Genomic DNA, 113589 nt, shown 5'->3' with positions numbered 1-113589 from the left:
TCGCGATGGCCGCCCGGAGCCTGACCGACGACGGCGTCGGCGTCGTCACGGTCGAGATGAAGGTGAATTTCATGCAGCCCGGGCGCGGCGAATTGCGCGCATATGGACGCGTGATGCATCGTTCGACGACGATGGCGTACTGCGAAGGTGAAGTGCGCGACAGCGACGGCAACTTCGTCGCGAAGGCGCTCGGCACGTTCAAGTATATGCGGCGGCTCGCGGTGGGTCGCGACATCAAGCGGCAACGCACGCGTACGGCGCCGGACGCCCAGCCCGGCCCGAGCGACGCGTAAGCGCCGGGACGCGCGGCCCTGCCTGGTCACAGGCGGGGCCGTTTTGTTTTGCGGCACGGATTCACAACGGGACGGCGTGACGCTGCGAACGAATCCAGGGAGACAGCCATGAACACGATCAGCCGCTAGATCCCGCTCGTGTCGCGCCCGCAAGGCGCCGCGCGCGCCGACAACTTCCGGCTCGTCGAAACGCCGCCCGTGCCGCTCGCGAATCCGGGCCTGAACCTGCGTTCGCCGCTGACGATGCAGGGCTTCATCGTATTCGAACACCCCGACGCATGGCCGCCCGCGCTGGCCGAGCTCGGCGAACTCGTCGCGACGATCGCATACGGACTCGAGCCGGCGCCGGACGCGTTCTCCGGGCTCCTGAGAGGCCACAATTTCGGTAAGCAGCTCATGCAACTCGTCTGATCCGCGCGTGGCATCATGTGACGCTTGTCCGTTCACGGCGCCGCACGCGCCGTCCTCACCGATGCCGCTGAATCCGAAGATCGCCCAGATACTCGACATGGTCGAGCGCGCAAAACGCCCGTCCTATCACCACCAGACGCCACAGCAGGCGCGCGCCGCGTACGAGAAGAGTGCGCCGATCCTCGATGTCGCGCCCGCGCCGATGCATTCGGTCGAGGCCTGCGTCGTGCCGACGCGCGATGGCCGCACGATCGGCGCGCGGCTCTTTCTGCCGGTCGAGCCGAGCCTCGCCGAACCGCTGCCGGCGCTCGTCTATTACCACGGTGGCGGCTTCACGGTCGGCAGCGTCGATACGCACGACGCGCTGTGTCGCATGTTCGCGCGTGACGCGCAGTGCGCGGTGCTGTCGGTCGACTACCGGCTCGCGCCCGAACACCGGTTCCCGACCGCCGTGAACGACGCCGACGACGCATTGCGCTGGCTGCATCGCGAGGCTGCCGCATTCGGCATCGATGTGACGCGGCTCGCGGTTGGTGGCGACAGCGCGGGCGGTACGCTCGCGACCGTCTGCGCGGTGCTCGCGCGCGACGCAGGCATCGATCTTGCGCTGCAGTTGCTGATCTATCCTGGCGTGACGGGCTACCAGGACACCGAATCGCACGGACGGCTCGCGAACGGCTACCTGCTGACGCAGGACACGATCCAGTGGTTCTTCACGCAATACGTGCGGGATCGCTCCGACCGCGACGACTGGCGCTTCGCGCCGCTCGACGGCACGCGCGGCGCGCCGTCGTTCGCCGGTGTGGCCCCGGCCTGGATCGCGACGGCCGAATACGATCCGCTGAGCGACGAGGGCGCCGCGTACGCGGACAAGCTGCGCGCGGCTGGCAATAGGGTTACGCTGGTCTGCTATCCGGGGATGATCCACGAGTTCTTCAAGATGGGCGGCTACGTGCCGGAGGTGCGGGCCGCGCATGCCGACGCGGTGGCGGCGCTCAAGGCCGCATTCGACGACGTTTGATGGCGGCGGCGCCCGGCGCCGCGCGGAGGAAGCGATGACCGACGGCTGGGTGGAAACGGGCGACTGGGCCGTGCTGGGCGGCGATGCCGCACGTATTCGCGATGCGGTGTTCGTGCGCGAGCAGCGGATTCCGCCGGAATGGGAACTCGACGACGAGGATCCACTGTCGTTGCACGCGGTTGCCTACCGTGTCGATGTGGCGACCGGCGCGCGCCGCGCGGTCGCGACGGGAAGGCTGCTGCGCACCGCCACGATCGGCCGCGTCGCGGTGTTGGCCGACGCACGCGGGCAGGGCGCGGGATCGGCCGTGCTGCATGCGCTGCTGGACGCGGCGCGGCATCGCGGCGAGCCGATCGTGCGGCTCTACGCGCAGGATGCCGCGGTGTCGTTCTACGTGCGGCACGGCTTCGCGGCAATCGGCGAACCGTTCCTCGAAATCGGCGTGCCGCACGTCGAGATGGCGCGCACGCCCTAGTGCCGCGCGCGGCAGGCTCAGCGCGGTTGCGTCGCGTCGATGTCGAACGTGAATGCGCGCTCGAAACTGCCCGGCCGAACGGTGCGGTGCGAGCCGTCGTCGTCGCAGCGTTCCTTGATGTCGACCGTCAGCCGCACGCCTTCCTTCATCGTCACGCGCAGCGCGGTCGTGCCGCGCGTGCCGTATTCGGGCGTCTCGATGAATGCGGCCGACAGCGCCCGCTCGCGCTCGATCGGAATGCCGGTGTGCGGCAGCGCGTCGTCGTCCGCGACGTGCGGATCGCGCATCAGCTCGATCAACTCGTCGAGCGACGGGGTCGGATTGTCGGTCAGCAGCGTGCCGAGTTCCGCGCGCTTGCGCACGACTTTCGGCCAGGGCGTATCGAGCCGGGCGTTCGACAGCGCGTGCACGCCGGCGCCGATCGCGACCGGCGACGCAACGCCGGTTTCGCCTTCGGCCGCACGATTGCAGAACCACGCGAGTTCGCGCCGCTTCCAGTCGCCGACCAGCAGGTTGAAGCCGTTGTACACGGCCGCGTGCTCGGCCAGCTCGCCGAGGTAGTCGAGCGGCGAGACGGACGGGCCGCGGAGGAAATCGGACACGAGCTTGCCGCGGGTCGGCGCGCCCGCGCGAATGTCGAACGGCGCGCGGTAATTCGTCAGCGCCGCGAACCGGCCGTCGCGCGACACGCCGAGCCACGTGCCACCCGCTTCCAGATCGCGGCCGGCGAGCAAGCCCGGCACGTCCTCCCACCACGAAAGCGGCGCACTGGTACGGCGAAAGAATTCGTCGCGGTTGGCGGTCAGGGTAAAGACGGGACCGGCGGCGGCATCAGGCTGCCAGTCGAAGGCAATCAGACACATCGGGCGAATCTCTCGCAGGAAACTTCGGGCGCCGGCCGCGATCTGCGAGCCGGCGTGCGAACGGGTTGTCAGTGCGTCACGCTTCCGTTGGCCACGCGTACGGCAGCGCGTCGAACGCGAGCGCCGGACCGTCGGCGGAACCAAGGTGCACCGTGCCGTTGTCGAGCGCGGCCAGCTTGATCTCGACGAGCGCGTCGACGCCGCCCGCGGGCGCGGCCGCCGCGTTGACGATCATCCCGCACGGCTGACCCGGGTCGTCGCTATGGAACAGCTCGACGCCGGCATGCACGGTGTCGGTCTCGCCGGCGACGTGCGCGAGCGCGGTACGGCGCTTGATCGTGCCGCGGTACTGGCTGCGCGCGACGATTTCCTGGCCCGGGTAGCACCCCTTGCGGAAGTTAACGGCGCCGATCACGTCGAAGTTGACCATCTGCGGCACGAACTGTTCGACGGCCGGTTGCGTGATGCGCGGCTCGCCCGCGCGCACGTCGAGCCAGTCCCAGACGGCCGGCGACACGACCGGCAGCGTGCCGGCGAGCGCGGCGAGACGCGCGTCGACTTCCGCGCGGGGCCCGATCCACAGGTAGCGCTTGCGGCCGGCCGCGTCCGGCACGCGGATCAGCGCGCCTGCAGGGCCGTCGACCTTCACGTGCACGCCGTCCGGCAGCGCGTCGAAGATGCCCGACAGCACGTCGCGCACGTCGCCCGCGAAGCCGACGACCGCGAGCGCGTCGCTCGCGTCCGTCAGTTTCGCCTTTGCACGCAGCACGAACATCGACAGCCGTTTCTGCACGGCGGCCTGGACGTCCTTCGAGACAAGCAGGCGCACGCCGTGACCGGCGCGCCACGCGAGGAACGACGCGAGCAGGCGGCCCTTCGGCGAGCAATAGCCGGACAGGCGCGCGCTCGCGGCATCGAGATGCTCGATGTCGTTGGTGAGCTGGCTGTGCAGGAACGTCGCGGCGTCGTCGCCGGCCACGTCGATCACGCCGAACTGCGCAAGCGGCATGCAGGCGCCCGGCGCGTCGAAATCGGCGGCTGACGGGCGGGGGAAAACGGGGAGCGAGACGGATGCGGGCTGTGCAGCCGGTGAAGCGAACGGTGTGCTCATGGAATGAGGGAACAGTCAACCCTGACTTTGACGAAGGCGAGCAAGTATTATATGGGTCTTACCTGAGTCTCGTTTCCATGTCCCTACTGAAGAAATGCGCCGCGACTGTCGTGGCGCTGGCCGTCGTTGTGGCCGCTGCCGGCGCGGGCGGCGGATATTACTGGGCGACCCGGCCGCTGCTGCTGGGTGCCGCGTCGCTCGATGTCACGATCAAGCCGCGCAGCAGCGTCAAGAGCGTCGCGCTGCAGCTCAGGCGCGGCGGCGTGCCGGTCGAGCCGCTCGGCTTCGTCGCGATGACGCGCCTGCTCGGGCTGTCGAGCCGGCTCAAGTCCGGCAACTACGAATTCAAGACCGGCATCACGCCGTACGACGTGCTGCAGAAGATCGCGCGGGGCGACGTGAACGAGTACGTCGCGACGGTGATCGAAGGCTGGACCTTCAAGCGGATGCGCGCGGAACTCGACGGCAATCCCGATCTCGCGCACGCGACGGCCGGCATGAGCGACGCCGAACTGCTGCGCGCGATCGGTGCGCCGGACAACGCGATTCAGCGCGGCAGCGGCGAGGGGTTGTTCTTCCCGGACACCTACCTGTTCGACAAGGGCACGAGCGATCTGAACATCTACCGGCGTGCGTACCATCTGATGCAGACGCGTCTCGACGAAGCGTGGGCCGCGCGCGTGCCGGGGCTGCCGTACAAGACGCCTTACGAAGCGTTGACGATCGCGTCGATCGTCGAAAAGGAAACGGGCCACGCGGCCGATCGCGCGTTCGTCGCCGCCGTGTTCGCGAACCGGCTGCGGATCGGGATGCCGCTGCAGACCGATCCGTCGGTGATCTACGGCCTGGGAGACGCGTACGACGGCCGCCTGCGCAAGCGCGACCTGCAGGCCGACACTCCTTACAATACCTATACGCGCCGCGGGCTGCCCCCGACGCCGATCGCCCTGCCGGGCGTCGCCGCGCTGCAGGCGGCGATCAATCCGGCCCAGACGAGCGCGCTCTATTTCGTCGCGAAGGGCGACGGCACGAGCGTGTTCTCGGACACGCTCGGCGACCACAACAAGGCCGTGGACAAGTACATACGAGGTCAATAATGGCGAGCGGTAAATTCATCACGTTCGAAGGCATCGACGGGGCGGGGAAGACCACCCACCTGCAATGGTTCTGTGAACGCCTCCAGGCCAGGCTGGCCGCGAGCGGCCGGCAGGTCGTCGTCACCCGCGAGCCGGGTGGCACGCAGCTCGGCGAGAAGCTGCGCGAGATCCTGCTGAACCAGCCGATGGATCTCGAGACCGAAGCGCTGCTGATGTTCGCCGCGCGCCGCGAGCACCTCGCGCTCGTGATCGAGCCTGCGCTCGCGCGCGGCGACTGGGTCGTGTCGGATCGCTTCACCGATGCCACGTTCGCGTACCAGGGCGGCGGCCGCGGGCTGCCGCGCGACAAGCTCGAGACGCTCGAGCGCTGGGTGCAGGGCGGCTTCCAGCCCGACCTGACGGTGCTGTTCGACGTCGCGCCACAGGTGGCGAGCGAGCGCCGCGGCGCCGCGCGCATGCCCGACAAGTTCGAAAGCGAGTCGGACGCATTCTTCTCGCGCACTCGCGCCGAATACCTGCGGCGCGCGGAAGAGGCGCCGCACCGCTTCGCGATCGTCGACGCGACGCAGACGATTCCCGACATCCGCCAGCAGCTCGAACGCGTGCTCGCCGCGCTGTAACACGAAGGAACGCACCACATGATCTATCCGTGGCAGACCGACGACTGGAACCGCCTGCAGCAACTGCGTGCGCAGTGGCCGCATGCGCTGCTGCTGCACGGCCAGGCCGGGATCGGCAAGCTGCAGTTCGCGCAGCATCTCGCGCAGGGCTTCCTGTGCGAGGCGCCACAGCCGAACGGCGAGCCGTGCGGCGCTTGTGCGGCCTGCACGTGGTTCGCGCAGGGCAACCATCCGGACTACCGGATCGTGCTGCCCGAGGCGCTCGCGGGCGAGGCGCCGGGCGCCGCCGACGACGCGAAGCCTGCCGACGCGGACGAGGGCGGCAAGAAGACGCGCGCGCCGAGCAAGGAAATCAAGATCGAGCAGGTGCGTGCGTTGCTCGACTTCTGCGGGGTCGGTTCGCACCGCGGCGGCGCGCGCGTCGTCGTGCTGTATCCGGCCGAGGCGCTGAACGTCGCCGCGTCGAACGCGCTGCTGAAGACGCTGGAGGAGCCGCCGTCCGGCGTCGTGTTCCTGCTGGTGTCGGCCCGCATCGACCGGCTGCTGCCGACCATCATCAGCCGCTGCCGGCAGTGGCCGATGACCGTGCCGGCGCCCGACGCGGCCGCGGCATGGCTCGCGGCGCAGGGTATCGACGATGCGCGCGCGCTGCTCGCCGAAGCCGGCGGCGCGCCGCTCGCCGCGCTGGCGCTCGCGAGCGACGAGAACCGCCCGCTGCGCGATTTCACGCTCGGCCAGCTCGCGGCCGGCGCCGCGTGCGATCCGTTCGCGTGCGGCGAGACGCTGCAGAAGCTGCCGGTGCCGCTGGTGCTCGGCTGGCTGCAGCGCTGGCTGTACGATCTGCTCGCGCAGCGGATGGCGGGCGCGCCGCGCTACTTCCCGATGCAGGCGGCCGCGCTCGCGCGGTGCGCGGAGGCGGTCGATGCGAATGCGTTCGCGCGCTTCATGAAGGCCGTGACGCGCCAGCGGACGGTCGAGAACCATCCGCTCAATGCCCGGCTCGTATTCGAGGAACTGTTTCTCGGTTATCGGGAAATGTTCGCGTGAGCGAGTATTGTTTCCTTCGGGTGAGGAAACGATTGCCGGCGAGTGCATGAGCGCCCGCCAACCGTATTCAGGAACCACGATGTTCGTCGATTCTCACTGCCACATCAATTTCAAGGGTCTCGCCGACCGCCTGCCTGCCGTGCTGGAGAACATGCGCGAGCACGACGTCACGCACGCGCTGTGCGTGTCGGTCGACTTCGAGACGCTGCCCGACGTGCTCGCGATCGCGCAGGCGCACGACAACGTGTACGCGTCGGTCGGCGTGCACCCCGATCACGAGGACGCACGGGAGCCGACGCTCGCGGAACTGATCGAGCTGGCCGCGCACCCGAAGGTCGTCGCGATTGGCGAGACGGGCCTCGACTACTATCGCCTCGAAGGCCGCTCGATCGCCGACATGGAGTGGCAGCGCGAACGCTTTCGCACGCACATCCGCGCGGCGACCGCGACGATGAAGCCGCTGATCATCCATACGCGCTCGTCGTCGGAAGACACGCTGCGAATCATGGCCGAGGAGCGCGCGGACGTGCCGGGCGGCGTGATGCACTGCTTCACCGAGCCGTGGCCCGTTGCCGAGCAGGCGCTCGCGCAGAACTTCCATATCTCGCTGTCGGGGATCGTCACGTTCAAGAACGCGACCGACGTGCAGGACGTCGCGCGGCGCGTGCCGCTCGACCGGCTGCTGATCGAAACCGACTCGCCGTACCTCGCGCCGGTGCCATATCGCGGCAAGCCGAATGAACCTGCGTACGTCAGCCATGTCGGACGCTTTATCGCATCCGAGCGCGGGATCGCCGTCGAGGCGCTCGCCGATGCGACGACACAGAACTTTTTCCGGCTGTTCAAGATCGCCCGCTAACGGCGCGCAGCCAGCCGACAACCCAGGGAAGGAGCCCACAACAATGACGAAGCCGACCACATACCTGCCCAAGCGCGCACTCATCGCCGCCGCGCTCGTCGCGAGCGGCCTCTTTGCCGCCGCCGGCGCGCATGCCGAGTCGCTCGACGCGATCGTCAAGGCGGTCAAGTTCGACGATATCGCCGACATCGGCAAGCAGCTCAAGAGCGGCAAGCTCGATCCGAACACGCTCGCGCCGAACGGCGACCCGATCCTCGTGATCGCCGCGCGCGAGAAGTCCGACAAGGTTGCCGCCGCGATCGCCACGACGCCGAACGTCGACCTCGAGAAGGAAGACAAGGCCGGCGAGAACGCGCTGATGCTCGCGTCGCTGAACGGCGACGTCGGGCTCGTCAAGCTGCTGATCGACAAGGGCGCGGAAGTCAGCAAGAAGGGCTGGGCGCCGCTGCACTACGCGGCGACCAACGGCCAGGACGAGGTCGTCAAGATCCTGCTCGACCACGACGCGTATATCGACACCGCATCGCCGAACGGCACGACGCCGCTGATGATGGCCGCGCGCGGCAACCACGCGACGACCGTCAACCTGCTGCTCGACCAGGGTGCCGATCCGCAGGTGAAGAACCAGCTCGGCATCACCGCGCTCGAGTTCGCGAAGCACTACAAGGCGCCGGACGCAATCGACATCCTGAGCAAGCGGACGGTGCGCGTCGGTGCGTCGGCGCCGGCAGATGCCCAAAAGAGTGCAAAATGACGGTTTTGGCGCGGTGGCGCAGCGCCCGGCCGTCCGGAACCCGGCCGGCCGCGGGCGTCCGGCTGCCGCGCCGGTCAGCGCAGCAAGCGGCCCGGGGCCGCATTGACATAAGGAACACCATGTTGCGGGCTATGTTTTGTGCCGCGGCGTTCGCCGTGCCGTTGTCGGCGGCGGCTTTCACGGGCGCGGATCTCGACCGGCTGTGCGCGAAGACGGACGTCAAGTCGCGGGCGTCGTGCGCCGCCTACATCGAAGGCGCCGCCGATGGCGTCTACAACACGATCGACGCGATCGGCGGTACCACGGGGCCGCGCGTCGGGCAGTATTTCTGCCTGCCGCCCGACATCCGGGCGCAGCAGATGACCGACGCGGTGCGCAAGTACATCGCGGAGAACCCGAAGCTGGCCGACTACAACGCGAGCACCGCGGTGTCGCTCGGTCTCGGCAAGGCGTTCCCCTGCAGGGGCGGCAGCTGATCTGACGCCGGGGCCGGGCGCGCGCGTTGCCCGGACGTCGCCGACGCATCCAGGACGAGGCCGCCGCGCCTCATAACCGAAGCATTCCCGGGCGCCGATGATTTCAATCGAGGAATTGCAGCGCATCGCCGATGCGCCGTTGCATGCGTGGCTCGGCACGCTGGGCGTGTCGGTCATCGTCGTGCTTGTCGTCGTGATCGTGCACCGTGTCGGCGCACGCATCGTCAAGCGCATCGCGCAGCCGTATCCGTTGATGAGCGTGATCCTGCGTTACATCGACAAACCTTCGCTCGTCACGCTCGCGCTGCTCGCGCTCGAGTTCCTGTGGATCCAGGCCGACGAGGGCATGTCGTTCGTGGGCGGGATGCGCACCGCGGCCGCGGTCGGCTCCATCGTGTCGCTGACCTGGCTGCTGGTGCGGCTCGTGGCCGGCGTCGGCGACGCGATCATCCAGGCCCATCCGATGGATGCGGCCGACAATCTCCACGCACGGCGCGTCCACACGCAGGCCAAGGTGCTCGTGCGGACCGTCATGGTGCTGATCGTGATCATCGGCACCGGCGCCGCGCTGATGACGTTCCCGAACGTGCGCCAGGTCGGCGCGAGCCTGCTGGCGTCGGCCGGCGTCGCGGGGCTGGTTGCCGGCATCGCCGCGCGGCCGGTGCTCGGCAACCTGATCGCCGGGCTGCAGATCGCGCTCACGCAGCCGATCCGGCTCGACGACGTCGTCGTGATCCAGGGCGAGTGGGGCCGCATCGAGGAAATCACCGGCTCGTTCGTGTCGGTGCGGCTGTGGGATCAGCGCCGGCTCGTCGTTCCGCTGCAGTGGATCATCGAAAACCCGTTCACGAACTGGACGCGCAGCAGCTCGGAGATCATCGGCACGGTGTACCTGTCGGTCGACTACCGCACGCCACTCGCGCCGCTGCGCGAGGAACTCGCGCGGCTCGTCCATGCGGCGCCCGAGTGGGACGGCCGCGTGCAGGTGCTGCAGGTGACCGACGCGACCGAACGCACGATGCAGTTGCGCGCGCTCGTCAGCGCGGCCGACTCGTCGGCGTGCTGGGATCTGCGCTGCCGCGTGCGCGAGGGCTTGATCGCCTATCTGCAGGCGCGTTTTCCGCAATGCCTGCCGCGCAGCCGGATGGAACTGTATCCGCACGATTCGGCGCTGGACGAGCCGAGCCCCGAACGACCGCATGCGCGGCCGCCCGCCGCCAGCACGGCAGCCAACACCGCGGCCGATCCGAAAGCCACCGAAGGCCGCTGAACGCGTGCCGGTACCCGCCGCCATTTTCTTTCCATGACCGCGCTGAACACGCTCGCCATCGCCAACTACCGCTCGCTGCGCGAGCTGATCGTGCCGCTCGCGGCGCTCACCGTCGTCACGGGGCCGAACGGCAGCGGCAAGTCGAGCGTTTACCGCGCGCTGCGGCTGCTCGCCGATACGGCGCAGGGGCGCGTGATTCCGTCGCTCGCGCGCGAAGGCGGGCTGCCCTCGACGCTGTGGGCCGGCCCCGAGCGCTTTTCGCGCGCGATGCTGAGCGGCGAGACGCCGGTGACCGGTACGGTGCGCAATGGACCGGTGAGCCTCAAGCTCGGTTTCGCGAGCGACGATTTCGGTTATGCGATCGATCTCGGCCTGCCGGTCCCGAGCCGTTCGCAGTTCGCGCTCGATCCCGTCGTGAAGCGCGAATGCATCTGGGGTGGCGCGCTGTTGCGCCCGTCGACGCTGCTGGTCGACCGGCAGGGCGCGCAGATTCGCGCGCGCGCCGGGTCGGGCGACTGGCACACGGTGCCGCAGCCGGTCGCGAGCTTCGACAGCATGATGACCGAGTTCGCCGATCCGGTCGGCGCGCCAGAGATGATCGCGGTGCGCGAGCGGATCCGATCGTGGCGCTTCTACGACCATTTCCGCACCGATGCGCAGGCGCCGGCCCGGCAGTCGCACATCGGCACCCACACGCCGGTGCTCGCGGACGACGGCGCCGACCTGGCCGCCGCGCTGCAGACGATTCGCGAAATCGGAGATGCCGCGGCGCTCGACGCGGCGATCGATGACGCGTTCCCGGGCGCATCGATCGACATCGACAATCCGGGCGGCCGCGGCCGCTTCGACGTGCTGATGCGCCAGCCGGGGCTGCTGCGGCCGTTGTCGGCCGCCGAGCTGTCGGACGGCACGCTGCGCTATCTGCTGCTCGCGGCCGCGTTGCTGACGCCGCGGCCGCCCGCGCTGATGGTGCTGAACGAGCCGGAAACGAGCCTGCATCCCGATCTGCTGCCGGCGCTCGGCCGCCTGATCGCGCAGGCCGCGCAGCGTTCGCAGGTGCTGGTCGTGTCGCACGCGGCGCGGCTCATCGCGACGCTCGAACGCGAGGCCGGCTGCGAGTCGCTGGTGCTCGACAAGCAGCTCGGCGCGACCGTGCTCGTCGACGCGGATACGCGCGACCTGCCGCCGTGGAAGTGGCCGTCGCGCTGACGGGCGGCGCGGTGCGCGCGTGGCCCGTCAGCGGTGGGCCGTCGGTCGCTCGCCCTCGGATGCCCGTCGCGCCGGTCCGGCCGCCTCGAAGCTGGTACGGGCGGCCCGCGGGCGAATGTATCCTGTCTGTAACAACGCCCATAAAATGAAAGTCCGGTGCTTCCGGGCATCGGGATCGCGAATAATAATGAGATATTTGGCTGGCGCGATGCCGGCCGCATGCCGCACGGAGCGCGGCGTGCACCAGCCCCCGTGGCGGCTGACCGAGGACACAGGAGACGTGGACCATGAGAATTGCCCAGATCGCCCCGCTGACCGAATCCGTGCCGCCGAAGCTGTACGGCGGCACGGAGCGCGTCGTGTCCTACATCACCGAGGCGCTCGTCGACCTCGGCCATGACGTGACGCTGTTCGCCAGCGGCGATTCGACGACCCGGGCCAGGCTCGAACCGGTGTGGCCACGCGCGTTGCGGCTCGACTCGTCGATCCGCGATCGCGTCGCCCCGCACATGCTGCTGATGGAGACGGTCGCGCGCCGCGCGAAGGATTTCGACGTGCTCCATTTTCACATGGACTACTACTCGTTTTCGGTTTTCAACCGGCAGGACACGCCGTACGTGACGACGCTGCACGGCCGGCTGGATCTGCCCGAGCAGCAACCGGTGTTCGACACGTTCAACACCGCGCCGGTGATCTCGATCTCGAATTCGCAGCGCCAGCCGCTGCCGCAGGCGAAATGGCTGACGACCGTGTACCACGGCCTGCCCGACGCACTGTACCTGCCGCAGCCCGTCGAGCCGCGCTATCTCGCGTTCCTCGGCCGTATCTCGCCGGAGAAGCGGGTCGACACGGCGATCCGCATCGCACGCCAGTGCGGGCTGCCGATCCGGATCGCGGCGAAGATCGACGCGGCGGACCAGGAATACTTCGAACGCGAGATCAAGCCGCTGTTCGCTCTCCCGCACGTCGAATACATCGGCGAGATCGCCGACCACCAGAAGGCCGAATTCCTGTCGGGCGCGCATGCGCTGCTGTTTCCGATCGATTGGCCGGAACCGTTCGGGCTGGTGATGATCGAGGCGATGTCGTGCGGCACGCCGGTGATCGCGTTCAATCGCGGCGCGGTGCCGGAGGTGCTGGACGAAGGTGTGTCGGGCTTCATCGTCGAGGACGAGATCAGCGCGGTGGCCGCGGTGAACCGGCTGCACCTGCTGCCGCGCGCACGCGTGCGGCAGCGCTTCGAGGAGCGCTTCACTGCGCGGCGGATGGCGCAGCAATACGTCGACGTGTACCAGTCGCTGATTCGCGCGCAGAAGCGTTCGCGCTTCAAGGTGATCGATTCGACGACCTGACGCGCCACGCGCGCGGATAAAAAAACGGCGATGCCCGCAAGGACATCGCCGTTTGCACGTTGCCCGCGCGCGGTGCGCACGGGCGAGGACGCCTCGGCGTCAGATCTTCAGCTTCGTGACCTTCGTGCCGTTGATCGACACGTCGCCCATCAGGCCGGCATTGGTCAGCACGACGACCTGGACCGGCGCGGTGGCCGTGGTCGTGTCGACCGCGCCGTTCGCGCCCATCTTCACGAGCGCGACCGATGCACCGGCGCCGGCTGCCCAGCCGTCCGAGCCGCGGAATTCGTCGAGCGCTTCCTGCGTCATGAACAGGAACACGATCGCCTTCGACTGCGCGCCGGCCTGCAGGCCGACCGACAGCGACGACGTGTTGTAGTAGCCGACCGTGCTGCCACCGACGCGCAGTGCGCCGTTGCCCGACTGGCCGCCGACGATGAAGCCTGCCTGGATCACGTCCGGGAACACGAGCACGCCGCGCGACTTCGCGACGAGTTCGCGCGAACCCTTGACCGTGGAATACATGCGCGACAGCGTTGCGTCGACGCTCGAATCGATCGCCTGACGCTTCGACGCGTTGGTTGCGGCATTGTCGGGCTTGTCGGGGGTGGTGGTGCAACCGGTGAGCGCAAGGCTACCGACGACAAGCGCAGCGGCGGCTTTCAGCACAAGATTCCGTTTTTGCATCGTTCTTCTCCATCGGATGACGTTCGGAGTGAGTCTCGCTCAAGGAGCGGATCACGTCGGCAGTTATATCACAGCGGATTACAATCCCTTTTCGTTCGCGCGTGAAAAAGCGTCAAATCGTTTTGGGGTGTCGCGGCGCGCCAACGGACGGACCGGCGCGCGTACGGCCATACGTCGTGCGGCCGGCCGGGGGGGCAGGAAAGGGGAAAGGGAAGCGGTTGCTGCGCGTCAGTGCGGCGTGACGGGTGGTGCCGGCGGGGCAGGCGGTTTGATCGGCGGGCGCCGCAGCGCGCGGCGGATCAGCGCGATCACGACCCCGCACGCGAACAGGAACGCGGCCGGCACGACCCAATAGCCGACGAATGCATGCCACAGATAACCGGCGAGCGTATTGCGGCGCACCACGTATTCGTCCCGGGCTGCCTGCTGACGTGCCGCGTTGGCGGCCAGCACGTCGGCCGGGCAGCCGGCGGCGCGCGCCGCGTCAGGATCGCCGTGGCACTTCGCGGCGGCGCCTGCCGCCTGCTGCGCATCGGTGAGCTGCCAGGTGGTCAGCGCGAGCTGCAGGTCGGCCTTGTTGTACGCCATTTCCTCGCGGATCTCGCGCACGGCGACGATCGCGACGGGCACGGCCCAGAACACGATCACGATCAGCCAGCGGCGGAACCAGCGGTGTTGTCTCCATGCCATCCATGCCTCCGTTTGACGCGGTGTGCGCGTCCGTCTCGAGGGCGGCCCGATGGCGCTTCTTGTACTTGGATGGGCCGCGTTGCAGCCATCATAGAAGAAATCGCGGCGAATTGCCGCACCATGTGGCGGCATTCGTGCGGCGCGTGTAAGGAAGCGGGGTGGGAGGGTGGTGGAGCATGTCGCAACGGCGACGATGCCGTTGGCCGGACAGCGCGGTGACGCATCCGGCGTCGTCGCGCGCGTCGATGCGCGTGCAACGAAAACAAAAATGCCGCGCCCGCCGAAGCGGTGCGCGGCATTCGCGCGGGAGCGCCGGAACTCAGGCGGCCGGCTGGCTGCTCAGGCAACTCTTCATGAATGCCTTGCGGTCGTCGCCCTTCTTGTCGGCGGCCTGGGTGTTGCAGGCCTTCATCTTTTCCTGCTGCGACATCTTCTTCGCGGGCTTGGCCGACAGGCAGTCCTTCATGAACGCCTTGCGTTCGTCGCCCGTCTTGCCGGCGGCCTGGGTGTTACAGGCCTTCATCTTGTCCTGCTGGCTGTTCGCCGCGAAAGCGGGGGAAGCCAGCATGCCGCCGAGAAGGACTGCGGCTACGAGCGATTGGATTTTCATTTCGACACTCCCATGGGGTGAATTGCGTTTTATATCGACGCCGTCACGAAGCCCGGCGCAACGGGAACAGGGTCACATCGCGCCGCGCGCTCCGATTATGGCAAATCAATGTGAAAACACCAAAACGGCATACCTATAACGCGGCGGGCAACGCGGCCGTTGACGGCGTGCGCACGCCGGCGATCGGGACAAACCATGATGCGACGCGTTCGGCTCCGGGCGCGCGCACGGGACCTACCGGATGCCGGCCGCGAGCGATTACAATCGCGGCCATGAATATTTCGAACACCGCAACTCCTTCGTCCGCGCCGGCGCTGCCGCGCATCGCCGTACTCGCCACTGGCGGCACGATCGCCGGCGCCGCGCCGGACGCCGCCAGCACGGCCGGCTATCAGGCCGGCGCGCTCGGCGTCAATTTCCTGCTCGACGCGGTGCCGGCGCTTGGGTCGGTCGCGCGCATCGATGCCGAGCAGGTCGCCAGCATCGACAGCAAGGATCTCGCGCTGCCGCTCTGGAATACGCTCGCCGCGCGCATCGACGCGCTGATGGCCGATCCGGCGATCGACGGCATCGTGATCACCCACGGTACCGACACGCTCGAGGAAACCGCGTACGCGCTGCATCTGGTCGTGACCGGCGACAAGCCGGTCGTGCTGACGGCCGCGATGCGGCCGGCCACCGCGCTGTCGTCCGACGGGCCGCTGAACCTGCTGAACGCGGTGACGGTCGCCGCTCACCCGGCCGCGCGCGGGCAGGGCGTGCTCGTCGCGTTCAACAACCGGATCCACGGCGCGCGCGACGTCGTGAAGACGAGCACGTACGCGGTCGACGCATTCCAGTCGCCGGAACTGGGCGCGCTCGGCTGGGTGCAGGACGGCCGCGTCGAATTCGCGCGCCGCGTGACGCGCTCGCGCGATGCGCACCTGGCGATTGCTGCCACGTGGCCGCCGGTCGAGGTCGTCGCGAGCTATGCGGGCGTGACGCGCACGGCCGTCGACGCGCTGGTGGCGGCCGGCGTGCGCGGCCTCGTCGTGGCGGGCACCGGCAACGGGTCGATCCACGCGACGCTGCAGGCGGCGCTCGCCGATGCGGTGAAAGCGGGCGTCGCCGTGGTGCGTGCGTCGCGCGTCGGCTCGGGGCACGTGATGCGCAACGGCGCCGCGAACGACGACGTGCTCGGTTTCGTGAGCGCCGGGTCGCTGAGCCCGTTCAAGGCACGCGTGCTGCTGATGCTTGCGCTCGCGAACGGCATGCACGGACGCGACGCGCTGCAACGCGCATTCGATACGCTTTGACCGCTGTACGCCGATCGGGCGGCGCGCATGAAGAAAAGGCAGGCCATCGGCCTGCCTTTTTTTGCGTCAGTACTGCGCGAATGCTCAGGACTGCGGCGGAATCACGAGCTTCTGACCCGGATAGATGCGGTCCGGGCTCGACAGCATCGGCTTGTTCGCCTCGAAGATCGCCGGGTACTTGTTCGCGTCGCCGTACACTTCCTTGGCGATCGCCGACAGCGTGTCGCCCGGCTTCACATCGTGGTACTGAACTTCCGGATCGTCCGGCTGCAGATCGTCGTCGTTGACGCCCGCGACGCCTTGCACGTTGCCGGCCGCGACCTTGACCTTCGCCTTCGTGTCGAGGTCGGCGACGCTGCCCGACAGCGTGACGGTGCGCGATGCGCCGTCGAACGCCACGGTCAGGTTCGACGTGTCGAGACCTTGCGTGTTGATGTAGTTCTTGATCGCATCGGCCGCGGTCTGGTTCGCGGCATTCGGATCTTCCGCTGCTTGCGCATCGGCGTGACCCAGCAGTTTTTCACCCGCCTCTTTGATAAACGAAAGAAGACCCATCGTTGCACTCCCTAGGTGGTTGAAAAGAAAACGCGCCGTGAAGTGGCGAAAAAAACACCGCGCTGGGCGCGATCACGGGAGTGAGCGCAAGCGCGGCGGATTTCTCGAAAGGCGTGGCGAAAGTGTAGGCGTTCATCGCGACGATTGCATGAAAAATCGCACGCCCGAACGTAAAGAAATGTAATACGCGAAATCCGACAGGCGGACACCCGACGACGACGTCTGACCGACCAAGGCTTCCCCGGCGTCGCCGGGTGCCGCTGCGGACCCCACCACGCCGCTCTCAGCCCAGAGCGGCGTTTTTCGCCCCGCCGCGCACGCATTTCAGCAATACGCGGCGGGGCGCCCCATCGTGATGCACGCACAGGCATGCATCGATGCGACCGGCCGTGGCCGGATCGCGTGTGTGCGTCGCGCGTTCGCCGTTGCAGCGAAACGCGCGTCGTTGAGTCGGCGTTACGCGGCCGGCGTCTGGCCGATCTCGAAGTTCGACATGATCTCGAGCGCACGCACGAGTGCCGAGTGATCCCACGCCTTGCCGCCGTGCGATGCGCACACGCTGAACAGCTGCTGTGCGCTCGCCGTGTGCGGCAGTGCGAGGCCGAGCTTGCGTGCACCGTCGAGCGCGAGGTTCAGGTCCTTCTGATGCAGCTCGATGCGGAAGCCCGGATCGAACGTGCGCTTCGTCATGCGCGCGCCGTGCACTTCGAGGATGCGCGACGCGGCGAAGCCGCCCATCAGTGCCTGGCGTACGCGCTCCGGATCGGCACCCGAGCGTGCGGCAAACAGCAGCGCTTCGCCGACCGCTTCGATGTTCAGCGCGACAATGATCTGGTTTGCCACCTTGCAGGTCTGGCCCGCGCCGTTGTCGCCGACGAGCGTGATGTTCTTGCCCATCTTCTCGAACAGCGGCTTCGCACGCTCGAAGGCCTTCTCCGGGCCGCCGACCATGATCGTCAGCGTCGCTTCGCGGGCGCCGACTTCGCCGCCGGACACCGGTGCGTCGAGGTAGTCGCAGCCGAGCGCGTTGATCTGTTTCGCGAATTCCTGCGTGTCGAGCGGCGAGATCGAGCTCATGTCGATCACGAGCTTGCCGGCCGAGAGGCCCTTCGCGACGCCGTCGTCGGCGAACAGCACGTTACGCACGTCGGGCGTGTCCGGCACCATCGAGATGATGATGTCGGCGTTCTGCGCGACTTCGGTCGAGTTTGCGACGACCTTCGCGCTGGCGCGCAGGTCGTCGGGAATCGGGAACGCACCGTTCACGACGAGCTGATGATCGCCCTTGAGCAGGTTGCGCGCCATGTGCGCGCCCATGATGCCGAGGCCGATGAAACCGATGGTTGCCATGTGAAAGTCTCCTATAGGGGCGTATGTGGGAATGCCGCTGGAAGGGCGGGCCTCAGGCTGCGCGACGCGCCGAGCCCGATGCGCAGCCGGCGACGCTTTGCAGCCAGCCGAGGCCTTCCGTCGTGGTGGTGCGGGGCTTGTATTCGCAGCCGACGTAGCCGGCGTAGCCGAGCCGGTCAAGCAGCGCGAACAGGAACGCGTAATTGATCTCGCCCGTACCCGGCTCGTTGCGGCCCGGGTTGTCCGCGAGCTGGACGTGGCCGATCGATGCGAGGTTGCGTTCGATCGTCGCGGCCAGTTCGCCTTCCATGCGCTGCATGTGATAGATGTCGTACTGCAGGAACAGGTTGTCCGAGCCGACCGCGCGGATCACGTCGAGCCCTTCTGACGAGCGGTTCAGCGCGAAGCCCGGGATATCGAAGCTGTTGCACGGCTCGACGAGCAGGCGGATGCCTTCGCGCTTGAGCGCGTCGGCGGCGAAGCGCAGGTTGTCGACGATCGTGACGAACGTCTTGTCGCGCGCCGTGCTCGCCGACGGGATGCCGACGAGGCAGTTCAGCTGCGGCACCTTCAGCGCCTTCGCGTACTCGATCGCACGTCCGACCCCTTCCTGGAACTCGCCGACGCGATCGGGCAGGCACGCGATGCCGCGCTCGCCCTGATCCCAGTTGCCCGCGGGCAGGTTGTGCAGCACGAGGCGCAGGCGATGCGTCTCGAGCCGCTCGGCGAGTTCCTCTTTCGCGTACGGATACGGGAACAGGAACTCGACGGCGTCGAAGCCCGCGTCGGCGGCCGCCTTGAAGCGGTCGAGGAACGGCACTTCGTTGAACAGCATGGTCAGGTTTGCAGCAAACTTCGGCATGAGCTAAGCCTCTTCGGTCGGTCAGTCAAAAAATGTCGTGCGGATCAGTCGAGCATCGAGATCGCGGTCGGCGCGTGTTCGGCCTTCTCGGCGAGTTCCTCGAACTCGTTGATCGCGTCGATTTCGGTGCCCATCGAGATGTTCGTCACGCGCTCGAGGATCACTTCGACGACGACCGGCACACTGAACTCTTCCGCGAGCGTTTGCGCCTGACGCAGCGCCGGCTCGATCTCTTCCGGCTTGAACACGCGCAGCGCCTTGCAGCCGAGGCCTTCGGCGACCGCCACGTGGTCGACGCCATAGCCGTTCAGCTCCGGTGCGTTGACGTTGTCGAACGCGAGCTGCACGCAGTAGTCCATGTCGAACGCACGCTGCGCCTGGCGGATCAGGCCGAGGTACGAGTTGTTCACGACGACGTGCACGTACGGCAGCTTGAATTGCGCGCCGGCGGCCAGCTCCTCGATCATGAACTGGAAGTCGTAGTCGCCGGACAGTGCGACGATCGGACGGCGCGGGTCGGCCGCACGCACGCCGAGCGCGGCGGGGATCGTCCAGCCGAGCGGGCCGGCCTGGCCGCAGTTGATCCAGTTGCGCGCCTTGAACACATGCAGGAACTGCGCGGCGGCGATCTGCGACAGGCCGATCGTGCTGACGTAGCACGTGTCGCGGCCGAACACCTTGTTCATCTCTTCGTACACGCGTTGCGGCTTGACCGGCACGTTGTCGAAGTGGGTCTTGCGCTGCAGCGTGCGCTTGCGTTCCTGGCACTCGGACACCCATGCGCTGCGATCCTTCAGCTTGCCGGCGGCCTTCCATTCCTGCGCGACGGCGACGAACAGTTCCAGCGCGGCCTTCGCGTCCGACACGATGCCGAGATCCGGGCCGAACACGCGGCCGATCTGGGTCGGCTCGATGTCGACGTGCACGAACTTGCGGCCCTTCGTGTAGACCTCGACGCTGCCCGTGTGGCGGTTCGCCCAGCGGTTGCCGATGCCGAGCACGAAGTCGGACGCGAGCATCGTCGCGTTGCCGTAGCGGTGCGACGTCTGCAGGCCGACCATGCCGGCCATCAGCGGGTGGTCGTCGGCAATCGCGCCCCACGACATCAGCGTCGGGATCACGGGCACGCCGATCGTTTCGGCGAACTGGACGAGCAGGTCTTCGGCCGCCGCGTTGAGCACGCCGCCGCCCGACACGATCAGCGGCTTGTCCGCGTCGTTGAGCATTGCGAGCGCCTTCTCGATCTGCGCGCGGGTCGCCGCGGGCTTGTAGACCGGCAGCGGCTCGTACGTGTCGATGTCGAATTCGATCTCGGCGAGCTGCACGTCGATCGGCAGGTCGACCAGCACCGGGCCCGGGCGGCCCGAGCGCATCAGATGGAACGCCTGCTGGAACACGCGCGGCACCAGCGCCGGCTCGCGCACGGTGACGGCCCACTTGGTGACGGGCTTCGCGATCGACTCGATGTCGACGGCCTGGAAGTCTTCCTTGTACAGGCGCGCACGCGGTGCCTGGCCCGTGATCGCGAGGATCGGAATCGAGTCGGCCGACGCTGAGTACAGGCCGGTGATCATGTCGGTGCCGGCGGGGCCCGACGTGCCGATGCACACGCCGATGTTGCCCGGCGCGGCGCGCGTGAAGCCTTCGGCCATGTGCGACGCACCTTCGACGTGGCGGGCCAGCACATGGCTGATGCCGCCCGACTTGCGCATCGCGGAATAGAACGGGTTGATTGCTGCGCCCGGCACGCCGAACGCGGTCTGGATGCCTTCCTTCTCGAGCACGAGTACGGCTGCGTCGACGGCTCTCATCTTGGCCATGAATGTCTCCTTGAATGTGCGGATCTTGCGAATCGGTCTGTTGGGAACACTTTAGGGATGCAAGAAAGGTTTGATAAGATCAGCCGAAGTCGTTTATTTCGAAACTAAAAGTATGGAATGACGGCCGGACGGGGTTTCCCCGCCGGTGTCGGAGCCGGGAGGGAGACAGGAGATGGATCGTTTCAAGCAGATCGAGACGTTCGTGCGAGTCGCGGACGCGGGCAGCCTCGCGGCGGCCGCGCTCGAGGAGGGCGTGTCGCCGGTGGTGCTGGGGCGGCGCATCGACGCGCTGGAGAAGCGCCTCGGCGTGAAGCTGATGTACCGCTCGACGCGGCGGCTGGTGGTCAGCGAGGAGGGCGCCGCGTTCCTCGAGCGCTGCCGCGGGCTGTTGTCCGAATGGGACCAGGCCGAGAACGAACTGGCCGCCGGCCGCCGCGCGGTCAGCGGGCACCTGATCGTGTCCGCGCCAGCCGCGTTCGGCCGCAAGCACGTGGCGCCGCACGCGCCCGGTTTCCTCGCCGACAAGCCGGAAATGCAGCTGTCGTTCAACCTGACCGATCGTGTCGTCGATCTCGTGCGCGAAGGCTACGACCTGTCGATCCGGATCGGCGGCTCGGTCGACCCGAACTTCGTCGCGGTAAAGCTCGCGTCGAACCGGCGCGTCGTGTGCGGCACGCCTGACTATTTCCGCCGCCACGGCCGGCCGAAGTCGCTCGACGACCTGCTCAGGCACAACTGTCTCGCGTTCAACCTGCAGGGGGGCCAGAACCGCGGCTGGTATTTCCAGCGCCACGGCAAGATCGTGACGATGCGGGTGGCCGGCAATCTCGACTGCAACGACGGCGAGCTGCTGCATCGCTGGGTAGCGGAAAGCCTCGGGCTCGGCTGGCGCTCGACCTGGGAAATCGCCGCACAGCTCGAGACGGGCGAACTCGAGACGGTGCTCGACGAATATGCGCTGCCCGACTACGACATCCTCGCGGTCTATCCGCAGCAGCGCTACGTGCCCGCGCGCGTGCGCTACTTCATCGACTACCTGCGCGAAGCGTATGCGCGCCCCGGCTACTGGAGCAGCACGCCGTAACGGGCGCGGCAGGTTCCGGCATTTTTTTGCGCATCATCGGCTTCATGCGGGAATAAACTCGACGCAGCGGCGGTAAGGTCATCGAGTGCGCACGCTGCCGGTCTGTCCGGGCACCGGGCGCGGAACGGGCGCGGCTTCGGCCGCCGGGACCAGGGAGGCCATGTGGGGCAAGCCGGACAGGCGGTCGACGAACGGACGGAGGACGACGCGGTCGCGCGTGGCGAGCGGTTTCGCGCGCTCGTGTTGCCGCATCTCGACGCCGCGTACAACCTCGCGCGCTGGCTGAGCGGCAATGCGGGCGACGCGGACGACGTCGTCCAGGACGCGTGCATGCGCGCGCTGCGCTTCGTCGACTCGTGTCGTGGCGACAACGCGCGACCTTGGCTGCTGACGATCGTGCGCAACACCTGGTACACCGAGTGGCGCCGCCGCACCCACGCGCACGAGGTTGCATTGCCCGACACGCTCGACGACACGGAAGTGCCCGACGACTGGCAGCCGGCGACCGAGGATCCGCTCGCGCAGTTGCTGCGCGGCGAAAACGTGCGGCTGGTGAACGCGGCGCTCGCGAAGCTGTCGCCCGAATATCGCGAGGTGCTGGTACTGCGCGAGATGGAGGATTTGAGTTACCGCGAGATCGCGGCGATCGCCGACGTGCCCGTCGGCACCGTGATGTCGCGGCTTGCACGCGGCCGGCGCAGGCTCGCCGCGCTGCTGGGCGACACGGCGGCGCCGGCGTCGACGTCCAAACCCGCGCCGGGACGTGCGTCGGCAAGCGGAACCGCATCGGAGGCGATCGATGGACTGTAACGAAGCGCGAGCGTTGCTGGACGCGGACATCGACCGCGAGCTGTCGGCGCCCGATGCATTGCGCATCCAGCGGCATGTCGAAGGGTGCGACGCGTGCCGCCGCGAACGCGAACGAATCGTCGCGCTGGGGCGGATCGTGCGGCAGGCCGACTATCATCGCGCGCCGGATGCGCTGCGGGCGAGCATCCTCGCGGGACTGCCGGCGGCGGGCGGCGCGGGGGCGCGCAGGCAAGCCCGCGCGGAACCGGAGCCTGACGCAGCGGCGCGGCCGCGACCTCGACCGAACGGTCGCCGCTGGTTCTCGTGGCCGACCGGGCGCGGCGAGCCGGCTCGCCCGGTGCCTGCCGGGCCGGGGCCGCGTGTCGCGGCGCTGCCCGGGCTTGGGTGGGGCGTGGCGCTGGTGATCGCGCTGGCCGCGGCCGCCGGAATGGTGGTGTCCGCGCGCCACGCCGAAACCGGCCAGACGGTCGACGAACTGGTCGCGAGCCACGTGCGGGCCGGCCTGTCGGCGCGCGACATCGACGTGATCTCGACCGACCGGCATACGGTCAAGCCGTGGTTCAACGGCCGACTCGACTATGCGCCGCCGGTCGAGGACCTGTCGGCGAGCGGTTTCCCGCTGGCCGGCGGCCGGCTCGACTACGTCGGGCGGCGCCGCGTCGCAGTGCTCGTCTACCGGTACCGGCAGCACGTGATCGACGTGTACGTGTGGCCGGTCGGCGTTGGGCGGCAGGGTGCGCCGTACGCGACCGTGTCGCAGGGTTACGCGCTCGACCGCTGGGATGCGGCCGGGATGACGTGGTGGGCCGTGACGGACGCCGAGCCGTCGGCGCTGGCCGCGTTCAGGACGGCGCTCGACGCGCGGCTGGGCGGGGCGCGCAGCGAGTGACGGCAGGTCGCGCCACCGGCCCGTCATCCTGCGCGCTACGCTCCGTCCCCGATTCTTGAGCGGGCGCACCGACAGCCTTTTGAATTGTCGGCACCGTTCAAGTCTTTGAAAACATGGCCGAATCCGGTCGGAAATCGTCGATCGGTGTTGCATGCTCCCCGTAACCGGGTTAGAATCTTCGGCTTCTCACTTGCCACACCGGTTCAGACGCCCGGGTGGCTTCAATCCACAAGGAGTGTGTAATGCGTCATTACGAAATCGTATTCATCGTGCACCCCGATCAGAGCGAGCAAGTGCCCGCGATGATCGAGCGTTACAAGACCACGATCACGACGCACGGCGGCCAGATCCACCGTGTCGAAGACTGGGGCCGTCGCCAGCTGGCCTACATGATCGAGAAACTCGCGAAGGCTCACTACGTCTGCATGAACATCGAGTGCGACCAGACGACGCTCGACGAACTCGAACACGCGTTCAAGTTCAACGACGCCGTGCTGCGTCACCTCATCGTCAAGATGAAGAAGGCCGAGACCGGCCCGTCGCCGATGATGAAGGAAGTTCAGCGCGAAGAAGCCAAGAAGGCGGCTGCAGCTCAGCCGACCGAAGCGCAGGCTTAAGTTCGTCACTCATTAAGCCATCAAGGAGCGCGTCACTCACGTGAACAGGTTGCAATTGACGGCGAGCGTCGTCGAACGCGCACCGGTGCGATATACGCCGGCAGGTGTTCCGATCGCAAGCGCCACGTTGCATCACCGCACGGAAGTCGTTGAAGCAGGCATTCCCCGTCAGGTCGAAATGACGATCGAGGCGGTGGCGGCCGGTGAGGCGAGCGGCAAGCTGGAAAGCCGTGAAATGGGCGTCGAGACGCTGTTCACGGGCTTCCTGGCAAAGAAAAGCCGCAACGCGAGAACCTTGGTGTTTCACATCACTGCATTGCAGGACATAGGAAAGGACTGAAATCATGGCCCGCCCGACTGGTAAGAAATTCGACAAGCGTCGTCAGCAACAAAACCCGCTCTTCAAGCGCAAGAAGTTCTGCCGTTTCACGGCTGCCGGCGTCGAGCAGATCGACTACAAGGACACGGAAACGCTGAAGGACTTCATCGGCGAAAACGGCAAGATCACGCCGGCTCGTCTGACGGGTACGAAGGCGCACTATCAGCGTCAGCTGGACACGGCAATCAAGCGTGCGCGTTTCCTCGCGCTGCTGCCGTACACCGATCAGCACAAGGCGTAATCAGGCGACGCAATAAGGAGAATTCGAATGCAAATCATTCTGTTGGAAAAAGTCGCCAATCTGGGCAACCTCGGCGATATCGTCAAGGTCAAGGACGGTTACGCTCGCAACTTCCTGATCCCGAACCGCAAGGCTCGCCGTGCAACGAAGGAAGCGATCGCCGAATTCGAAGTTCGCCGCGCTGAACTCGAAAAGATCGCCGCTGAAAAGCTGGCGGCATCGCAGGCAGTCGGCGAGAAGCTGAACGGCCAGTCGTTCGAAATCACGCAGAAGTCGGGCGTTGACGGCCGTCTGTTCGGCTCGGTCACGAACGGCGACGTCGCGGAACTGCTGAAGAAGGCAGGTTTCGAAGTCGAGAAGCTGCAAGTTCGCATGCCGGAAGGCCCGCTGAAGATGATCGGCGAGCACGTCGTTCAGATCGCGCTGCACACGGACGTCATCGTCGACGTCACGATCAACGTGATCGGCGACCACGCGTAAGCGTACGCAGGCTTTCCGGGCGGCTTCCGTCGACCGGACAAGGGCAGGCGCCCGGGCAACCGGGGCCTGCCTTTTTTATTGCCCGATCGCCGGAGCGGTAGCGCTGCCGCGATCAATTCGCGATAATCCCAACCCATGAACGCGCCGCAAGATCCTCAAATCGAATCGCTGAAAGTCCCGCCACATTCGGTCGAAGCCGAGCAGTCGGTGCTCGGCGGCCTGTTGCTCGACAACGCGGCATGGGACCGGATTGCCGACTTCCTGTCGCAGGGCGACTTTTATCGCTACGACCATCGGATCATCTACGAGCACATCGGCCGGCTGATCGCGTCGACGCGCCCGGCCGACGTCGTGACCGTGTACGAAGCGCTGACCACGTCCGGCAAGGCCGACGACGTCGGCGGCCTCGCCTACCTGAACGCACTCGCGCAGAATACGCCGAGCGCCGCGAACATCCGCCGCTACGCGGAAATCGTGCGTGACCGCGCCGTGCTGCGCCGGCTCGTGTCGGTCGCCGACGAAATCTCGGCCGACGCGTTCAATCCGCAGGGCAAGGAAGTTCGCCAGCTGCTCGACGAGGCCGAGTCGAAGGTGTTCTCGATCGCCGAAGAAGGCGCGCGCGGCAACCAGGGCTTCCTCGAGATCGGTCCGCTGCTCACGCAGGTCGTCGAGCGCATCGACACGCTGTATCACACCGCGAACCCGAGCGACGTCACGGGCACGCCGACGGGCTTCGTCGACCTCGACCGGATGACGTCCGGGATGCACGGCGGCGAATTGATCATCGTCGCGGGGCGGCCGTCGATGGGTAAGACCGCATTTTCGATGAACATCGGCGAATACGTTGCGGTCGAGTACGGGCTGCCGGTGGCGGTGTTTTCGATGGAAATGCCGGGCACCCAGCTCGTGATGCGTATGCTCGGCTCGATCGGCCGCCTCGACCAGCACCGGATGCGTACCGGCCGGCTGACGGACGAGGACTGGCCGAAGCTGACGCATGCGGTGCAGAAGATGAGTGAGGCGCAGCTCTTCATCGACGAGACAGGCGGCCTGAACCCGATGGAATTGCGCTCGCGCGCGCGGCGTCTGGCCCGCCAGTGCGGCAAGCTCGGCCTGATCATCGTCGACTACCTGCAGCTGATGTCGGGCTCGTCGCAGGGCGAGAACCGCGCGACCGAAATCTCGGAAATCTCGCGATCGCTGAAGAGTCTGGCCAAGGAACTGGACGTGCCGGTGATCGCGCTGTCGCAGCTGAACCGCGGGCTGGAGCAGCGTCCGAACAAGCGTCCGGTGATGTCCGATTTGCGTGAATCGGGCGCAATCGAACAGGACGCGGACGTGATCCTGTTCATCTATCGTGACGAGGTCTACAACCCGGACAGCCCGGACAAGGGCACGGCCGAAATCATCATCGGCAAGCAGCGTAACGGTCCGATCGGGCCCGTTCGGCTCACGTTCCTGGGTCAATACACGAAGTTCGACAACTTTGCGGGGGCGCAGACCTTCTACGGCGAGTAACACTTCTTCGCCAGATGTAAACCGTTATTTCACCAAGCGTTGTATCCAATCCCGGCGCGCGCATATGCGCGCGTCGCGTCGCAACCGAAAACGGTACAATATCGCCCGTTTTCGTGACAGTCGTTTGACAATCTCTCAGGAATCCCATGTTCGGTCGATTCATGCCCACCGAGGGCAAGTTCTTTGAACTCTTCAACGCGCACGCGAAGCACATCGTTTCCGGTGGCCGCGAGCTCGAACTGCTGATCGACAATCTCGCCGACGCCGAGATTCACAAGCAAAACGTGCAGACCGCCGAGAAGGCCGCTGACAAGCTGACGCATGAAGCGATCGATCTGCTGCACAAGACCTTCATCACGCCGCTCGATCGCGACGAGATCCACAAGCTGATCACGACGATGGACGACATCCTCGACCTGATGGAAGACGTCGCCACGGCCGTGTCGCTGTACGACGTGCAGTCCGTCACGTCCGAGGCGAGCCAGCTCGCGCACATCGTCACGCAGTCGGCCCAGCACGTGCAGCAGGCCGTCGGATTGCTGTCGGACATGAAGCAGTCGGCGCAGATCCTCAAGCAGTGCGAGGAGATCGACCGCTGGGAGTCGGAAGCCGATCGCGTGCTGCGCGCGGCGATGTCGAAGCTGTTCCGCGAGGAAGACGACGTGAAGACGCTCATCAAGCTGAAGGCGATCTACGAGTTGCTCGAGGAGATCACCGACAAGTGCGAGGACGTCGCGAACATCATCGAAGGCATCGTGTTGGAAAACGCCTGAGCGGACCACGATGCATTCGATACAACTCGCCCTATGGATGGTCGCGACGCTCGTACTCGTCGCGCTCGTATTCGACTTCATGAACGGCTTCCACGACGCGGCGAACTCGATCGCCACCGTCGTGTCGACCGGGGTGCTGAAACCCCAGCAAGCCGTGGTGTTCGCAGCCGCGTTCAACGTCATCGCGTATTTCATCTTCCACCTGAAAGTTGCGCAGACGGTCGGTAAAGGCACGATCGACCCCGAGATCGTCGACCACTATGTCGTGTTCGGTGCGCTGGTCGGTGCGATCGGCTGGAACGTGATCACGTGGTATTACGGGATTCCGTCGAGCTCGTCGCACGCGCTGATCGGCGGCCTCGTCGGCTCGGCGCTCGCGAAGTCGGGCTGGAGCTCGCTGAACATCGACGGCCTGATGAAGACCGTCGCGTTCATCTTCATCTCGCCGCTGCTCGGCTTCATCCTCGGTTCGCTGTTCATGCTCGGCGTGTCGTGGCTGTATTTCCGTACCGCACCCAGCAAGGTCGACCGGCGCTTCCGCCGGCTCCAGCTGCTGTCGGCCGGTCTGTACAGCCTGGGCCACGGCGGCAACGACGCGCAGAAGACGATCGGCATCATCTGGATGCTGCTGATCGCGTCGGGCTATGCGTCGGCGACCTCCGATGCACCGCCCGCGTGGGTGATCGGCGCGTGCTACCTGTCGATGGGCCTCGGCACGCTGTTCGGCGGCTGGCGAATCGTCCGTACGATGGGCCAGAAGATCACGAAGCTCAAGCCGGTCGGCGGTTTCTGTGCCGAAAGCGGCGGGGCGATCACGCTGTTCATCGCGTCGTTCCTCGGCATTCCGGTGTCGACCACGCACACGATTACCGGTGCGATTGTCGGCGTCGGCGCGACGCAGAAGCTGTCGGCCGTGCGTTGGGGCGTTGCCGGCAACATCGTGTGGGCCTGGGTGCTGACGATTCCGGCGTCTGCGCTGATCGCCGCGGGCGGATGGTGGATCGGGCATCAGATCTTCTGATTCCGACGCTGCCGGACGACGCGACATGCGCCGCAAACCGAAAGGTTGCGGCGCATTTTCTTTGGTGGTCGGGAAAGGGGCGGGACTGGCGGGGTTGCCGCCGGGATGGGACGGGTCAGTAACTGCCGTTCGCGAAGCGGGCGATCGGATCGTCCGCGGTGCCGGTGCGCGGGCCGCGCGGCGCGGATTGCGTCGAAGCACGCAGCACCTGCACGGGCTCGATGTCGCGCGGCGACGGCGCGGCGGCCGCAGGCGGCGGCTCCGTATCGAACGCGGCAGCCTGGGCGGCCGTCAGTGCCGTCGTCGGAATCTGCGTGCCGGTCTCCGTCGGGACTGCGTTCGCCGTCATCGCTGTCATGTCGCCATTCGCGGATGCCGCCTGCTGCCGGGCTGCCGGCATGCGCGGCGGCGGCGGTTCGTAAGGATCGACGGACGGCGCGGCTGCCGGGGAGACCGCTGCGGTCGATACGACCGGTGCCGCCAGCATGACCGGAGCCGGCGACGGTGTTGCGCCGGCTTGTGACGAAGCGTAGGTCGGCTGCCGCGGCGCGGCGGCTGCGACGACCGGGGCCGGTGCGGCCGTCGGCGCATCGCGCCGTGCCTCGTAGGTCGGCGCATCGAACGGTGCTGGCGTACCGCGCGGCGGCGCGACACGGCGAATGCCGTCGAAGCGCTTGGCCCAGTATGGGTTCGTCAGGTAGTCGAGCCGCACGGTGCCGCCGGTCGACGGCGCGTTGACAAAGCGCAGCTTGCCGACGTAGATGCCGACGTGCGAATGCGGGCGACCGGTCGTATTGAAGAAGATCAGGTCGCCCGGCGCGACCTGGTCGGGGTCGATCGACACGCCGCGGCTGCTCATGTCGGCGGTCGTGCGCGGCAGGTTCACGTCGGCAGCGCGGCCGATCACGTAGCGCACGAGCCCGCTGCAGTCGAAGCCGCTCGTCGGCGTGTTGCCGCCCCAGCGGTACGGCACGCCGACGAGGCTCATCGCCTGGATCGAGATCTCTTCCTGGCCGACGCTGTGATCGACGAATTTCGGGAAATTGGCAGGCGCCGGGAACGCGCGCGGCGTCGTGATCCTCATGCCCGAGGCGCGCGAAGCCGACTGCTGCGGCACGCTGGAGCAGGCCGCGAGCAGTGAAGCGACGGCGACGGGAACCCAGATTCGAAGCATGACATGGCGGACGAGCGCAGGGCGCTCGCCAATCGTATGACAACAGACAGACCCGATGGTAGACGTTCCGGCGGGGCTTAGGCAACCATTCCTGAGAATTTACTTGAAGTTTCGCGCGTAAGTGAGGCCGTTGCGTAACGAATCATGACCGACGTTTCCGACCCCAAAAATAAAAACGGCGCTCCGGAAACGGAGCGCCGCATGGCGTCGACGGCCGGCGGGCAGCCGGTCGCGCGTTACAGGATGTCCGACGCGTAGTCGGCGAGCCGCGAGCGTTCGCCGCGCGCGAGCGTCACGTGGCCGCTGTGCCCCCAACCCTTGAAGCGGTCGACGACGTAGGTCAGGCCCGAGCTGCCTTCGGTCAGGTAAGGCGTGTCGATCTGTGCGATGTTGCCGAGGCACACGATCTTCGTGCCGGGGCCCGCGCGTGTGACGAGCGTCTTCATCTGTTTCGGCGTGAGGTTCTGCGCTTCGTCGATGATCAGATACTTGTCGACGAACGTGCGGCCGCGCATGAAGTTCATGCTCTTCACCTTCAAGCGCGAACGGATCAGTTCCTGCGTCGCCGCGCGGCCCCATTCGCCGGCTGCGTCGTCGGTCTTCTGCAGCACTTCGAGGTTGTCGTCGAATGCGCCCATCCACGGCTGCATCTTCTCTTCCTCGGTGCCGGGCAGGAAACCGATGTCCTCGCCGACGGGCACGGTCGCGCGCGTCACGATGATCTCGTTGTAGCGCTTGTCGTCGAGCACCTGCGCGAGGCCGGCCGCGAGCGCGACGAGCGTCTTGCCGGTGCCGGCCTGGCCGAGCAGCGTGACGAAGTCGATCTCGGGGTTCATCAGCAGGTTCAGTGCGAAGTTCTGCTCGCGATTGCGCGCGGTGATGCCCCACACGTTGTTCTTGTGGTGGCTGTAGTCGCGCAGCGTCTGCAGCAGCGCCGTCTTCCCGTTCAGCTCACGGACGATCGCATGGAACGTCGGTTCGCCGTTCTGCGGTTCGAGATAGACGAACTCGTTGACGAGCATCGACGCGACGAGCGGGCCCGTCACGCGGTAGTACGTGGTGCCCGTCTTCGTGTCCTGCCAACTCTCCATGCCCTTCGCATGCCTGGTCCAGAAATCCTGCGGCAGCTCACGCACGCCGTTGTACAGGAGATCCGAGTCCTCGAGCACCTGGTCGTTGAAGTAGTCTTCCGCGGGCAGGCCGAGCGCATGCGCCTTGATCCGCATGTTGATGTCTTTCGACACCAGCACGACCTGGCGGTCCGGCCGGTCGCGCTGCAGCGCGCGCACGACGCCGAGGATCTGGTTGTCGGCCTTGCCTGCCGGCAGGCCTTCGACGGGCGGAATGTTGGTGAGCGTCGTCTGGAAGTACAGGCGGCCGAGCGCCTCGCGGCTGCCGAGGCGCGACAGCGGAATGCCGTTCGTGATCGGGCCCGCGTCGGCGACCAGTGCGTCGAGCGTGCGGCTCACCTGGCGTGCGTTGCGCGCGACTTCCGACATCCCCTTCTTGTGGTTGTCGAGTTCCTCGAGCGTCATCATCGGCAGATAGACGTCGTGTTCCTCGAAGCGGAAGAGGCTGCTCGGATCGTGCATCAGCACGTTGGTGTCGAGCACGAACAGCTTCTGCAGTTCGGCTTCGGCGGCCTTGCGGTTGCGCGACTTCGTCGCCGCGCCGGCATCGCGTGCGGGCGCCGCGGCCGGTTTCGCGGCGGCGGGCTTGTCGTGGCGTGCCTCGACCGGCGCGGCGGGTGCTGCTTCGACCGGCGCCTGGATCGGCTGCAGCAGCGCCGCGGTCTGTTTGGTCCTGCGGCCGCGTGCAGGTGTGCTCGCGGATTCTTGCGCCGACGACGCGACGGCGCGCAGCGGCGCGGCCGTGTTCGCGGCTTCGGTCATCGGTTGGGCCACGCTGGCCGGGCCATAGTCACCGGCAGTGGATGCGTCCCCTTCGGCGGATTTCTTCGCGGCTTTCGCGGGTCGCGCTTTCGCCTTGTATTCGTCGGGCGGCAGCAGGCTGCCGAGCTTGCTGGGGGGGGTAGGCAAAGGCATGGTGTCCCTCGGGAGGAATCGTGTCGCATGAAGTGCGCCGCTGATCGCATCCTGCGTGACGTACACGCATGCAGTTTGCGCGCGGTGGCGCACAGGAATTTCGTCTAGCCGGTTCGCCTAAGTGTCGATCAGCTCCTTGACGGGGTGAGGGCCGGACCGAGGGCCGGCGCGCAGTCCATAAAAAAAGCCGCTGCCCCGTCGACAGGGACATGCGGCTCGGCTGATACCGTCGTAATGCGCGTCAGGTGCCGGGAAGCATCGCATCGGGCACCGGTGCAGCTACGAGAAATATGGGGCGAACTGGCATTCATTGCGGCCCAATATAACGCGGCTCAAAGCGCTTGTACAGCCCTTAGCACGTCGTCCACGTGACCGGGCACCTTGATGCCGCGCCATGCCTGGCGAAGCACGCCGTCGGCGTCGATCAGGAACGTCGAACGCTCGATTCCGCGCACTTCCTTGCCATACATTTTCTTCATCTTGATGACATCGAACAGCGTGCACAGCGCTTCGTCGGCATCGGAGATCAACGGGAACGGCAGTTCGAGCTTTGCCTTGAAGTTGTCATGAGAGCGCAGGCTGTCGCGCGACACGCCGATGACTTCGGCGCCCGCCTTCTTGAACTTCGGATAGAGATCGCGGAACTGCAGGCCTTCGGTCGTGCAGCCCGGCGTGTTGTCTTTCGGATAGAAATACAGGACGAGCTTCTTGCCCTTCAGGTCGGACAGCGAAATGTCGCCGCCCGTAGCCGGTGCGGTGAAATCGGGAACTTGGCGGTCAACTTCGACGGACACGTGTTTCTCCTGTTGTTATGGAAAGGCGCCGCTCGGGCGGCGTGGTACGGCGGGACGTCGCGGCGGCACGCCGCGAGGGCAGGGCCGGCGGCGCCGGCGCGCGCGAACTCAGTCGGGCTGGACGATCAGTTCGCCGGAGCGGCCGGGAATCTCGCCCCACGTGACAGGGTACGATGGCAGCGAGTCGCGGTCCAGCGTCGCGTGGTAGTCGCCCATCGTCGCAAACGTATGGCCCTGTGCGCGCCACCCCGCGAGCAACTGCTCGAACACCGGCGCGAGCTTCTGGCCTTCCAGTTCCGCATGCAGCGTGAACACCTGGTCGTGCGGATTGGTCTCCGTGAACTTCAGGATATGCGCGGCGACGTTGTGCGTGTCGATGCCGTCGATGCCGAGCACTTCGTCGAGCGTCGGCAGCGTGGTCGGCATCTGCACGTGCGACAGCGTGCGGCCGCCGACGACGGGAAGGTACGGCGAATGGCCGCGACCGTCGGATGCGTAGCGCATCCCCCATGCGTCGATCTGCTCGAACGCCGCGTCGTTCATCTGCCAGCCGGCCGCGCCGTGCGTGACGGGCGGCGCGCCGAAGACGTCGACGAAGCGCGCGTGGCTCTTCTGCATTTCACGCGCGGTCCAGTCGCGATCGCGCACGCGCACGTTGTCTTGCCAGTACACGTGATCCCACGTGTGGATCCCGCATTCGAAGCCGGCCTCGTGGATCGCGCGCATGTCCGCGATCGCGCGGCGGCCGATGTCGGGGCCCGGCAGCAGCACGCCATACATCAGCTGCTTCACGCCGTAATGCTCGACCACCGACGTGCGCGACACCTTCTTCAGGAAGCCGGGGCGGAACACGCGCCGCAGCGCCCAGCCCGTGTGATCGGGCCCGAGGCTGAAGAGGAAGGTCGCGCGCGCACTGAAGCGGTCGAAGATGCGCGCGAGGTTCGGCACGCCTTCGCGCGTGCCGCGCAGCGTGTCGACGTCGATCTTGAGGACGATACGAGCCAAGCGAGCGTCCCGTCAGTTCTGCTGCTCGACCAGCGCGCGCGCGTCGGCGACATGGCCGCGATACGCTTCGAAGATCTTGCGCAGCGCATCGTCGAACGTCGATTGCGGCGCCCATGCGAGCTCCTGCATCGTGTTGTCGATCTTCGGCACGCGGTTCTGCACGTCCTGGTAGCCGTTGCCGTAATAGGCGCCCGACGTCGTTTCGACGAGCTGCACCTGCTTCGCGGAGCCGGCGTATTCCGGGTACTCGGCGGCCAGTTCGAGCATCTTGTGCGCGAGCTCGCGAACCGAGAAGTTATTCTCCGGATTGCCGATGTTGTAGATCTTGCCCGACGCGATGCCGTTCTTGTTCTCGATGATCTTCATCAGCGCGCTGATGCCGTCGTCGATATCGGTGAACGCGCGCTTCTGCGAGCCGCCGTCCACGAGGCTGATGTTCTCGCCGCGCACGATGTGGCCGAGGAACTGCGTGACGACGCGCGAGCTGCCTTCCTTCGGCGTGTAGATCGAGTCGAGGCCCGGGCCGATCCAGTTGAACGGACGGAACAGCGTGAAGTTCAGGCCTTCCATTCCATAGCCCCAGATCACGCGGTCCATCAGCTGCTTCGAGCAGGCGTAGATCCAGCGCGGCTTGTTGATCGGGCCGTAGGTGAGCGCCGATGCATCCGGGTCGAACTGCTCGTCCGAGCACATGCCGTAGACCTCGGAGGTCGACGGGAACACGAGGTGCTTGCCGTACTTGACGGCCGAACGCACGATCGGCAGGTTCGCCTCGAAGTCGAGCTCGAACACGCGCAGCGGCTGCTGGACGTAGGTCGCGGGCGTCGCGATCGCCACGAGCGGCAGGATCACGTCGCACTTCTTCACGTGATACTCGACCCACTCCTTGTTGATCGTGATGTCGCCTTCGAAGAAGTGCATCCGCTCGTGGTTGACGAGGTCGCCCAGCCGATCGGTCTGCATGTCCATGCCGAACACTTCCCAATCGGTGGTTTCAAGAATGCGCTTCGACAGGTGATGGCCGATGAAGCCGTTCACACCCAGGATCAGGACTTTTTTTGCTTTCATGAATGACGGGAAGAATGAATGAACTGCGCGAATTCCGCGGGCGTCACGACGGTTTCGCTGCCGTCGCGCTGCTGCCACAGCTCGAGAATGGATAGGGCGCGGCTGTCGCCGCAGACGCCGAATAGCGCATTATCGCTTACGTGCAGGCCGGGCGGCAAATCCGCCGCGGCCGCGGCGACCGCGCTGCCGGGCGCCGCGAGGCGCGCGCGGGCGATCACGAACCGCGTGCCGCCGACGTCGGTGAACGCGCCCGGATACGGGGGCGCGACCGCGCGAACCAGGTTGTAGACCTGCGCGGCCGGCTTCGACCAGTCGACGCGGCCGTCCTCCGGCTTGCGTCCGCCGAAGTAGCTGCCGTTCGCGAGATCGTTCGGCAGATGTGGCGCATCGCCCGCGAGCAGCGCGGGCAGCACGCGCCAGAGCGTCTGCTCGGCGGCCACCGTGACCTTGTCGAATACCTGCGTGGCCGTGTCGTCCGGCAGGATCGGCACCGCGGTCTGGCCGATGATCGCGCCGGCGTCGGGCTTCGCGGCCATCTCGTGCAGCGTCGCACCGGTTTCCGTTTCACCGTTCAGCACGGCCCAGTTCGTCGGTACCCGACCCCGGTATTTCGGCAGCAGCGAACCGTGCATGTTGTACGCGCCGCGTGGCGCGATCGCGAGCAGATCCACCGGCAGCATGTGGCGGTAGTAGAACGAGAAGATGAAGTCCGGCTGCGCGTCGGCTACCGCGCGGCGCAGTGCCGGATCGGCGGGGTCGGCCGGCGTGACGACCGGGATCCCGTGCTCGGCGGCGACGGATGCGACGCTGCCGAACCAGATGTTCTCGTTCGGGTTGTCCTCGTGCGTGACGACGAGCGCGACGTCGACGCCGCGCGCGAGCAGCACCTGCAGGCACCGCACGCCGACGTTGTGATAGGCGAAGACGACGGCGCGCGGCTTCATTGCGACACCCCCGTGCGGTTCGTGCCGACCGGCACCGCCGGCATGCCGTCATGCTGTTCGAGCACGGCCTGGATCAGGTAGCGCGGCCGTGCACGCACTTGCTGGTAGATGCGGCCGACGTATTCGCCGAGCAGGCCGAGCGCGAAGATGATCACGCCGAGCAGGAAGAACGTGATCGCGAACAGCGTGAACACGCCTTGCACTTCCGCGCCGACGATGAAACGGCGCACGAGCAGCAGCACGAACAGCGCGGCGGAGCCGAGCGACAGGATCACGCCGATGAACGACAGCCACTGCAGCGGCACGACCGAGAAGCCCGTCACGAGGTCGAAGTTCAGCCGGATCAGGCTGTACAGCGAGTATTTCGACTCGCCCGCGAAGCGTTCTTCGTGCGCGACCTCGATTTCGGTCGGGTTCTGCGCGAAGGTATAGGCCAGCGCGGGGATGAACGTGTTGACTTCGCCGCACACGTTGATCGTGTCGATGATGCGGCGGCTGTACGCGCGCAGCATGCAGCCCTGGTCGGTCATCTTGATCCGCGTGATGCGCTCGCGCAGCCGGTTCATCATCTGCGATGCCTTGCGTCGCCACAGGCTGTCCTGACGCTGCTTGCGGATCGAACCGACGTAGTCGTAGCCCTCGTGCATCTTCGCGATGAGCTTGCCGATTTCCTCGGGCGGGTTCTGCAGGTCGGCGTCGAGCGTGATGACGATATCGCCGCGCGACTGCGCGAAGCCGGCGAGGATCGCCATGTGCTGGCCGTAGTTGCCGTTGAGCAGCACGACGCGCGTCGTGTCGGGGCGCACGTGGAACTGGTCCGCCAGCATCGCGGCCGAGCGGTCGCGGCTGCCGTCGTTGATCAGGATCACTTCGTACGACGTGCCGAGTGCGTCGAGTGCCGGGTACAGGCGCGCGAACAGCGCGGCCAGGCCGTCTTCCTCGTTGTACACGGGGATGATGACCGATACCTCCGGGTTCGCGGCGCCCGGATGCCCGGCGCGTGCTTCAAGGTGATTCATGTACGCTTATTTTCCGTATTGTTCGCAAATCTGGTTGACGGCGTCGGCCACGCGACGCACGTCGTCTTCCGTCATCTGCGTGAAGAGCGGCAGCGTGACGGTCGATGCGCCGTATCGTTCGGCGTGGGGGAACATGCCCTCCTTGAAGCCGCGTGCACGATACAGCGTGAAAAGATGGATGGCCGGGTAGTGGACGCCCGTGCCGATCCCGCGTTCCTTCATCTGCGCCATGAAATCGGCGCGCGAGATCGACAGCCGGTCGAGCGGCAGCGTGACCTGGAACATGTGCCAGTTGCTGTTCTCGAAATCGGCGACGGGCAGGCCGAGCCCGAGCTTCACGGCCGGGCCGCCGTCGAGCGCGGCGAAGTACGCGCGCACGAGAGCGCGGCGCTGCGCGGTGAAGCGCTCGAGGTGCGGCAGCTGGCCGAGGCCGACGCGCGCGGCGACGTCGGTCAGGTTGTACTTGCCGCCGAGCACGTCGCAGTCCATCCCGTCGAAGCCGGTGCGCGTGATGCCTTGCAGCCGGTACTTCTGCGCGAGCGTCGCCTCGTCCTCGTTGTTCAGCACGAGCGCACCGCCTTCGATCGTCGTCAGGTTCTTGTTCGCGTGGAAGCTGAACGACACGATGTCGCCGATCGCGCCGATGCGCTTGCCTTTCCAGGTCGAGCCGAGCGCCTGCGCGGCGTCCTCGATCACGCGCAGGTTGTGCGCGCGCGCGATTGCGTACAGGCGGTCCATGTCGACCGGCAGGCCGGCCAGGTAGACCGGGATGATCGCTTTCGTGCGCGGCGTGATCGCCTGCTCGAGCTTGTCGAGGTCGATGTTGCGCGTGACGGGGTCGATGTCGGCGAATACGGGCGTCGCGCCCGTCTCGAGGATCACGTTGCTGGTCGACACCCACGACGCCGGCGTCGTGATCACCTCGTCGCCGGGGCCGACCCCCGCGATGCGCAGGCCGATCTCGAGCGTGCAGGTGCCCGAATTGAACGCGCGGACCGGACGGCCACCGCAGTACTCGGACAGCGCTGCCTCGAATTTCTGGCTTTGCGGGCCGGTGGTGATCCAGCCCGAGCGCAGCACTTCGACGACGCCCTGGATGGTTTCCTCGTCGATCTCGGGGCGGGTGAACGGCAGGAACGGAGCGGTAGTCTGGCTCATGAACGCTTGTGGCCTGTAATGGCTGGTAATAAAGGGGTCGGGCGATCCGGCCCGAAACCGGCATTAAACACCGGTTGCCGGATTCGTACCGTGATTTTTTGTAGGCGGACGCTTAATGCCGCCGGGCCGGGCGCGCTCAACTGCGCGCGAGCACGAGCACGCCGATCAGGATGATGCCGATGCCGACGAGCCGCTGGACCGACAGCACCTCGCCGAACAGGTACCAGGCGGCAAATGCGTTGACCACGTAGCCGAGCGACAACATCGGGTACGCGATCGATACGTCGACTCGCGACAGCCCGAGAATCCAGACGACCACGCTCAGCACGTAGCAGCCGAGGCCGCCGATGATCGGCAGCTGGGTCGCGATCTTCAGGCCGACCGGGATGATGTTCGCACGGCTGAATTCGAAGTGTCCAACGGCGTTGACGCCGGCTTTCAGCAGGAGTTGCGCACAGGCGTTGAGCATCACGCCGGTGATGATGCAGACGAACGAAACGGGATTCATGCGGCGGGCGTCCTTACGATTGCGGTTTCTCGACGATCACGCGGCGGTTGTCGCGCGCGATCACGCGCATCGCCACGCCTTGCTTGACCAGCGTGTCGTACTGGCCGGGCGGCATGATCGCGAGCGCATGGGTGTCCTGCTTCCAGCGTTCGATCCATTGGTCGACGGTCGGGATCCATTTGTTCGGCTCGACCGAGATCCCGAATGCGAGTTCGTCCTGGCGCTGGACCATGATCGTCGTGTGGCCCATATAGAACGGGAACGTGTGATCGAGCATCTCGATCGAATAGAACGGTGTGTCGGGCGGCAGCTTCGCCAGTTCGGCGCGCACGGCGGGCGCGAGCAGGGCGCCCGAGCTGTAGCGGCCGAATTCATCGTGACCGGTGCCGCCGATCGTGCCGAACGCGAGCCACGCGGCGCCGAACGCGGTGATCGCGGCCGCGACACTCACGTGACGGTTCAGCCATGCGGCCGCGAGCGTCAGCGCACCCGCGACCGCGAGGCCCGCGTACAGCCATAGCTGGAACGCGCGGTACAGCGCGTTCGGCGTGCGGGCGTCGCCCTGATACGCGAGGAAGATGATCCCGAACGCCGCGACGACTAAGAATACGAGGTAGCCGAGCAGGTGACGGCGGAACCGGTCGGCGCTCATCAGCGGCAGGTACGCGCCGATCATCAGCGCGAGCGCTGGCGCGACCGGCAGCACGTAAGAGATCAGCTTGGAATGCGATGCGCTGAAGAACAGGAAGATGAACGCGCTCCAGATCAGCAGCACGAGCATCGGAGAGAAACCGTTCGGCTGGCGCGGCATGCGCAGTGCATGGCGGATGCTCTGCCATGCGACGGACAGCCACGGCAGGAAGCCGACCAGCAGCACCGGCACGAAATAGTAGAGCGGGCCCGGGCGGTTCTGTTCCGGGGTCAGATACCGGCGGAACTGCTGGACGATGAAGAAGAAGTTGAAGAACTCGGGGTTGCGCTGCTGGACGAGCACGAACCACGGCGTGACGATCGCGAAGAAGATCACGAGGCCGCTGACCAGGTACAGCCGCTTCCACAGCGCCCAGTCGCGGGCGATCAGCGTATAGAGCACCAGCACGGCGCCGGGCAGGATCAGGCCGACGAGGCCCTTGGACAGCACGGCGAACGCCATCGCGCCCCAGCACGCCCACATCCAGCCGCGCGCCGCGCCCGCCTGCAGCCCGGGCCGCTGCGCGAGCAGCAGCGAGCAGAGCGACAGCGTCATCCAGAACGCGAGCCCCATGTCGAGCGCGTTGAAGTGGCCCATCAGGTTCCAGTACGGCGAGCACGCGAGCACGACGGCCGCGAGGAAGCCGGACAGCGGGTTGAACAGGCGCGCGCCCGTGAAGCCGACCAGCAGCACGCCGGCGAAGCTGGCGAGGCCCGTGTAGAGGCGCGCCTGCCATTCGCCAATGCCGAACCACGCGAACGTCAGCGCGTTCAGCCAGGTCTGCAGCGGCGGCTTCTCGAAGTACTTGTAGCCGTTGTAGCGCGGTGTGATCCAGTCGCCGGTGACGAACATTTCCCGCGCCATTTCGGCGTAGCGGCCTTCGTCGCTCGGGATCAGGTGGCGCAGCCCGAGCGGCGCGAACCAGACGATCGCGAGTGCGACGAGCAGGAGGACGAGCGTGATGCGATTGAGCGGTAGCCTCGGCGGCGTATCGTTCATGGATTTTCAGCCTGTTGGTTGTTGTAAGAGCCGCCGGCGGGTTGCGCCGGGGGCGGTCGGCGTGCCGGTCATCGACCGGGAGGACGATCCGGGGATCGACCCGGTGTGCCGGCCCGAGTTTTACCGCAACGGTGATTAACGTTCAATTAAGAGCGCGGCGGCGACCTTGCGGCCCTCGGCCATCAGGATGTTGTAGGTACGGCAGGCAGCCTGGAAATCCATCGTCTCGACGCCGATGCGCTTGGCCGTGAGCATGGCCACGAGGCGCGGGTGTGGGAAGCGCAGCCGCGCGCCGCTGCCGAAGATCACGAGTTCGGGTGCCGGGTCGAGCAGCATCGCGAAATGCTCGGGCGCGAGCGCGTCGAACGACGACACGGGCCAGTCCCGCACCGGTGCGCCGGGCAGCACGATGACGCTTCCTTCGTGGTGTTGGAGGTTGACGTCGACATAATCGGGGCCGTAGCCGGTGACGGTGTTGAGCGCGCCGCTCGCGTCCTGGTGCAGTTTCAAATCGGTATTCCGCGGTTCCGTGGAGGGATTGTCTGGCAAGGGCCGCACGGGCCCGGGCGGCCGGTTTCGCGACCGCCGCGCGCGGGACGCCTGAAGGCGCGGGCCCGGAGCGGCCATGGTGCATTGCGAAAGTCGGCCAAAATCCGCTAAATTATAACTTTTTGGTTGCCCCCGGGCGCCAGTTGCATCGTGCGTCGCCACAAGCCGCGTCCGACCGCCCGCATTTTCCCCAGTCTAGACAGCGCGCACAGACCGGCCGCTCTCCAGTTTTGATCCCGTCCCCCGGCCGCAAGGCCAACCCAGGAACCGTGTCGTCGTGAAACCGATTCAGAAGTCGAACAAGCTGCTCAACGTCTGCTACGACATCCGTGGCCCGGTGCTCGAGCATGCGAAGCGCCTCGAGGAAGAAGGCCACCGCATCATCAAGCTGAACATTGGCAACCTCGCGCCGTTCGGTTTCGACGCGCCGGACGAAATCATCCAGGACATGATCCGCAACCTGCCGGCGTCGTCCGGCTATTCGGATTCGAAGGGCGTGTTCTCGGCCCGCAAGGCCGTGATGCACTACACGCAGCAAAAGGGCGTCGTCGGTGTCGGCCTCGACGACATCTACATCGGCAACGGCGCGTCCGAGCTGATCGTGATGGCGACCCAGGCGCTCCTGAACGACGGCGACGAAGTGCTGCTGCCGGCGCCCGACTACCCGCTGTGGACGGCCGCCGTGAGCCTGTCGGGCGGCACGCCCGTGCATTACGTGTGCGACGAGCAGAACGCGTGGATGCCCGACCTCGACGACATCCGCCGCAAGATCACGCCGAACACCAAGGCGATCGTCGTGATCAACCCGAACAACCCGACCGGCGCGCTTTATTCCGACGAATTGCTGCGCGATCTGCTCGAGATCGCGCGCCAGCACGGGCTGATCGTGTTTGCCGACGAGGTCTACGACAAGATCGTCTACGACGGGCTCGAGCACACGGCGCTGGGCTCGCTGTCGGAAGACGTGATCACCGTCACGTTCAACAGCCTGTCGAAGAGCTATCGCTCGTGCGGCTACCGCGCGGGCTGGATGGCCGTGTCGGGCCTCGGCGGCGACAACCGCCGGCGCGCGAAGGATTACCTCGAAGGGCTCGGGATCCTGTCGTCGATGCGCCTGTGCGCGAACGTGCCCGGGCAGTTCGCGATCCAGACCGCGCTCGGCGGCTACCAGAGCATCAACGAGCTGATCGTGCCGAGCGGGCGCCTGTACAAGCAGCGCGAGCTGGCGTATGACATGCTCACGTCGATTCCGGGCGTGACCTGCGTGAAGCCGCAGGCCGCGCTGTACATGTTCCCGCGCCTCGATCCGAAGCTCTATCCGATCCAGAACGACCAGCAGTTCATCCTCGACCTGTTGCTCGAGGAACGCGTGCTGCTCGTGCAGGGTACGGGCTTCAACTGGGCGGCGCCGGATCACTTCCGCGTGGTCTTCCTGCCGAACCTCGACGACCTGACCGATTCGATCAACCGGATCGCGCGCTTCCTCGACGGCTACCGCAAGCGCCATTCGGTCTGAGCGGACATCGTCCCCGGCATTCATTCACTCTTACTCATCGATCACACGCAGCATGGAACCGATCAAAGTTGGCCTGTTGGGCTTCGGCACCGTCGGCAGCGGCACCTTCACGGTGCTGCACCGCAACCAGGAAGAAATCAAGCGACGCGCGGGGCGCGGCATCGAGGTCGCGCGCATCGCGGTGCGCAACCCGGCCAAGGCGCAGGCCGCGCTCGGCGGTAACGCCGGCGCCGCGCAGATCACCGACGATTTCAACGCGGTCGTCGACGATCCGTCGATTTCGATCATCGCCGAGATGATCGGCGGCACGGGCATCGCGCGCGAGCTCGTGCTGCGCGCGATCGCGAACGGCAAGCACGTCGTGACGGCGAACAAGGCGCTGCTCGCGGTGCACGGCACCGAGATCTTCGAGGCCGCGCGCGAAAAGGGCGTGATGGTCGCGTTCGAGGCGGCCGTCGCCGGCGGCATCCCGATCATCAAGGCGCTGCGAGAAGGCCTGACCGCGAACCGCATCCAGTACATCGCGGGCATCATCAACGGCACGACGAACTACATCCTGTCGGAAATGCGCGACCGCGGCCTCGACTTCGCGACCGCGCTGAAGGCCGCACAGGAACTCGGCTACGCGGAAGCCGATCCGACATTCGACATCGAAGGCGTCGACGCCGCGCACAAGGCGACGATCATGAGCGCGATCGCGTTCGGCGTGCCGGTCCAGTTCGACCGCGCGTACGTCGAAGGGATCAGCAAGCTCGACGCGACCGACATCCGCTACGCGGAAGAGCTCGGCTACCGGATCAAGCTCCTCGGCATCACGCGCCGCGCCGAAAACGGCATCGAGCTGCGCGTGCATCCGACGCTGATTCCCGAGAAGCGCCTGCTCGCGAACGTCGAGGGCGCGATGAACGCGGTCGTCGTGCACGGCGACGCGGTCGGCACGACGCTGTACTACGGCAAGGGCGCGGGCGCTGAGCCGACCGCTTCGGCGGTCGTCGCGGATCTCGTCGACGTCACGCGCCTGCACACGGCTGACCCCGAGCATCGCGTGCCGCACCTCGCGTTCCAGCCGGACAGCCTGTCGAACACGCCGATCCTGCCGATCGAGGAAGTCACGAGCGGCTACTACCTGCGCCTGCGGGTGGCCGACCAGACGGGCGTGCTCGCCAACATCACGCGCATCCTCGCCGAATCGGGCATCTCGATCGACGCGCTGCTGCAGAAGGAATCGGAGCAGGTCGACGGCGCGAACGGCGAGACCGACATCATCCTGATCACGCACGAGACGCTCGAGAAGCACGTGAACGCGGCGATCGCGCAGATCGAAGGCCTCGCGACGGTGGTCTCGAAGGTGACGAAGCTGCGCATGGAAGCGCTGAACTGAGGACCAGGAACGACATGAACTACATCTCCACGCGCGGCGCCGGCATCGGCGAGCGCCACACGTTCTCCGACATCCTGCTCGGCGGTCTCGCGAAGGACGGCGGGCTGTACCTGCCGGCCGAGTACCCGAAGGTGTCGGCCGACGAACTGGCGCGCTGGCGCACGCTGCCGTACGCGGATCTCGCGTTCGAGATCCTGTCGAAGTTCTGCGACGACGTGCCGGCCGACGACCTGCGCGCGATCACGCGCCGCACGTATACGGCCGCCGTGTACAGCAACACGCGCCACGGCGAGAACGCGTCCGACATCACGCCGCTGAAGACGCTCGGCACCGAGAACGGCGCGCCGATCTCGCTGCTCGAACTGTCGAACGGCCCGACGCTCGCGTTCAAGGACATGGCGATGCAGCTGCTCGGCAACCTGTTCGAGTACACGCTCGCGAAGCACGGCGAAGCGCTGAACATCCTCGGCGCGACGTCCGGCGACACGGGCAGCGCGGCCGAATACGCGATGCGCGGCAAGGCCGGCGTGCGCGTGTTCATGCTGTCGCCGCACAAGAAGATGAGTGCGTTCCAGACCGCCCAGATGTTCAGCCTGCAGGATCCGAACATCTTCAACCTCGCGGTCGAAGGCGTGTTCGACGACTGCCAGGACATCGTGAAGGCCGTGTCGAACGATCACACGTTCAAGGCGCGGCATAAGATCGGCACGGTCAACTCGATTAACTGGGCGCGCGTCGTCGCGCAGGTCGTGTACTACTTCAAGGGCTATTTCGCGGCGACGACGTCCAACGACGAGCGCGTGTCGTTCACGGTGCCGTCGGGCAACTTCGGCAACGTCTGCGCGGGTCACATCGCGCGGATGATGGGCCTGCCGATCGCCAAGCTCGTGGTCGCGACCAACGAGAACGACGTGCTCGACGAGTTCTTCCGCACCGGCGCATATCGCGTGCGCAGCGCGGAAAACACGTACCACACGAGCAGCCCGAGCATGGATATCTCGAAGGCGTCGAACTTCGAACGCTTCGTGTTCGACCTGCTCGGCCGCGATCCGGCACGCGTGATGCAGTTGTTCCGCGACGTCGAGGAGAAGGGCGGTTTCGATCTCGCGGCGAGCGGCGATTTCGCGCGCGTGGCCGAGTTCGGCTTCGTGTCGGGTCGCAGCAGCCACGCGGACCGCATCGCGACGATCCGTGACGTGTTCTCGCGCTACGACACGATGATCGATACGCACACGGCCGACGGCGTGAAGGTCGCGCGCGAGCACCTCGACGCGGGCGTGCCGATGGTCGTGCTCGAGACGGCCCAGCCGATCAAGTTCGGCGAGACGATCCGCGAAGCGCTCGATCGCGAGGCCGAGCGGCCGGCGGCATTCGACGGGCTCGAGGCGCTGCCGCAGCGTTTCGAGGTCGTGAAGGCCGATGCGCAGCAGGTGAAGGACTTCATTGCCGCGCATACGGGCGCGTAACGTAGCACCGGGGTAGCCTCGGGCCGCGGGGTCGCAAGCCCGGCGGCGCAGGACGGCCGGAATGCCGATTCGTCACACGGATCGGGGTTCCGGCCGTTTCGCTTGGTGGCGGCCGCGCGCAGGGGCATTGTCAGATGGCGCGCGAATCAAGTGCCAGTGCCGCGCTTCGCGCCGATCACGGTTGTCGCATGTCCGGCATATCGCACGTGGGCGCGATGGCGTCGCTACAATGACGTATTGATCCCAACGATCCCCGATTCCATCGATGTCGAACCCGAATCCCGCGGCGCCGCGCGCGCCGATGCTGTCGACCGCCGAAGCGCTCGCCGCGCTGCTCGAAGCCGCGAAGCCGCTGCCCGGCACTGAAACCGTCGCCACGCTCGACGGGCTCGGCCGCGTGCTGGCGGCCGACGTGAGCTCGCCGCTCGACGTGCCGCCGATGCATACGAGCGCGATGGACGGCTATGCGGTGCGCGTCGCCGACCTGCTGCACGGCGAGCGGCGCTTGCCGGTGTCGCAGCGGATTCCGGCGGGCCATCCGGCCGCGCCGCTCGCGGCGGGCACGGCCGCACGGATCTTCACCGGCGCGACGGTGCCGCCCGGCGCCGATGCCGTCGTGATGCAGGAGCAGGCGTCGGCCGACGGCGATGCGGTCGAAATCCTCCACACGCCGAAGGCCGGTGAATGGATCACCGCGCAGGGCGCGGACATCCGCCAGGGTTCGGTGATCCTGCCGGCCGGTACGCGGCTTACGCCACAGGCGCTCGGGCTGGCCGCGTCGGTCGGCTGCGCGCAGTTGTCGGTCGCGCGGCGGATTCGCGTCGCGGTGTTCTTCACCGGCGACGAACTGACGATGCCGGGCGAGCCGCTGAAGCCCGGCGCGATCTACAATTCGAACCGCTTCACGCTACGCGGACTGCTTGAGCGGCTCGGCTGCCACGTGACCGACTACGGGATCGTGCCCGACTCGCTCGCCGCGACGCGCGACACGCTGCGTGAGGCCGCGCGCGATCACGACGTGATCCTGACGAGCGGCGGCGTATCGGTCGGTGACGAGGATCACGTGAAGCCGGCCGTCGAAGCCGAAGGTCGGCTCGCGCTGTGGCAGATCGCGATGAAGCCGGGCAAGCCGCTCGCGTTCGGCGCGGTGCGCCGCGGCGACGCGCATCCCGACGCGCACTTCATCGGGCTGCCGGGCAATCCCGTGTCGAGCTTCGTCACGTTCCTGCTGTTCGTGCGGCCGTTCCTGCTGCGCTTGTCCGGCGTGCGCGACGTCGCGCCGCGCGCGCTGTCGCTGCGCGCGGACTTCTCGCAAAGCAAGGGCGACCGGCGCAACGAATTCCTGCGCGCGCGCGTCAACGCGGCCGGCGGCCTCGACCTGTTCCCGAACCAGAGCTCGGCGGTGCTGACGTCGACGGTCTGGGGCGACGGCCTGATCGACAATCCGCCGCAGCACGCGATCAGCGCAGGCGAGACCGTGCGTTTCATTCCGTTTTCCGAACTGCTGTCGTAACGCGACGGCTTCCTGACCCATGAAGATTCAACTGAAATTCTTTGCAAGCGTGCGCGAGGCGCTGGGCGTGTCCGACGAGCAGGCCGACGTGCCGGACGGCGTGACGACCGTCGGCGACGTGCGCGCATGGCTGCGCCTGCGCGGCGGCGCGTGGGCCGAGACGCTCGCCGAAGGGCGCGCGTTGCGCATGGCATGCAATCACGAGATGACCGACCCCGATACGCGGCTCACCGACGGTTGCGAGGTCGCGTTTTTTCCGCCCGTGACGGGTGGTTGAGAGGCGGGCGATGGCTACGGTACGAGTGCAGGCCAACGATTTCGACCTGAACGCCGAAGTGGCGGCGCTACGCGCGCGCAACCCGAAGATCGGCGCGGTCGCCTGCTTCGTTGGCACCGTGCGCGACCTGAACGAAGGCGATTCGGTCGCCGCGATGGAGCTCGAGCATTATCCGGGGATGACCGAGAAGGCGCTCGAGAAGATCGCCGCCGAGGCTGGCCGGCGCTGGCCCGGGATCGACGTCGCGATCGTGCATCGCGTCGGCCGGCTGCTGCCGCTCGACCAGATCGTGATGGTCGCGACGGTCGCATCGCATCGCGGCGATGCGTTCGCGTCGTGCGAGTTCGTGATGGACTACCTGAAAACCGAGGCGCCGTTCTGGAAGAAGGAAACGACGCCCGACGGCGAGCGCTGGGTCGATGCTCGCAGCACCGACGATGCGGCGCTCGCGCGCTGGGGCGTCGAATCGGGCAACACGCCGCGTTGAGCGCGGCGTACGTGTCGTGCGGCGATGTGCCGCAGGCACTCGAGCGCTCCGGCGCTGCGAATCGAGGTGTCAGGCGTCCGGATCCGTGCCGCGCCCGATGATCTTCGTCGGAAACGGCTCGCCGCGGGCGCGTGACGGCAGCGCATGCGGATCGTCGCCCGTGTCGCGGCGGCGTGGCGCGATCGCGTCGAGCAGCGCCTGCTGCTCGGGTGGAATCTGATAATCCCAGCCGAAGCGGCTCAACTGCAGGCTCTGCGCGATGCGCAGCGCGGGCTCCATGAAGCGGATGGCCGCGGGCGGCGTGTAGCGCCCCTCGACGGTCTTCAGGAACAGCGACAGCCAGCGGCTGAAATGCGCGGGCTCGATCCCGTCGAGTGGCTGGTGCGCCTGCTGCACGTTGCCGCGATAGCCCTTGGTGCCGAGCACGAGGCTCGACCAGAAGCTCACCATCTTCGGCAGATGGTCGTCCCAGCGACCGTCCAGCTTCGCGTCAAACACGGGGCCGAGCAGCGGATCGGCGCGCACGCGGTCGTAGAACGCGTATACGAGGTCGCGAATATTGTCTTCTGTTGGCTCGGCGTCGCGAGGGCGGGCCGGGGCGGTATCGGGCGAGGCGGGCAGGGCGGTCATGGAAAAAAGGGCCGGGAAAATCAGGGCGTCGGTGTCGTGCCCGCGGAACGGCAGCGTGGGCAACGCGCAGGACGCCGACAGAATTTTGACGCAAAATAGCGTCCATCAATGCCCGAAAAATGCGTAGATTTCATGAATATTATTGCGCGCAGGCCGTCCCGGCAACCCGGCGCCGTCAAGCGGCCTCGAGAACCATCCCGGCGCGCGTTCCGATTGATCCGTCCCGCTTGATCGGGGCGCGATCGATCATTTTCCGTATTCGCTCATGAGACTCACTGACTACACCGACTATTCGCTGCGCGTCATGCTGTACCTCGCCGTGCGCGGCGAGGGGCTCGCGACGATCCAGGAGATCTCGGACGCCTACGGCATCTCGAAGAACCATCTGATGAAGGTCGTGCAGCAGCTCGGCGAGCTCGGCTGGGTCGATACCGTGCGCGGCCGCAACGGCGGGCTGCGGCTGTTCCCCGAATCGCTGAAGCTGACGGTCGGCCAGGTGGTGCGCGCGACCGAGAACGATTTCGCGCTGGTCGGCTGCTTTGCGGCCGACGGCGACGCGTCGCGCGACTGCGTGATCGAGCCGCATTGCCGCCTGAAGGGCGTGCTGGCGGCCGCGCGCGACGCATTCTTCGCCGAACTCGACCGTCACACGCTCGGCGAGCTGACCGTGCCCGCGTCGCCGCTCGTCGCGCTGCTGGGCATTCGTCCGATCGCGCTGGTGCGTGCCGAGCCGTCCGGGGATGACGCATCGGCGTCCGCCGAATCGCCGTCGAAGGTCGGCTGACACGCCGGTACCACCGCCACCATCCGGGCGGCGGCCCGCCCGCAGGCCGCCGCATCGCCGCCCGGCTATTTTTGCGCTGAATCAACCCGAATTTCGCTTGAAACCCGTATAACCATCCTCATCTTGGTGTTAATCGAAAATTGGAGGTCTCGCCAAATGAGAATCGACAAGCTCACCACCAAGTTCCAGGAAGCACTCGCGGACGCGCAAAGCCTCGCGGCAGGCCGCGACAATCAATACATCGAACCCGTTCACGTGCTGGCGGCGCTGGTCGCTCAGCAGGACGGCTCCGCCCGCTCGCTGATGTCGCGCGCGGGCGTGCACGTGCAGGCGCTGCAAGGCGCGCTGAACGAAGCCATCTCGCGCCTGCCGCAAGTAACGGGCACGGGCGGCGACATCCAGATCGGCCGTGAGTTGGCCGGGCTGCTGAACCAGGCCGACAGGGAGGCGCAGAAACTCAACGACACGTTCATCGCGAGCGAGATGTTCCTGCTCGCCGTGTCCGACGACAAGGGCGAAGCCGGCAAGCTCGCGCGCCAGCACGGCCTCACGCGCAAGGCGCTCGAAGCCGCGATCGCCGCGGTGCGCGGCGGCTCGCAGGTGCACAGCCAGGACGCCGAAAGCCAGCGCGAGGCGCTGAAGAAATACACGGTCGACCTGACCGAGCGCGCCCGCGCGGGCAAGCTCGATCCGGTGATCGGCCGCGACGATGAAATCCGCCGTTCGATCCAGATCCTGCAGCGCCGGACCAAGAACAACCCGGTGCTGATCGGCGAGCCGGGTGTCGGCAAGACGGCGATCGTCGAAGGGCTCGCGCAGCGGATCGTCAACGGCGAAGTGCCCGAGACGCTGAAGGGCAAGCGCGTGCTGTCGCTCGACATGGCCGCGCTGCTCGCCGGCGCGAAGTATCGCGGCGAGTTCGAGGAGCGTCTGAAGGCCGTGCTCAACGACATCGCCAAGGACGAAGGCCGGACGATCGTGTTCATCGACGAGATCCATACGATGGTCGGTGCCGGCAAGGCCGAAGGCGCGATGGACGCAGGCAACATGCTGAAGCCGGCGCTGTCGCGCGGCGAGCTGCACTGCATCGGCGCGACCACGCTCGACGAATACCGCAAATACATCGAGAAGGACGCCGCGCTCGAACGCCGCTTCCAGAAGGTGCTCGTCGACGAGCCGAGCGTCGAGGCGACGATTGCGATCCTGCGCGGGCTGCAGGAGAAGTACGAACTGCACCACGGTGTCGACATCACCGACCCGGCGATCGTCGCCGCGGCCGAGCTGTCGCATCGCTACATCACCGACCGCTTCCTGCCGGACAAGGCGATCGACCTGATCGACGAGGCCGCGTCGAAGATCAAGATGGAAATCGATTCGAAGCCCGAAGAGATGGACAAGCTCGATCGTCGTCTGATCCAGCTGAAGATCGAGCGCGAGGCCGTGAAGAAGGAGCAGGACGAGGCGTCGCAGAAGCGCCTGCAGTTGATCGAGGAAGAGATCGAACGCCTCGGCCGCGAATATGCGGACCTGGAAGAGATCTGGACTGCCGAGAAGGCTGCGGTGCAGGGCAGCGCGCAGCTCAAGGAAGAGATCGAGAAGGTGCGGGCGGACATCGCGCGCTTGCAGCGTGAAGGCAAGCTCGAGAAGGTCGCCGAGCTGCAGTACGGCAAGCTGCCGCAACTCGAGTCGCAACTGAAGCAGGTCACGCAGGCCGAAGAGCAGGAGCAGCACAACCCGACGCGTCCGCGTCTGCTGCGCACGCAGGTCGGCGCGGAAGAAATCGCGGAAGTCGTGTCGCGCGCAACCGGAATTCCGGTGTCGCGGATGATGCAGGGCGAACGCGAGAAGCTGCTGCACATCGAGGAAAAACTGCACGAACGCGTGGTCGGCCAGGACGAGGCGATCAGCGCGGTGGCGGACGCGATCCGTCGTTCGCGCGCGGGTCTCGCCGATCCGAACCGCCCGTACGGCTCGTTCCTGTTCCTCGGCCCGACGGGGGTCGGCAAGACCGAGCTGTGCAAGGCGCTGGCGTCGTTCCTGTTCGATTCGGAAGAGCACCTGATCCGCATCGACATGAGCGAGTTCATGGAGAAGCACAGCGTCGCGCGGCTGATCGGCGCGCCGCCGGGCTATGTCGGCTACGAGGAAGGCGGCTACCTGACGGAAGCCGTGCGCCGCAAGCCGTACAGCGTGATCCTGCTCGACGAGATCGAGAAGGCCCACCCGGACGTGTTCAACGTGCTGCTGCAGGTGCTCGACGACGGCCGCATGACCGACGGGCAGGGGCGCACGGTCGACTTCAAGAACACGGTGATCGTGATGACGTCGAACCTCGGCTCGCAGGTGATCCAGGCCATGACGGGCTCGCCGCAGGAAGAGATCAAGGATGCCGTGTGGCTCGAAGTGAAGCAGCACTTCCGCCCCGAGTTCCTGAACCGGATCGACGACGTCGTCGTGTTCCACGCGCTCGATCGCAGCAACATCGAATCGATCGCGAAGATCCAGCTCGCGCGCCTGCACGACCGGCTCGCGAAGCTCGACATGGCGCTCGACGTGTCGCCCACCGCGCTCGAACAGATCGCGAAGGTCGGCTACGATCCGCTGTTCGGCGCGCGGCCGTTGAAGCGCGCGATCCAGCAGGAGATCGAGAACCCGGTCGCGAAGCTGATCCTCGCGGGCCGTTTTGGTCCGAAGGACGTGATCCCGGTCGACGTCAGCGACGGCACGTTCGTGTTCGACCGCGTCGTGCACTGATTGCCAGTGATCGGCCGCACGCCCGGTTCGCGCCGGGCGCGCAAAAACAAACACCCCGCTCAGGCGGGGTGTTTGCATATGGGGCGGCCGAAACCGCCGTCGAGGCGGTCAGCGCGGCGCGCTGCGGGCTCAGGCCTGCTTGCTGCCGCCGAACATGCCGGCGAGCTGCGTGAGCGTGCCGAGCACGTTCGACGTATCGACCTGGCCGCCGGCCGGCACTTCGCCGTTCGGCGTCGCGCCGTTGACGACGTGCGGCAGCACTTGCGCGAGGATCGACGATGCCTGAGACGGATCGATACCGACCTTGCTCGCTAGCGAGCCGACGACGTCGGAACCGAGCACGTTTTGCAGCGTGTCGGCCGAGATCGGCTGGTTTTCGCCGTTACCGACCCACGAGCCGATGATGTCGCCGGCGCCGCCGGCCTTGAACTTCTCGATCAGCCCGTTCAGGCCGCCCGGCTGGTTGTTGATGAATTCGAGCGCCGTCGTGATGAGCGCGCTTTGCGAGTTGCCGCCGGCTTGGCCGCCGATCAGACCGCCAACGATGTCGAGGAGACCCATGGTTCTTCACCTTTACTGAAAAGGGCGCCGCAACGACGGCGCCCGTTGATCGAATGCCGCGCGCACGCGATCGCGCGCGTGGCGCATATCAGGCGCCCGACGCCGCGGCGGCGGAGGCTGCCTTGTCCTTCTTGCTCTTCTTCTTCGAGCCCTTCGTCGCCTTCGTGGACGACGCTGCGGCCGGCGCGCTCGCTCCCGCATCGGCGGATGCCGCTGCGGCCGCGGCTGCCTTTTCCTTCTTCGACATGCGCTTGCTCTTGGCCGGCTTGGTCGCTGCTTCGGGGGCGCTCGCGGCCGGGGCCGTCGCCGTCGTGCCGGCCGTTGCGGTCGTCGACGTCGATGTCGACGTCGTGGCCGACGTCGTCGCGGCCGGCTTCGACAGCTTCACGCCCTTCGGCGGCGTCGACGAGCCGCCGATCGTCAGGCCGTTTTCCTCGAGATGCCCGACCGACTTCGTGCCGAGACCCTTCACGCGGTTCGCGAGATCGTCCGCGTCCTTGAACGGGCCGTTCTTGGTGCGTTCGTCGATGATCGCCTTCGACTTCACGGGCCCGAGGCCCTTCACCGATTCGAGCGCGGCCTGGTCGGCCGTGTTGACTTCAACGGCCGCGGCGATGCCGGCGGCGAGCGACAGCGACAGCGCGACGAACAGCATCAGCAGCTTTTTCAGCATGGCAAAGGCTCCCTGGTTCTGACGGATGAATGGCTGTTGCAACGGACGGCGGGGCGAGACCTGGCCGGGCGTCGCCGTTAAGCATAGGACAAATGCGTGCCCTTTTTAAGACAGGCTGTCCGAATCTTGCTGAAGGCTTGCGTCGCTGTAAAGACAGAAAGCCGCGTCGGACGGCGGTTTTGACCATTCTTTACGGTGTTCGCGGCGGTGATTTCGGATTGTCGTGCCTGGCCATTCGACAATGCTTGACTTAGAGTGAACTCTAACTCCTAACCTTGATCCTGCCATGTCGAAAACCGTATCCAGACCTTCCGCCGCCGGTCCGCTGACGATCGGGCAAGTCGCCGAACTGACCGGCGTGTCGACGCATACGCTGCGGTATTACGAGCAGGCCGGCCTGCTGCGCGCGATTTCACGCACGGCGGCGGGGCACCGGCTCTATGCGCCGGCCGACCTTGACTGGCTTGCCTTCGTGATGCGCCTGAAGGCGACCGGCATGCCGATTGCGCAGATGCAGCAGTTCGCGGCGCTGCGTGCGCAAGGCGAGTCGACGTTCGGTGCGCGGCGCAGCTTGCTGGCCGCGCATCGCGACGCGGTGCGCGCGCATATCGCGGAACTGCAGGCGAGCCTCGACGCGATCGGCGACAAGATCGCGTACTACGAGGCCAAGGAGCGCGAGACGGAACGACGGGCGAACGCTACTCATTCACTCTTGGAACAGGACGGACACCATGGATCGACTCGTTGAAGATCGCTACACGCGCGGCTGGAACAAGCTGAAGGAAATCGACGGCGAAGTGGGCGAACGCGTGATCGCGGCGCTTGCGCCGATCGCGCCGGACTTCGGGCGGCTGCTCGTCGAGTTCGGCTTCGGCGACATCTACAGCCGGCCGCAGCTCGACCTGAGGGCGCGCGAGATCGCGACGATCGCCGCGCTGGCCGCGCTCGGCAACGCGCAGCCGCAACTGAAGGTGCATGTCGAGGCGGCACTGAACGTGGGCTGCACGCGCGACGAGATCGTCGAGGTGTTCATGCAGATGGCCGTCTACGCAGGTTTCCCGGCCGCGCTGAACGCGCTGTTCGCCGCGCACGAGGTGTTCGCGCGGCGCGACGAAGCGGCGGGTGAGGGCGGGAAAGCAGGCGAAGTGGCCGCGCAGGCCGCGTGATGGCGGTCGCGCCGGCTCGTCACGCGCGGTGCGGCGCGACGATCCGGTGTTTTGCGATCCGCCGGTACAGCGTCGCGCGCGAGATGCCGAGCGCCTGCGCGGCTGCGTCGGGCCGCCAGCGATGCGCGGTGAGCGCCGCGACGATGCGGCCGCGTTCGTCGTCCGGCAGCGCGCCGCCGGACGGGCCGGCGCCGAGCTGCGCGGCGAGATCTGCCGGCAGGTCGCGCCGCGTCACGCGGGCGGCATCGCACACCGCGCACGCATAGCGCAGCACGTTGCGCAGTTGCCGCACGTTGCCCGGCCACGGATACGCGGCGAGTTGCTCGGCGAGCGACGTGTCGAGCGTGAGCACGTGGCCGGTCGCCTGCGCTTCCTCGGCGAATACCGCGGCGATCACGTCGCGCACGTCCGCGCGCTCGCGCAGCGGCGGCAGTTCGAACGTCGCGCCGCTCAGCCGGTAATACAGATCCTCGCGGAACGTGCCGTCGGCCACCATGCGCGCGAGATCGCGGTGCGTCGCGCAGATCACGTCGAGATCGACGCGCACGGGCGTATCGCTGCCGAGCGGCACGACCTCGCCGTCGGCGAGCACGCGCAGCAGGCGCGTCTGCAGCGTGAGCGGCATGTCGCCGATTTCGTCGAGAAACAGCGTGCCGCCGTCGGCGAGCGCGATCTTGCCGCGCGCGCCGTGCTTGCGCGCACCGGTGAACGCACCCGCCGCATAGCCGAACAGCTCGCTTTCGATCAGCGCCTCGGGCAGCGCGCCGCAGTTGACCGCGACGAACGGCCGTGCGCGTCGCGCACCGGCGTCGTGGATCGCGCGGGCGAATACTTCCTTGCCTGCGCCGGTTTCGCCGAGTACGAGAATCGGCAGCCGCTTGCTCGCGACACGCAGCGCGAGTTCGGCCTGCTGCGCGACGCGCGCGTCGCTGCTGTGCAGGAACGGCGTCAGGGCGCCGACGTGGCGCTGCGCGGTGCCGGGGCGGCGCGATGCCGTGCCGGTTTCGCGGCCGGCGCGCCGCAGCGGCGCGCGCAGCCGCGCATAGAGCGGGGCACCCGTCGCGCGCAGCCGCAGCGCGACGATCGTGTCGAGCCGCGCGGCGTCGCGCAGCGGCATCTCGGTTGCGTCGAAGATCTCGTCGATATGGCGCGGTTCGCGCAGCGCCGGCAGCGCGTCGCGCGCCTGCCGGTTCGCGGCGACGATGTTGCCGCACTCGTCGAACGCGATCAGCCATTCGGGCTGCGCCTCGACATAGTGACGATTCGGATGCCCGAACAATATCCAGTGTTGCGCGGTGCTGTGCACGAAATAGCCGTCCTCGATCAGCGCCGCGCTCTGCCGCACGAGCTGGTACACGAGACGCTGGCTGTCGCGGCCGTCCGGCGACTGGACGGCCGACGCGTCGAGCACGCCGATCAGTTCGCCGCCCGGCGCGAAGATCGGGGCCGCGCTGCAGGTGAGGGTGGTGAACGCCGCGCGGAAGTGGTCGGTCTTGTGCACGGTGATCGGCGCGAGATCGGTCAGCACGCTCGCGACCCCGCAGGTCCCTTCCTCGCTTTCCGACCAGCACGAGCCGATGTGCAGCCCCGCATGACGGAAGTCGTTGCGGCGTTCGCGGTCGATCCGGTAATCGATCGTCACGCCGTGCGCGTCGGTCAGCATCACGCAGTAATCGGCGACGCGAATCATGTCGTGCAGGCGCGTCAGGCACTGGCCCGACGCGCGCAGGAAGGCTTCCTCCTTGTCGCGCACCTCGCGCAGCTCGGCCGCGGTCAGCACGCGCGGGCCGATCGACGACGCGGGGTCGAGCGCGTAGCGCTCGAGCGAGCGCTGCCACGACGACACGAGACGCGCGGAATCGGCAGGCGCGGGCAGGCGTCCGGCGAGCGCGCCGAGCACACGGTCGGCGTGCTGGGCCTGGGGGACGGCGTAGGGCATGGTCGGCTCCGGTTCCGTACGACGGGGAATTCGATGTTCTTGTAGCACATCCGTCGGCGCGGATCACATTGCATCGCAGCACGCGCGCGGCGTGAGACGTTCGTCTCAGCGGCATCTCAGCCGGTCTCGCGCGATTGAGACGCGCGGGCATGCCGCGCGCGATGGTGGCCCACGTCATGGTGTCGCGCGCCGCGCCGCGATACGCGTGGCTTGCCGGCCGACGCGCAATCCGGATGAAGGTGCCGAAACCGGTGCGCCGGGACATCGACGGCGTGAGACGCACGGGCGGTTTCGCGGAGCGTCGGGCTGTCAAGGCGGCAGATGTCGCTGATCGGCATGCCCGCAGAGCCAGTCCGCACGCGGGTTCCGTGGTCGTCGCACACACGGTGGCACGCCGCTTGCAGATGTCATGGGCAAGCCCGGCGCGGTCGCGTCGGGTGCGATGATCCGCTGCCCTCGATGACGGCGGACGACACATGCAGGGCCGGCGCGAGCGTCGGTCCACTGGATGGAGACAAGCCCGTGACGACGCCCGTGACCGTCGGCGTGATCGCGAACCCCGCATCGGGGCGCGACATTCGCCGCCTGACGACGCATGCATCCGTGTTCCCGACGGCGGAAAAGGCCAACATGGTCGTGCGCCTGCTCGCCGGCCTCGGCGCGATGGGCGTCGAGCGCGTGCTGACCTTGCGCGACAAGACGGGCATCGCGACGCTGCTGATGCGTGCGCTCGATACGCATCGCGCGGTCGCGCCGCACGAACGCTGGCCCGACGTCGAATTCGTTGACCTGCCGATCTCCGATACCGTCGCCGACACGCACGCCGGCGCCGCATACATGCACCGGATGGAAGTCGCGCTGATCGTCGTGCTCGGCGGCGACGGCACCCATCGCGCGGTCGCCGCGCATTGCGGCGCGACGCCGCTCGTCGCGCTGTCCACCGGCACCAACAACGCGTTTCCCGAACATCGCGAGGCGACCGTCGCGGGCGTCGCGGCCGGACTCGTCGCGACCGGCGCCGTGCCGGCCGAGGTCGCGTTCGCGCGCAACAAGCGGCTCGTCGTGCGCTGCGGGGCGGGCCCGAACGCGGGGCGCGAGGAGATCGCGCTCGTCGACGTGTGCGCGGCCCGCCAGCGCTTCATCGGCGCGCGCGCCATCTCGGGGCCTGACGACATCGACACGCTCTATCTGACTTTCGCGGAGCCGGACGGCATCGGCCTGTCCGCGCTCGGCGGCGCGTGGGCACCGCTCGAGCGCAGCGCGCCGCACGGGCTCGCGATGCGTTTCGCCGCCGATGGCAAGACCGCCGGCACGCCGCTCGTCGCGCCGATCGCACCCGGCCGCGTCGATCGCGTCGTGATGCGCAGCTGCGAGCGGCTCGAGCCGGGTGCGTGGCAGACGATCCCGTTCGAGCACGGCACGCTCGCGTTCGATGGCGAGCGCGAGATCGAGGTCACGCGCGGCGACCGCTACGAGATCGCGCTCGACTGGCGCGGGCCGCTGACGGTCGATGTCGGCCGCACGCTGCGTTACGCGTCGTCGCGGCAGTTGTTGCGCGATGCCGGCGCGTGGCGCGGCTGACGCCGGCTTCACGTTTCACCGACGGCCGGGCCGTCGTGCAATCCGTCGCCGGGGCGTTGCCGCGGCGGCATTCGCAGTCAGACCTATCAAGGAGACACACATGACCGTTTCGACACAGCTCAGCAGGGACACGCTGCTGGATGCGTATCGGCTGATGCGCACGATCCGCGAATTCGAGGAGCGCCTGCACGTCGAGTTCGCGACCGGCGAAATCCCCGGCTTCGTTCACCTGTACGCGGGCGAGGAGGCCTCCGCGGTCGGCACCATGCTGCACCTCGGCCTCGAGGACTATGTCGCCACCACGCACCGCGGGCACGGCCACTGCATCGCGAAAGGCGTCGACGTGCACGGGATGATGGCCGAGATCTACGGAAAGAAGACGGGCGTTTGCCACGGCAAGGGCGGTTCGATGCACATCGCCGACCTGTCGATGGGGATGCTCGGCGCGAACGGGATCGTCGGCGCGGGCGGCCCGCTCGTGTGCGGCGCGGCGCTCGCGGCCAAGCACAAGAAGACGGGCGGCGTCGGGGTGTGCTTCTTCGGCGACGGTGCGTCGAATCAGGGCGTGATCTTCGAATCGATGAACCTTGCGTCGGTGTGGCGGCTGCCGGCGATCTTCGTGGCCGAAAACAACGGTTATGCGGAAGCGACGTCGTCGAGCTGGTCGGTCGCGACCGACAACATCGCCGACCGCGCGAACGGCTTCGGGATGCCGGGCGTGATCGTCGACGGCTTCGACTTCTTCGCGGTTCACGAGGCGCTCGGCGAAGCTGTCGCACGCGCACGCAACGGTGGCGGCCCGACGCTCGTCGAAGTGAAGTTCACGCGCTATTTCGGTCACTTCGAAGGCGACGCGCAGACCTATCGCGCGCCGGGCGAAGTACAGAAGCTCCGCGACGAGAAGGACTGCCTGAAACATTTCGAGACGCGCGTCGTGCGTGCCGAGGTGCTGACGACCGACGAACTGCGCGCGGTCGATGCGCAGGTGAAGGCGCTGATCGACGACGCGGTCGCGCAGGCGAAGGCCGCGCCGCTGCCCGACGCGGCCGACTTGCTGACCGACGTGTACGTGTCGTACCCGTGAACGCGATGTGACACAGCGGCCACCGGCCTGCAGCCGGCACGGCGAACCCAATATTCCAGGAGACGGACATGGCAAGGAAGATCACTTATTCGCAGGCGATCAACGAGGCGCTCGCGCAGGAAATGGCGCGCGACGACAGCGTGATCGTGATGGGCGAGGACAACGCGGGCGGCGCGGGCGCGCCGGGCGAGGACGACGCATGGGGCGGCGTGCTCGGCGTGACGAAGGGGCTGTTCCACAAGTTTCCGGGCCGCGTGCTCGATACGCCGCTTTCGGAAGGCGGCTACATCGGCGCGGCGGTCGGCGCGGCCGCGTGCGGGATGCGGCCCGTCGCGGAACTGATGTTCATCGATTTCATGGGCGTGTGCTTCGACCAGATATTCAATCAGGCCGCGAAATTCCGTTACATGTTCGGCGGCAAGGCCGTGACGCCGGTCGTGATCCGCGCGATGTACGGCGCCGGCCTGCGCGCGGCCGCGCAGCATTCGCAGATGCTCACGTCGCTGTTTACGCACATCCCGGGGCTGAAGGTCGTGTGCCCGTCGACGCCTTACGACGCGAAGGGGCTGCTGATCCAGTCGATCCGCGACAACGATCCCGTGATCTTCCTCGAGCACAAGCTTCTCTACACGCGCGAAGGCGATGTGCCTGAGGAATCCTATGCGATTCCGTTCGGCGAGGCGAACATCGTGCGCGACGGCGATGACGCGACGATCGTCACCTACGGCCGCATGGTGCACCTCGCGACCGACGCGGCCGCGAAGCTCGCGAAGGACGGCATCCAGGTCGACGTGATCGACCTGCGCACGACTTCGCCGCTCGACGAGGAAACGATCCTCGAAAGCGCGGAGCGCACCGGGCGCGTGGTGGTGGTCGATGAAGCGACCCCGCGCTGCTCGATCGCGACCGACATCGCCGCGCTCGTCGCGCGGCGCGCGTTCCGATCGCTCAAGGCACCGATCGAGCTCGTGACCGCACCGCACACGCCCACGCCGTTCGCCGGCGTGCTGGAAGACCTTTACATCCCATCCGCCGACGCGATCGCGCAGGCGGTACTGAAGACGAGGAGCTGACACGATGTCGATTCACATGATCACGATGCCCAAGTGGGGGCTGTCGATGGAGCAGGGGCAGGTCAACGGCTGGCTGAAGGCGATCGGCGAACGCGTGACGAAGGGCGACGAAGTGCTCGACGTCGAGACCGACAAGATCTCGTCGGGCGTCGAGTGCGCGTTCGACGGCACGCTGCGCCGACAGGTCGCGCAGGAGGGCGAGACGCTGCCGGTCGGTGCGCTGCTCGGCGTGGTGGCCGCGGCCGAGGCAAGCGATGCCGACATCGACGCGGCGATCGCGGAATTCCAGCGCGATTTCGTGCCGGCCGCGGCCGCCGACGACGCGGCGGGCCCGCAACCCGAGAAGGCGCAGATCGGCGGACGCACGGTCCGGTTCCTGAAACTCGGCGACGGTTCGGGTACGCCTGCGGTGCTGATCCACGGCTTCGGCGGCGACCTGAACAACTGGCTGTTCAACCACGCGGAGCTGGCCGCGCATCGGCCCGTGTGGGCGCTCGACCTGCCCGGGCACGGCGAGTCGGGCAAGGCGGTCGACACGGGCAGTCTCGACGAACTGGCCGACGCGGTGCTCGCGCTGCTCGACGCGCAGCACATCGATCGTGCGCATCTGATCGGGCATTCGATGGGCGGCGCGGTCGCGATGGCCGCGGCCGAACGCGCGCCGCAACGCGTCGCGTCGCTGACGCTGATCGCGAGCGCGGGGCTCGGCACCGATATCAACCGCGCCTATATCGACGGCTTCGTCGCCGGCAACAGCCGCAACACACTGAAGCCGCACCTCGGCGCATTGTTCGCCGACGACGCGCTCGTCACGCGACAACTGGTCGAGGATCTCGTCAAGTACAAGCGGCTCGAAGGTGTGCAGGCCGCGCTGGAGAAGATCGCGAACGCCGCGTTCGACGGTGCGTCCCAGCGGCGCGTGTTCCGCGACCGCGTCGGGGCGCTCGCGCCGCGCACGCTCGTGATCTGGGGCGAGCGCGACGAGGTGATTCCGGCGCAGCATGCGCAGGGCTTGCCGGACGGCGTGCGGATCGAGGTGATCGCCGGCAGCGGCCACATGGTGCAGATGGAGGCGGCTGCCGACGTGAACCGCTTGATCGGCGCGTTTCTCGGAGACTGACGATGGCCGCCGCGCTCGAACGACCCAGCCTCACCGCGCTCGGCCAGCCGGGCGCGAGGAGCCGCGACAAGCTCGCGCGCATTCCGGTGCGCGTCGAGCCCGCGGCCGGCGCGGCGCTGCCGAAGCCGCCGTGGCTGCGGGCGCGGCCGATGATGAGCGGTGCGGTCGCCGACATGGCGGCCGTGCTGCGCGATCATCGGCTGCATTCCGTCTGCGAGGAGGCGATGTGCCCGAACATCGGCGAATGCTTCGCACAGCGCACCGCGACCTTCATGATCATGGGCGGACTGTGCACGCGGCGCTGCCCGTTCTGCGACGTCGCGCACGGCCGCCCCGATCCGCTCGATCCCGACGAGCCCGCGCGGCTCGCCGACGCGGTCGCGGCACTCGAACTACGCTACGTCGTGATCACGTCGGTCGATCGCGATGACCTGCGCGATGGCGGCGCTGCGCATTTTGCGGCCTGCATCGCGGCGGTGCGCGCGAGCGTGCCGGGCATCGGCGTCGAGGTGCTGACGCCCGATTTCCGTGGCCGCGTCGCGCGGGCGCTCGATGCGTTGTCGTCAGCGTGGCCGGACGTGTTCAATCACAATATCGAGACGGTCCCGTCGTTGTATCGGGCGGCGCGGCCGGGCGCCGACTATCGCGGTTCGCTCGAACTGCTCGCGCAGGCGAAGGCCGCGCGGCCGACGCTCGTGACGAAATCGGGCTTGATGCTCGGGCTCGGCGAGCGCGACGACGAGGTGCGGGACACGCTGCGCGACCTGCGTGCGCACGAGGTCGACGTGCTGACGCTCGGCCAGTATCTCGCGCCGTCGGCGCACCATCTGCCGGTGCGCCGCTACGTGAGCCCCGATGCGTTCGCCGCGTGGCGAGACGAGGGGCTGGCGCTCGGGTTCAGGGAAGTCGTTGCCGGTCCGCTCGTGCGGTCCTCGTACCACGCGGCCGACGTGCTGGAGGGCGCGTAGGCCGCGCACCATGCGTCATGCGCCGTATGCGCTGACGTTCGGTTGCGTGCGGCTGACGTGGCGCAGGTAGAGCGCGAGGCCTGCGCCCGCGAGCATCAGGCTGATCGTGTTCGCGAACCAGAAGCCGCGCGCGCCGGTCAGCCAGGCGGGCGCGATGCCGCCGACGTCGAAACCGAGCACGTAGCCGCCGCCGAGCCCGACGCCCCACAGCGCGACCGCATAGATCACGGTCGGCACGACCGCGACCTTGTACGCGCGCAGCACGAATGCGGACGTGATCTGCAGTGCGTCGAAGAAGTGGTAGCAGGTGACGATCGCGACGAGCGGCAGCGCGGCGGCGGCCACGGCCGGGTTCGGTGTGTAGCCGCCGACGATCAGCGGACGCAGCGTGAACACGAGCACGCCGTACGCCGCCGCGATCCCGCACGCGAGCATCACGCTGTGCCGGCCGAGCAGGCGTGCCTCGTCCGGGCGGCCGGCGCCGAGTGCGCGTGCCACCAGCGTCGACGCCGCGACGCCGATCGACAGCGGCGTCATGTACAGCACCGCGCCGATGTTGCCGGCGATCTGATGGCCGGCGAGCGTCGTCGTACCGAATTGCGCGATGAAGAGTGCCATGCACGTGTACGACGTGACCTCGATCAGGTATGACAGGCCCATCGGCACGCCGAGCTTCAGGATCGCCTTCTGGCGTACCCAGACGGGCCAGCAAAAGCGCGAGAAGATCGAAAGCGGCGAGAACACGTCGAGCTTCGCGAGCAGCGTGAAGCCGATCAGGGCGAGCGCCCAGTTGATCAGCGTGCTGGCGAGCCCGCAGCCCGGCCCGCCGAGGGCCGGCACGCCGAAGCCGCCGAAGATGAACCACACGTTGAGGGGAAACTTGAGCAGCAGCGCGCCAACCTGCAGGATCATCGCGAGGCGCGGCTTGCCGGCCGCGTTGGCCAGCGCGTTGTAGATCCGGAACACGAGGCTCGCCGGCAGGCCGTACGACAGGATTCGAAGGTAATCGACCGTGCGATCGTGCAGCGCGGGCGGTGCGTGCGCGATGTGCAGCAGCGGTTCGGGAAAGTGCAGCAGCAGGAAGCCGGGCACCGCGAGCATCAGCGCGAGCCACAGCGCCTGACGGACTTCCTCGCCGATTTCCGCGTAGCGCCGCGCACCGTAAAGTTGCCCGGTGATGGGCTGCAGCGCGGACAGGATGCCCGTCATCCCGATGTAGACCGACACGTAGATCGACGAACCGAGCCCGAGTGCGGCCAGGTCGATGGCCGAATACCGGCCGACCATCGCCGTGTCGATCACGCCGAACGCGATGATCGCGAGCTGGCCGACGAGCACCGGCCACGCGAGACCGACGATCCGGCGGATGTCGGCGAACATCGTCAATCGACCGTCCGGTGGCGCGGGCCGCGGCGCTTGACGGGCGCCGTTGGCCGCTCGATGCGCTCGTACAGGCGGAAGCGTTCGTCGCGATCGGCGACGCGACGGCCTTCCCATACGAGACGCCACACGTATTGCGACATCGCGCTCGGCTCGCCGAAGTCCGCGCGGTCCTGGCGCAGGATCACGTCGCAGTCGCCCGAGAATTCGAAGTGCATGTCGCCGAAGTACGCGAAGGTCGCGATCTGCGCATCGCCGAGCCGCACGGGCGCGATGCACTCATAGTCTTTCGGCAGATGCGACGCTATCTGTTGCGCGACATCGCTGTAAGTCCGGCCGTAGTTGACGATCGGCAGCCACAGCGTCATCAGCAGCACCCACATCAGCGTGGTGCCCGCGCCCGACAGCACGACGCTGCGCCACAGCACCTTCGGCTGGCGCGAGATGCGCCAGCGCGCGAGCAGGCACCAGCACACGGTGACGATCACCGCGCAGATGAACGAGAGGATCTTGAAGTGCGGTTCGTAGCCCGGCACCAGGCGCGCGAGGTTGCGCGCGAGCGGGTGCGGGAAGCCGGTGAGCGACGCGAGCCATACGAGCCACACGAAGGTGCCGAGGATCGTGAAGCTCAGCACCGCGAACCAGTCGAATGCGTTGATCGCGCCGCGCTTGAGCGTCGGCAGCGCGAAGGTAGCGAGCACCGCGAGCGGCGGCAGCAGCAGCATGTACATGCGGTTCGACTGCTGGCTCTGCAGGATCACGAGCGCGACGAGCGGTACCACGACCGACAGCGGAATCGCGATGTGCGCGCGGCGGCGCATGCCGGCCCAGCTCCACCACGCCCAGATCGCGAGCGGCCACGCGGGCCACGTGAAGAGCGGCAGGTTTTTCGCCGCGTAGGCGAGCACCGCGGTCGGCGGGCCCGAGAAGCGCATCAGGCTGCCGTGGATCCACTGATTGAAGAACCACGCGGCGTCGTCGGGTGCCGCGTGGAACGCGGCGAGCGGCCACAGCGCGAAGATCGCGGCCGCAAGCGGCAGGCCGATCAGCGGCAGGCGCAGGTTGCGCATCTCCGGCGTGACGAGCCACAGTGCGGCCGTGCCGGCGAGCAGCGCGACGACGAGCACCGGGTTGCCGGACAGCGCGACGAGGCCGATCGCGACGCCCCACCACAGCGCCCCCTGCATCGGCTTGTCGATGCCGCGCACGATGCCGTACACGAACATCGCGATCCACGCGAACTGCGCGAGCTGCGGCGTCGTTTCGTGGCCGCGCTCCGCGAGCCCGAAGCACGCGACGAGGACCAGCAGCGCGCCGTCGGCGAGCGTGCGGCCGTAGTCCCGCGGCTCCGGCTCGCCGCCGAATGCGTACTTGAACGGCTGGACCTCGGCGCGCCGGCCGAGCAGGTAGGCGGCGTACCAGACGAACGCGCACGCGACGCAGAACAGCACGCCCGTGTCGACGCGCGACGCGTTGCTGGCGTCGACCCACGGTGCCAGCGCGCGGATCGACAGCGCGCCGAGCCAGTAGCCGAGCGGCCCGTCGGTCGTGATGAACTTGCCGACGAGATTCGGCAGCAGCCAGTCGTGCCAGCCGCCGGTGGCCATCGTCCACATCACGCCGAAGCCTGCCGCGTCCTCGTTCTTCCACGGGTCGCGGCCGAACAGGCCGAACGCCGCGTAGACGAGGCAGAGCGTAAGCAGCAGCCAGCGCGGCAGCGCGCGCGTGGCGGAGGCGGTGAGACGAACGACTGGCTTCATGCAGATGAGTGATTTGTTATGAGCAGGCGGCCGGCGCGGTCATGCGCCGACGGCGCCGGATTCGGGCATCCGGCATTGTAGACGCGCCGGCCGTTGCGCGTCGGACGATTGCCCCTGCACCGGCCGCCGTGCGGTGTTTTCCCGGCGAGCGGAGACAAAAAAGGGCAGCCTGGGCTGCCCTTTCGTGCGGTACCGGTGCGTTGCAACCACCGGATCGGTGCGAAGCTTACTTCGCGACCTTGCCGCTGGCGCGTGCGCCGAACTTGTTCTTGAACTTCTCGACACGGCCTGCCGTGTCCATGATCTTTTGCTGACCCGTGTAGAACGAGTGCGATTCCGACGACACTTCGATCTTGGCGAGCGGGTAGGTCTTGCCTTCGTGTTCGATGGTTTCACGCGTCTGGATCGTCGAGCGCGTGATGAACTTGAAGCCGTTCGACATGTCTTGGAAGACGACTTCGCGGTAGTCCGGGTGAATGCCAGGTTTCATGATGTTCCTTGGTGAGAGCGGTAGCCAACCCGCCGCTTGCCGTGCCGGACCGCACGCATTCGCACGATTCAGCCGACGTCAAGCCCGGCGCGAGCCACTTGCCTAAGGTCGAAAAACGGCGATTATGCCAGAAAATCAGACGGTTGAGGAATAATTTTCATCACGCGTCGAGGGCGCCCGTCCGGGCCGGATCCTGCCGATAGTAGCGGGCGAGCAGCCGGTAGAGCTCCGGAAATTCGGACTCGAACGCACGCGGTCGCACGAACAGCGCCTCGCTGCACACCGCGAAGAACTCCGACGGGTGATCGGCCGCATAGGGGTCGATCAGCGAGACGCGCTCGAAGCGCGCCCACGCGCGATCCGGCACCGCATCGACGCGCGCGCAGAACTGGTCGTATGCATGCTCGAACACGTCGGCCCACGCCTGCGCGTCGAGGTGCGGCGCGTGCAAGCGGCGAAAAAGGGGCGGATACCCGTCGGCCTCGCCATTGACCATGTCGATCTTGTGCGCGAACTCGTGGATCACGACGTTGTATGCGTCGCGGCCGTCCGTCATCTGCGCGTCTTCCCACGACAGGATCACCGGGCCGCCTTCCCACGCTTCGCCGCTCGCATCCTGCTCGACTTCATGGACGACACCGTCCTCGTCCTGCACGGTCTTGCGGATGACGAATTCGCCCGGATACACGACGACGCCGACCCAGCCGTCGTACAGCGACAAATCGAGGTTCAGCACGGGCAGGCACGCCTGCGCGGCGATCGCGACAATCATCTCGTCGGTCAGCGCGAGTCCGTGCGCGGTCGAGAACGATTTCTTCGCGATGAACAGGCTCGTCAGCTCCCGCAGCCGACCCAGATCGCCGGGCGACAGCGCGTCGAGGAATGGCAGGCGCGCGACGGTGTTGCGCCACAGCTCGTCGGGAATCGGATGGCTGCGCAGCGCGCGGTCGCGGCGGCGGTCGTCGAGCCAGCGGGTCAGTTTCGAGAGCATGGAAGCAGCGCGGGAGAATCCAAAGCCTGTCTTTTAACTCAATCGATCTCTTTTTGCCATGCCGCGAAGAGACCGCCGACGAGCGCGACGCCCGCGAGGAAATAGAAACCGTCGAGCGACGCGAGGAACGACGCCTGTTGCGCGACCATCCGCGCGATCGATGCGATCGCGAGGGCGTGCGCCTCGTTCAGCGCATGGCCGGCAGCCGCGTAGCTGCGCGTGAGCGCGTCGACGGTTTGCTGGAACAGCGGATCGAACACGTTCGCGCGCTCCACGAGCCGCGTCTGATGTACGGCCAGCCGGTGCTGCTCGACGATGATCACCGACGACGTCGCGAACGAGATCGTCAGTTGCCGCACGATGTTCTTCAGCCGGTAGCCGTGCGTGTATTCGTCGATCGCGAAGATGCGGAACGTCAGGTTCGCTACCGGCAGCACGATGAACAGCAGCAACAGCCCGCGCAGCAGCAGCGGGACGATCAGCGCGACCTCGCCGACCTGGGGCGTCATCCGCGTCATCCACAGCGCTGCGACGATCGCGATCGCGAACCCCGGCACGACGAACCATTTCTTGTGCGTGACGCGCTTCGCGTGGCGCAGGTAGACGAACAGCGCGGTGGCCGAGATCAGCGACATCGTGCCGACCAGGCGCCCGGCGTTCTCGACCGGATAGCCGAGCCCGCCTTCGAGCAGGCGGGAAGTCAGGTAGCTGAAGCCCGTCGACTCGTAGTAATAGAACATATACAGCAGCAACCCGACCTGGAACGTGCGCTCGCGAAACGCATGCAGTCGCACGAGCGGCGTCGGATGGTTCCACTGGTGATAGGCGAACCACGCGAGCGCGCCAAGGCCCCCGATCGTCAGCAGGATCAGCATCGGCGAACCGCTGTAGAGCTGGTAGTGCACCTGCTGCAGCACGATCTGCAGCGCGCCTTGCGCGAGCGCGAACACGACGTACGGCCAGAAATGCCCGGAGCCGCGCTCGTCGTCGGGCGTTTTGCCCGAATCGGGCAGCGTGAGGAGCGCGAGAATCGCGAACGCGATGCTGGCGGGCGCCGTGCACGCGAACAGCGCGCGCCACGTCAAATGCGCGACGAGCAGCCCTCCGACGATCGGCGCAAGCGCGCTGCCGAGCAGGATCATGATCAGGAACGCGCGCGTGGCGGGCGGCCGCTCCTGCGGCTTGAAGCTGATCTGGATCAGGATCCGGCATGCACCCATCATGGGGCCGATGAAGTAACCCTGGAAGCCGCGCGCGAACGCGAGCTCGAGCGACGTGTCGGCGAGTGCGGCCGCGATCGCGCCGAACGAGAACATCAACATGCAGCCGGCGACGTAGCGGCGATGGCCGAGCCGATCGACCCACCATTGCTGCTGCAGGATGCCGAGCACGGCCGTGACCGCATACGCGCTCGACGACCACACGAGCTCGTCGGGCGACGCGTTGATGCCGCCCGCGATGTAGCTCGCGAAGAACGAGAAGGCCGCATTGTCGAAGTAGTCGATGCCGGTCACGAGCGCGAGCGCCCACGGGAACAGGTCCGCGCGCAGGTTCGCACGGCTCCACAGCGGCGGGCGACCCGGCGCGACGTTCATTCCCGATCCTTGCGGGCGCGCCGCGTGCCGGCTTCGGCTTGCCGCTGCGCGATTAGCGTGTCGGGGTTTTCGCCGGCGAGGCGCCGTTCGATGTAGTCGATGTCGTGCTGCAGTTCCGTGCGCAGCGCGACGGCTTCCTTCAGCTCGCGCTGGACGGCCGCAATCCGCTGGTCGAGCGTGTCGATTTGCTCGGCGAGCCCCGAGCGGATGTCGCGCAGCGACGCGTCCGAATAGCGGCGCCGGCCGTCGCCCGTTTCTTCCAGCGGGCGCTTGAGCATCTCGGTGATGCCGTGTAGCGAAAAGCCGAGCGCGCGCAGCCGCAGGATGCGGGCGAAGCGTTCGAGATCGGCTTCGTCGTAGAGGCGATAGCGGCCGCCGCTGCGTGACGGCGTGACGAGCCCGCGCTCTTCGTAATACTTCAGTGTGCGCGGCGTGACGCCGAGCCGCGACGCGGCGTCGCTCACGGTCAGCGGCGAGGGGGAGGCGTCGTTCGGCATTGGATTGGCGCGGCTTCGGTTGGGGCGATGGCGCGATTATAGATCAACCTGTACGTTCACGTTCAGGTTGACGTGAAAAAACGGCTGCCGGGCGAAATGCGCGGGCAGCCGTTCGTTGCGGTGCGGGGGCGATCAGCCGCCGCGGCGCATCAGGTCGAAGAACTCGGAGTTGCTCTTCGTCTGGCGGATCTTGTCGAGCAGGAATTCCATCGCCTCGACTTCGTCCATGTCGTGGATGAACTTGCGCAGCACCCAGATCTTTTGAAGGATCTCGGGCTTGATCAGCATTTCTTCGCGGCGCGTGCCCGACTTGTTCAGGTTGATCGACGGATAGACGCGCTTTTCCGCGAGACGGCGCTCGAGGTGCACTTCCATGTTGCCGGTGCCCTTGAACTCTTCGTAGATCACGTCGTCCATGCGGCTGCCGGTTTCGATCAGCGCGGTGCCGATGATGGTCAGCGAGCCGCCTTCCTCGATGTTGCGCGCCGCGCCGAAGAAGCGTTTCGGGCGCTGCAGCGCGTTCGCGTCGACACCGCCCGTCAGCACCTTGCCCGACGCCGGGATCACGGTGTTGTACGCACGTGCGAGACGCGTGATCGAGTCGAGCAGGATCACGACGTCGTGCTTCATTTCGACGAGGCGCTTGGCCTTCTCGATCACCATTTCGGCGACCTGCACGTGACGCGTGGCCGGTTCGTCGAACGTCGAAGCGATCACTTCGCCGGCGACCGAGCGTTGCATTTCGGTCACTTCTTCAGGGCGCTCGTCGATCAGCAGCACGAACAGGATGACGTCGGGATGGTTCTGCTTGATCGCATGTGCGATGTGCTGGAGCATCACGGTCTTGCCCGACTTCGGCGACGCGACGAGCAGGCCGCGCTGGCCCTTGCCGATCGGCGCGATCATGTCGATGATGCGGCCCGTGACGTTCTCTTCGCCGCGCATTTCGCGTTCGAGCGACAGCGGCTTGTTCGGGTGCAGCGGCGTGAGGTTCTCGAACATGATCTTGTGTTTCGAGGCCTCGGGCGGCTGCCCGTTGACTTTGTCGACCTTCACCAGCGCGAAGTAGCGCTCGCCGTCCTTCGGCGTGCGGACTTCACCTTCGATGGTGTCGCCGGTGTGCAGGTTGAAGCGGCGGATCTGCGACGGGCTGATATAGATGTCGTCGGTGCTCGCGAGGTACGACATTTCCGGCGAGCGCAGGAAGCCGAAACCGTCCGGCAGCACTTCGAGCGTGCCGTCGCCGAAGATCGTCTCTCCCGTCTTGGCGCGCTTTTTGAGAATGGCGAACATCAATTCCTGCTTGCGCAGGCGGTTCGCGTTTTCGATCTCCAGGCCATTGGCCATTTCGATCAGTTCGGACACGTGCAGAGACTTGAGCTCGGATAAATGCATACGGAGAACCCGCCAGGGAGGAGATGCGACGAAAAGAAATAAGGGAGGAGGGCGAGCGGAAGCGCTCTGAGACTTAATGCGTCTTGTAGACGTTTTTTGATTCTAGCATACGCCGATTCGCGCCTGAGCGGCCGATCGGCGGCTTGACGGCGGACGTGTTGTCGGTTGACAACACGTCCGCGGAACAGCCGGTATTACAGGTGGCTGTCCAGGAATGCGGTGAGCTGCGACTTCGACAGCGCGCCGACCTTCTGCGCGGCGGCCGCGCCGTTCTTGAACAGGATCAGCGTCGGGATGCCGCGCACGCCGAACTTCGCAGGCGTTGCCTGGTTGTCGTCGACGTTGATCTTCGCGATCTGCAGCTTGTCGCCGTAATCCTTCGCGACTTCGTCGAGGATCGGGGCGATCATCTTGCACGGGCCGCACCATTCGGCCCAGAAGTCGACGAGCACGGGCTTGTCGGATTTGACGACGTCCTGTTCGAACGATGCGTCGCTGATGTGTTTGATCTGTTCGCTCATTGGGTCAATACCTCTTACGGTTCGGGGACTGCCTGCTCGGCGCGTTGCGGCGCTCCGGCGGCCTTGTCGGCTGCCGGCCGCTGCCGCAGGTCACTCCCCTCTCCGGAAGGAAGGGCGTAAGCGCTGCTTGGCGCGGCTCGCGGGTCGTTCGGGCGTCATATTAGCCTAAATTGCTATCTGCTGCGGGCGGCGATAGTAGCCGCTACGCGAGTAGGGGTACGACGCGCCGTTTGACCGTTGTGTCCCGAACGTGGAGGCCGGCGCGCAAAATACAAGAGTCACGAAGCGTCACGATATATGACCGCGGGTTCGCGCCGGATTGGAGAGCCCGCACGCGCGTCGGTTTGCTCGATCCTTGGCCTTGTTGCGAACAAACGGTCGCATTCGGCCGGAAGCGGTGATAGAATATGCCGTGACGGGCCTCCTCGCATGGTGGGGCGGTGAACCTGGTCAGGTCGGGAACGAAGCAGCCACAATCGTTTTCCGCCAGTGCCGAGGGTCGGGCTCGTCACCTTTCCTCTCGCCCCGTTCGCCGGGCGTTTTTTATTTCTGCGTCATTCTCCGTTCTACCTGCGCATTGCCCGTCTTCCGCACCGTTTCACGTGTCGGCGCGACGCAGCGTTACTGATACAATTTCCCGATGACCTATCAAGTTCTCGCACGCAAGTGGCGTCCGAAGGATTTCGCTTCGCTCGTCGGCCAGGAGCACGTCGTCAGGGCGCTCACGCACGCGCTCGACGGCGGGCGTCTCCATCACGCCTATCTGTTTACCGGAACCCGCGGCGTCGGCAAGACGACGCTGTCGCGGATCTTCGCGAAGGCACTCAACTGCGAAACCGGCGTCACGTCGCAGCCGTGCGGTGTGTGCCGCGCGTGCCGCGAGATCGACGAAGGCCGCTTCGTCGATTACGTCGAAATGGACGCGGCGAGCAACCGCGGCGTCGACGAAATGGCCGCGCTGCTCGAGCGCGCGGTGTACGCGCCCGTCGATGCGCGCTTCAAGGTCTACATGATCGACGAAGTGCACATGCTGACGAATCACGCGTTCAACGCGATGCTGAAGACGCTCGAGGAGCCGCCGCCGCACGTCAAGTTCATCCTCGCGACGACCGATCCGCAGAAGATTCCCGTCACGGTGCTGTCGCGCTGCCTGCAGTTCAACCTGAAGCAGATGCCGGCCGGGCACATCGTGTCGCATCTCGAACGGATCCTCGGCGAAGAGCGGATCTCGTTCGAGCAGCAGGCGCTGCGCCTGCTCGCGCGCGCCGCGCAGGGCAGCATGCGCGATGCGCTGTCGCTGACCGACCAGGCGATCGCCTATTCGGCGAACGAAGTGACCGAATCGGCTGTGTCGGGCATGCTCGGCGCGCTCGACCAGACCTACATGGTGCGCCTGCTCGATGCGCTCGCGGCCGGCAACGGCCCGGAGATTCTCGCGATCGCCGACGAGATGTCGCTGCGCAGCCTGTCTTTTTCCACCGCGCTGCAGGACCTTGCGAGCCTGCTGCACCGGATCGCGTGGGCGCAGTTCGCGCCGGGCTCGGTTCTCGACGAATGGCCGGAAGCGGCCGACCTGCGCCGCTTCGCGGAGACGCTGAGCCCCGAGCAGGTTCAACTGTTCTATCAGATCGCGACGGTCGGACGCGCGGAGCTCGGCCTTGCGCCGGACGAATACGCCGGCTTCACGATGACGCTGCTGCGGATGCTCGCGTTCGAGCCGGCCGTCGGCGCCGGCAGTGCGCCGGGCGGTCAGCCGGCCGTGCCGCGTGCCGTGCCCGCGGCTGCGCCGCGTGTGGCAGCCGCCGCGGGCGCAGCACGCCCGCAAGCGGCCGCTCCGGTCGCGCCCGCTGCGCGTCCGTCGCCGGCCCGGTCTGACGAAGCGGTGACTTCGCCTGCCGTGAAGCCTGTTTCGACGCCGGCTGCGGCAGCGGCTGCTGCCGCAGCGCCGCAGCCGGAAGCAAACCCGGCACCGCAGGCAGCACCGGCGAGCGATGCGCTGCCCGCTGTCCGCAACGAACCCGAATTGCCTGCTGCCGCCACGCGCAACGACGAACCAGCGCCGGCTGCCGAACAGGCGCCGCGTGCCGCGCCGGCCGAGCCCGTCGCGCGCCCGGCGGCCCGCGGCGGTGCGGCTGCCGCACTCGACGTGCTACGCAATGCCGGCATGCGCGTGTCGTCCGACCGTTCGCGGGCGGGCGGCGCGTCGAAACCGGCGGCGGCCCAGCCGGCCCCGGAGAAACCGGCGGCATCGCGACCTGCCGTGCAGGTGCCGACGCCGCGCGCGGCGGCACGCGCGCCCCAGCCAGCCGACACGCGCCAGGCTCCGCCGCCGTGGGAAGACATTCCGCCGGACGAATACGTGCCGCTCAGCGCCGACGAGATGTTCGGCGGCGCGGCGGACGACGGCTTCGTGCCTGTGTTCGACAGCGGCCCCGATGACGTGCGCATTACGCCGAAGGCGGCGGAGGCGCGTCCGTCCGCACCGGTCGACACGCGCCCGCTGCCGCCCGCGATCGCGCTCGACCCGGTCGGCTTCGACGGCGAATGGCCGGCGCTGGCAGCACGGTTGCCGCTGAAGGGCGTCGCGTATCAGCTCGCGTTCAACAGCGAGCTGACGGCCGTCGACGCGACGACGTTGAAACTGTCCGTGCCGGTGCCGCAGTATGCGGACGCCGCCCAGGTCGCGAAACTGAAGGCCGCCCTGGCCGACGCGCTCGGCAAGCCCGTCGAGGTCGAGGTCGAGGTCGGGCCCGCGCGGCGCACCGCGGCGGCGCTGGATGCGGCCGCGCGTGCAGCACGCCAGCGCGAGGCCGAGCAGGACATCCATGGCGATCCGTTCGTCCAGCAACTCGTGCGTGACTTCGGGGCGCGTATCGTCGAAGGCTCGGTGCGGCCGCTCGCCGATTTGGCGCCGGACGGCACATCCCCGACGCTGCATTGAACGAATCGCACCGCGACAGGCACAATCACGCCCGCACATATTGACCGGCGCGCGCCGCGTGCCGGTTTTCACACGATCAAGAAGGAGTATTCCCATGTTGAAAGGCAACCTCGCCGGACTGATGAAGCAAGCGCAGCAAATGCAGGAAAACATGAAGAAGATGCAGGAGCAGCTTGCGCAGATTGAAGTCGAAGGGCAGTCGGGTGCCGGGCTCGTCAAGGTGACGATGACCTGCCGCAACGAAGTGCGCCGCGTGGCGATCGACCCGAGCCTCCTCGCGGACGACAAGGACATGCTCGAGGATCTGGTCGCGGCAGCGTTCAACGATGCCGTGCGCAAGGCCGAGGCGACGTCGCAGGAAAAGATGAGCGGCATGACGTCCGGCCTGCCGCTGCCCCCGGGCTTCAAGCTGCCGTTCTGAGCGCAGCGTCCGTTCAGTCCGATCAGTTCGTTCTGCTTTCAGCCGCCGTATGAAACAGCCGTCCGCCCTGTCCGCCCTCGTCGAAGCGTTGCGCGTATTGCCCGGCGTCGGGCCGAAATCCGCGCAGCGCATGGCGTACCACCTGATGCAGCACGATCGGGAGGGCGCGGAGCGGCTCGGCCGGTCGCTGCTGTTCGCGACCGAGCACCTGCAGCACTGCGAGAAGTGCAATACGTTCACGGAAGCGCAGATCTGCGAGGTGTGCAGCGACGAGGAGCGTGATCCGACGTTGCTGTGCGTCGTCGAGACACCGGCCGACCAGATCATGCTCGAGCAGACGATGACGTATCGCGGGCTGTATTTCGTGCTGATGGGGCGGCTGAGCCCGCTCGACGGAATCGGCCCGAAGGAAATCCATTTCGACCGCCTCGTGCGGCGCGCGTCTGACGGGATCGTCAAGGAGGTCGTGCTTGCGACCAACTTCACGAACGAGGGCGAGGCCACCGCGCACTACCTCGGCCAGACGCTGAAGGCGCGCGGGCTCGCGGTCACGCGCCTCGCGCGTGGCGTGCCGGTGGGCGGCGAGCTCGAATACGTCGACGCGGGCACGATCGCCCGCGCGATGCTCGACCGCCGCACGATGTAAGCCGGGCGCCGCCGGCCGGCGGCGCCGTTCCTCATGTCAGGGAGACACATGAGCGCCAGTCAGGGCCCCCTCGCGGGCGTCAAAGTGCTCGAATTCGGGACGCTGATCGCGGGGCCGTTCGCGTCGCGCCTCTTCGGCGAATTCGGCGCGGAAGTGATCAAGATCGAGGATCCGAACGGCGGCGACCCGCTGCGCAAGTGGCGCAAGCTGCATCCGGAGCAGGGCGGTACGTCGCTGTGGTGGTCGGTGCAGGCCCGCAACAAGAAATCGGTCACCCTCAACCTGAAATCCGATGCCGGCAAGACGATCGCGCGGCAACTCGCGCGCGAGGCCGACATCGTGATCGAAAACTTCCGCCCGGGCCTGCTCGAGAAGCTCGGGCTCGGCTACGACGTGCTGTCGGCCGACAACCCCGGTCTCGTGATGGTGCGCCTGTCCGGCTACGGGCAGACGGGCCCGTACCGCGACCGGCCGGGCTTCGGCGCGATCGCCGAATCGATGGGCGGGTTGCGCCACATCACCGGCTATCCGGACCTGCCGCCGCCGCGCATCGGCATCTCGATCGGCGACTCGATCGCCGCGCTGCATGGCGTGATCGGCGGGCTGATGGCACTTCACCACCGCAAGGTGAACGGCGGCGCGGGGCAGGTGGTCGACGTCGCGCTGTATGAAGCGGTGTTCAACATGATGGAAAGCGTGGTGCCCGAGTACGGCGTGTACGGGATGGTGCGCGAGCGCACCGGCGCGTCGCTGCCGGGCATCGTGCCGTCGAACACCTACGCGTGCCGCGACGGCAGCATCGTGATCGGCGGCAACAGCGACCCGATCTTCAAGCGGCTGATGAAGGCGATCGAACGCGACGATCTCGCCGACGATCCGGCGCTTGCACGGAACGACGGCCGCGTGCCGCGCACGCAGGAGATCGACGATGCGATCGCCGCGTGGCTCGCGCCGCGTACGATCGACGAGGCGCTTGCCGTGCTCAACGCGGCCGACGTGCCCGCCGGGCGCATCTACAGCGCCGCCGACATGTTCACCGATCCGCAGTTCGTCGCGCGGCAGATGATCCAGCGCTTCAAACTGGCCGACGGCACCGACATTCCGCTGCCGAACATCACGCCGAAGTTGTCCGGCACGCCGGGCGAAACGCGCTGGCTCGGGCCCGAACTCGGCGAGCATACGGACGAGGTGCTGCGCGGCCTCGGCTACGACGTACAGGCGATCGCCGCGCTGCGCGAGGCCGGCGCGATCTGAGTGCCCGAGGGCCGGGCGCTTCGCGTCGGGCTTCCGCGAGGGCGGCCTCTCCCGAGGAGCACGCTTTGGGGCGGGAAACGCCGGGCGGCACAACGTTGTCTCGCGCCCGCGGAACGCCGCCGTGCAATGCGGCGGCGCACCGCGCACGCGTCGTGCATGCAGGCCCGTCCGCAGCCGCCTGACTGTCGCTCTCGCGCCATCTTTCCTCGGTTACAATCGCCGGATGCGAATCCTACTCAGCAACGACGACGGCTATCTCGCCCCCGGTCTCGCCGCGCTCAGCGACGCGCTGCAGCCGCTGGCCGACCTCACGGTGATCGCGCCCGAGCAGAACTGCAGCGGCGCATCGAATTCCCTCACGCTGTCGCGGCCGCTGTCGGTGCAGTGCGCGACGAATACGGGTTTCTTCTACGTGAATGGCACGCCGACCGATTCGGTGCACGTCGCGTTGACGGGGATGGCCGACGCGAGGCCCGACCTCGTCGTGTCCGGGATCAACAACGGCCAGAACATGGGCGAAGACACGCTCTATTCAGGGACCGTTGCGGCCGCCACCGAAGGCATCATGTTCGGCGTGCCGGCCATCGCGTTTTCGCTGGCCGAGAAGGGCTGGGCGCATCTGACGGACGCGGCGCGCGTCGCCGCGGAAATCGTCGAACACTACCTCGCGCATCCGCTGCCCGGTCAGCCGCTGCTGAACGTCAATATCCCGAATCTGCCGTATGGGGAACTGAAAGGCTGGCAGGTCACGCGCCTCGGCAAGCGTCACCCGTCCCAGCCGGTGATTCGCCAGACCGACCCGCGCGGCGAGCCGGTCTACTGGATCGGTGCCGCGGGTGCTGCGCTGGACGCGAGCGAAGGCACCGATTTCCACGCCGTCGCAAACGGTTTCGTATCGATCACCCCGCTGCAGCTCGATCTCACGCATACGCAAATGCTGCCCGCAACGCGCGAATGGGTGCGCGCAGGAGGGCGGGCTTCATGAGCGGCGAGCGCGCGAAGCGGTTTCCGCTCGCGCTCGAAGATCTCAAGCGAGCGCCACGCAAATCGGAAGGCCGGGCCGGCGAACGCCATGCGGCGGGCGCGGTGCCGAAGGCCGTCGACAAGTCCGCCGCCGTGCTGAAGCCGGTGGCGGTGAAGACGGGCGTCGCCCGCCCGGTGCCCGGCACGACCGCCGCGAAGCCGGCGACCGCGCCGAAACCGACCGCGCTGAAGCCGGCGATGCCCAAGCCGGCTGCGCCGAGCGTCGCGCCGGCCGGTGCGTTCGCGCTGACGTCGGAACGTGTGCGCGAGCGCATGGTCGAACGCCTGCGCGCGAACGGCGTGACCGACGCGCGCGTGCTGGATGCGATGGCCGCGGTGCCGCGTCACATGTTCGTGGATCCGGGGCTCGCGACGCAGGCCTATGAGGATGCCGCGCTGCCGATCGGTCATCAGCAAACGATTTCAAAGCCGTCGGTCGTCGCGCGCATGATCGAGCTCGCGATGGCCGGCCGCACGCTCGAGCGCGTCCTCGAGATCGGCACCGGTTGCGGCTACCAGGCCGCGGTGCTGAGTCACGTGGCACGCGACGTGTATTCGATTGAACGCATCAAGCCGCTCTACGAGCGCGCAAAGCTGAACCTGCGGCCGCTGCGCGTGCCGAACATCCGTCTGCATTACGGCGACGGGCGTGTCGGTCTGCCGTCCGCGGGCCCGTTCGACGCGATCGTGATCGCGGCGGCGGGGCTCGACGTGCCACGGGCGCTGCTCGAGCAACTCGCGATCGGCGGGCGGCTCGTCGCGCCGGTCGGCGCGCAGAGCGGGCGGCCTCAGGTGCTCACGCTTGTCGAGCGCGTCGCGCACGCGCAATGGCGGGAGTCACGGCTTGATCGCGTTTTCTTTGTCCCTTTAAAATCCGGAGTGATTTGAAACCGATGAGTATGTTGCGCGCGATGCAAAACAACCGAACCAGGGAACCGCTCACGTTCGCCCAGCGCGCGATCTGTGTGGCTGCGTTCTCCACGCTACTGGCCGCCTGTGCGACGCGGCTCGACAACGCGCCCGTCGTCGACCGCTCCGGAACGCTCGGCACGACTACCGCCGCCCAGCCGGCGGTGCCGCTCGGCCCGCCGCCGCCAGGCTTCTACCGTGTGAAACCGGGCGATACGCTGTACCGGATCGCGCTCGAAAACGGACAGAACTATCGCGACATTGCCGCGTGGAACAACCTGGCGAACCCGAACCAGATCGAAGTCGACCAACTGCTGCGCGTCACGCCGCCGGGCGGTGCCGCGGTTGCAGGCTCGCCGGCTGCCGCGCCGATCGCAGGCGCCGCCGTCGCGACCGCACCGCTCAGCAGCGGTCCCGCGACGCCGGCCGCAGGCTCGTCGTCCGCGGTCACGCCGCCGGCTGCCGCCGCATCGAGCGATACGGCCGCGGCGCCGAGCGGCCCCGTGACGTTCGCATGGCCCGTGCGCGGCCCGGTGCTGAACGGTTTCGACGACGCGAAGAACAAGGGCGTCAATATCGGCGGCACGTCCGGCGAGGCCGTGAAGGCGGCGGCCGACGGCCGCGTCGTCTACTCGGGCAACGGCCTGCGTGGCTACGGCAATCTCATTATCATCAAACACGATGCAACTTACCTCACGGCGTATGCACACAATCGCGCTTTGATGGTAAAAGAGGGGGACGCGGTAACGAAGGGGCAAAAGATCGCCGAGATGGGTAACAGCGATGCCGACCGCGTGATGCTGCATTTCGAGGTTCGCCGGCAGGGTAAACCTGTCGATCCGCTGAAGTATTTGCCGCCTCAATAACCGAGACGACCATGCCGAAATCGAAGCGCCACGAGCCGCAAGCCGAATCTGAGAAGATCAGTCGTGCCACGCAAGCATCGGTGGAGCGAGCTGGCGCTTCGACGGACGACGAAGACGACGTCGCGGAAAACGAACGTGATCTCGAGGCACGCGACGCCGAAGCGGACGGCGACGACGAGCGCGAAGGCCGTGCGGAAGCCGCGCCCGACGTCGACGATTTCCGCGCATTGCTGCAGGCCGAACTCACGGCCGACACGATCCAGCATTACCTGAATCGCATCAGCGTGAAGCCACTCCTGACCGTCGAGGAGGAGCAGCGCTATTCGCGTCTCGCGAAGGCCGGCGAATTCGAGGCGCGGCAGGTGATGATCGAGCGCAACCTGCGTCTCGTCGTCAGCATCGCGAAGGGTTACCTGAACCGCGGCGTGCCGTTGCTCGACCTGATCGAGGAAGGCAACCTCGGTCTGATGCACGCGATCGAGAAATTCGACCCGACGCGCGGCTTTCGTTTCTCGACCTACGCGACGTGGTGGATCCGCCAGAGCATCGAACGGGCGATCATGAACCAGGCGCGCACCGTGCGCCTGCCCGTGCACGTGATCCGCGAACTGAACCAGGTGCTGCGCGCGAAGCGCCACCTCGAAAAGAACTCGATGTCGACGGGCGAGGCGGCCGAGCGCCGCGAAGCCAGCATCGACGACATCGCCTATCTCACCGGCAAGACCGCCGAGGAAGTCACCGACATCCTCGCGCTCAACGAGCACACCGCGTCGCTCGACGCGCCGCTCGATCTCGATCCCGCGAGCAGCCTGCTCGACCTGCTGCCCGACGACCAGAGCCAGTCGCCCGACGCCGAGGTGCAGCACCGCGAACTCGAGACGCTCACGCGCGCGTGGCTGTCGCGGTTGTCCGACAAGCATCGGCACGTGATCGAGCGCCGCTTCGGCCTGAACCACATCGAACCGGCCACGCTCGAGGAGCTGGCCGACGAGATGGGGCTCACGCGCGAGCGGGTGCGGCAGATCCAGCAGGAAGCGCTGGTGCGCCTCAAGCGGTTCTTTGCCTCCAACGGCGTGCGCAAGGACGCCGTTCTGTAACTGATGACTCCGATTCTCGTTTTTGACATCGAGACCATTCCCGATGTCGACGGCATTCGCCGTCTGGAAGACCTGCCCGCGACGCTCGACGATGCCGCGGTGGCCGAACATGCGTTCGCCGCGCGCCGCGAAAAGACCGGCAGCGATTTCCTGCCGCATCACCTGCAGCGCATCGCGGCGATTTCCTGCGTGTTCCGCGACAACAATGGTTTTCGCGTGCGCTCGCTGGGCACGCCCCAGGACAACGAGGCGACGCTCGTCCAGTCGTTCTATCGCGTGATCGAGAAATACACGCCGCAGCTCGTGTCGTGGAACGGCGGCGGCTTCGATCTGCCGGTGCTCCATTACCGTGCGCTCGTGCATGGGATCCCCGCGACGCGTTACTGGGATCTGGGCGAGGACGACCGCGAATTCAAGTGGAACAACTACATCTCGCGCTATCACTCGCGACACACCGATCTGATGGACGTGCTCGCGATGTATCAGGCGCGCGCGAATGCGCCGCTCGACGCGCTCGCGAAGCTGTGCGGCTTTCCGGGCAAGCTCGGGATGGACGGCAGCCAGGTGTGGCCTGCGTTCCAGGACGGACGGATCGAGGAAATCCGCAACTATTGCGAAACCGACGTCGTCAATACTTACCTGCTGTATTGCCGGTTCCAGCTGATGCGCGGCGGCCTGACGCCGAGCGAGTATGCTGACGAGATCCTGCTCGTGAAGAACGCGCTGGCACAGGAGCCCGCGTCACATTGGGCCGAATACCTGGCCGGTTTCGACGTGTAACGCGGGAGGCTCGCGCCGCGGCAGCGATCAATCGAGTTCGAGCACGATCGGCTGGTGATCCGACGCGCGCACGTCGCCGTCGATCTCGCAGAGCGTGACGCGTGGCAGCAGCGTATCGGTCACGAACACGAAATCGCATGCGAGCGGCCCTTCCGACCATTGCGCCGTGTCGTAGACGCCGGCAGTCGGCGGTGGCGTGCAGCCCGGGTGGCGGGCAATCCACGCATCGACGAACGGCGGCGCGTCGGCGATCGGCGCCAGCATGCGCCGGTACGCATCGCTGCCGAACGCGCTGTTGAAATCGCCGCAGACGATCGCGTCGCGCGGCTGGTCGGTCGCGCTGAACGGCCCCGTCGCATTTTCCGCCGGCGCGGGCCGGTCCGCGTGGGCGCAGGCCTCTCGGTGCCGATCGTGCAACGCATCGACCTGCGCGAGTCGCTGGCGCGCCGAATAGTATTCGAGGTGCGTCGTGACGACCCGCAGCGGGCCCGGTGGCGTCACCAGCTCGACGTCGAGCGCGACACGCGGCATCGATGGCGCGCCCGCGTCGGCCGGCCACGGCAGCAGGTGGCGCAGCACGCGCCGGACGGGCAGCCGGGTCGCGATCGCATTGCCGAACTGGCGACGCGGCGCGCCGGGTTCCAGCGCCGGCAGGTCGGCGCCGAACGCGTCGACGATCGTATAACCGGGCAGCAACGCCGCCAGTTCGGCGAACTGGTCGGGGCCCGGCCGGCCGGGCAGTGCGCCGAAGCCGCGCGTCACTTCCTGCAGGCACAACACGTCGAAGTCGCCAAGCCGGCGGGCGGCGGCGATGGTGCGGGGAAGGTCGACGACGCCGTCCGCGTCCCGACCCCATTGAACGTTCCAGTCGATCAGTCGCATGGTCGAGTCTCCTGCGAGCAGAACTTATGCCGTCCGTGGCCTGGCGAGACGCCGCGCATGCGGGCCGGCGGCAGACCGTGCCTGTATGACGCGGTGTGGTAGGCGCATCCATATCGACGCTTGCGCCACGAAAGCGGGCGATGCGGGCTTTCGTCGTCTACAATCTCGCCTTCTTCAACGTTTTGTCAGGAAAAGCTGGTGTCCGAAGCCGTCCCCACTTCTGCGCGCAAATCGAAAAATGCGCCCGTCGCGCCCGGGCCTGCCCCGGTTCTCGAGATCGAATCGCTCGACATGGAAGCGCGCGGTGTCGGCCGCACGACGACCGAGGACGGCTCGCCGGGCAAGGTCATCTTCGTCGAGGGCGCGCTGCCCGGAGAGCGCGTGACCTATTCGAGCTATCGTCGCAAGCCGAGCTACGAGCAGGCGACCGTCGTCGATATTCTGCGCCCAAGCGTGCTGCGCACGCAGCCGAAGTGCAAATTCTTCGGCACCTGCGGCGGCTGCTCGATGCAGCACCTCGACATGCGTGCGCAGGTGGCGATCAAGCAGCGCGTGCTCGAGGACAACCTGTGGCACCTGTCGAAGCTGCGCGCCGAGACGATGTTCGCGCCGATCCACGGCCCGTCGTGGGGTTACCGCTACCGTGCGCGCCTGACCGTGCGCAACGTCGCGAAGAAGGGCGGCGTGCTCGTCGGATTCCATGAAAAGAAGAGCAGCTATGTCGCCGACATGACGAGCTGCGAAGTGCTGCCGCCGCACGTGTCGGCGATGCTCGTGCCGCTGCGTCGGCTGGTGGAGGGGCTGTCGATCCGTGACCGGATGCCGCAGATCGAGCTCGCGGTCGGTTCGCAAGTCACGGCGCTGGTGCTGCGCGTGCTGGAGCCGATCAATGCGGATGACGAAGCGCTGCTGCGCGCGTTCGCGGACGAGCACAAGGTGCAATTCTGGCTTCAGCCGAAGGGCCCGGACACGGTCGCGCCGTTCTATCCGCTGGACGTGCCGCTCGACTACACGCTGCCGGAGTTCGGCATCCGCATGCCGTTCAAGCCGACCGACTTCACGCAGGTCAACCATCAGATCAACCGCGTGCTGGTGGGCCGCGCGCTGCGCCTGCTCGCGCCGTCGCGCGACGATCGCGTGCTCGACCTGTTCTGCGGGATCGGCAACTTCACGCTGCCGCTCGCGCGGCTGTCCCGCGAGGTGATGGGCATCGAAGGCAGCGAGACGCTGACGACGCGCGCGCTGGCGAATGCGCGCGAGAACGGTGTCGACGGCCACACGACGTTCGCGTGCCGGAACCTGTTCGAGGTGACGGGCGACGACCTTCGTGCGCTCGGCGCGTTCGACAAGTTCCTGATCGACCCGCCGCGCGAAGGCGCGCTCGCGGTGTCGAAGGCGCTGGCCGAAATCGCGCAAAGCGGCGACGGCCCGCTGCCGAAGCGCATCGTCTACGTGTCGTGCAACCCGTCGACGCTCGCGCGCGATGCGGGCCTGCTCGTGCACGAGGCCGGCTATCGGCTGAAGGGTGCCGGGGTCGTTAACATGTTCCCGAATACGTCGCACGTCGAATCGATCGCGCTGTTCGAGCGCGACTGAGCGGACGGGCGGTGGACGTAAAAAAACCGGCCCACGAGGCCGGTTTTTTTCGGTGTCTAGCGACCGTCAGTTGCGATTGCCGCCGAAGATGCCGAGCAGCGCGAGCAGGTTCGTGAACACGTTGTACAGATCGAGGTAGATCGCAAGCGTCGCCGAGATGTAGTTCGTCTCGCCGCCGTTCACGACGCGCTGGACGTCGAACAGCATGTAGGCCGAGAAGATCGCGATCGCGAGCACCGACACGGTGAGCATCAGCGCCGGCAGTTGCAGGAAGATGTTCGCGACCGAGGCAAGCAGGATCACGATCACGCCCATGAACAGCCACTTGCCGAGCCCCGAGAAGTCGCGCTTGCTGACCGTGGCGATCGTCGCCATCGCGGCGAAGATGATGCCGGTGCCCCCGAACGCGAGCATGATCAGCGACGGGCCGTTCGAGAAGCCGAGGATGAAGCTGAGCAGGCGCGACAGCATCAGGCCCATGAAGAACGTGAAGCCGAGCAGCACGAACACGCCGGCCGCGCTGTTTTTCGTCCGCTCGATCGCGAACATGAAGCCGAACGCGATCGCGAAGAACGCCAGCAGGCTCATCATCGGGCTGGTGGCCGCGAACAGCGAGAAGCCCGTCGCGACGCCGACCCATGCCCCCAGCACCGTCGGCACCATCGACAGCGCGAGCAGCCAGTACGTGTTCCGCAGCACGCGATTGCGAACCTCCGCGGTGCTGACGGAGCCGCCGCGGCCGAAATTGTACGGATAGTCGTTCATGGTTTCTCCTAACATTGAACGCGTGGGCGTCCCGGGCCGGTTCGGCGCACGCGGTGTGCGGCGCAGCAAACCGGAGCAGCTATGGCTAAGATACGTTCCGCACCGCTTGGTTTCAATGGAAGGGCGGCGCAAAAACATATGGATTCTGAACCTTTCACTCGTGTAAGGGTTCAATCGCAATGATACACGGGATCGTGCTACAATAGCGGATTCATTTGAACCTGTAACTTCTTAATTTCTTGGAGTTTTTATGGCAATCGAGCGCACCCTGTCGATCATCAAGCCGGATGCGGTGGCAAAGAACGTGATCGGCCAGATCTACAGCCGTTTCGAAGGCGCCGGCCTGAAGATCGTCGCATCGCGCATGGCACACCTGTCGCGTGCTGACGCAGAGAAGTTCTACGCAGTTCACGCAGCACGTCCGTTCTTCAAGGACCTCGTCGATTTCATGATCTCGGGCCCGGTGATGATCCAGGTTCTGGAAGGTGAAGGCGCGATCCTGAAGAACCGCGACCTGATGGGCGCGACGGATCCGAAGAAGGCGGAAAAGGGCACGATCCGCGCCGACTTCGCCGACAGCATCGACGCGAACGCCGTGCACGGCTCGGACGCAGCGGAAACGGCTGCGGTCGAAATCGCGTTCTTCTTCCCGGAAATGAACGTTTACTCGCGCTAAGCCCTGGCTGGCAGCAAGTAGGCAGGATTCAGCGCACGCGGCAAGGCAGCACATCATGACGAGCGAAACTTCCGTCAATCTTCTCGACTTCGATGCCGAGGGTCTTGTCGCGTACTGCGGCAGCCTCGGCGAGAAGCCGTTCCGCGCCAAGCAGTTGCAGCGCTGGATCCATCAGTACAACGCTGGCGATTTCGACGGCATGACCGACCTCGCGAAGTCCCTGAGAGAAAAGCTCAAGGGCCGCGCGTCGATCGTGATGCCCGATATCGTCAGCGATCACGTTTCCACCGACGGCACGCGCAAGTGGCTGATCGACGTCGGAAACGGCAATGCGGTCGAAACCGTTTTCATCCCGGAAGAGACGCGCGGCACGTTGTGCGTGTCGTCGCAAGCCGGGTGTGCGGTCAACTGCCGCTTCTGCTCGACGGGCAAGCAGGGCTTCTCCCGCAACCTGTCGACAGCCGAAATCATCGGCCAGCTCCGGATGGCCGAATTTGCACTGCGTGCGTCGCTCGGTCGCGCGCCCGGTCCGAACGGCAAGGCCGAACGGGTCGTCACCAACGTGGTGATGATGGGCATGGGCGAGCCGCTGCTGAATTACAGCGCGGTCGTGCCCGCGATGCGGCTCATGCTCGACGACAACGCCTACGGCCTGTCGCGCCGCCGCGTCACATTGTCGACGTCCGGCGTGGTGCCGATGATGGACCGCCTCGGCGCCGAACTGCCTGTCGCGCTCGCCGTTTCGCTCCACGCACCGAACGACGCGCTGCGCGACGAACTGGTGCCGCTCAACAAGAAGCATCCGCTTCGCGAGCTGATGGCCGCGTGCCAGCGTTATCTGAAAGTTGCGCCGCGCGACTTCATTACTTTCGAATACTGCATGCTCGACGGCGTCAACGACACCGAAGCGCATGCGCGCGAACTGCTGGCCGTCACGCGCGACGTGCCCTGCAAGTTCAATCTGATCCCGTTCAATCCGTTTCCGGAGTCGGGCCTCATCCGCTCGAAGCCGGAGCAGATCAAACGTTTCGCACAGGTCCTCATCGACGCGGGTGTCGTCACGACCGTGCGCAAGACGCGCGGCGACGACATTGACGCCGCGTGCGGCCAGCTGGCCGGCGCCGTGAAGGACCGCACGCGCCTGGCGGAGCGAACGGGCGCAGCAGCAAAAATCATCGAAGTTCGGGCGGTTTGACGGGGATGCCCGAACCTTTTGGCGGTACAACACGCGAATAGCGATCGGACGCGGCGCCTCGGCGCCGCGCATGATATGGACGGTTGCGGGAGCCGGCGGCGCCCGCCAGTGAAGAAGAATCGACGCGAGGACAAGGATGAGTGAGCCGCAGCCGACAAACGGCGCAGAGATGAATGCCGCGAAGCCGGCGCAGGCAGGGCTTGAAACGCTGGCGGCCGTCGGCAGCCGGCTGGCGGAGCTCCGGGAAGCGAAGGGCTGGACGGTCGACGACGTGTCGGCGCGGCTCAAGGTCGCCCCGCAGAAACTGCGTGCGCTCGAGGCAGGCGACATCAGCCATTTGCCCGGCGTGACGTTCGCGCTCGGCGTCGTGCGCAGCTACGCGAAAATGCTCGGTGTCGATCCCGAGCCGTTTGCACAGGCATTGCGCCGCGAGCGCGGCGTGCCCGAAGTCGATCTGTCGATGCCCGCGTCGTCGGGGACGGATCTGCCGCGCGGCCGCGTATCGATTCCGCTCGGCGGCTCGTCGCGCCATCATCCGTGGCTGTGGGGGACGGCGATCGTTGTCGTCGCGGTGATCGCGGTACTCATGTGGCACACTGGCGGCGATACGTCGAGCTGGCTCGCGCGCTTCAAGAGTGGCGGCGACGCCGAACATGCGTCGGCGGCGAGCGCGTCGGCGGCGTCTTCCGCCGAAGAGGCGGTCGCCGGCGGTGCGTCGACGGCAGTCGGCAACGACGTCCCGGCGCAGGTTGCAGCATCCGCCGCGGCACCGCAGGCTGTTGCGTCGGCTGCTCCGGCTGCTCCGGTTGCTTCGGCTCCGGCCCCGACGGCCGTCGTGCCTGCGTCGCAACCGATCGTCGCGTCGGCAGCGGCGAGCAGCGCGGCCGTGTCGGCGCAGCCCGCGAGCGTCGTGGTGGCGGCAGGCCAGTCGATGGTCGAACTGAAGGTCAAGCAGGATTGCTGGTTCAGCGTGCGCGACAAGAACGGCAAGGAGCTGTTCTCGGCGCTTGTGCGGGCCGGCGAGACGAAGCAGGTCGCCGGCGACGGGCCGTTCAAGGTCACGATCGGCAACAAGGCAGGTCTTGATACGGTCGCGTTCGACGGAAAACCCGTCGATCCGGCGAAATATTCGGCAGCGCGGGGTAACGTGGCGCGGTTCACGCTGCCCTGACGTCAAGCGCCGTGACGCAGGCCTGTCCTGGACAGGCCGCGAGGGCACGGCGCTTTTTCAATTCATGCGCCGCCTCGCGGCGCATTCCGCGTAAATGGATCTATCGATGCAATCCGAAGCTCAATCCCCACGCAGCAGTCAGATTTGTTCAACCGAGCCGGTGTTCGGCGGGCATCAGCCGCGTCGCGTGTCGCATGCGGTGGATGTTCGTTGGGGCGGGCAGCTCGTGACGATCGGCGGCGATGCGCCGGTGCGCGTGCAGTCGATGACGAATACCGACACGGCCGACGCGATCGGCACGGCGATCCAGATCAAGGAACTCGCGAATGCGGGCTCGGAACTGGTGCGCATCACGGTCAATACGCCGGAGGCCGCGGCCGCCGTGCCGGCGATCCGCGAGCAGCTCGACCGGATGGGTGTGACCGTCCCGCTCGTCGGAGATTTCCACTACAACGGGCACCTGCTGCTGCGCGACTATCCGGGCTGCGCGGAGTCGCTGTCGAAGTACCGGATCAACCCGGGTAACGTCGGCCAGGGCGCGAAGCGCGACACGCAGTTCGCACAGATGATCGAAGCCGCGGCGAAGTACGACAAGCCGGTGCGGATCGGCGTGAACTGGGGCAGTCTCGACCAGGACCTGCTCGCGCGCATGATGGACGAGAACGGTGCGCGTGCGCAGCCGTGGGATGCGCAGAGCGTGATGTACGAAGCGCTGATCCAGTCGGCGATCGGCTCGGCCGAGCGCGCGGTCGAACTGGGTCTCGGTCGTGATCGCATCGTGCTGTCGTGCAAGGTCAGCGGCGTGCAGGACCTGATCGCCGTGTACCGCGAGCTCGGCCGGCGCTGCGGGTTCGCGCTGCACCTCGGTCTGACCGAGGCGGGCATGGGCTCGAAGGGCATCGTCGCTTCGACGGCCGCGCTCGGCGTGCTGCTGCAGGAAGGGATCGGCGACACGATCCGCATTTCGCTGACGCCGGAGCCGGGCGCGTCGCGCACGGGCGAAGTGATCGTCGGCCAGGAAATCCTGCAGACGATGGGCCTGCGCTCGTTCGCGCCGATGGTGATCGCGTGCCCGGGCTGCGGCCGCACGACGAGCACGCTGTTCCAGGAACTCGCGATGCAGATCCAGACCTATCTGCGTGAGCAGATGCCGGTCTGGCGCAAGGAATATCCGGGCGTCGAGAAGATGAACGTCGCGGTGATGGGCTGCATCGTCAACGGCCCGGGCGAGTCGAAGCACGCGAACATCGGCATCAGCCTGCCGGGTTCGGGCGAAAACCCGGCCGCGCCCGTCTTCATCGATGGCGAGAAGGTCAGGACGCTGCGCGGTGAGCGGATCGCCGAGGAATTCCAGCAGATCGTCAGCGACTACGTCGCACGCAATTACGGCCGCACCGAGGCCCTGAACTAAATTCGTCCACACACACGAACGATGACTGAACAGAAACGCAAGATCGAGAAGCTCACCGGCGTCAAGGGCATGAACGACATCCTCCCGCAGGATGCCGGCCTCTGGGAGTTCTTCGAAGCTACCGTGAAATCGCTGCTGCGCGCGTACGGCTACCAGAACATCCGCACGCCGATCGTCGAACATACGCAGCTCTTCACGCGCGGCATCGGCGAAGTCACGGACATCGTCGAGAAGGAGATGTACAGCTTCACCGACGCGCTGAACGGCGAGAACCTGACGATGCGCCCGGAGAACACCGCGGCCGTCGTGCGCGCGTCGATCGAGCACAACATGCTGTACGACGGCCCGAAGCGCCTGTGGTACATCGGCCCGATGTTTCGTCACGAGCGTCCGCAGCGCGGCCGCTATCGTCAGTTCCACCAGGTCGGCGTCGAGGCACTCGGCTTCGCTGGCCCGGACGCGGATGCCGAAATCATCATGATGTGTCAGCGCCTGTGGGACGACCTCGGCCTGACCGGTATCAAGCTCGAGATCAACTCGCTCGGCCTCGCCGAAGAGCGTGCCGCACACCGCGTCGAACTGATCAAATATCTCGAGCAGTTCGCCGATGTCCTGGACGAGGACGCAAAGCGTCGCCTGTATACGAACCCGCTGCGCGTGCTCGACACGAAGAACCCCGCGCTGCAGGAAATCGCGCAGAACGCGCCGAAGCTGATCGACTTCCTCGGTGACGAGTCGCGTGCCCATTTCGAAGGGCTGCAGCGCCTGCTGCTCGCGAACAACATCCCGTTCAAGATCAACCCGCGTCTCGTGCGCGGCCTCGACTACTACAACCTGACCGTGTTCGAGTGGGTGACCGACAAGCTCGGCGCGCAGGGCACGGTCGCGGCCGGCGGCCGCTACGATCCGCTGATCGAGCAGCTCGGCGGCAAGCCGACCGCCGCATGCGGCTGGGCGATGGGCATCGAGCGCATTCTCGAGCTGCTGAAGGAAGAGGATCTCGCGCCCGAGCAGGAAGGTGTCGACGTGTACGTGGTGCACCAGGGCGAGACGGCGCGCGAACAGGCGTTCATCGCGGCCGAGCGTCTGCGCGATACGGGCCTCGACGTGATTTTCCACTGCAGCGCTGACGGCGGCCCGGCAAGCTTCAAGTCGCAGATGAAGCGGGCCGATGCGAGCGGTGCGGCGTTCGCGGTGATCTTCGGCGAAGAAGAGGTCGCGAACGGCACGGTCGGCGTGAAAGCGTTGCGCGGTGCGGGCGAGGATGGGGAAAAGAACGTTCAGCAGACCGTACCGGTCGAAAGCTTGACCGAATTCCTAATCAATGCGATGGTTGCATCCGCCGAAGACGGCGACGACTGATCGCGCTGGCATTCGCTCGACAAGAAAAGCCTGAAAAGGAAGGAATCGCTCGCCGATGAGTTATCACGACGAACAAGAATCGATTGAAAGTCTCAAGGCGTGGTGGGCCCGCTGGGGCAACCTCACCACGTGGATCGTGCTCGCGGCGCTGGTCGTCGCGGCCGGTTTCAACGGCTGGAATTACTGGCAGCGCCGTCAGGCCGCCGAGGCTTCCGGGTTGTACGAGCAGGTGCAGAAGGCTGCCGCCGGGAATGACAAGGCGACGATGGCCCGCGCGGCGGCCGACATGGAAGACAAGTTCGGCAGCACGCCGTATGCGCAGATGAGCGCACTGTTGGCAGCGAAGACGCTGTACGCAGCCGGCGATGCCGCCGGCGCGAAGGCGCAGCTGCAATGGGCCGTCGATCACGCCAAGGACGACGAGTACAAGCAGATCGCGAAGCTGCGTCTCGCATCGCTGCTGCTCGACGAGAAGGCGTACGATGCGGGCCTCGCGCTGCTTTCCGGCACGCCGGTCGATGCATTCAAGGGTCTCGTGGCCGATCGCCGCGGCGATCTGCTTGCGGCCCAAGGCAAGACCGCCGATGCGCGCGCCGCATACAAGCTTGCGCTCGACGGTCTGTCGCAGGACGACCAGTCCGCGCGTCAGCTCGTGCAGTTCAAGCTCGACGCGCTCGGCGGCTGATCCCGGCCCTCTCAACCTCTTAACTCTGCTTCGCTAACCGATGAATTTGCTGAAACGTTACGCTGTGCCCGTAGCCTGCGCGGCGGCTGTCCTGGCATTGGCGGCCTGCTCGTCGTCGAAGGACGCGCGCCGCGTGCCGACGCCGCTCACCGAGTTCAAGCCCGTCATGGACGTGCAACAGGTCTGGAAGGCGAGCGTCGGCAAGGGCGGGCGCTACCTGTTCTCGCCGGTGGCCGTTGGCGACGCCGTCTACGCGGCGGGCGAGAACGGTTCGGTCGAGAAGATCGACGCGAAGACGGGCCAGACGCTGTGGCGCGCGAAGGTCGGCTCGGATCTGTCGGCCGGGGTCGGCAGCGACGGCAACCTGACCGCAGTCGGCGCGTTGAAGGGCGGCGTGTTCGTGCTGGGCCCCGACGGCAAGCAACTGTGGAAGACGAGCGTGCAGGGCGAGATCTTCTCGCCGCCGCTGGTCGGCAACGGTCTCGTGATCGTGCGCACGATCGACGGCCAGGTGATCGCGTTCAACGCGCAGACGGGCGAACAGAAGTGGAACTACCGCAACCGCGCGGTGCCGCTGAACCTGCGCGTGTCGTCCGGCATGACGTTCGCGGGTGATGCGGCCGTGCTGGCGGGCTTCCCCGGCGGTGGTCTTGTCGCGATCAACCTGCAGACGGGTGAGCCGTTCTGGCAGACGCCCGTGTCGTTCCCGAAAGGCGTGACCGAAGTGGAGCGTATCAACGACGTCAGCGGTCCGCCGACGCTCGTGGGTGCCGAAACGTGCGCGGTCACGTTCCAGGGCCAGCTCGGCTGCTTCGACGCGAACTCGGGCCGTCCGCTGTGGGAAAAGGCGTTCTCGAGCCGCAGCGGTCTGGCGCAGGACGATTCTGTCGTCGCCGGCGGTGACGACTGGTCGGTGGTGACGGCGTACGACGCGGCGAGCGGCAATCAGCTCTGGCGTAACGACAAGCTGAAGAGCCGCGACGTCGGCGTGCCATACCTGCTCGGCCATGCGGTCGTGATGGGCGACTACAAGGGCTTCGTGCACTTCCTGTCGCGCGAGGACGGCAGCTTCATCGCCCGGATGAAAACCGACGGCAGCGCGATTACCGCGGCGCCGGTCCTGGCCGGCAATACGCTCGTCGTGCAGACGAAGGACGGCGGCCTGTACGGGTTCCGTCCGCGCTGACGCGCACGCAACGAGCGCAATCGCGGCGCGGCGGGCTCGTCCCGCGCGAGCGATTGCGCGACATGAAGGCGGCCGGTGTCCCCGGCCGCTCGATATTTGAAAGGCAGTTCGAAACGAAAGACGACGGCGCGCAACGCGCGCCCGGCGCGCGCATCCGGCGCGGCGCGAATTCGTGATATTTTCATTCAGCGCAGCCGCCCGCAGCAGCGGGCCTCCCGCTGCTGCGCATCACCGTAGAAAACACAGATGAAACCGGTCATTGCCCTCGTTGGGCGCCCCAATGTGGGGAAATCCACGCTGTTCAACCGGCTCACGCGCTCGCGCGATGCGCTGGTTGCCGACTTGCCCGGCCTGACGCGCGATCGCCATTACGGCGAAGGGCGCGTCGGCGAGCGGCCGTATCTGGTCGTCGATACCGGCGGCTTCGAGCCCGTCGCGAAGGACGGCATTTTGCACGAGATGGCACGCCAGACGCGGCAGGCCGTCGAGGAAGCCGACGTCGTCGTGTTCATCGTCGACGGCCGTAACGGCCTCGCGCCGCAGGACAAGTCGATCGCCGACTACCTGCGCAAGACCGGCCGGCCGATCTTCCTGGTCGTCAACAAGGCCGAGGGGATGAAGTACACGGCGGTTGCGACGGACTTCTACGAGCTCGGGCTCGGCGATCCGCGCGCGATCTCGGCCGCGCACGGCGACGGCGTGACCGACATGATCAACGAAGCGCTGGAAGTCGCATACGCGGGCCAGCCCGAGGAAGCGGACGAGGACGATCCGTCGCGCGGCATCAAGATCGCGATCGTCGGCCGGCCGAACGTCGGCAAGTCGACGCTCGTGAACGCGCTGATCGGCGAGGACCGCGTGATCGCGTTCGACATGCCGGGCACGACGCGCGATTCGATCTACGTCGACTTCGAGCGCAACGGCAAGAAATATACGCTGATCGACACCGCGGGCTTGCGACGTCGCGGCAAGGTGTTCGAGGCGATCGAGAAATTCTCGGTCGTGAAGACGCTGCAGTCGATCTCCGACGCGAACGTCGTCATTCTTCTGCTGGATGCGCAGCAGGACATTTCCGACCAGGACGCGCACATCGCCGGCTTCGTCGTCGAACAGGGCCGCGCGCTCGTGATCGGCGTCAACAAGTGGGACGGCCTCGACGACCATGCACGCGATCGTGCGAAAGCGGATTTGACCCGCAAGCTGAAATTCCTCGACTTCGCGAAATCGCACTACATTTCGGCCGCGAAGAAGACGGGCATCGGCGCGCTGATGCGCTCGGTCGACGACGCGTACGCGGCGGCGATGGCGAAACTGCCGACGCCGAAGCTCACGCGCGCGCTGATCGAGGCGGTCGAGTTCCAGCAGCCGCGTCGTCGCGGTCCGGTGCGTCCGAAGCTGCGCTACGCGCACCAGGGCGGCCAGAATCCGCCGCTGATCGTCATCCACGGCAACGCGCTCGATGCGGTCACGGAAACCTACAAGCGTTACCTCGAAAACCGATTCCGCGAAACTTTCTCACTGACCGGGACTCCATTGCGCATAGAGTTCCGTTCGTCGAACAACCCGTACGCGGACAAGGGCTGAAGCAGGTCCTGCAAGGGGTAGGCCGCATGGCCTACGCCCGGGCGGGGCATGCAAAATCGGCTATAGTGTAGCGATTGGCGCCGGATCTCTTTTTCTTCGTCGCCAATCCAGATCAACCTGCAAAAAAAGATGGAGTACGCCATGAGCAACAAAGGGCAATTGTTACAAGACCCGTTTTTGAACGCACTGCGCAAAGAGCACGTTCCCGTTTCGATCTATCTCGTCAACGGCATCAAGCTGCAAGGGAACATTGAATCGTTCGACCAGTACGTCGTGTTGCTCCGTAATACGGTGACCCAGATGGTCTACAAGCACGCCATCTCGACGGTCGTGCCGGCGCGCCCGGTGAATTTCCACCCGGACGCGGAAGCCTCGTCCTAACCCATCGCAGCGGCCGGCGTCCGGTCGCCGCGAGCGACCGATGCCAGCCGCCTTATCTTGACACCCGATAATTTGATCAACGCAGCGCTCGTCGGCATCGACTTCGGCAAGACCGATTTCGAAGCCAGTCTCGAAGAACTCAGTCTTCTCGCCTCCAGTGCGGGGGCCCGTCCCGCCGTCACCCTCACGGGTCGTCGCGCCAGTCCCGATGCCAAGATGTTCATCGGCAGCGGCAAAGCCGAAGAATTGCGGCTTGCCTGCGACGCGCACAACGTCGAAATCGTCATCTTCAACCACGCACTGGCACCGGCCCAGCAACGCAATCTGGAGCAGGCGCTTAACAGGCGGGTGGTCGATCGCACGAGCCTCATTCTCGATATCTTCGCGCAGCGTGCCCGCAGCCACGAAGGCAAGCTGCAGGTCGAGCTCGCGCAGTTGCAATACCTGTCGACCCGCCTGATTCGCGCGTGGACTCACCTGGAGCGGCAAAAGGGCGGTATCGGCCTGCGCGGCCCCGGTGAAACCCAGCTCGAAACCGACCGCCGGCTGATCGGCGAGCGCATCAAGATGCTGAAGTCGCGGCTCGACCGGCTGCGCCGGCAGCACAGCACGCAGCGTCGCCAGCGCGCGCGCAGCGGCACGATGTCGGTGTCGCTCGTCGGCTATACGAACGCGGGCAAGTCGACGCTGTTCAATGCGCTGACGAAAGCGCAGGCCTATGCGGCCGACCAGCTGTTCGCCACACTCGATACGACGTCGCGGCGCGTGTACCTCGGCGACGAGGCAGGCCAGATCGTGGTGTCCGATACGGTGGGGTTCATTCGCGAACTGCCTCACCAGCTGGTTGCCGCATTTCGCGCGACCCTTGAGGAAACGATCCACGCGGATCTGCTGCTGCACGTCGTCGACGCGTCGAGCGCGGTGCGGCTCGAACAGATCGAGCAGGTGAACGGCGTGCTGCACGAGATCGGTGCGGACACGATCCGGCAGGTGCTGGTGTTCAACAAGATCGACGCCGTGCCCGAGCTGGCGGCCCGAGGCGACGCGGTCGAGCGGGACGAGTATGGTAATATTTCGCGCGTCTTTTTGAGCGCACGCACCGGTCAGGGTCTTGATGCGTTGCGTGCCGCCATCGCCGAGATCGCCTCCGCGGAACACCTTTCCGGCGCGACGTTACCCAACGGCGCGCTCGACGGCGCACCCGCTGAACCGCACGAAGACCACACGATTTCCGAACACGGGCGCTAACCGGTCCCGGCCGGTTCGCTGGCGTCTAATCTGGTGAACAAACTCTGGTGAACGAATACAACGAGCGGAGTACCTGGCGGCGGATGCGCGCCTTGCTGTCAATCAACGATCCCCGCTGGGGACGCGGCGAAGGCAAGGGCAACGACGGATCCCGTCCGCGTGCGAACGAATCGAAGCGTCCGCCCGGTGGCGACGGTGACGGTCCGCCCGATCTCGACGAGATGTGGCGCAACTTCAACCGGCGTCTGAGCGGCCTGTTCGGCGGCAAGGGCGGCAACGGCTTCCGGCCCGACAATGGCCGGGCCGCGCGCGTCGGCGTCGGCATCGTGATCGGCGTGCTGGTCGCGGTCTACGCAGGCAGCGGGCTGTTCGTCGTGCAGGAGGGCCAGACGGGCGTCGTGCTGCAGTTCGGCAAGCTGTCCGGCACGGTTGGCCAGGGCGTGCACTGGCGCGCACCGTATCCGTTCGCGTCGCACGAGATCGTCGACACATCGCAGGTCCGTTCGATCGAGATCGGCCGCAACAACGTCGTGCGTCTCGCGAACGTGAAGGAAGCGGCGATGCTGACGCGCGACGCCGACATCGTCGACGTGCGTTTCATCGTCCAGTACCGCATTCGTTCGGCAACCGACTACCTGTTCCGCAGCGTCGACCCGGAGCGCAGTGTGTCGCAGGCCGCCCAGGCCGCGGTGCGTGCGATCGTCGGCACGCGCAGCGCGGCCGACATGCTGAACCAGGATCGCGACGCGCTGCGCGAGCAATTGTCCGCCGCGATCCAGCGCGATCTCGATCGCTACCAGTCGGGCCTCGAGATCACGGCCGTCACGATGCAGAACGTCGCGGCACCCGAGCAGACACAGGCCGCATACGCCGAAGTCGCGAAGGCGCGCGAAGACCGCGAGGCGGCGAAGCGTGCGGCGCAGGCCTATGCGAACGACCTGCTGCCGAAGGCGCAGGGCGATGCCGCTAAACTCGCCGATGAAGCGAAGGCGTATGCCGATCGCGTGGTCACGCAAGCAGAAGGCGACGCCGACCGGTTCAAGCAGGTCTATGCACAGTATTCGAAAGCGCCCGCGGTGATCCGTGAGCGGATGTACCTGGAGACGATGCAGGAAATCTATTCGAACGCGACGAAAGTGTTTGTCGGCAACAAGGGTGGCAACAGCGTCGTGTATCTGCCGCTCGACAAGCTCGTCGAGCAGGGGCGACAAAACGTCGCGAATGCCACGAATGCCACGACGCCGGCCGGTGCATCCGAGCCCGCCGCGGCGTCGGCCCCGGCTGCCGCTGCATCGAGCGCACCCGCGAGCGCGGCTTCGTCCGCGGCGGCGCCCGCACCGGGCAGCGACGTGCTGCGGTCGCGCGAAGCGTTCCGCAGCCGCTCGCGTGAAGACGATACGAAGTAACGGAGAGCGCAGAACATGAACCGAATCATTGCGCTCGTCGTCGCAATCGTGATCGCCGCCTTCGCGGCGTCGTCGACCGTCCTGACCGTCGACCCGCGCCACACTGCCGTGTTGTCGGGCCGCGACGGCGCGCAACCCGAACTCGCGGGTCCCGGCATTCATTTCAAGTTGCCGCCGCCGCTGCAGACGGCGACGCTGATCGACACGCGCCTGCAATCGCTCGAGTCGTCGGATCCGTTGCAACTGGCGACCGAAGACAAGCACGATCTGCTTGTCGCGTATGCGGTCAAGTACCGGATCAGCGATCCGATGAAGTATTTCACGGCGACGGGCGGCGACCCGGCGGCTGCCACCGAGCGTCTGGCCGGCGCGCTGAAGAGCGCACTCGGCGACGCGTTCGGCAAGCGCGCGCTCGACGACGCGCTCGGCGGCCAGCGCGACATTGCCAATGCGGTGCGCGAGGCGGTGCGCGCGAAGGCATCGGTCTTGGGCGTCGACGTGGTCGACGTGCAGTTGACGCGTGTCGACTTGCCGGCTGCGCAGACGGATGCCGTCTATCAGCGGATGATTGCCGCGCTGCGCGACCAGGCCGCACAGGTGCGTGCGGATAGCGCCGCCGATGTCGAGCAGATCAAGGCCGACGCGGAACGCGAACAGCAGGCGGTGCTCGCGAATGCGTACAAGTCCGCGCAGATGGTCAAGGGCGAGGGCGACGCGAAGGCCGCGTCGATCGCCGCCGAAGCGTTTGGCCGTGATCCGCAGTTCTATCAGTTTTATGCGAGCCTGCAGGCTTACCGGAATACCTTCAAGCGCAACGACATCATCGTCGTCGACCCCGACAGCGAGTTTTTCCGCTTCATGCGCAGCTCGACGGGCGGTGCCGCACCGGCGGCACCCGCTCCCCGCAAACACTGACCTTGGGGCGCCGCATCGAGCGGCGCCGTCGCTCGCATGGATCTGGCTGGCTCGTTGTTGCTCGCGGTAGCACTGATGCTGATTATCGAGGGGGCGTTCCCCTTCGTGTTTCCCGTCGCCTGGCGCGACACGTTTCGTAGAATAGCGGAGCGGCCGCCGCATCATATCCGGATCGGCGGGCTCATCGTGATGGCGCTCGGGCTCGTCCTGTTGCTGCTCGCCACCTGATCCGGACGGCGCACCCGCCGTTCGTTCCGCCCGATTTCCGATTTCCGATTCATCTCGCGGCGCGCGTGTCGCGCCCTGTTTCCTGTCGTAGGACCGTACCGATGTCGACCTGGTTACTTCCCGAGAATATCGCCGACGTACTGCCGTCGGAAGCGCGCAAGATCGAGGAGCTGCGCCGCAGGCTGCTCGATCGCTTCCGTTCGTACGGCTACGAAATGGTGATGCCGCCGCTGCTCGAATATCTCGAGTCGCTGCTGACGAGCGGCGGCGCCGACCTGCGCCTGCGCACCTTCAAGCTGGTCGATCAGCTGTCGGGCCGCACGCTCGGCCTGCGCGCGGACATCACGCCGCAGGTCGCGCGCATCGATGCGCACCTGCTGAACCGCCAGGGCGTGACGCGCCTCTGCTATGCGGGCCACGTGATGCATACGCGTCCGCGCGGCCTGCATGCGACGCGCGAACAGATCCAGATCGGCGCCGAAATCTACGGTCATGCCGGGCTGGAAGCCGATCTTGAGATCCAGCAGCTGATGCTCGACGCACTGCACCTCGCGGGGCTGTCGCGGATCCGTCTGGATCTGTGTCACGCGGGCGTGCTCGCGGCGCTGCTCGCACGCGACGCGCAGGCCGCCGAGCGCGGCGAGGCGCTGCACGACGCGCTGTCGGGCAAGGACGTGCCGCTGTTGAACGAACTCACCGACGATCTCGGCGCCGATACGCGCGCGGCGCTGCGGGCGCTGCCGCACCTCTATGGCGACGCGAGCGTGCTCGACGAGGCACGTGCACGCCTGCCGGTGCTGCCCGAGATCACGCGCGCACTCGACGATCTCGCGCAGCTCGCGGCGCAGGCGAAGGGCGTCGAGGTGGCGATCGATCTCGCCGACCTGCGTGGCTACGCGTACCACAGCGGCGCGATGTTTACGGCGTACATCGATGGCGTGCCGAACGCGATCGCGCGCGGCGGCCGTTACGACCACGTGGGCCAGGCCTACGGTCGCGCCCGCCCGGCGACGGGCTTCTCGCTCGACCTGCGCGAGCTCGCGCGGATTTCGCCGATCGAGGCGCGCGGCACTGCAATTCTCGCGCCGTGGGCACAGGACGACGCGCTGAGCGCGGCCGTTGCGGCGCTGCGCGATGCGGGCGAGGTCGTGATCCAGGCGTTGCCGGGGCACGACCACGTGCTCGACGAGTTCGCGTGCGACCGTTCGCTCGTCGAGCGTAACGGCGCATGGGTGGTCGAACCCCGTTAAACAGGCGTTCGCGGGCCGTCGTTCGGCGTGCATATCGTTGAAGCGAAACGGAAAAATTCGGAATCGCCCGCGAACATAGGTAGAATACGTTTTTAACCAGCTAACGAATCAACATGTCTGCCAGCGCAGTGAACGTGACTCCCGGGCGCAATGTCGTCGTCGTGGGAACGCAATGGGGTGATGAAGGCAAGGGCAAGATCGTCGACTGGCTGACGGACCACGCTCAGGGCGTCGTGCGTTTCCAGGGCGGTCACAACGCCGGCCACACCCTCATCATCGGCGGCAAGAAAACCATCTTGCGCCTCATTCCGTCGGGCATCATGCGTGAAGGCGTCGCCTGCTACATCGGCAATGGCGTTGTCCTGTCCCCCGAGGCACTGTTCAAGGAAATCGGCGAGCTGGAAGAGGCCGGCGTGAACGTGCGCGATCGCCTGTTCATCTCCGAAGCCACGACGCTGATCCTGCCGTACCACATTGCGATCGACCAGGCGCGCGAGGCGCGTAAGGGTGCGGGCAAGATCGGTACGACCGGCCGCGGCATCGGCCCCGCGTACGAAGACAAGGTCGGCCGCCGCGCGCTGCGCGTGCAGGACCTGTTCGACGCAAAGACCTTCGCCGACCGCCTGCGCGAAAACCTCGATTTCCACAACTTCGTGCTGACCCAGTACCTGGGTGGCGCGGCCGTCGATTTCCAGGCCACGCTCGACACGATGCTCGGCTACGCCGATCGCCTGAAGCCGATGGTGGCCGACGTGTCGCGCCGCCTGTACGACGCGAACAACGCCGGTCAGAACCTGTTGTTCGAAGGCGCGCAAGGCACGCTGCTCGACATCGACCACGGCACCTATCCGTTCGTCACGTCGAGCAACTGCGTCGCGGGTGCGGCATCGGCCGGCGCTGGCGTCGGTCCGCAGAAGCTGAACTACATCCTCGGCATCACGAAGGCGTACTGCACGCGCGTCGGCTCGGGCCCGTTCCCGAGCGAGCTGTACGACGCGGACAACCCGCAGCGCCAGGACCAGGTCGGCGTTACGCTGGCGAACGTCGGCAAGGAATTCGGCTCGGTCACCGGCCGTCCGCGCCGCACGGGCTGGCTCGACGCGGCGGCGCTGCGCCGCTCGATCCAGATCAACGGCGTGTCGGGTCTGTGCATGACGAAGCTCGACGTGCTCGACGGCCTCGATGAAGTCAAGCTGTGCGTCGGCTACAAGATCGACGGCAAGGACGTGGACATCCTGCCGCGCGGTGCGGCCGATGTCGCGCGTTGCGAGCCCGTGTACGAGACGTTTGCCGGCTGGAAGGAAAGCACCGTCGGCATCAATGCGTGGGACGCGCTGCCGGCGAATGCTCAGGCATACCTGGCCCGTGTTCAGGAAGTGGCCGGCGTGCCGGTCGACATGGTTTCGACGGGGCCGGATCGCGACGAGACGATCCTGCTTCGCCACCCGTTCAAGGTGTAATTCTCAGCATGACGCAGCAAATCACGATGACGGCGGCAGACTTGATGACCGATCCGCGCAACGACGACAAGAACCTGTGGGTGGGCTGGGACGAATACCATCGTCTGATCGAGCTGCTTGCGCTCCAGGTGCATGCATCGGGCTGGAAGTTCGATCAGATCCTGTGCCTCGCGCGCGGCGGTCTGCGCGTCGGCGACCAACTGTCGCGCATCTATGACGTCCCGCTCGCGATCCTCGCGACGAGTTCGTACCGCGAAGCGGCCGGCACCGAGCAGGGCGAACTCGACATCGCGCAGTACATCACGATGACGCGTGGCAACCTCGAGGGCAACGTGCTGCTGGTCGACGATCTCGTCGATTCGGGCGTCACGCTCGCGCGCGTGCAGGAGCACCTGAAGGAGCGCTATCCGGCCGTCAAGGCCGTGCGCTCGGCGGTGCTCTGGTACAAGGGTTGCTCGAAGATCAAGCCTGACTATCACACGCAGTATCTGCCGACGAATCCGTGGATTCATCAGCCGTTCGAAGAGTGGGACACGGTTCGTCCGCATAATCTCGAGGCGTGGATCAAGCGCGGTCGTGCGCAGCGCGACGGCTCGGGCGCGTGAGTGTCCGGCTGATCGAAGGAAAGCCTTATACGGCGCCGCTTGCGGCGCCGTTTTTCATTGCGGCGCCGGGCTGGTGGGTACCACAATCGGTCTTGACGGTAGGCAGACGTCGCGGCCCCGGCTATGATGGCAGCCCTGCCACAGCTCGCGCAGGATTGCATGCGCAGCGTGGATCACGTGGCTTCAGGGCAACAGGGCAGGACGGTTTTTCAGGGGGGCGCGAGTAGAATAGCGCTCGTTTTGTCCGAACCGGACCCGATTATTAAGCTTCATATGAACGACACGATCCAGGCGACCGACGCAGCCCATGCGCATTCGACGCACCAACACTCGATGCGGGCGCTTGCGATAGCGGCCATCGGCGTCGTGTTCGGCGACATCGGCACGAGCCCGCTGTATTCGCTGAAGGAGGCGTTCAGCCCCGCACACGGCATTCCGCTCACCGAAGGCTCGATTCTCGGGGTGATCTCGCTGCTGTTCTGGGCGATCATCCTGGTGGTCGGCATCAAGTATCTACTGTTCGTGATGCGGGCCGACAACAACGGCGAGGGCGGCGTGCTCGCGCTGATGGCGCTGTCGCTGCGGCCGCTCGACTCGAAAACCCGCGTCGCGGGCGCGCTGATGGCGCTCGGGATCTTCGGCGCGTGCATGTTCTACGGCGATGCCGTGATCACGCCGGCGATTTCCGTGATGTCGGCCGTCGAAGGTCTGGAGATCGCGACGCCGCACCTGTCCCATCTCGTGATGCCGATCACGATCGTGATCCTGATCGCGCTGTTCTGGATCCAGCGTCACGGTACCGCGATGGTCGGCAAGCTGTTCGGGCCGATCATGGTGCTGTGGTTCATCGCGATCGCGGCGCTCGGTGTGTATCACATCGCGCGCGTGCCGGGCATCATCGCGGCGATCAACCCGTATTACGCGGCGTCGTTCATGTCGGAGCATGTGCTGCAGGCTTATGTCGTGCTCGGTTCGGTCGTGCTGGTGCTGACCGGTGCGGAAGCGCTCTACGCGGACATGGGCCACTTCGGCGCGAAGCCTATTCGCCTCGCCGCATACGGGCTCGTGATGCCGTCGCTCGTGCTGAACTACTTCGGCCAGGGCGCGCTGCTGATCCAGAACCCGAAGGCGATCGAGAACCCGTTCTTCCTGCTGGCGCCGGAGTGGGCGCTGCTGCCGCTCGTCGTGCTGTCGACGGTTGCGACCGTGATCGCTTCGCAGGCCGTGATCTCGGGCGCGTATTCGTTGACGTCGCAGGCGATCCAGCTCGGCTACGTGCCGCGCATGAAGGTGCTGCATACGTCCGAGCTGGCGATCGGCCAGATCTACGTGCCGGTCGTGAACTGGCTGCTGCTGTTCGTGATCCTCTGCATCGTGATCGGCTTCAAGAGCTCCGACAACCTCGCCGCCGCGTACGGTATCGCGGTGACGGCGACGATGGTGATCACGACCGTGCTCGCGGCTGTCGTGATGGTGAAGGTATGGAACTGGAACCGGCTGCTCGTCGGCGCGATCATCGCGGTGTTCCTCGCGGTCGACCTCGGCTTTTTTGGCGCGAACCTGCTCAAGGTCGCGCAGGGCGGCTGGCTGCCGCTCGGCATCGGCGCGCTGCTGTTCTTCCTGCTGATGACCTGGTACAAGGGCCGCCACATCGTCAAGGAGCGTACGGCTGCCGACGGTATCCCGCTCGAGCCGTTCCTGCAGGGGCTGCTCGCGCATCCGCCGCACCGTGTGTCGGGTACGGCGATCTACCTGACCGGTAACGACAAGCTCGTGCCCGTTAGCCTGTTGCACAACCTGAAGCACAACAAGGTGCTGCACGAGCGGACCATTTTCCTGACGTTCGTCACGCGCGACATCCCGTACGTGCGCGACGACAAGCGCCTGAGTTCACGTGACGCGGGCGGCGGTCTGTACATCGTCAAGGCCGAATACGGTTTCAACGAGACGCCGGACGTGAAGGCCGTGCTCGAGGAATTCGGCCGCACGCACGACATGACGTTCGAACTGATGGACACGTCGTTCTTCCTCGCGCGCGAAACGGTCGTGCCGACGCATCTGCCCGGCATGTCGATCTGGCGCGAACGCGTGTTCGCATGGATGCATCAGAACGCGGCGAAGCCGACCGACTTCTTCTCGATCCCGGCGAACCGCGTCGTCGAGCTCGGCACCAAGATCGAAATCTGATCGGTGCACGGGCCGCATAGGCGGCCCACGCCGATCCGGCAACGCTTCTTGCCGAAGCCATGAAAAAGCCCGCCTTCCGGCGGGCTTTTTTTGGTGCGTCGACAGCCTTCGCGTGTTCAGCGTTTCAGCTTCGCGAACGCCGCAGCCATCGCGCCGGCCGGTTCAGGCTCGCGCGAACGCTGCGGGCGCGCCGCGCCGCGGCCGGCATTGCCGCGATCCTGGCCGCCGCGCGGCGCCATGCCGGGCGCGGCCGCTTCGTCGTCGAGGCGCATCGTCAGCGAAATGCGCTGACGCTTTACGTCGACGTCGAGCACCTTGACCTTGACGACCTGGCCGGCCTTCACGACTTCGTGCGGATCCTTGATGAACTTCGTCGACATCGCGGACACGTGGACGAGGCCGTCCTGGTGCACGCCGACATCCACGAATGCGCCGAACGCCGCGACGTTCGTCACGACACCTTCAAGCAGCATGCCCGGCATCAGGTCAGACACCTTTTCGACGCCGTCGCGGAACGTTGCGGTCTTGAATTCGGGGCGCGGGTCACGACCCGGTTTTTCGAGTTCGGACAGGATGTCGCGCACGGTCGGCAGGCCGAAACGTTCGTCAACGAATTCGGTCGGCGACAGGCCGGACAGCGCATCACGGCTGCCGAGCACGTCGTCGATCCGCTTGTTGATCTTCGCGAGGATCCGTTCGACGACCGGATAAGCCTCCGGGTGGACCGACGAGCGGTCGAGCGGATTCTCGCCGCCGTTGATGCGCAGGAAGCCGGCTGCCTGTTCGAAGGTCTTGTCGCCGAGGCGCGGCACCTTGCGCAGGTGATCGCGCGAGGGGAACGGCCCGTTCGCATCGCGGTAGTCGACGATGTTGCGCGCGAGCGTGGCGTTCAGGCCCGAGACGCGTGCGAGCAGCGCGACCGACGCGGTGTTCGCGTCGACGCCGACCGCGTTCACGCAATCCTCGACCACCGCGTCGAGCGAGCGGGCGAGTTCGCGCTGGTTCACATCGTGCTGGTACTGGCCGACGCCGATCGCCTTCGGCTCGATCTTCACGAGCTCGGCGAGCGGGTCCTGCAGGCGGCGGGCGATCGACACGGCGCCGCGCAGCGACACGTCGAGTTCCGGGAATTCCTTTGCGGCCAGTTCGGACGCCGAGTAGACCGACGCGCCGGCTTCCGACACGACGATCTTCTGCAGCCGCAGTTCGGGGTGCTTCGCGATCAGCTCGCTCGCGAGCTTGTCGGTTTCACGGGACGCGGTGCCGTTGCCGATGCTGATCAGCTCGGCCTGCGTCTGCGCGGCGATGCGCGCGAGCTTCGCGAGCGAGCCGTCCCAGTCGCGCCGCGGCTCGTGCGGGTAGATCGTATCGGTCGCGAGCAGCTTGCCGGTGCGGTCGACCACGGCGACCTTCACGCCCGTGCGCAGGCCGGGGTCGAGACCGATCACGGCCTTCGGGCCGGCCGGCGCAGCCAGCAGCAGGTCCTTCAGGTTGCGGGCGAACACGCGGATCGCTTCGGCTTCCGCCGTTTCGCGCAGTTGCGTGAGCAGTTCGTTCTCGATGTGCGGCTGCACCTTCACGCGCCAGCACCAGCGGCACACGTCGGACAGCCACTTGTCCGCCGGGCGGCTCTGGTTCGCGATCCCGAAATGGCGCGCGATCATCGCTTCGCCGGGATGCGGGATCTGCGCGTCGAGTTCCTCGCCGAGCCCGAGCTTGACGGTCAGCACGCCGGCATTGCGGCCGCGGAACAGTGCCAGCGCGCGATGCGACGGCACGGTGCGGATCGTTTCCGCGTAGTCGTAGTAGTCGCGGAACTTCTCGCCTTCCTCGTTTTCCTTGCCTTCGACGACCGCGGAGGACACGACGCCCTGGCTGTGCAGGTAGTCGCGCAGCTTGCCGAGCAGTTCGGCTGTTTCGCCGAATTGCTCGGACAGGATGTCGCGGGCGCCGTCGAGGGCGGCCTTCACGTCGGCGACGCCCTTGTCGGCATCGACGTACGCGGCGGCTTCCGTCTGCGGGTCGAGCAGCGGATTCGCGAGCAGCGCCTGCGCGAGCGGCTCGAGGCCGGCTTCGCGCGCGATCTGCGCACGCGTGCGGCGCTTCGGCTTGTACGGCAGATAAAGGTCTTCGAGCACCTGCTTGCTGTCGGCCGCGTCGATCGCGGCGCGCAGTTCGTCGGTCAGCTTGCCCTGTTCGTCGATGCTCGACAGGATCGCCGCGCGGCGATCCTCGAGCTCGCGCAGGTACAGGAGGCGTTCCTCGAGCTGGCGCAGCTGCGTGTCGTCCAGGTTGCCGGTCACTTCCTTGCGGTACCGGGCAATGAACGGAACGGTCGAGCCTTCGTCGAGGAGTTGCACTGCCGCCGCGACCTGGCGCGGCTGGACGGACAGTTCGGTGGCGATGCGCTGTACGATCTTGAGTGCTACGGTTTCCGTCATGTCGTGGATGATCTGCCTGCTGAAATCGCGGCGCGGGCCGGCAGGCCGCGCGCCGCGGGCTGCAAGACGGGCCCGCCGGACCAGATGCCGCGGGTGAGTGAAGCGGGGCATTTTGCCATAAATGGCGGAGCGTCCAGCCGGGGGTGATAGAATTTGACACATGTCCCGCAGCTTTCCTACGACGTTGCCAACTTCCCGCATTTCTCTCGTCGCGCTCGGCGCAGCGCTCGCCGCGGCTTTGTCCGCCGGGTCTACCGTCGCGTACGCACAGGCATCGGGCGCCACCGCGCCGGACGCCGCAGTGGCCGCGCCCGTCGCCCCCTCCACCACGCAGGATTTTGACGCCCGTCAAAAAGTGCTCAATCAACGTTCCGCGGAAAACGATTATCGTTATGCCGTGGCGGAGCACGATTGTTACAGCAAGTTCTTCGTCAATCACTGTCTCGGCAATGCGCGCGACCGGATGCGCGAGGAGCGGGCGAGCATCCGTCAGGAGCAGCTCGCGCTCGACGATGAACAGCGCGCGGTGCGGGCGCAGCAGCGCGACCAGCAGCAGGCGTTGAAGCAGGCGCAGAATGCGGCGGAAGCGCCGCAGCGCGCGGCGAACGATGCGGCGAACGCGGCTGCGTTCCGCGACAAGCAGGAGCAGAATGCGCTGAAGCAGGCGCAGCGCGGCGCCGAGGGCCCGCAGCGCGCCGCGAACAAGCAGGCATACGACCAGAAGCAGGCAGACTTCCAGCGCAAGCTCGACCAGGCGCGCCAGCAGGGCGCGCAGAAAGCGCAGGAGCGGGCGGACAACGCCGCGCGCTACGAGCAGAAGCAGAAGGAAGCCGCCCAGCACAAGGCCGATGTCGAGCGGCGTCAGCAGGAAGCGGCCGACAAGGCCAAGCAGCAACAGCAGGGGCAGTAACGTGTTGGATTGATCCGGAGTCAGTCTCGTGCGTGCCGGCACGCCAGTCGGCGCGCTGCTTCGATGAGGAGGCGCATATGCAAAACCGTCCCACGGAACAGCAGCAGGAATTGCACAACCGTTTGGCTGCATTGCAGGAGCAGCACCAGCAGCTCGCTCGGGAGATCGAGCTGAAGGAAGGACACTCCGACATCGATGACATCACGCTGCACCGGCTGAAGAAGGAAAAGCTGGCGGCCAAGGACAAAATCATTTTGCTGCAATCGCAGCTGGAACCGGATAAGCGCGCCTGAGCGCGGCCTGGCAAGCGCCGGCGCCGCTCGGGCGCTGGACACAGGAACGCTTGCCTTGAATTCACCGCTTGATGCCAAACCCGATTCCCGGCGTGACGCGTCGTCCGCCGGGCGCGTTCGTGCGCCCGAAGGCACCTTCGAGCTGAGCCGCAAACGCGTCGACGAACTCGACACGATCTTCGGCGACGGCGGATTGCTCGCGCGCGCGCTCGACGGCTATCACCCGCGTCAGTCGCAGATCGAGATGGCGCGCGCGGTCGCGTCCGCGATGGAGGCGTCCGCGCGCCGGATGCCCGAGCCGGAGATCTTCGAGACCCGCAAGCGGCCGGCGCGCCGCCTCGGCGAAGGCGACAAGGCGGCCGAATCTGCCGCGGAGGGTGTTGCGCCCGAAGCCGACGGCGACGCTGGCGACAATACGCTGATCGTCGAGGCCGGCACCGGCACCGGCAAGACCTATGCGTACCTGGTGCCCGCGATGCTGTGGGGCGGCAAGGTGATCGTATCGACCGGCACGAAGCACCTGCAGGACCAGCTGTTCCAGCGCGACATCCCGACCGTGCGCAACGCACTCGCGGTGCCGGTGACGGTCGCGATGCTCAAGGGCCGCTCGAACTACCTGTGCCATTACTACCTGCAGCGCACGGCCGACAACGGTCGCTTGCCGTCGCGCCAGGATACCGCGTACCTGCAGGAAATCGTCCGGTTCGCCAAGGTCACGAAGAGCGGCGACAAGGCCGAACTCGCGAGCGTGCCGGAGACGGCACCGGTGTGGTCGATGGTCACGTCGACGCGCGACAACTGCCTCGGCCAGGAGTGCCCGCATTACAAGGAATGCTTCGTGATGCAGGCGCGCCGCGAGGCCCAGCAGGCGGACATCGTCGTCGTCAACCATCACCTGTTCTTCGCGGACATCATGCTGCGCGACACCGGGATGGCCGAACTGCTGCCGAACGCGAACACGGTGATCTTTGACGAAGCGCACCAGTTGCCGGAGACGGCCACGCTGTTCTTCGGCGAGACGCTGTCGACCACGCAGATCCTCGAACTTGCGCGCGACACGGTCGCGGAAGGCCTGAGCCATGCGCGCGATGCGGTCGAGTGGGTGAAGCTCGGCGGCGATCTCGAACGTGCGGCGCGCGACCTGCGTCTCGCGTTCGCGAACGACCAGATCGTGCGCATGTCGCTCGCGCAACTGGGCGACGATCATCCGATGTTCGCCGCGCTCGACGCGCTCGAAGTGGCGCTCGATGCGCTTGCCTCGGCGCTCGCGAGCCAGGCCGAGCGGGCGGAGTCGCTCGGCGCGTGCCTGCGGCGCGCACGCGAGCTGCAGGACCTGCTCGCGGGCTGGGTTGCGCCCGGCGCGGCGGAAGCGGCCGCGAAGGCCGATGCCGCGGCAGCCGGCGACAAGGCGGCCACCGACGACCCGAACGAGAAGGTGCGCTGGGTCGAAGTGTTCGCACATACCGTCCAGCTGCACGAGACGCCGCTGTCGGTCGCGCCGATTTTCGCGAAGCAGCGCGCCGGCGTGCCCCGCGCGTGGGTGTTCACGTCGGCGACGCTGTCGGTGCGCGGCGACTTCACGCACTACGCGGCCCAGATGGGCCTCAGCTCGCGGCGCTCGATGACCCTCGCAAGCCCGTTCGACTATCAGACGCAGGGCCTGCTGTATGTGCCGCGCAACCTGCCGCAGCCGTCGTCGCCGGCGTTTACCGATGCCGTGTTCGATGCGGCGTTGCCGGCGATCGAGGCGTCGGGCGGCGGCGTCTTCATGCTGTGCACGACGCTGCGCGCAGTCGACCGGATCGCGTCGAAGCTGCGCGATGTGATCGAGTCGCGCGGCTGGAACACGCCGCTGCTGGTGCAAGGCGATGCCAGCCGTACCGAACTGCTCGATCGTTTCCGTTCGTACGGCAATGCGATCCTCGTCGGCAGCCAGAGCTTCTGGGAAGGCGTCGACGTGCGCGGCGACGCGCTGTCGCTCGTTGTGATCGACAAGCTGCCGTTCGCGCCGCCTGACGATCCGGTGCTGGCCGCGCGGCTCGACGCGCTGACCAAGAAGGGCTTGAGCCCGTTCGCGGTTCACCAGCTGCCTCAGGCCGTGATCACGCTGAAGCAGGGCGCAGGCCGGCTGATTCGCGCGGAGACGGATCGCGGCGTGCTGATGATCTGCGACACGCGGCTCGTCGACAAGCCTTACGGTCGACGGATCTGGCAGAGCCTGCCGCCGTTCAAGCGCACCCGCGAGATCGCGGTCGTGCAGGACTTCTTCGACGAACATCGCGCGGCAAAGCGCGCGTGATCGCGCTGTTGCCTGCTGCGGGCGGCACCAACAAAAAACCCGGCTCGATGGCCGGGTTTTTTGTTGGTGCTCGGGCGTCGCTCAGAACTGCCACCACGACTTCTTCGTGCCGGGGCGCGAATGGCCGGTGATGTACGGGCTGTCCGGGAAGGTCCCCGCGAGCACGCGCTTCGTGTCTTCCGCGAGTTCCGGCTGGTTCAGCTTGCCGTACGACAGGATCATGATGTGCAGCGCGTCCTCGATCGCCGGCGCGCCCTTGTAGTCCTTGATCGCGAGCTGCGCGCGGTTGATCGCCGCGACATACGCGCCACGCCGATAGTAGTAGTCGGCCGCGTGCACCTCGTGCGAGGCGAGCGCGTTGACGATGTAGCGCATCCGGGCGGCGGCGTCGGGTGCGTACTTGCTCTTCGGGTAGCGGTCGACGACGACCTTGAACGCGTCGTACGATTCGCGCAGTGCCTGCGGATCGCGCTCGCTCATGTCCTGGCCGGAGAAGCGGCCGAACAGGCCGAGATCGTCGTTGAAGTGGATCATCCCCTTCAGGTAGTACGCGTACGGGATATCCGGGTGATCCGGATGCAGCTGGATGAAGCGGTCGACGGCCTGGTCGGCGGCTGCCGCTTCGTTGTCCTTCCAGTTGCAGTACGCGACGTTGATCTGCGCCTGTTGCGCGAAATGGCCGAACGGATCGCGACCTTGCAGCGATTCGAAATATTTCGCGCACTTGCCCCAGTCGCCGCCGGACAGTGCGTCCTGGGCCTCTGAGTATAATTTGTTGTTCGACCAGGTAGCCGTCTCGTCCTGCTTCTGCGGCAAGCCGTGGCAGCCGGCGATGAGGGCCGCGGCCGCTACCGCCGCAGCTCGGGCGGCGACGGTTTTGGCCGTACGTTTGGTCGAATTCATCATGCTCGCATGTCCTAGCTTCAAGTCTCGGTGACCCAGTCTAAATGACCCGTTCAAGTTCGCAGAATGCCCCGCAGGGCAAGTCAAATCGCGAAGATTATAGCCCAAGCGATCGGCCCGCCGACGCTGCGTCGGGGGATTCCCCCGATGACGATCTGGCTGCAGGCGCGATGCAGCCGCCTGTCGTGCCGTCCGCGGCGGTCGACGAGGCCCCGCGCGTCGTCGAAGTGCCGCTGTCGCTCGCGGGTGAGCGCCTCGATAAAGCGCTTGCCCAACTGTTCCCCGAATTCTCCCGCAGCCGCCTGCAGAGCTGGATCGAGGCGCAGCGCGTGCTGGTCGACGGCGCGCCGGCGAAGATCCGCCAGCCGGTGCCGCTCGGCGCAAGGATCGAGCTCGTGCCCGACCTGCTGCCGGAGCAGCTGGCGTTCACGCCGGAGCCGGTGCCGCTCGACGTGATCTACGAGGACGACGCGCTCGTCGTCATCAACAAGCCGGCGGGCGTCGTCGTCCATCCAGCTGCCGGCAACTGGAGCGGCACGATCCTCAACGGCCTGCTGCACCGCTACGGCGACGCGGCGGCCGGCCTGCCGCGCGCGGGCATCGTGCACCGGCTCGACAAGGAGACGTCCGGCCTGATGGTGGTTGCGCGCACACTCGCCGCGCAGACCGACCTCGTGCGCCAGCTGCAGGCGCGTACCGTGAAGCGCCGCTATTTCGCGCTCGTATGGGGCATGATGCCCGAAGACGGCACGATCGACGCGCCGATCGGCCGCGATCCGCGCGAGCGCACGCGCATGGCCGTCGTCACCGGCGCGTCGGGCAAGCCCGCGCGCACGCATTTCCGTACGGTTGACACATGCATGTGGCAACGTCAGCCGGTGTCCGCGATCCAGTGCGATCTCGAAACTGGCCGTACGCACCAGATCCGCGTGCACTGCGCGCATGTCGGGCATCCGCTGCTCGGCGATCCGGTGTACGGGCGCGCGCGCGGCAAGCGCTCGGTCGCGCCGCTGCCGGGCGGGTTCGCGCGGCAGGCGCTGCACGCCTGGCGGCTCGGCCTCGTGCATCCGGTCACGGGCAAGACGATGCAGTGGCGTTGTCCGTTGCCGGACGACATGAACGCGCTCGTCGCGGCGCTGGGCTTCGGGCAGGGCGACGAGGAATTCGACGATGAAGACGGTGTCTACGACGATGACGATTTCGCCGGCGAATATCAGGATCACGACGACGATTACGACGATGAGGAGGAGTGAGTGCCGATGACGAACCTGGCGCCGTTGACGTGGCAGGACTGCGTGCGGCCCGACTGGCAGGTGGCGCCGCGCGTGCGTGCGCTGATCACGACGCGCGACGGCGGCGTGAGCGAGGGCCCGTACGGGCGCTGGCAGGACGGCGCCGCGTTGCCGGGCGGGATGAATCTCGGCCTGCACACCGGTGACGATCCGGCCCATGTCGCCGCGAATCGCGCGCGCTTGCTCGCGCTGGCGGGCCAGTCGCGAGCGGCATGGCTCGAACAGGTTCACGGCGCGCGGATCGTGCGTGCGGACGAAGTGATCGAGGCCGCGCCGGGTGCCGAGGCGCCCGTGCGGGCCGACGCGAGCGTGACGGACCGCGCGGGCGCGGTCTGTGTCGTGATGGTCGCCGATTGCCTGCCGGTGCTGTTGTGCGACGCGCAGGGCCGGGCGGTGGGTGCCGCGCATGCTGGCTGGCGCGGGCTCGCGGCCGGCATCGTCGAGCAGACCGCGGCCGGCGTCGCGGCACTCGCCGGCGGCGCGACGGATGATCTCCATGCGTATCTCGGGCCCGCGATCGGCCCACGGGCGTTCGAAGTCGGCGCAGACGTGCACGAGGCGTTTCTCGACACGGCTCCGCAGTCGGAGCATGATGAGACGCGGCAAGCGTTCGTCGTGATCGACGGCGCGCCCGGCAAGTACCTCGCCGACCTCTACGCGCTTGCGCGCCTGCGCCTCGCGCGCGCAGGCGTGACGCACGTGAGCGGCGGGACCGCCTGCACGGTCATCGAACGCGCGCGCTTCTATTCGTACCGGCGCGACCGCGTGACCGGCCGCATGGCGGCGGCGATCTGGCTGGCCGATTGACTGCTGACCGCGCACGTGCGCGCGCGGCTTGGCTTGTTGCGCTGCGAAATCGGTTATTGCGATATTGGCGCGGCAATGCGGCGTTGCATGGACAATCGAATGAATAATCGCGAAGTCAAGTCAATCAAAATGTTTTATGTTTCGCCGGAAGCCTTGTCCAGCTTGTTTCGCGCGGATTATCTCCGAGCAGAAATGCTCGGTGGTTTGACGCAGTGCTTCACATGGGGAAAACGATAATGATAAAAATACCGCACTGCGGCAGAATCTGGAGACGCCTCTCCAGAGCATGACGGCCCGGCTCGCAGCCGGCACGCCGCGCGCGAGCAGGATTTCACGATTGACGCTCACGAATCACCGGTAAGGCAGGTAATGACAGCATCGAAAAATTCGTCGACGTCCGCTCAAGCGGGCACTTTCGCGGGCAGCACCGGATTCGACCAGGCTACCCAGCCGATGCAGCAGATGTTCGAGGCATGGCTGAACGCCTGGCGCGGTTTCGCCGATCCGGCGCGCGCTGCAACGGCGGCGACCACGGCGAATCCGTTCGCCGCATTCCAGTTCCCGACATCCGTGCCGTTCCAGATGCCGTCGATGCCCGATCTGGGCGCCTTCGGCGGCCTGGCTTCGCCGTTCGCGGGATTGAAGCTGCCCGTGGCCGCGATCCCGCCTGAACGGCTCCAGAAGCTGCAGGCCGATTATGCGCGCGACTGCGTGACGCTCATGCAGCAGGCCGCCGCCGCGAAGCTCGAGTCGCCAGAACTGAAGGACCGCCGCTTCAGCGCGGATGCATGGAAGGCGTCGCCCGCGCATGCGTTCGCGGCTGCGTGGTATCTGCTCAACGCGCGCTACCTGCAGGAACTGGCCGACGCGCTCGAGACCGATCCGAAGACGCGCGAACGCATCCGGTTCTCCGTCCAGCAATGGACCGCCGCGGCCGCGCCGAGCAACTTCCTGGCGCTCAATCCCGATGCACAGAAGTCGATCCTCGAGACGCAGGGCGAAAGCCTGCGGCAGGGGATGATGAACCTGCTCGGCGACATGCAGCGCGGCAAAATTTCGCAGACCGACGAATCGCAATTCGTGGTCGGCAAGAACCTCGGGTGTACCGAAGGCGCGGTCGTCTACGAGAACGACCTGATCCAGCTGATCCAGTACGCGCCGAAGACGGACAAGGTGTTCGAGCGGCCGCTCCTGATCGTGCCGCCGTGCATCAACAAGTTCTACATCCTCGACCTGCAGCCCGAGAATTCGCTCGTCGCGCATGCGCTGTCGAACGGCCATCAGGTGTTCCTCGTGTCGTGGCGCAACGCCGATGCGTCGGTCGCGCACAAGACGTGGGACGACTACATGAACGAAGGGTTGCTCGCGGCGATCGACGCCGTGCAGCAGATCAGCGGCCGCGAGCAGATCAACACGCTTGGTTTCTGCGTCGGCGGAACGATGCTCGCGACCGCGCTGTCGGTGCTCGCCGCGCGCGGCGAACACCCGGCCGCGTCGATGACGCTGCTGACCGCGATGCTCGATTTCACCGACACCGGCATCCTCGACGTGTTCGTCGACGAGGCGCACGTGCAGATGCGCGAGCAGACCATCGGCGGCAAGAGCGGCGCGGCGCCGGGGTTGATGCGCGGCGTCGAGTTCGCGAACACGTTCTCGTTCCTGCGGCCGAACGACCTCGTCTGGAACTACGTCGTCGACAACTACCTGAAGGGCCGCACGCCCGCCGCGTTCGACCTGCTGTACTGGAACAGCGACTCGACGAGCCTCCCGGGCCCGATGTACGCGTGGTACCTGCGCAATACCTATCTCGAGAACAAGCTCCGCGTGCCGGGCGCGCTGACCGTGTGCGGCGAATCCGTCGACCTGTCGCGCATCGACGTGCCGACCTTCATCTACGGGTCGCGCGAGGATCACATCGTGCCGTGGCAGACGGCTTATGCATCGACGTCGATCCTGACGGGCCCGCTGAAGTTCGTGCTCGGCGCGTCGGGCCACATCGCGGGCGTGATCAATCCGCCGGCGAAGAAGAAGCGCAGCTACTGGGTCAACGACAACGATCTGCCCGGATCCGCGGACGACTGGTTTGCCGGTGCGACCGAGCAGCCGGGCAGCTGGTGGACGACCTGGGTCGAGTGGCTCGACCAGTACGGCGGCCGCAAGGTGGCGCCGCCCGCCAAGGCCGGTTCCGCGCAGTTCCCGGTGATCGAGCCGGCGCCGGGCCGCTACGTGTTGCAGCGCGATTGACGAAAGACGGACAGCGGCGCACGCTGTCCGGTGCACCGCAGTTTTTTAACAGGGCCGGTAGCGATGCGCCGCGTCGTGCGGGCCTGGAGGAAAGGGAAATGACGGACGTAGTGATCGTATCGGCCGCGCGGACCGCGGTCGGCAAATTCGGCGGTTCGCTCGCGAAGATCGCGGC

108 protein-coding genes, 1 other RNA gene and 1 pseudogene (1 of these 110 only partly in view) are annotated in these 113589 nt (G+C 66.7%); 74 read left to right on the top strand and 36 right to left on the bottom strand.

What is annotated here, in order from left to right:
- From BTE28158_RS25855 to BTE28158_RS25840, 4 genes and pseudogenes are all read left to right on the top strand, one after another.
- A protein-coding gene (locus BTE28158_RS25855; protein ID WP_006753420.1) for a PaaI family thioesterase crosses the window boundary here: on the top strand, nucleotides 1-293 show its 3' portion. 187 nt of this gene lie to the left of the window's left edge; only the last 293 of its 480 coding nucleotides appear in the window; its start codon lies off the left edge, out of view; it ends in the stop codon at nucleotides 291-293.
- Between the two features lie 195 nt (nucleotides 294-488).
- Nucleotides 489-704, top strand: a pseudogene (locus BTE28158_RS25850) (NADP-dependent oxidoreductase); the annotation flags it as partial.
- Nucleotides 705-765: 61 nt separating this feature from the next.
- Entirely contained in the window at nucleotides 766-1725 is a 960-nt protein-coding gene (locus tag BTE28158_RS25845) for an alpha/beta hydrolase (protein ID WP_151051799.1), read from the top strand.
- A 34-nt stretch (nucleotides 1726-1759) separates the two neighbouring features.
- A complete protein-coding gene (locus BTE28158_RS25840) occupies nucleotides 1760-2200 on the top strand; it encodes a GNAT family N-acetyltransferase (RefSeq protein ID WP_151051797.1) in 441 nt (146 codons plus the stop codon).
- 17 nt (nucleotides 2201-2217) lie between these two features.
- On the opposite strand, the gene BTE28158_RS25835 is transcribed toward BTE28158_RS25840, so the two are convergent.
- Nucleotides 2218-3063 (bottom strand): NRDE family protein, encoded by an 846-nt coding sequence (locus BTE28158_RS25835; RefSeq protein WP_151051795.1) that lies wholly within the window; start codon nucleotides 3061-3063, stop codon nucleotides 2218-2220.
- 76 nt (nucleotides 3064-3139) lie between these two features.
- Nucleotides 3140-4174, bottom strand: a complete 1035-nt coding sequence (gene ygfZ, locus BTE28158_RS25830; protein WP_151051793.1) for a CAF17-like 4Fe-4S cluster assembly/insertion protein YgfZ — start codon at nucleotides 4172-4174, stop codon at nucleotides 3140-3142.
- A 77-nt stretch (nucleotides 4175-4251) separates the two neighbouring features.
- Here ygfZ and mltG point away from each other — a divergent pair, with 77 nt between their 5' ends.
- The 9 genes from mltG (at nucleotide 4252) to BTE28158_RS25785 (ending at nucleotide 12858) form a co-directional block, all read left to right on the top strand.
- Entirely contained in the window at nucleotides 4252-5271 is a 1020-nt protein-coding gene (gene mltG / locus BTE28158_RS25825; RefSeq protein ID WP_124622580.1) for an endolytic transglycosylase MltG, read from the top strand.
- Nucleotides 5271-5891 (top strand): dTMP kinase, encoded by a 621-nt coding sequence (gene tmk / locus BTE28158_RS25820; protein WP_059604208.1) that lies wholly within the window; start codon nucleotides 5271-5273, stop codon nucleotides 5889-5891. Before mltG ends, tmk begins: the two co-directional genes overlap by 1 nt.
- An 18-nt stretch (nucleotides 5892-5909) precedes the next feature.
- Entirely contained in the window at nucleotides 5910-6938 is a 1029-nt protein-coding gene (locus BTE28158_RS25815; protein WP_174920157.1) for a DNA polymerase III subunit delta', read from the top strand.
- Between the two features lie 79 nt (nucleotides 6939-7017).
- Nucleotides 7018-7797: a TatD family hydrolase gene (locus BTE28158_RS25810; RefSeq protein ID WP_059538079.1), complete on the top strand. Its 780-nt coding sequence runs from the start codon at nucleotides 7018-7020 to the stop codon at nucleotides 7795-7797.
- A gap of 43 nt (nucleotides 7798-7840) precedes the next feature.
- Nucleotides 7841-8551 (top strand): ankyrin repeat domain-containing protein, encoded by a 711-nt coding sequence (locus tag BTE28158_RS25805; protein WP_059604214.1) that lies wholly within the window; start codon nucleotides 7841-7843, stop codon nucleotides 8549-8551.
- A gap of 119 nt (nucleotides 8552-8670) precedes the next feature.
- Entirely contained in the window at nucleotides 8671-9027 is a 357-nt protein-coding gene (locus BTE28158_RS25800; RefSeq protein WP_006755340.1) for a Rap1a/Tai family immunity protein, read from the top strand.
- A gap of 97 nt (nucleotides 9028-9124) precedes the next feature.
- Entirely contained in the window at nucleotides 9125-10297 is a 1173-nt protein-coding gene (locus BTE28158_RS25795) for a mechanosensitive ion channel family protein (protein ID WP_059604216.1), read from the top strand.
- A 33-nt stretch (nucleotides 10298-10330) separates the two neighbouring features.
- A complete protein-coding gene (locus BTE28158_RS25790) occupies nucleotides 10331-11506 on the top strand; it encodes an AAA family ATPase (RefSeq protein ID WP_124622584.1) in 1176 nt (391 codons plus the stop codon).
- Nucleotides 11507-11793: 287 nt separating this feature from the next.
- Complete coding sequence (locus BTE28158_RS25785; RefSeq protein WP_059604220.1) at nucleotides 11794-12858, top strand: glycosyltransferase family 4 protein; 1065 nt, start codon at nucleotides 11794-11796, stop codon at nucleotides 12856-12858.
- 99 nt (nucleotides 12859-12957) lie between these two features.
- Here the strand turns inward: BTE28158_RS25785 and BTE28158_RS25780 are convergent, their stop codons facing one another.
- The 3 genes from BTE28158_RS25780 to BTE28158_RS25770 all read right to left on the bottom strand — a co-directional run bounded on the left by BTE28158_RS25780 (nucleotide 12958) and on the right by BTE28158_RS25770 (nucleotide 14845).
- Nucleotides 12958-13545: a BPSL1445 family SYLF domain-containing lipoprotein gene (locus BTE28158_RS25780; protein ID WP_059680074.1), complete on the bottom strand. Its 588-nt coding sequence runs from the start codon at nucleotides 13543-13545 to the stop codon at nucleotides 12958-12960.
- Between the two features lie 228 nt (nucleotides 13546-13773).
- A complete protein-coding gene (locus tag BTE28158_RS25775) occupies nucleotides 13774-14235 on the bottom strand; it encodes a hypothetical protein (protein ID WP_059464355.1) in 462 nt (153 codons plus the stop codon).
- A gap of 319 nt (nucleotides 14236-14554) precedes the next feature.
- Nucleotides 14555-14845: a PsiF family protein gene (locus BTE28158_RS25770; RefSeq protein ID WP_044843641.1), complete on the bottom strand. Its 291-nt coding sequence runs from the start codon at nucleotides 14843-14845 to the stop codon at nucleotides 14555-14557.
- 272 nt (nucleotides 14846-15117) lie between these two features.
- Between BTE28158_RS25770 and BTE28158_RS25765 the strand changes: the two genes are divergently transcribed.
- Nucleotides 15118-16140 carry an asparaginase gene (locus tag BTE28158_RS25765; protein WP_151050969.1) on the top strand — a complete coding sequence of 341 codons (1023 nt, stop codon included), beginning with the start codon at nucleotides 15118-15120 and terminating at the stop codon, nucleotides 16138-16140.
- Between the two features lie 84 nt (nucleotides 16141-16224).
- On the opposite strand, the gene lysM is transcribed toward BTE28158_RS25765, so the two are convergent.
- The 4 genes from lysM to gcl all read right to left on the bottom strand — a co-directional run bounded on the left by lysM (nucleotide 16225) and on the right by gcl (nucleotide 20727).
- Nucleotides 16225-16695: a peptidoglycan-binding protein LysM gene (gene lysM, locus BTE28158_RS25760; protein ID WP_021162125.1), complete on the bottom strand. Its 471-nt coding sequence runs from the start codon at nucleotides 16693-16695 to the stop codon at nucleotides 16225-16227.
- A gap of 456 nt (nucleotides 16696-17151) precedes the next feature.
- Nucleotides 17152-18060, bottom strand: coding sequence for a 2-hydroxy-3-oxopropionate reductase (locus tag BTE28158_RS25755; protein WP_260437096.1), 909 nt, complete (start codon nucleotides 18058-18060; stop codon nucleotides 17152-17154).
- 37 nt (nucleotides 18061-18097) lie between these two features.
- Nucleotides 18098-18907, bottom strand: coding sequence for a hydroxypyruvate isomerase (gene hyi / locus BTE28158_RS25750; protein ID WP_059604237.1), 810 nt, complete (start codon nucleotides 18905-18907; stop codon nucleotides 18098-18100).
- A gap of 44 nt (nucleotides 18908-18951) precedes the next feature.
- A complete protein-coding gene (gcl, locus tag BTE28158_RS25745; RefSeq protein ID WP_124622592.1) occupies nucleotides 18952-20727 on the bottom strand; it encodes a glyoxylate carboligase in 1776 nt (591 codons plus the stop codon).
- A 172-nt stretch (nucleotides 20728-20899) separates the two neighbouring features.
- Here gcl and BTE28158_RS25740 point away from each other — a divergent pair, with 172 nt between their 5' ends.
- The 10 genes from BTE28158_RS25740 to BTE28158_RS25695 all read left to right on the top strand — a co-directional run bounded on the left by BTE28158_RS25740 (nucleotide 20900) and on the right by BTE28158_RS25695 (nucleotide 28539).
- Nucleotides 20900-21811: a LysR family transcriptional regulator gene (locus BTE28158_RS25740; protein ID WP_059604243.1), complete on the top strand. Its 912-nt coding sequence runs from the start codon at nucleotides 20900-20902 to the stop codon at nucleotides 21809-21811.
- A gap of 162 nt (nucleotides 21812-21973) precedes the next feature.
- The gene (locus tag BTE28158_RS25735; RefSeq protein ID WP_151050971.1) at nucleotides 21974-22621 is read left to right on the top strand and encodes an RNA polymerase sigma factor; all 648 of its coding nucleotides are present in this window, start codon (nucleotides 21974-21976) and stop codon (nucleotides 22619-22621) included.
- Entirely contained in the window at nucleotides 22611-23510 is a 900-nt protein-coding gene (locus tag BTE28158_RS25730; RefSeq protein ID WP_174920155.1) for an anti-sigma factor family protein, read from the top strand. The genes BTE28158_RS25735 and BTE28158_RS25730 overlap by 11 nt, the downstream gene beginning before the upstream one ends.
- A gap of 242 nt (nucleotides 23511-23752) precedes the next feature.
- Nucleotides 23753-24127 (top strand): 30S ribosomal protein S6, encoded by a 375-nt coding sequence (rpsF, locus tag BTE28158_RS25725; protein WP_006755436.1) that lies wholly within the window; start codon nucleotides 23753-23755, stop codon nucleotides 24125-24127.
- A gap of 40 nt (nucleotides 24128-24167) precedes the next feature.
- Nucleotides 24168-24467 carry a primosomal replication protein N gene (gene priB / locus BTE28158_RS25720; RefSeq protein ID WP_006486250.1) on the top strand — a complete coding sequence of 100 codons (300 nt, stop codon included), beginning with the start codon at nucleotides 24168-24170 and terminating at the stop codon, nucleotides 24465-24467.
- 4 nt (nucleotides 24468-24471) lie between these two features.
- A complete protein-coding gene (gene rpsR, locus BTE28158_RS25715; RefSeq protein ID WP_004193360.1) occupies nucleotides 24472-24747 on the top strand; it encodes a 30S ribosomal protein S18 in 276 nt (91 codons plus the stop codon).
- 27 nt (nucleotides 24748-24774) lie between these two features.
- Nucleotides 24775-25227, top strand: a complete 453-nt coding sequence (rplI, locus tag BTE28158_RS25710; RefSeq protein WP_059604251.1) for a 50S ribosomal protein L9 — start codon at nucleotides 24775-24777, stop codon at nucleotides 25225-25227.
- 135 nt (nucleotides 25228-25362) lie between these two features.
- A complete protein-coding gene (locus BTE28158_RS25705; protein ID WP_006486249.1) occupies nucleotides 25363-26745 on the top strand; it encodes a replicative DNA helicase in 1383 nt (460 codons plus the stop codon).
- Nucleotides 26746-26891: 146 nt separating this feature from the next.
- Nucleotides 26892-27518, top strand: coding sequence for a DUF47 domain-containing protein (locus tag BTE28158_RS25700; protein ID WP_044847234.1), 627 nt, complete (start codon nucleotides 26892-26894; stop codon nucleotides 27516-27518).
- A 10-nt stretch (nucleotides 27519-27528) separates the two neighbouring features.
- Nucleotides 27529-28539 (top strand): inorganic phosphate transporter, encoded by a 1011-nt coding sequence (locus BTE28158_RS25695; RefSeq protein WP_059604254.1) that lies wholly within the window; start codon nucleotides 27529-27531, stop codon nucleotides 28537-28539.
- A gap of 115 nt (nucleotides 28540-28654) precedes the next feature.
- Here BTE28158_RS25695 and BTE28158_RS25690 read toward each other — a convergent pair whose 3' ends face one another.
- The 10 genes from BTE28158_RS25690 to BTE28158_RS25645 all read right to left on the bottom strand — a co-directional run bounded on the left by BTE28158_RS25690 (nucleotide 28655) and on the right by BTE28158_RS25645 (nucleotide 39944).
- Complete coding sequence (locus BTE28158_RS25690; RefSeq protein ID WP_151049306.1) at nucleotides 28655-29713, bottom strand: C40 family peptidase; 1059 nt, start codon at nucleotides 29711-29713, stop codon at nucleotides 28655-28657.
- 236 nt (nucleotides 29714-29949) lie between these two features.
- Nucleotides 29950-31758 (bottom strand): PhoH family protein, encoded by a 1809-nt coding sequence (locus BTE28158_RS25685; protein WP_059604261.1) that lies wholly within the window; start codon nucleotides 31756-31758, stop codon nucleotides 29950-29952.
- A gap of 332 nt (nucleotides 31759-32090) precedes the next feature.
- Nucleotides 32091-32552, bottom strand: a complete 462-nt coding sequence (locus BTE28158_RS25680) for a peroxiredoxin (protein WP_059604264.1) — start codon at nucleotides 32550-32552, stop codon at nucleotides 32091-32093.
- A gap of 108 nt (nucleotides 32553-32660) precedes the next feature.
- Nucleotides 32661-33557: a polysaccharide deacetylase family protein gene (locus BTE28158_RS25675; protein ID WP_059529808.1), complete on the bottom strand. Its 897-nt coding sequence runs from the start codon at nucleotides 33555-33557 to the stop codon at nucleotides 32661-32663.
- A gap of 12 nt (nucleotides 33558-33569) precedes the next feature.
- Entirely contained in the window at nucleotides 33570-34625 is a 1056-nt protein-coding gene (locus tag BTE28158_RS25670) for a bifunctional UDP-4-keto-pentose/UDP-xylose synthase (protein ID WP_059604266.1), read from the bottom strand.
- The gene (locus BTE28158_RS25665; protein WP_151049308.1) at nucleotides 34622-35569 is read right to left on the bottom strand and encodes a formyltransferase; all 948 of its coding nucleotides are present in this window, start codon (nucleotides 35567-35569) and stop codon (nucleotides 34622-34624) included. Before BTE28158_RS25665 ends, BTE28158_RS25670 begins: the two co-directional genes overlap by 4 nt.
- On the bottom strand, nucleotides 35566-36588 hold the full coding sequence (locus tag BTE28158_RS25660) for a glycosyltransferase (protein WP_059604272.1): 1023 nt from the start codon (nucleotides 36586-36588) through the stop codon (nucleotides 35566-35568). Before BTE28158_RS25660 ends, BTE28158_RS25665 begins: the two co-directional genes overlap by 4 nt.
- 6 nt (nucleotides 36589-36594) lie before the next feature.
- The gene (locus tag BTE28158_RS25655) at nucleotides 36595-37746 is read right to left on the bottom strand and encodes a DegT/DnrJ/EryC1/StrS family aminotransferase (protein WP_059604275.1); all 1152 of its coding nucleotides are present in this window, start codon (nucleotides 37744-37746) and stop codon (nucleotides 36595-36597) included.
- Between the two features lie 136 nt (nucleotides 37747-37882).
- A complete protein-coding gene (locus BTE28158_RS25650; RefSeq protein ID WP_014896865.1) occupies nucleotides 37883-38254 on the bottom strand; it encodes an EamA family transporter in 372 nt (123 codons plus the stop codon).
- Between the two features lie 13 nt (nucleotides 38255-38267).
- Nucleotides 38268-39944: a glycosyltransferase family 39 protein gene (locus BTE28158_RS25645; protein ID WP_151049310.1), complete on the bottom strand. Its 1677-nt coding sequence runs from the start codon at nucleotides 39942-39944 to the stop codon at nucleotides 38268-38270.
- On the opposite strand from BTE28158_RS25645, the gene BTE28158_RS25640 reads away from it, so the two are divergent.
- A complete protein-coding gene (locus BTE28158_RS25640; protein WP_170296433.1) occupies nucleotides 39943-40083 on the top strand; it encodes a hypothetical protein in 141 nt (46 codons plus the stop codon). The genes BTE28158_RS25645 and BTE28158_RS25640 overlap by 2 nt on opposite strands.
- Here BTE28158_RS25640 and BTE28158_RS25635 read toward each other — a convergent pair.
- Nucleotides 40080-40454, bottom strand: coding sequence for an Mth938-like domain-containing protein (locus BTE28158_RS25635; protein ID WP_151049321.1), 375 nt, complete (start codon nucleotides 40452-40454; stop codon nucleotides 40080-40082). The two genes, BTE28158_RS25640 and BTE28158_RS25635, sit on opposite strands and share 4 nt — an antisense overlap.
- 316 nt (nucleotides 40455-40770) lie before the next feature.
- On the opposite strand from BTE28158_RS25635, the gene BTE28158_RS25630 reads away from it, so the two are divergent.
- The 6 genes from BTE28158_RS25630 (at nucleotide 40771) to BTE28158_RS25605 (ending at nucleotide 47133) form a co-directional block, all read left to right on the top strand.
- Nucleotides 40771-42009, top strand: coding sequence for a pyridoxal phosphate-dependent aminotransferase (locus BTE28158_RS25630; RefSeq protein ID WP_059604283.1), 1239 nt, complete (start codon nucleotides 40771-40773; stop codon nucleotides 42007-42009).
- Between the two features lie 52 nt (nucleotides 42010-42061).
- Entirely contained in the window at nucleotides 42062-43390 is a 1329-nt protein-coding gene (locus BTE28158_RS25625) for a homoserine dehydrogenase (protein WP_151049312.1), read from the top strand.
- Nucleotides 43391-43404: 14 nt separating this feature from the next.
- Nucleotides 43405-44856, top strand: coding sequence for a threonine synthase (thrC, locus tag BTE28158_RS25620; protein ID WP_059604289.1), 1452 nt, complete (start codon nucleotides 43405-43407; stop codon nucleotides 44854-44856).
- A 265-nt stretch (nucleotides 44857-45121) separates the two neighbouring features.
- A complete protein-coding gene (locus BTE28158_RS25615; RefSeq protein ID WP_124622614.1) occupies nucleotides 45122-46369 on the top strand; it encodes a molybdopterin molybdotransferase MoeA in 1248 nt (415 codons plus the stop codon).
- A gap of 19 nt (nucleotides 46370-46388) precedes the next feature.
- A complete protein-coding gene (moaD, locus tag BTE28158_RS25610) occupies nucleotides 46389-46646 on the top strand; it encodes a molybdopterin converting factor subunit 1 (protein WP_006758354.1) in 258 nt (85 codons plus the stop codon).
- A gap of 10 nt (nucleotides 46647-46656) precedes the next feature.
- Nucleotides 46657-47133, top strand: coding sequence for a molybdenum cofactor biosynthesis protein MoaE (locus BTE28158_RS25605; protein ID WP_059604296.1), 477 nt, complete (start codon nucleotides 46657-46659; stop codon nucleotides 47131-47133).
- A 69-nt stretch (nucleotides 47134-47202) separates the two neighbouring features.
- On the opposite strand, the gene BTE28158_RS25600 is transcribed toward BTE28158_RS25605, so the two are convergent.
- The gene (locus tag BTE28158_RS25600) at nucleotides 47203-47763 is read right to left on the bottom strand and encodes a group III truncated hemoglobin (RefSeq protein WP_059604299.1); all 561 of its coding nucleotides are present in this window, start codon (nucleotides 47761-47763) and stop codon (nucleotides 47203-47205) included.
- A 265-nt stretch (nucleotides 47764-48028) separates the two neighbouring features.
- Here BTE28158_RS25600 and BTE28158_RS25595 point away from each other — a divergent pair, with 265 nt between their 5' ends.
- Nucleotides 48029-48547: an Rrf2 family transcriptional regulator gene (locus tag BTE28158_RS25595; RefSeq protein ID WP_059604300.1), complete on the top strand. Its 519-nt coding sequence runs from the start codon at nucleotides 48029-48031 to the stop codon at nucleotides 48545-48547.
- A 156-nt stretch (nucleotides 48548-48703) separates the two neighbouring features.
- Nucleotides 48704-51301 carry an ATP-dependent chaperone ClpB gene (gene clpB, locus BTE28158_RS25590; RefSeq protein ID WP_124622616.1) on the top strand — a complete coding sequence of 866 codons (2598 nt, stop codon included), beginning with the start codon at nucleotides 48704-48706 and terminating at the stop codon, nucleotides 51299-51301.
- 129 nt (nucleotides 51302-51430) lie between these two features.
- Here the strand turns inward: clpB and BTE28158_RS25585 are convergent, their stop codons facing one another.
- Together BTE28158_RS25585 and BTE28158_RS25580 are read right to left on the bottom strand one after the other, a co-directional pair.
- Nucleotides 51431-51862 carry a YidB family protein gene (locus BTE28158_RS25585; protein ID WP_059604306.1) on the bottom strand — a complete coding sequence of 144 codons (432 nt, stop codon included), beginning with the start codon at nucleotides 51860-51862 and terminating at the stop codon, nucleotides 51431-51433.
- A gap of 88 nt (nucleotides 51863-51950) precedes the next feature.
- Nucleotides 51951-52535, bottom strand: coding sequence for a ComEA family DNA-binding protein (locus BTE28158_RS25580; protein WP_151049314.1), 585 nt, complete (start codon nucleotides 52533-52535; stop codon nucleotides 51951-51953).
- Nucleotides 52536-52821: 286 nt separating this feature from the next.
- Between BTE28158_RS25580 and BTE28158_RS25575 the strand changes: the two genes are divergently transcribed.
- Entirely contained in the window at nucleotides 52822-53283 is a 462-nt protein-coding gene (locus BTE28158_RS25575; RefSeq protein ID WP_059604310.1) for a MerR family transcriptional regulator, read from the top strand.
- Nucleotides 53267-53701: a carboxymuconolactone decarboxylase family protein gene (locus BTE28158_RS25570; RefSeq protein WP_151049316.1), complete on the top strand. Its 435-nt coding sequence runs from the start codon at nucleotides 53267-53269 to the stop codon at nucleotides 53699-53701. The genes BTE28158_RS25575 and BTE28158_RS25570 overlap by 17 nt, the downstream gene beginning before the upstream one ends.
- Before the next feature lie 19 nt (nucleotides 53702-53720).
- Here the strand turns inward: BTE28158_RS25570 and BTE28158_RS25565 are convergent, their stop codons facing one another.
- Nucleotides 53721-55640 (bottom strand): sigma-54-dependent Fis family transcriptional regulator, encoded by a 1920-nt coding sequence (locus BTE28158_RS25565; RefSeq protein ID WP_059604317.1) that lies wholly within the window; start codon nucleotides 55638-55640, stop codon nucleotides 53721-53723.
- A gap of 522 nt (nucleotides 55641-56162) precedes the next feature.
- On the opposite strand from BTE28158_RS25565, the gene BTE28158_RS25560 reads away from it, so the two are divergent.
- The 5 genes from BTE28158_RS25560 (at nucleotide 56163) to lipA (ending at nucleotide 61466) form a co-directional block, all read left to right on the top strand.
- The gene (locus tag BTE28158_RS25560) at nucleotides 56163-57221 is read left to right on the top strand and encodes an ATP-NAD kinase family protein (RefSeq protein ID WP_059604320.1); all 1059 of its coding nucleotides are present in this window, start codon (nucleotides 56163-56165) and stop codon (nucleotides 57219-57221) included.
- Between the two features lie 100 nt (nucleotides 57222-57321).
- Nucleotides 57322-58305 (top strand): thiamine pyrophosphate-dependent dehydrogenase E1 component subunit alpha, encoded by a 984-nt coding sequence (locus tag BTE28158_RS25555; protein ID WP_059604323.1) that lies wholly within the window; start codon nucleotides 57322-57324, stop codon nucleotides 58303-58305.
- A 68-nt stretch (nucleotides 58306-58373) separates the two neighbouring features.
- Nucleotides 58374-59378, top strand: a complete 1005-nt coding sequence (locus BTE28158_RS25550) for an alpha-ketoacid dehydrogenase subunit beta (protein WP_059604326.1) — start codon at nucleotides 58374-58376, stop codon at nucleotides 59376-59378.
- Between the two features lie 4 nt (nucleotides 59379-59382).
- A complete protein-coding gene (locus tag BTE28158_RS25545) occupies nucleotides 59383-60498 on the top strand; it encodes an acetoin dehydrogenase dihydrolipoyllysine-residue acetyltransferase subunit (protein WP_151050838.1) in 1116 nt (371 codons plus the stop codon).
- A gap of 2 nt (nucleotides 60499-60500) precedes the next feature.
- Nucleotides 60501-61466 carry a lipoyl synthase gene (lipA, locus tag BTE28158_RS25540; protein WP_059604332.1) on the top strand — a complete coding sequence of 322 codons (966 nt, stop codon included), beginning with the start codon at nucleotides 60501-60503 and terminating at the stop codon, nucleotides 61464-61466.
- 15 nt (nucleotides 61467-61481) lie between these two features.
- Here the strand turns inward: lipA and BTE28158_RS25535 are convergent, their stop codons facing one another.
- The 8 genes from BTE28158_RS25535 to trxA form a co-directional block, all read right to left on the bottom strand.
- The gene (locus BTE28158_RS25535) at nucleotides 61482-62846 is read right to left on the bottom strand and encodes an MATE family efflux transporter (protein WP_151050836.1); all 1365 of its coding nucleotides are present in this window, start codon (nucleotides 62844-62846) and stop codon (nucleotides 61482-61484) included.
- A 2-nt stretch (nucleotides 62847-62848) separates the two neighbouring features.
- Nucleotides 62849-64606, bottom strand: coding sequence for an ArnT family glycosyltransferase (locus BTE28158_RS25530; RefSeq protein WP_124622632.1), 1758 nt, complete (start codon nucleotides 64604-64606; stop codon nucleotides 62849-62851).
- 226 nt (nucleotides 64607-64832) lie between these two features.
- Nucleotides 64833-65096 (bottom strand): type B 50S ribosomal protein L31, encoded by a 264-nt coding sequence (locus BTE28158_RS25525; protein ID WP_040144297.1) that lies wholly within the window; start codon nucleotides 65094-65096, stop codon nucleotides 64833-64835.
- A gap of 160 nt (nucleotides 65097-65256) precedes the next feature.
- Complete coding sequence (locus BTE28158_RS25520) at nucleotides 65257-66087, bottom strand: M90 family metallopeptidase (protein WP_151050834.1); 831 nt, start codon at nucleotides 66085-66087, stop codon at nucleotides 65257-65259.
- A 38-nt stretch (nucleotides 66088-66125) separates the two neighbouring features.
- The gene (locus BTE28158_RS25515; RefSeq protein ID WP_151050832.1) at nucleotides 66126-67682 is read right to left on the bottom strand and encodes an MFS transporter; all 1557 of its coding nucleotides are present in this window, start codon (nucleotides 67680-67682) and stop codon (nucleotides 66126-66128) included.
- Nucleotides 67679-68179: a MerR family transcriptional regulator gene (locus BTE28158_RS25510; RefSeq protein WP_151050831.1), complete on the bottom strand. Its 501-nt coding sequence runs from the start codon at nucleotides 68177-68179 to the stop codon at nucleotides 67679-67681. Before BTE28158_RS25510 ends, BTE28158_RS25515 begins: the two co-directional genes overlap by 4 nt.
- A gap of 132 nt (nucleotides 68180-68311) precedes the next feature.
- Nucleotides 68312-69574, bottom strand: a complete 1263-nt coding sequence (gene rho / locus BTE28158_RS25505; protein WP_006478662.1) for a transcription termination factor Rho — start codon at nucleotides 69572-69574, stop codon at nucleotides 68312-68314.
- 194 nt (nucleotides 69575-69768) lie between these two features.
- On the bottom strand, nucleotides 69769-70095 hold the full coding sequence (trxA, locus tag BTE28158_RS25500) for a thioredoxin TrxA (RefSeq protein ID WP_006402348.1): 327 nt from the start codon (nucleotides 70093-70095) through the stop codon (nucleotides 69769-69771).
- Between the two features lie 414 nt (nucleotides 70096-70509).
- Here trxA and ffs point away from each other — a divergent pair.
- The 10 genes from ffs (at nucleotide 70510) to BTE28158_RS25450 (ending at nucleotide 80032) form a co-directional block, all read left to right on the top strand.
- Nucleotides 70510-70608: signal recognition particle sRNA small type (gene ffs, locus BTE28158_RS25495), an RNA gene on the top strand.
- A gap of 127 nt (nucleotides 70609-70735) precedes the next feature.
- The gene (gene dnaX / locus BTE28158_RS25490; RefSeq protein ID WP_174920153.1) at nucleotides 70736-73036 is read left to right on the top strand and encodes a DNA polymerase III subunit gamma/tau; all 2301 of its coding nucleotides are present in this window, start codon (nucleotides 70736-70738) and stop codon (nucleotides 73034-73036) included.
- A 94-nt stretch (nucleotides 73037-73130) separates the two neighbouring features.
- On the top strand, nucleotides 73131-73457 hold the full coding sequence (locus BTE28158_RS25485; RefSeq protein WP_006755698.1) for a YbaB/EbfC family nucleoid-associated protein: 327 nt from the start codon (nucleotides 73131-73133) through the stop codon (nucleotides 73455-73457).
- A 49-nt stretch (nucleotides 73458-73506) separates the two neighbouring features.
- The gene (recR, locus tag BTE28158_RS25480; protein WP_014896897.1) at nucleotides 73507-74103 is read left to right on the top strand and encodes a recombination mediator RecR; all 597 of its coding nucleotides are present in this window, start codon (nucleotides 73507-73509) and stop codon (nucleotides 74101-74103) included.
- Between the two features lie 48 nt (nucleotides 74104-74151).
- Entirely contained in the window at nucleotides 74152-75357 is a 1206-nt protein-coding gene (locus tag BTE28158_RS25475) for a CaiB/BaiF CoA transferase family protein (protein ID WP_151052314.1), read from the top strand.
- A gap of 223 nt (nucleotides 75358-75580) precedes the next feature.
- Nucleotides 75581-76342 (top strand): 5'/3'-nucleotidase SurE, encoded by a 762-nt coding sequence (gene surE, locus BTE28158_RS25470; protein WP_151052316.1) that lies wholly within the window; start codon nucleotides 75581-75583, stop codon nucleotides 76340-76342.
- A complete protein-coding gene (locus tag BTE28158_RS25465) occupies nucleotides 76339-77268 on the top strand; it encodes a protein-L-isoaspartate(D-aspartate) O-methyltransferase (RefSeq protein ID WP_151052318.1) in 930 nt (309 codons plus the stop codon). The genes surE and BTE28158_RS25465 overlap by 4 nt, the downstream gene beginning before the upstream one ends.
- A gap of 5 nt (nucleotides 77269-77273) precedes the next feature.
- Entirely contained in the window at nucleotides 77274-78155 is an 882-nt protein-coding gene (locus BTE28158_RS25460) for a peptidoglycan DD-metalloendopeptidase family protein (protein ID WP_174920151.1), read from the top strand.
- 11 nt (nucleotides 78156-78166) lie between these two features.
- A complete protein-coding gene (gene rpoS, locus BTE28158_RS25455; RefSeq protein ID WP_059604367.1) occupies nucleotides 78167-79252 on the top strand; it encodes an RNA polymerase sigma factor RpoS in 1086 nt (361 codons plus the stop codon).
- A gap of 3 nt (nucleotides 79253-79255) precedes the next feature.
- The gene (locus BTE28158_RS25450) at nucleotides 79256-80032 is read left to right on the top strand and encodes a 3'-5' exonuclease (protein ID WP_151049901.1); all 777 of its coding nucleotides are present in this window, start codon (nucleotides 79256-79258) and stop codon (nucleotides 80030-80032) included.
- A 27-nt stretch (nucleotides 80033-80059) separates the two neighbouring features.
- Here BTE28158_RS25450 and BTE28158_RS25445 read toward each other — a convergent pair whose 3' ends face one another.
- Entirely contained in the window at nucleotides 80060-80914 is an 855-nt protein-coding gene (locus BTE28158_RS25445) for an endonuclease/exonuclease/phosphatase family protein (protein WP_151049899.1), read from the bottom strand.
- Nucleotides 80915-81112: 198 nt separating this feature from the next.
- Between BTE28158_RS25445 and rlmD the strand changes: the two genes are divergently transcribed.
- Nucleotides 81113-82510 carry a 23S rRNA (uracil(1939)-C(5))-methyltransferase RlmD gene (rlmD, locus tag BTE28158_RS25440; protein ID WP_151049897.1) on the top strand — a complete coding sequence of 466 codons (1398 nt, stop codon included), beginning with the start codon at nucleotides 81113-81115 and terminating at the stop codon, nucleotides 82508-82510.
- 66 nt (nucleotides 82511-82576) lie between these two features.
- Here rlmD and BTE28158_RS25435 read toward each other — a convergent pair whose 3' ends face one another.
- Nucleotides 82577-83275 carry a Bax inhibitor-1/YccA family protein gene (locus BTE28158_RS25435; RefSeq protein ID WP_006761414.1) on the bottom strand — a complete coding sequence of 233 codons (699 nt, stop codon included), beginning with the start codon at nucleotides 83273-83275 and terminating at the stop codon, nucleotides 82577-82579.
- A gap of 250 nt (nucleotides 83276-83525) precedes the next feature.
- On the opposite strand from BTE28158_RS25435, the gene ndk reads away from it, so the two are divergent.
- The 17 genes from ndk to BTE28158_RS25350 all read left to right on the top strand — a co-directional run bounded on the left by ndk (nucleotide 83526) and on the right by BTE28158_RS25350 (nucleotide 102225).
- Entirely contained in the window at nucleotides 83526-83951 is a 426-nt protein-coding gene (gene ndk, locus BTE28158_RS25430) for a nucleoside-diphosphate kinase (RefSeq protein WP_006478674.1), read from the top strand.
- Nucleotides 83952-84006: 55 nt separating this feature from the next.
- Entirely contained in the window at nucleotides 84007-85146 is a 1140-nt protein-coding gene (gene rlmN, locus BTE28158_RS25425; protein WP_014896906.1) for a dual-specificity RNA methyltransferase RlmN, read from the top strand.
- A 136-nt stretch (nucleotides 85147-85282) separates the two neighbouring features.
- Nucleotides 85283-86317, top strand: coding sequence for a helix-turn-helix domain-containing protein (locus tag BTE28158_RS25420; protein ID WP_151049895.1), 1035 nt, complete (start codon nucleotides 85283-85285; stop codon nucleotides 86315-86317).
- 106 nt (nucleotides 86318-86423) lie between these two features.
- On the top strand, nucleotides 86424-87728 hold the full coding sequence (gene ispG / locus BTE28158_RS25415) for a flavodoxin-dependent (E)-4-hydroxy-3-methylbut-2-enyl-diphosphate synthase (RefSeq protein ID WP_059604437.1): 1305 nt from the start codon (nucleotides 86424-86426) through the stop codon (nucleotides 87726-87728).
- Nucleotides 87729-87749: 21 nt separating this feature from the next.
- Nucleotides 87750-89090 carry a histidine--tRNA ligase gene (gene hisS / locus BTE28158_RS25410; RefSeq protein ID WP_044848982.1) on the top strand — a complete coding sequence of 447 codons (1341 nt, stop codon included), beginning with the start codon at nucleotides 87750-87752 and terminating at the stop codon, nucleotides 89088-89090.
- A 55-nt stretch (nucleotides 89091-89145) separates the two neighbouring features.
- Nucleotides 89146-89775 (top strand): tetratricopeptide repeat protein, encoded by a 630-nt coding sequence (locus BTE28158_RS25405; RefSeq protein WP_124622651.1) that lies wholly within the window; start codon nucleotides 89146-89148, stop codon nucleotides 89773-89775.
- Nucleotides 89776-89815: 40 nt separating this feature from the next.
- A complete protein-coding gene (gene bamB / locus BTE28158_RS25400) occupies nucleotides 89816-90961 on the top strand; it encodes an outer membrane protein assembly factor BamB (protein ID WP_151049893.1) in 1146 nt (381 codons plus the stop codon).
- Between the two features lie 246 nt (nucleotides 90962-91207).
- Nucleotides 91208-92545, top strand: a complete 1338-nt coding sequence (der, locus tag BTE28158_RS25395; protein WP_014896912.1) for a ribosome biogenesis GTPase Der — start codon at nucleotides 91208-91210, stop codon at nucleotides 92543-92545.
- Nucleotides 92546-92686: 141 nt separating this feature from the next.
- Nucleotides 92687-92926 (top strand): RNA chaperone Hfq, encoded by a 240-nt coding sequence (gene hfq / locus BTE28158_RS25390; protein WP_006399927.1) that lies wholly within the window; start codon nucleotides 92687-92689, stop codon nucleotides 92924-92926.
- Nucleotides 92927-92998: 72 nt separating this feature from the next.
- Nucleotides 92999-94174: a GTPase HflX gene (gene hflX / locus BTE28158_RS25385; protein ID WP_174908897.1), complete on the top strand. Its 1176-nt coding sequence runs from the start codon at nucleotides 92999-93001 to the stop codon at nucleotides 94172-94174.
- Between the two features lie 47 nt (nucleotides 94175-94221).
- Nucleotides 94222-95580: an FtsH protease activity modulator HflK gene (gene hflK, locus BTE28158_RS25380; protein WP_151049891.1), complete on the top strand. Its 1359-nt coding sequence runs from the start codon at nucleotides 94222-94224 to the stop codon at nucleotides 95578-95580.
- 15 nt (nucleotides 95581-95595) lie between these two features.
- Complete coding sequence (hflC, locus tag BTE28158_RS25375) at nucleotides 95596-96495, top strand: protease modulator HflC (RefSeq protein ID WP_124903549.1); 900 nt, start codon at nucleotides 95596-95598, stop codon at nucleotides 96493-96495.
- A 36-nt stretch (nucleotides 96496-96531) separates the two neighbouring features.
- Nucleotides 96532-96723, top strand: coding sequence for a DUF2065 domain-containing protein (locus BTE28158_RS25370; protein WP_009687995.1), 192 nt, complete (start codon nucleotides 96532-96534; stop codon nucleotides 96721-96723).
- Between the two features lie 101 nt (nucleotides 96724-96824).
- Nucleotides 96825-97973, top strand: a complete 1149-nt coding sequence (locus BTE28158_RS25365) for an ATP phosphoribosyltransferase regulatory subunit (protein WP_059604400.1) — start codon at nucleotides 96825-96827, stop codon at nucleotides 97971-97973.
- A 113-nt stretch (nucleotides 97974-98086) separates the two neighbouring features.
- Nucleotides 98087-99433 (top strand): adenylosuccinate synthase, encoded by a 1347-nt coding sequence (locus BTE28158_RS25360; RefSeq protein ID WP_151049889.1) that lies wholly within the window; start codon nucleotides 98087-98089, stop codon nucleotides 99431-99433.
- Nucleotides 99434-99441: 8 nt separating this feature from the next.
- Nucleotides 99442-100038: a phosphoribosyltransferase gene (locus BTE28158_RS25355; RefSeq protein ID WP_059604405.1), complete on the top strand. Its 597-nt coding sequence runs from the start codon at nucleotides 99442-99444 to the stop codon at nucleotides 100036-100038.
- A 273-nt stretch (nucleotides 100039-100311) separates the two neighbouring features.
- A complete protein-coding gene (locus BTE28158_RS25350; protein ID WP_124622663.1) occupies nucleotides 100312-102225 on the top strand; it encodes a potassium transporter Kup in 1914 nt (637 codons plus the stop codon).
- Nucleotides 102226-102341: 116 nt separating this feature from the next.
- Here BTE28158_RS25350 and BTE28158_RS25345 read toward each other — a convergent pair whose 3' ends face one another.
- Nucleotides 102342-104666 (bottom strand): Tex family protein, encoded by a 2325-nt coding sequence (locus BTE28158_RS25345; RefSeq protein WP_124622665.1) that lies wholly within the window; start codon nucleotides 104664-104666, stop codon nucleotides 102342-102344.
- Nucleotides 104667-104826: 160 nt separating this feature from the next.
- Here BTE28158_RS25345 and BTE28158_RS25340 point away from each other — a divergent pair, with 160 nt between their 5' ends.
- The 3 genes from BTE28158_RS25340 to yoaA all read left to right on the top strand — a co-directional run bounded on the left by BTE28158_RS25340 (nucleotide 104827) and on the right by yoaA (nucleotide 108168).
- Nucleotides 104827-105576: a hypothetical protein gene (locus BTE28158_RS25340; protein ID WP_124622667.1), complete on the top strand. Its 750-nt coding sequence runs from the start codon at nucleotides 104827-104829 to the stop codon at nucleotides 105574-105576.
- Nucleotides 105577-105653: 77 nt separating this feature from the next.
- A complete protein-coding gene (locus BTE28158_RS25335; RefSeq protein ID WP_006755091.1) occupies nucleotides 105654-105869 on the top strand; it encodes a YdcH family protein in 216 nt (71 codons plus the stop codon).
- Between the two features lie 55 nt (nucleotides 105870-105924).
- Complete coding sequence (yoaA, locus tag BTE28158_RS25330; RefSeq protein WP_124903543.1) at nucleotides 105925-108168, top strand: DNA repair helicase YoaA; 2244 nt, start codon at nucleotides 105925-105927, stop codon at nucleotides 108166-108168.
- Between the two features lie 81 nt (nucleotides 108169-108249).
- Here the strand turns inward: yoaA and BTE28158_RS25325 are convergent, their stop codons facing one another.
- On the bottom strand, nucleotides 108250-109074 hold the full coding sequence (locus BTE28158_RS25325; RefSeq protein WP_059604424.1) for an outer membrane protein assembly factor BamD: 825 nt from the start codon (nucleotides 109072-109074) through the stop codon (nucleotides 108250-108252).
- Between the two features lie 41 nt (nucleotides 109075-109115).
- On the opposite strand from BTE28158_RS25325, the gene BTE28158_RS25320 reads away from it, so the two are divergent.
- From BTE28158_RS25320 to phaC, 3 genes are all read left to right on the top strand, one after another.
- On the top strand, nucleotides 109116-110324 hold the full coding sequence (locus tag BTE28158_RS25320; protein WP_059604426.1) for an RluA family pseudouridine synthase: 1209 nt from the start codon (nucleotides 109116-109118) through the stop codon (nucleotides 110322-110324).
- Nucleotides 110325-110330: 6 nt separating this feature from the next.
- Nucleotides 110331-111170: a peptidoglycan editing factor PgeF gene (gene pgeF / locus BTE28158_RS25315; protein ID WP_151051613.1), complete on the top strand. Its 840-nt coding sequence runs from the start codon at nucleotides 110331-110333 to the stop codon at nucleotides 111168-111170.
- A 369-nt stretch (nucleotides 111171-111539) separates the two neighbouring features.
- Complete coding sequence (phaC, locus tag BTE28158_RS25310; RefSeq protein WP_151051611.1) at nucleotides 111540-113414, top strand: class I poly(R)-hydroxyalkanoic acid synthase; 1875 nt, start codon at nucleotides 111540-111542, stop codon at nucleotides 113412-113414.
- Nucleotides 113415-113589 lie beyond the last annotated feature (175 nt).

The organism is Burkholderia diffusa, assembly GCF_902499115.1.
Lineage (GTDB): Bacteria > Pseudomonadota > Gammaproteobacteria > Burkholderiales > Burkholderiaceae > Burkholderia > Burkholderia diffusa.
Note: the sequence above shows the minus strand (reverse complement) of the source record. Positions and strands in the feature narration are given on the sequence as shown.

Coding starts and splice junctions, on each gene's coding strand:
- der (WP_014896912.1), top strand. CDS start 91,208: ATGAAACCGGTCATTGCCCTCGTTGGGCGCCCCAATGTGGGGAAATCC.
- BTE28158_RS25765 (WP_151050969.1), top strand. CDS start 15,118: ATGAATATTTCGAACACCGCAACTCCTTCGTCCGCGCCGGCGCTGCCG.
- BTE28158_RS25445 (WP_151049899.1), bottom strand. CDS start 80,914: ATGCGACTGATCGACTGGAACGTTCAATGGGGTCGGGACGCGGACGGC.
- tmk (WP_059604208.1), top strand. CDS start 5,271: ATGGCGAGCGGTAAATTCATCACGTTCGAAGGCATCGACGGGGCGGGG.
- BTE28158_RS25625 (WP_151049312.1), top strand. CDS start 42,062: ATGGAACCGATCAAAGTTGGCCTGTTGGGCTTCGGCACCGTCGGCAGC.
- rpoS (WP_059604367.1), top strand. CDS start 78,167: ATGCCGAAATCGAAGCGCCACGAGCCGCAAGCCGAATCTGAGAAGATC.
- pgeF (WP_151051613.1), top strand. CDS start 110,331: ATGACGAACCTGGCGCCGTTGACGTGGCAGGACTGCGTGCGGCCCGAC.
- BTE28158_RS25335 (WP_006755091.1), top strand. CDS start 105,654: ATGCAAAACCGTCCCACGGAACAGCAGCAGGAATTGCACAACCGTTTG.
- phaC (WP_151051611.1), top strand. CDS start 111,540: ATGACAGCATCGAAAAATTCGTCGACGTCCGCTCAAGCGGGCACTTTC.
- rplI (WP_059604251.1), top strand. CDS start 24,775: ATGCAAATCATTCTGTTGGAAAAAGTCGCCAATCTGGGCAACCTCGGC.
- hflC (WP_124903549.1), top strand. CDS start 95,596: ATGAACCGAATCATTGCGCTCGTCGTCGCAATCGTGATCGCCGCCTTC.
- gcl (WP_124622592.1), bottom strand. CDS start 20,727: ATGGCCAAGATGAGAGCCGTCGACGCAGCCGTACTCGTGCTCGAGAAG.
- BTE28158_RS25345 (WP_124622665.1), bottom strand. CDS start 104,666: ATGACGGAAACCGTAGCACTCAAGATCGTACAGCGCATCGCCACCGAA.
- BTE28158_RS25685 (WP_059604261.1), bottom strand. CDS start 31,758: ATGCCTTTGCCTACCCCCCCCAGCAAGCTCGGCAGCCTGCTGCCGCCC.
- BTE28158_RS25645 (WP_151049310.1), bottom strand. CDS start 39,944: ATGAACGATACGCCGCCGAGGCTACCGCTCAATCGCATCACGCTCGTC.
- BTE28158_RS25660 (WP_059604272.1), bottom strand. CDS start 36,588: ATGAATCACCTTGAAGCACGCGCCGGGCATCCGGGCGCCGCGAACCCG.
- surE (WP_151052316.1), top strand. CDS start 75,581: ATGCGAATCCTACTCAGCAACGACGACGGCTATCTCGCCCCCGGTCTC.
- BTE28158_RS25520 (WP_151050834.1), bottom strand. CDS start 66,087: ATGCTCTCGAAACTGACCCGCTGGCTCGACGACCGCCGCCGCGACCGC.
- BTE28158_RS25785 (WP_059604220.1), top strand. CDS start 11,794: ATGAGAATTGCCCAGATCGCCCCGCTGACCGAATCCGTGCCGCCGAAG.
- BTE28158_RS25475 (WP_151052314.1), top strand. CDS start 74,152: ATGAGCGCCAGTCAGGGCCCCCTCGCGGGCGTCAAAGTGCTCGAATTC.
- BTE28158_RS25615 (WP_124622614.1), top strand. CDS start 45,122: ATGTCGAACCCGAATCCCGCGGCGCCGCGCGCGCCGATGCTGTCGACC.
- BTE28158_RS25835 (WP_151051795.1), bottom strand. CDS start 3,063: ATGTGTCTGATTGCCTTCGACTGGCAGCCTGATGCCGCCGCCGGTCCC.
- BTE28158_RS25840 (WP_151051797.1), top strand. CDS start 1,760: ATGACCGACGGCTGGGTGGAAACGGGCGACTGGGCCGTGCTGGGCGGC.
- BTE28158_RS25515 (WP_151050832.1), bottom strand. CDS start 67,682: ATGAACGTCGCGCCGGGTCGCCCGCCGCTGTGGAGCCGTGCGAACCTG.
- BTE28158_RS25810 (WP_059538079.1), top strand. CDS start 7,018: ATGTTCGTCGATTCTCACTGCCACATCAATTTCAAGGGTCTCGCCGAC.
- BTE28158_RS25485 (WP_006755698.1), top strand. CDS start 73,131: ATGTTGAAAGGCAACCTCGCCGGACTGATGAAGCAAGCGCAGCAAATG.
- BTE28158_RS25695 (WP_059604254.1), top strand. CDS start 27,529: ATGCATTCGATACAACTCGCCCTATGGATGGTCGCGACGCTCGTACTC.
- BTE28158_RS25670 (WP_059604266.1), bottom strand. CDS start 34,625: ATGAAAGCAAAAAAAGTCCTGATCCTGGGTGTGAACGGCTTCATCGGC.
- BTE28158_RS25575 (WP_059604310.1), top strand. CDS start 52,822: ATGTCGAAAACCGTATCCAGACCTTCCGCCGCCGGTCCGCTGACGATC.
- BTE28158_RS25325 (WP_059604424.1), bottom strand. CDS start 109,074: ATGATGAATTCGACCAAACGTACGGCCAAAACCGTCGCCGCCCGAGCT.
- BTE28158_RS25845 (WP_151051799.1), top strand. CDS start 766: ATGCCGCTGAATCCGAAGATCGCCCAGATACTCGACATGGTCGAGCGC.
- BTE28158_RS25355 (WP_059604405.1), top strand. CDS start 99,442: ATGACGCAGCAAATCACGATGACGGCGGCAGACTTGATGACCGATCCG.
- trxA (WP_006402348.1), bottom strand. CDS start 70,095: ATGAGCGAACAGATCAAACACATCAGCGACGCATCGTTCGAACAGGAC.
- BTE28158_RS25690 (WP_151049306.1), bottom strand. CDS start 29,713: ATGCTTCGAATCTGGGTTCCCGTCGCCGTCGCTTCACTGCTCGCGGCC.
- rpsF (WP_006755436.1), top strand. CDS start 23,753: ATGCGTCATTACGAAATCGTATTCATCGTGCACCCCGATCAGAGCGAG.
- BTE28158_RS25545 (WP_151050838.1), top strand. CDS start 59,383: ATGTCGATTCACATGATCACGATGCCCAAGTGGGGGCTGTCGATGGAG.
- lysM (WP_021162125.1), bottom strand. CDS start 16,695: ATGGGTCTTCTTTCGTTTATCAAAGAGGCGGGTGAAAAACTGCTGGGT.
- BTE28158_RS25340 (WP_124622667.1), top strand. CDS start 104,827: ATGTCCCGCAGCTTTCCTACGACGTTGCCAACTTCCCGCATTTCTCTC.
- BTE28158_RS25510 (WP_151050831.1), bottom strand. CDS start 68,179: ATGCCGAACGACGCCTCCCCCTCGCCGCTGACCGTGAGCGACGCCGCG.
- BTE28158_RS25570 (WP_151049316.1), top strand. CDS start 53,267: ATGGATCGACTCGTTGAAGATCGCTACACGCGCGGCTGGAACAAGCTG.
- BTE28158_RS25320 (WP_059604426.1), top strand. CDS start 109,116: ATGACCCGTTCAAGTTCGCAGAATGCCCCGCAGGGCAAGTCAAATCGC.
- BTE28158_RS25600 (WP_059604299.1), bottom strand. CDS start 47,763: ATGACCGCCCTGCCCGCCTCGCCCGATACCGCCCCGGCCCGCCCTCGC.
- BTE28158_RS25370 (WP_009687995.1), top strand. CDS start 96,532: ATGGATCTGGCTGGCTCGTTGTTGCTCGCGGTAGCACTGATGCTGATT.
- hyi (WP_059604237.1), bottom strand. CDS start 18,907: ATGCCGAAGTTTGCTGCAAACCTGACCATGCTGTTCAACGAAGTGCCG.
- BTE28158_RS25595 (WP_059604300.1), top strand. CDS start 48,029: ATGAGACTCACTGACTACACCGACTATTCGCTGCGCGTCATGCTGTAC.
- BTE28158_RS25530 (WP_124622632.1), bottom strand. CDS start 64,606: ATGAAGCCAGTCGTTCGTCTCACCGCCTCCGCCACGCGCGCGCTGCCG.
- BTE28158_RS25815 (WP_174920157.1), top strand. CDS start 5,910: ATGATCTATCCGTGGCAGACCGACGACTGGAACCGCCTGCAGCAACTG.
- BTE28158_RS25740 (WP_059604243.1), top strand. CDS start 20,900: ATGGATCGTTTCAAGCAGATCGAGACGTTCGTGCGAGTCGCGGACGCG.
- BTE28158_RS25565 (WP_059604317.1), bottom strand. CDS start 55,640: ATGCCCTACGCCGTCCCCCAGGCCCAGCACGCCGACCGTGTGCTCGGC.
- hfq (WP_006399927.1), top strand. CDS start 92,687: ATGAGCAACAAAGGGCAATTGTTACAAGACCCGTTTTTGAACGCACTG.
- bamB (WP_151049893.1), top strand. CDS start 89,816: ATGAATTTGCTGAAACGTTACGCTGTGCCCGTAGCCTGCGCGGCGGCT.
- BTE28158_RS25650 (WP_014896865.1), bottom strand. CDS start 38,254: ATGAATCCCGTTTCGTTCGTCTGCATCATCACCGGCGTGATGCTCAAC.
- BTE28158_RS25730 (WP_174920155.1), top strand. CDS start 22,611: ATGGACTGTAACGAAGCGCGAGCGTTGCTGGACGCGGACATCGACCGC.
- rpsR (WP_004193360.1), top strand. CDS start 24,472: ATGGCCCGCCCGACTGGTAAGAAATTCGACAAGCGTCGTCAGCAACAA.
- BTE28158_RS25465 (WP_151052318.1), top strand. CDS start 76,339: ATGAGCGGCGAGCGCGCGAAGCGGTTTCCGCTCGCGCTCGAAGATCTC.
- BTE28158_RS25450 (WP_151049901.1), top strand. CDS start 79,256: ATGACTCCGATTCTCGTTTTTGACATCGAGACCATTCCCGATGTCGAC.
- BTE28158_RS25350 (WP_124622663.1), top strand. CDS start 100,312: ATGAACGACACGATCCAGGCGACCGACGCAGCCCATGCGCATTCGACG.
- mltG (WP_124622580.1), top strand. CDS start 4,252: ATGTCCCTACTGAAGAAATGCGCCGCGACTGTCGTGGCGCTGGCCGTC.
- BTE28158_RS25555 (WP_059604323.1), top strand. CDS start 57,322: ATGACCGTTTCGACACAGCTCAGCAGGGACACGCTGCTGGATGCGTAT.
- BTE28158_RS25585 (WP_059604306.1), bottom strand. CDS start 51,862: ATGGGTCTCCTCGACATCGTTGGCGGTCTGATCGGCGGCCAAGCCGGC.
- rlmN (WP_014896906.1), top strand. CDS start 84,007: ATGACGAGCGAAACTTCCGTCAATCTTCTCGACTTCGATGCCGAGGGT.
- ygfZ (WP_151051793.1), bottom strand. CDS start 4,174: ATGAGCACACCGTTCGCTTCACCGGCTGCACAGCCCGCATCCGTCTCG.
- dnaX (WP_174920153.1), top strand. CDS start 70,736: ATGACCTATCAAGTTCTCGCACGCAAGTGGCGTCCGAAGGATTTCGCT.
- rho (WP_006478662.1), bottom strand. CDS start 69,574: ATGCATTTATCCGAGCTCAAGTCTCTGCACGTGTCCGAACTGATCGAA.
- BTE28158_RS25775 (WP_059464355.1), bottom strand. CDS start 14,235: ATGGCATGGAGACAACACCGCTGGTTCCGCCGCTGGCTGATCGTGATC.
- BTE28158_RS25435 (WP_006761414.1), bottom strand. CDS start 83,275: ATGAACGACTATCCGTACAATTTCGGCCGCGGCGGCTCCGTCAGCACC.
- recR (WP_014896897.1), top strand. CDS start 73,507: ATGAAACAGCCGTCCGCCCTGTCCGCCCTCGTCGAAGCGTTGCGCGTA.
- BTE28158_RS25460 (WP_174920151.1), top strand. CDS start 77,274: ATGAGTATGTTGCGCGCGATGCAAAACAACCGAACCAGGGAACCGCTC.
- BTE28158_RS25780 (WP_059680074.1), bottom strand. CDS start 13,545: ATGCAAAAACGGAATCTTGTGCTGAAAGCCGCCGCTGCGCTTGTCGTC.
- clpB (WP_124622616.1), top strand. CDS start 48,704: ATGAGAATCGACAAGCTCACCACCAAGTTCCAGGAAGCACTCGCGGAC.
- BTE28158_RS25790 (WP_124622584.1), top strand. CDS start 10,331: ATGACCGCGCTGAACACGCTCGCCATCGCCAACTACCGCTCGCTGCGC.
- BTE28158_RS25405 (WP_124622651.1), top strand. CDS start 89,146: ATGAGTTATCACGACGAACAAGAATCGATTGAAAGTCTCAAGGCGTGG.
- BTE28158_RS25655 (WP_059604275.1), bottom strand. CDS start 37,746: ATGAGCCAGACTACCGCTCCGTTCCTGCCGTTCACCCGCCCCGAGATC.
- BTE28158_RS25580 (WP_151049314.1), bottom strand. CDS start 52,535: ATGCTGAAAAAGCTGCTGATGCTGTTCGTCGCGCTGTCGCTGTCGCTC.
- BTE28158_RS25640 (WP_170296433.1), top strand. CDS start 39,943: ATGGATTTTCAGCCTGTTGGTTGTTGTAAGAGCCGCCGGCGGGTTGCG.
- thrC (WP_059604289.1), top strand. CDS start 43,405: ATGAACTACATCTCCACGCGCGGCGCCGGCATCGGCGAGCGCCACACG.
- BTE28158_RS25535 (WP_151050836.1), bottom strand. CDS start 62,846: ATGTTCGCCGACATCCGCCGGATCGTCGGTCTCGCGTGGCCGGTGCTC.
- moaD (WP_006758354.1), top strand. CDS start 46,389: ATGAAGATTCAACTGAAATTCTTTGCAAGCGTGCGCGAGGCGCTGGGC.
- BTE28158_RS25365 (WP_059604400.1), top strand. CDS start 96,825: ATGTCGACCTGGTTACTTCCCGAGAATATCGCCGACGTACTGCCGTCG.
- BTE28158_RS25550 (WP_059604326.1), top strand. CDS start 58,374: ATGGCAAGGAAGATCACTTATTCGCAGGCGATCAACGAGGCGCTCGCG.
- BTE28158_RS25525 (WP_040144297.1), bottom strand. CDS start 65,096: ATGAAACCTGGCATTCACCCGGACTACCGCGAAGTCGTCTTCCAAGAC.
- BTE28158_RS25705 (WP_006486249.1), top strand. CDS start 25,363: ATGAACGCGCCGCAAGATCCTCAAATCGAATCGCTGAAAGTCCCGCCA.
- BTE28158_RS25605 (WP_059604296.1), top strand. CDS start 46,657: ATGGCTACGGTACGAGTGCAGGCCAACGATTTCGACCTGAACGCCGAA.
- ndk (WP_006478674.1), top strand. CDS start 83,526: ATGGCAATCGAGCGCACCCTGTCGATCATCAAGCCGGATGCGGTGGCA.
- BTE28158_RS25420 (WP_151049895.1), top strand. CDS start 85,283: ATGAGTGAGCCGCAGCCGACAAACGGCGCAGAGATGAATGCCGCGAAG.
- BTE28158_RS25700 (WP_044847234.1), top strand. CDS start 26,892: ATGTTCGGTCGATTCATGCCCACCGAGGGCAAGTTCTTTGAACTCTTC.
- BTE28158_RS25665 (WP_151049308.1), bottom strand. CDS start 35,569: ATGAAGCCGCGCGCCGTCGTCTTCGCCTATCACAACGTCGGCGTGCGG.
- ispG (WP_059604437.1), top strand. CDS start 86,424: ATGCAATCCGAAGCTCAATCCCCACGCAGCAGTCAGATTTGTTCAACC.
- BTE28158_RS25770 (WP_044843641.1), bottom strand. CDS start 14,845: ATGAAAATCCAATCGCTCGTAGCCGCAGTCCTTCTCGGCGGCATGCTG.
- lipA (WP_059604332.1), top strand. CDS start 60,501: ATGGCCGCCGCGCTCGAACGACCCAGCCTCACCGCGCTCGGCCAGCCG.
- hisS (WP_044848982.1), top strand. CDS start 87,750: ATGACTGAACAGAAACGCAAGATCGAGAAGCTCACCGGCGTCAAGGGC.
- BTE28158_RS25795 (WP_059604216.1), top strand. CDS start 9,125: ATGATTTCAATCGAGGAATTGCAGCGCATCGCCGATGCGCCGTTGCAT.
- BTE28158_RS25800 (WP_006755340.1), top strand. CDS start 8,671: ATGTTGCGGGCTATGTTTTGTGCCGCGGCGTTCGCCGTGCCGTTGTCG.
- BTE28158_RS25360 (WP_151049889.1), top strand. CDS start 98,087: ATGTCTGCCAGCGCAGTGAACGTGACTCCCGGGCGCAATGTCGTCGTC.
- BTE28158_RS25805 (WP_059604214.1), top strand. CDS start 7,841: ATGACGAAGCCGACCACATACCTGCCCAAGCGCGCACTCATCGCCGCC.